Raw genomic sequence first — 115,343 nt, 5'->3', positions numbered from 1 at the left:
GGTGAACGCCGGCCAGCCCACGCTCTGCGGCTTGACCAGGGCGGGGACCACCAGGACCGCCAGGATGCCCAGCCCGCTGGTGGCCGGCAGGGCCAGCGGGCCGCAGAGGGTATCCACCAGCACCACCAGCAGTCCCAGCACCCCGCAGATCAGCAGCACGATGCCCGCGTTCGGCGCCACGGGGGTGCTCTCACCCAGGATCGTCTCGTTGGCGCGGCGCAGGTAGGCCTGCAGCTGTCCCAGCGTCTCGGCCGAGGGGATGAACCCGGCGATGCTGGACGGTCGGAAGAACGTACTGGTCAGCACCGCCGCGAGGGACAGGAACCCGCCGAGGCTGACCACCACCCCCGGCAGGCGGAGCGACCGCAGGGCGGCGGTGGCAAGGGCGACGGTGAAGACGGTGGTCAGCACGGGCGGGTACCAGGCCCAGCCGCGCAGTACCCCGTTCATGCCCAGGGCGGCCCCGGCCAGTGCCACGGCGACGGAGAGGGCCATCGCCCACGGTTCCAGGCCGGCGCCGCGGATGCGGCCGGCCGGGCCGCCCGGGGTGCCGCCTGTTTCGCCACGACCGGCACCGTCGCGGCCGGTGTCGGGACCGTGTCCGGCGGAGCCGGTCCCCCCGCCGCCCCGGGCCGGGGTATCCGTCAGCGTCATCGCCGCGCCCCCGCACCGCGGCGGGCGTCGGCGGCCGTCGCCTCGGGGGCGGCGCCGTCGTCGTCGAACGCGGACCACGCCGCGGCCAGGGCGGTGGCGGGGGAGACCGCCACCGCCCGCCAGCCGCCGCGGCGCAGCACCGCCATTATTTCCTCCGTCTCCGCCCCGCGCCCGGCGGCCACGAGGGCAAAGGCGTTGGCGCCGAACGCGGCCGCCGGGGCCAGGTCCCGGGCTTCGGCCGGGGTGAGCCGGCCAAGGATCGCCAGGACGGGACCGCGCAGGCGGTGGGCGGAGAGCTTGTCCAGCAGCCGGTCATCGAAGGGCCGGGGCCCGGCGTCCCCGCCGGGATGCCGGGGGCCGGTGAGCCCGATCGCGGCCAGGCTCTCGGCGATGGACTGCAGCCCGGCCGCGCCCAGGAACTCCTCGGTGTGCGGTTCCGGGGCGGAGGGGGAGTGGAGGAAGGCGGGCTCGCCGGAGGGGTCGAGGCAGCGCAACGCGTAGCTGCGCTCGCCGAGGTGGGCGCAGACGGACATCGCGGCCGTCACGGCCCACTCGAACGAGTCGCTGCTCACCGGCTCCAGCCCGTCCGAGGGGCCGGCGTACCCGGTGCCGTGGGAGTGGGCCAGATAGCGGTGGTCCAGGATCACGGTCGCCTCCGGGGTGGTGACCGACTCCTCCTGGCGGACCATCAGCTCCCCGTGCCGGGCCGTGGCGGCCCAGTGCACCCGGCGCATCGGGTCGCCGTGCCGGTACTCGCGGGTCATGACGTCGTCGTCGCTGGGGTTGGCCCGGCTCCGGGTGGCGGTGACGCCGTCGTGGCCGCGCGCGCCGGCGAGAGAGGTGGGCGGGAGATAGACCGGGGCGGGCGTGACCGTAAGGACGTCCCCGGCGTCGATCGCGTGCCGGTGGACCGAGAGCCCGAACGGGTCGCTGAATTCGGCGGTGACCGGGCCGATCACGAACTGCCCGCGCGTGGCGCTGCGCAGCTGGTATTCGTAGCGGCTGCTGCCGGCCGTGGCGGTGCGGGCCGGAAAGCGGAACACCGGGGACTGGCCGAACCGGGGCGGGAGCTGCTCCTCCATCAGGGCGTGCCCGGTGCCCGGTCCGGTGCGGGCCACCGCCAGCCGGACCATGACGGCGGCGGAGGTCTGGACCGGGGACGGGTCGAACTCCCGGTAAACACTGAACCGCGGCTTCAGCACCCGGGTGCCGGCCAGGGAGAGCAGCGGCAGGATCAGCAGCAGCAGGGCCAGGGAGAGCAGGTCCCGCCGGCCCAGCACCTGGGCGGCCAGCAGGCAGAGCACCCCGGCGGCCAGCAGCCCCCAGCCGCGCGTGCTGAAGATCTGCTTCGGGATCCGGTCCCATACCCCCATGGCGGCCGGGTCCTAGCGGCGCCGGCCCGCGGGCGGACCGGCGGCCCCGTCGCCCACCGGAACCTTGGCCAGGATGGAGCGGATGACCGACTGCGGAGTCTCGCCGGTGCCGGCGGCCTTTCGGTCCAGGATGATGCGGTGCGCCAGCACCGGCTCGGCGACGGCGACGACGTCGTCGGGCAGGACGAAGTCCCGGCCCTCCAGCGCCGCGGTGGCCTTCGCCGCGCGCAGCAGCTGCAGCATGGACCGGGGGCTGGCACCGAGCCGCAGCAGCGGGCTCTCCCGCGTGGCGCGGCCGAGCGCCACCGTGTACTCCTTGACCGCGCGGGAGACGTAGACCTGCTGGACCGTGGCGATCATGGCGGCCACCTGCGCGGCGGTGACGACGGCGGACACGGCGGCCAACGGCGACGCGGACTGGTGCGTCTCCAGCATCTCCAGCTCCGCCTCCCGGTCCGGGTAGCCCATCGAGATCCTGGCCATGAACCGGTCCCGCTGCGCCTCCGGCAGCGGATAGGTGCCCTCCATCTCGATGGGGTTCTGCGTGGCCACCACCATGAACGGCTCGTCCAGCCGGTAGGAGGTCCCGTCGACGGTGACCTGGTGCTCCTCCATGCACTCGAGCAGGGCGGATTGGGTCTTCGCGGAGGCCCGGTTGATTTCGTCGCCGATCACGATGTTGGCGAAGACCGCGCCGGGACGGAACTCGAACATCCGCGTCGCCTGGTTGTAGACGGACACGCCGGTCACGTCCGAGGGCAGCAGGTCCGGGGTGAACTGGATCCGGCTGACCGTGCAGTCGATGGTGCGTGCCAGGGTCTTGGCCAGCATGGTTTTCCCGACGCCGGGCACGTCCTCCAGGAGCAGGTGGCCCTGGGCCAGGAGCACCGTCAGGGCCAGCTTCGCCGCCTCGGCTTTGCCGTCGATGACCGTGTTGATGCCGGCCAGGATCCGGTCGCAGGCCCGGCTGAACTCCGCCGGATCCATCGGCTCCTGCCCGGTGCGGGCGGCGGGGACATGGGCGGCCTGCTGCGGCGCAGCCATGGCCTCGTCAACGGTCTCGTCAAAGGTGGTGCGGCGGTGGAAATCCATCGGCAGCCTTTCAGCCCTGGGGCGGCCGGAAATCCGCGGCAGGCAGATGCTGCCGGGCACCACGGTGGGCCGCCTGTGTGATATCAGCGTACTCACACAACTCTCAGCGCAGACAGAGAGTTCCGGTAATTGTCCGATCCGGCCGCCGCTAGGCTGGAAGCATGTCCTCTTCCTCCCAGGCCCCGGCCCCGTTCCGCGCGATCAGTGACGAGGGCACCGGTACCTCCGGGCGCAAGGCCTACCCGCCGGCACCGGAGCCGCTGCCGGTCCCGGTCATGGACAACCACACCCACCTGGACTTCCCGGACGCCGGGGCGTCCGCGGACGGGCCCGCCGTCGGGATCAAGGACGCCCTCGACGCCGCCGCCGCCGTCGGCGTGCAGGGCGCCATCCAGGTCGGCTGCGACCTGGAGTCCTCCCGATTCACCGTCGAAGCCGTCGACCTCGACGCGCGGCTGCTTGGCGCCGTCGCCCTGCACCCGAACGACGCACCCCACTACGCCGCCCGCGGCGAATTGGAGGAGGCGCTGGCCGAGATCGAGGCGCTCGCCGCCCACCCCCGGGTCCGGGCCATCGGGGAGACCGGCCTGGACTTCTTCCGCACCGAGGGGGAGGGCCTGGCCCACCAGCGCTACTCGTTCCGCCGCCACATCGACATCGCCAAGCGGCTGGGCCTGACCCTGCAGATCCACGACCGGGACGCCCACGACGACGTCGTGCAGGTGCTGCGCGAGGAGGGCGCCCCCGAGCGGGTGGTCTTCCACTGTTTCTCGGGCGGCGAAGAGCTCGCGAAAACCTGCAACCGGGAGGGCTGGTACATGTCCTTTGCAGGGACGGTGACCTTCAAGAACGCCGCCGACCTGCGCAGCGCGCTGGTCATCGCCGAACCCGAGTTGCTGCTGGTCGAAACCGACGCGCCGTTCCTGACCCCGCACCCGCACCGGGGCCGTCCGAACGCCAGTTACATGGTGCCGTACACGGTCCGCGGCATGGCCGAATTGACAGGCCGGGACCTCGCCGGACTCTGCGCCGGCCTGGCCGAAAATACCGTGCGGGCATACGGATCCTGGGACTGACGCCGGGATTTTTCGCGCTCTCCGATGTGACGTCCCGTGAATACCCAGTATGCATAATTTCTTGGCCGCTTTATAACGCTCCGGTTACAGTGGTCAACTATTAGCCGGGGTCGGGGAAGGCCTTCGGATAATTTCACTCCTTTCGGACGCGCGCTGCAGTGGTTGATCCACGTGCGCGCTCTCGTTTGGTGGTGTGGCGGTGCACGCGTTTTCCGCAAGCATCCGGACCCGGTCCGGACCAGCCCTCGAGGGGTGTTTGACGGGACACGCCTGTGCACTTTTCCCCGTGCCCGGATGGTCCAAGAGATACGGGCAATCGTGGTCAAGTTCTTCACAACGGACGGCAAGGTCAGCGTCGTCAAGGTCGGTTCACAGCTGGTGGTCCTCATGGCCCTCGTGCTCGGCCTCGTCGCCTTCGTCGGCAACAACAAGACAGTCACGCTCAACGTTGACGGCAAGGTCAGCTCCGTGCAGACCTTCGGCGGCACCGTAGGCCAGGTTGTCAAGGCCGCCAACGTCGAACTGCAGTCCGCGGACAAGGTCACGCCCGCCGCCGACGCCCATGTCCAGGACGGCTCCGTCATCAACGTCAACCTCGCCAAGGCCGTCAAGGTCAGCGTGGACGGCGCCGAGCGGACAGTGACCACCACCGCCCCCACCGTCGAGAGCCTGGTCTCCGAGCTCGGCGTCGCCAGCGCCTCCGAGGTTTCCGTCCCCAAGGACGCCCAGCTGGCCGTCTCCGGCTCCTACGTGAGCATCTCGACGCCGAAGACCGTCACCCTCGTGGCCGACGGCAAGGACACCAAGACCACCACCACCGCCGCCACCGTCGGTGAGCTGCTGAACGGAGCCGGCATCAAGCTCGGCGCCAGCGACCGTCTCTCTCAGCCGGCCAATGCCCCGGTCGTCAACGACATGGTGGTCAAGGTCTCCCGGGTGGACACCACCAAGACCGACCAGACCACCGAGGCTGTCCCGTTCGAGAGCCTGAGCTCCGACGACGCGACCCTGTTCAAGGGCGATTCCAAGGTCCTGCAGGCCGGCGTCAACGGCAGCATGAGCAAGAGCTTCAAACTGATCCTGGTTGACGGCCGTGAAGCCTCGCGCACCCTCGTATCGCAGAACGTCACACTCCAGCCGGTCACCGAGAAGATCGCGGTCGGAACCAAGGAAAAGCCCAAGCCGCAGGCCGCCGCCGCCCCGGCCGCGTCCGGCAACACCGGTGCCGCCGCCCCCGCCATGATGAACGAGGCCATGTGGGACAAGATCGCCCAGTGCGAGTCCGGCGGCAACTGGTCCATCAACTCCGGCAACGGCTACTACGGCGGCCTGCAGTTCGACATCCCGTCCTGGCTCGCCAACGGCGGCGGGGCCTATGCTCCTAACGCCAGCCAGGCCAGCAAGGCCCAGCAGATCGCCGTCGCGAACACGTACTACGCCAAGGCAGGCCTCGGCCCGTGGGGCTGCGGCTGGGCGGCCTCGCGCTAACCTGACCGCGAAATACAGCACGAGCCCGTCAAGGCCGGCCCCCGCTCTGTCCAGCACAGAGCCGGGGCCGGCCTTCGCCGTTCCCTGCGCCATTTCCTTCGCCGTCTGCCGCGCCGTCCCCCGTCGGGGGTGGCGGTGCCGCGGGATAGGATACCTAGGTGACTGAACCGACCTCCGCCGGGCCCGACGCGGCAACTCCCGCGACCGCCGCGACGCCTCCTGTGACCGCCCCTGCACCCCTGCTGGGTGCCACCGACATCCGCCGGATGGCCGAGGAGATCGGGGTCCGTCCCACCAAGACGCTGGGCCAGAACTTCGTCATCGACGGCAACACCATCCGCCGCATCGTCTCCGTCGCCGACATCGCCCCGGACGAGACCGTCCTCGAGGTCGGCCCCGGGCTCGGGTCCCTGACCCTGGGCCTGCTGGACGCCGCCAAAACCGTCGTCGCCGTCGAAATCGATCCGGTCCTCGCCGCGAAACTCCCCGCCACCGTCGAACGCTGGCGCCCCGGCGCCGCGCAGGACTTCCACCTGGTCCTCTCCGACGCCATGAAGGTCACCGAGCTGCCGGTGGAGCCCACCGCGCTGGTGGCCAACCTGCCCTACAACGTGGCCGTTCCCGTCGTGTTGCACCTGCTCCAGCACTTCCCGAGCCTGCGCCACGGGCTGGTCATGGTCCAGGACGAGGTGGCGGACCGGCTGGCCGCGGCGCCCGGCTCCAAGACGTACGGCGTTCCCTCCGTCAAGGCCGCCTGGTACAGCGGGATGCGCAAGGCCGGGGTCATCGGCATGAACGTCTTCTGGCCCGCGCCGAAGATCCACTCCGGCCTGGTGGCCTTCACCCGCCGCGAACCACCGGCCACGACCGCCACCCGGGAAGAGGTGTTCGCCGTGATCGACGCCGCGTTCGCCCAGCGCCGAAAGACTTTGCGCGCGGCGCTGGCCGGCTGGGCCGGCAGCGCCGCCGAGGCCGAGCGGTGCCTCCGCGCCGCGGGCGTGGACCCCACGGCGCGCGGCGAGGTGCTGGACGTGACGGCCTTCGCCCGGATCGCCGAGGCGCGCAACGCCCCGGCGCCCGCGGACGCCTGAGCCCTGGGCCATCTAGCGCAGCGCAGACCCCCGGGCCGCGTGGATATCACCTGCGCCGGCGGCTTGGAACCGCACCGCCCATGCCATAGCGTGGAGCCATGAACGCAGTGAGAGGGCGCTTCCCGGCGCGGACCGTGAGGGTCAAGGCGCCAGGCAAGGTGAACGTCTCACTGGATGTAGGGCCGCTGCGGCCCGACGGGTACCACTCGGTGGCCAGCGTCTACCTGGCCGTCTCGCTCTATGAAGAGGTGGCCGCCACCAGCACGGACACGGGTGAAATCACCGTCGGCATCAGCCCGGCCAGCACCCTGGACCTCGACGGCGTCGACATCCCCCTCGACGAACGCAACCTGGCCTACAAAGCCGCCGCCATCATGGCCGACGTCTCCGAGCACTCCACCGGCGTGCACCTGGAAATCACCAAGCGTGTACCGGTAGCCGGAGGCATGGGCGGTGGCTCCGCGGACGCCGCGGCGACGCTGCTGGCCTGCGACGCGCTCTGGAACAGTGGACTCTCCCGCGAGGAACTCGCCCATCTCGCCGCCGAGCTCGGCGCGGACGTGCCCTTCTCCCTGCTCGGCGGCACCGCCGTCGGCCTCGGCGTCGGCGACGAACTCTCGCCCGCGCTCGTCAAGGCCCAGACCGACTGGGTGCTGGTCACCGCTGACTTCGGCCTCTCCACCCCCGAGGTCTTCCGCACCCTCGACCGGCTCCGGGCCGAGAGCGGCGAGGCCATCGAGGAGCCAACCTCCGTGGACCCCCGGGTCCTCGCGGCGCTGCTCAGCGGCGACGCCGACGCCCTCAGCCGCGTCCTCGTCAACGACCTGCAGCGCGCCTCGATCGAACTCGCCCCCGAGCTGCGCGATGTGCTGGGCCTCGGCGAATCCTGCGGCGCCATCGCCGGGATCGTCTCCGGCTCCGGCCCCACCGTGGCGCTGCTGGCCCACAACCCCTCGGCCGCCGACGGGCTCGCCACCGAACTGCGCCACCACGGCCTGGACGCCATGGCCGTCCACGGCCCGGTGCACGGCGCCCGCATCATCTCCGATACGCTCCTTTAAGTACGTTCGCAGTACGGACCCCGGCGGGGTCCTTCAGATCCAGGAAAGCAGTTCCCCGTGGCACACCTGCTCGGCGGCGAAAACCTCACGGTTTCGTACGCAACCCGCACCGTCCTCGACGGCGTCACCCTCGGCCTCGAAGAAGGGGACCGGATCGGCATGGTGGGCCGCAACGGCGACGGTAAATCCACCCTGATGCGGTTGCTTGCGCTGCGCTCCACCCCGGATTCCGGCCGCGTCACCAAACGCGGCGACGTCAACGTCGGCTACCTGGACCAGAGCGACGTGCTCGACGGTGACCTTACCGTCGGCGCCGCGATCGTCGGCGACCAGGCCGACTACGAATGGGCCCGCAATCCGCAGATCCGCGAGATCATGGGCGGGCTGGTCTCCGACGTCGACTGGCACGCCAACGTCCACTCCCTCTCCGGCGGCCAGAAGCGCCGCGTGGCGCTGGCCAAGCTGCTGATCGAGGACCATGACGTCATCATGCTCGACGAGCCCACCAACCACCTCGACGTCGAAGGCGTCGCCTGGCTGGCCCGGCACCTGAAGTCCCGCTGGCGCGCCAACCAGGGCGCCTTCCTGGTGGTCACCCACGACCGTTGGTTCCTCGACGAGGTCTGCACGAAGACCTGGGAGGTCCACGACGGCATCGTCGACCCGTTCGAGGGCGGCTATGCGGCCTACGTCCTGGCCCGCGCCGAGCGCGACCGCACCGCCGCCGTCGTCGAATCCAAGCGCCAGCAGCTGGTCAAGAAGGAGCTGGCGTGGCTGCGCCGCGGCGCCCCGGCCCGCACCGCCAAGCCGAAGTTCCGGATCGAGGCAGCCAACGCCCTGATCGCCGACGTCCCCGAGCCCCGCGACACCACCGCGCTGAGCAAGATGGCCACCGCCCGGCTCGGCAAGGACGTGCTGGACCTGGAGAACGTTTCCCTCGACCTGCGCGGCGACGAGTCCGACCGGAAGCTCTTCGACAACATCACCCTGCGCCTGGCCCCGGGCGAGCGGCTGGGCCTGGTGGGTGTCAACGGCGCCGGCAAGACCACGCTGCTGAAACTGCTCAACGGCGAGATCGAACCCACCACGGGCAAGGTCAAGCGCGGCAAGACCGTCGTCACCGCCGTCCTGACGCAGGAGGTCAAGGAGCTCGACGACGTCTCCAACCTGCGCGTGATCGAGGTCATCGAGCGGGAGAAGCGCTCCTTCAACGTCGGCGGCAAGGAATTCACCGCCGGCCAGCTCGTGGAGCAGCTGGGCTTCACGAACGAGAAGCAGTGGACCCCGGTCAAGGACCTCTCCGGCGGCGAGCGGCGCCGCCTGCAGCTGCTCCGCCTGCTGGTGGGGGAGCCGAACGTCCTGATGCTCGATGAGCCCACCAACGACCTGGACACGGACACCCTCGCGGCCGTCGAAGACGTCCTCGACGGCTGGCCGGGCACCCTCGTGGTGGTCAGCCACGACCGCTACCTGCTCGAACGCGTCACCGACCACCAGATGGCACTGCTGGGCGACGGCAAGCTCCGTGCCCTGCCGCGCGGCGTGGACCAGTACCTGGAACTGCGCGAGGCAGCCCTGGCCGGCTCCACGGTGTCCGGCGGCGGCAACCCGGTCACCTCCGGCGCCGGCGCGGCGGCATCCCCGGCGTCCGGCCCGTCCGAGGCGGAGAAGCGCGAGGCCCGCAAGGCCAAGAACCGGATCGACCGCCAGCTGGGCAAGCTGCAGCAGCAGGAGGACAAGATCCATGCTCAGATGGCGGCCGGCGCCGGCGACACAAGCAAGTTCGACGAACTCGCCGCCCTGAACGCCAAGCTCCAGGAACTCGCCGCCGAACGCGAAAGCCTCGAACTCGAATGGCTCGAAGCCGCAGAAACCCTCGGCGAGTAGCCCCGGCCGTTCCGCCGTGGTTGGCTTGGGTGCCGCAGGCGGCCCTCCACGCCGTGATTGGCTTGGGTGCCGAAGTCGGCCCTTCCGCGTCGCTTAGACACAACGGTCCGGAGCCTTACGGTCGCTGAGCGACCTCCGGACCCCGGAGCGTCGCGATGCGCTCCTTTCGGAAGGACCGCCTCCGGCGATGCGTCTCGCCATCGCGCGTGGCCGAGAACACGCCGTTCTGCCGCACAAGCGGCGCCGCGGTCTTTCGCGTAGTCGCGCATCGCGGCACAACGGGCTCCGGAGGTCGCTCAGCGACCGCAGGGGCCTGTTGCGCCGTGTCTAAGCGACGGCGAAGGCCGTTGCGCCGCGGTGGTGACCACGACATCGCAGGGCAACCGCGCCCCGAAGGTGACAACACCAGCGAAGGGCCACCGCGCCGCGAACGCAACCACAAGCAAAGCGGCCGGCTCAGCCGTCGATCTGCAGGCCCGGGTCCTTTTGCAGGCCGGTGAGGCCGTTCCAGGCGAGGTTCACCAGGTGCGCGGCCAGCTCGTGCTTGTTCGGGGTGCGGGTGTCCTGCCACCACTGGCCAGTCATCGCCACCATACCCACCAGCATCTGGGCGTAGATGGCGCCGTCCGCGGCGCTGAAACCGCGGCGGGAGAATTCGTCGGCCAGGATGTGCTCCACCCGGGTGGTGACCTGGGCCAGCAGTGCGGGGAAGGCTCCGCCGGGCTGGGCCGGGGGAGCGTCGCGGACCAGGATCCGGAAGCCTTCGGCCCGGTCCTCGATGTAGCCCAGCAGTGCCAGGATCGCCCGCTCCACCAGGACCCGGGGCTTCGCGTCGGCGGAGAGTGCCCCGCCGACGGCGCCCAGCAGGATCCCGAACTCGTGGGAGACGACCTGGCTGTAGAGGCCCTCCTTGGAGCCGAAGTGCTCGTAGATCACCGGTTTGGAGACCCCGGCGGCCGAGGCGATCTCCTCGATGGTGGTGGCGTCCCGGCCGCGGGCGGCGAACAGGCCGCGGCCGACGTCGAGCAACTGCAGCCGCCGCGCGGCTCCGGTCATCCGGGGCCGCGGGATGTGGCCGGGGGTCCGCCCCGGCATGCCGGTGCGGTGGTCCGCCCCTCCGGACCCGCCTGCGTTCTCACTCACAGCATCCATCATGCCCTAATCCGCGCGGCCGCCGCGGACCGCCAAGTCGCACGAGCAACATGCTTCGTGGCAGAATTGGCTCTCGTGCCAGGGCCTAACCGCCGGGCATGGTCCGCTCTGGTGTAATGGCAGCACCCCGGCCTTTGGAGCCGTGGAGTATAGGTTCGAGTCCTATGGGCGGAACTGCGGCAGCGGGTGGGGGCCCTGTGGATTCCAGTAGGATGGACAGGATGCCGAGATCCACCGAGCAGCGGCCACGAGTCGGGCCGCTGAGCAAGGAGAGCCCGTACGTGAGCCCCGAGAACACCGGCCCAGCCGCCGTCATAGTCCTTGCAGCAGGCGCCGGTACCCGGATGAAGTCCCGTACCCCCAAGATTCTCCACGAGATCGGCGGCCGTTCCCTGGTCGGCCACGCCCTGAACGCCGCGCGCGCCCTGCACCCGGAGGAGCTGGCCCTTGTGGTCCGGCACGAACGTGACCTCGTGGCCGCGCACATCGCGGCGCTGGATCCCGAGGCGCTGATCGTGGACCAGGACGACATCCCCGGTACCGGCCGCGCCGTCGAGGCGGCCCTCGAGGCGCTCGACGCCCGGCACGCCGGCGGCCCGCTGACCGGCACCGTCGTCGTCACCTACGGCGATGTCCCGCTGCTCACCGGCGGCCTGCTCGCCGAACTGGTGGCCGCGCACGAGGCCGGCCGCAACGCCGTCACCGTGCTGACCGCCGTGCTCGACGACGCCACCGGCTACGGCCGCATCCTCCGCGCCGAGGACGGCACTGTCACCGGCATCCGCGAACACAAGGACGCCTCCGAGGCCGAGCGAGGCATCCGCGAGATCAACTCCGGCATCTACGCCTTCGACGCCGCCGTCCTCCGCGACGCGCTGGCCCACGTCACCACCGACAACGCCCAGGGCGAGAAGTACCTCACCGACGTCCTGGCCCTGGCCCGGGCCGCCGGCGGCCGCGTCGCCGCCGTCGTCACCGAGGACCGCTGGCAGGTCGAGGGCGCCAACGACCGCGTCCAGCTCTCCGCCCTCGGCGCCGAGCACAACCGCCGCACCGTCGAGGCCTGGATGCGCGCCGGCGTCACCGTCGTCGACCCCGCCACCACCTGGATCGACGCGACCGTCACCCTCGACGAGGACGTCCGCCTGCTGCCGAACACGCAGCTGCACGGCGCCACCCGTATCGCCCGCGACGCCGTCGTCGGCCCCGATACCACGCTCACCGACGTCGAGGTGGGGGAGGGCGCGAAGGTCATCCGCACCCACGGCTCCGGTTCGCGCATCGGCGCCCGCGCGTCGGTGGGACCGTTCACCTACCTCCGCCCGGGCACCGACCTCGGCGAGACCGGCAAGATCGGCGCGTTCTACGAAACCAAGAACGTCACCATCGGCCGCGGCTCCAAGCTCTCCCACCTGGGCTACGCCGGCGACGCCGAGATCGGCGAGGACACCAACATCGGCTGCGGCAACATCACCGCCAACTACGACGGCGAGAAGAAGCACCGCACCATCATCGGCTCCGGCGTCCGCACCGGCTCGAACACCGTGTTCGTCGCCCCGGTCCAGGTCGGCGACGGCGCCTACAGCGGCGCCGGCGCCGTGATCCGCAGCGACGTTCCCGCGGGCGCCCTGGCCCTCTCCCTGGCCAAGCAGCGCAACGCCGAAGGCTGGGTCGCGGCGCACCGCCCCGGCTCCATCTCGGCAACCCTGGCCGAGGCTGCCGGCACCACAACTTCCTCCACTACTCCGGCACCAACAGAAGAGGGCTAGCAAACATGAGCGAAATTACGGCACACGGCGAGAAGAAGCTGGTGCTGGCCGCCGGGCGGGCGCACCCGGAGCTGGCACGGGAGATCGCCAAGGAGCTGGGCACCGAACTGCTGCCGCTGGACGCCTACGACTTCGCCAACGGCGAGATCTACGTCCGCGCCGGCGAGAGCGTCCGCGGTACCGACGCCTTCGTGATCCAGGCGCACCCGGCCCCGCTGAACAACTGGCTCATGGAACAGCTGATCATGATCGATTCGCTCAAGCGGGCCTCCGCCAAGCGCATCACCGTGGTCTCCCCGTTCTACCCGTACGCCCGCCAGGACAAGAAGGGCCGCGGCCGCGAGCCGATCTCCGCCCGCCTGGTAGCCGACCTGTACAAGACCGCCGGCGCCGACCGGATCATGAGCGTGGACCTGCACACCTCGCAGATCCAGGGCTTCTTCGACGGCCCCGTGGACCACCTGATGGCCATCCCGCTGCTGGCGGACTACATCCGCACCCGGGTCGGCTCCGACAACATCACCGTCGTCTCCCCGGACACCGGCCGCGTCCGGGTCGCCGAACAGTGGGCCGAGCGCCTCGGGGGCGCCCCCCTGGCCTTCGTGCACAAGAGCCGCGACCTGACCGTGCCGAACCAGGCCGTCTCCAAGACCGTTGTCGGCCAGATCGAGGGCCGCACCTGCGTGCTGATCGACGACATGATCGACACCGGTGGAACCATCTCCGGTGCCGTCCAGGTGCTGAAGAACGCCGGGGCCAAGGACGTCATCATCGCCGCCACGCACGCCGTGTTCTCCGACCCGGCAGCCAAGCGCCTCTCCGAGTCCGGTGCCCGCGAGGTCGTCGTGACCAACACCCTGCCGATCGCCGCGAACAAGCACTTCCCGCAGCTGACCGTGCTCTCGATCGCGCCGTTGATCGCCCGCGCGATCCGCGAGGTGTTCGACGACGGCTCCGTTACCAGCCTGTTCGACGGCAACGCCTGACAGCCCGCTTCACCACGGCAGTGCCGGGCCCCGTTTAGCAGATCGGGGGCCGGCACTGCTAGACTTTTTCCCGATACCTTGGCGAGGGAGAGCGCCGGCACAACAGCCGGTCTCCGTTATCGACTGGGTCTGAATCTCCTTCTGAAGTGGGCCAGGCGCCCGGCGTCGAAGGTCGCTGACAGACCTCCGCCCTTGCTGAACCACCGTTCCACCAGAGGAGACGCTATGTCTGAGCAGAAGCTCGCAGCAGAAGTACGCACCGAATTCGGCAAGGGCTTCGCCCGCCGCGCCCGCATGGCCGGCCTCATCCCCGCCGTCATCTACGGCCACGGCGCCGAGCCGATCCACGTGACCCTGCCGTCGAAGGCCACCACCCTGGCCGTCCGCACCCCCAACGCCCTGCTGAACCTGGACATCAACGGCGAATCCCACCTCGCCCTGGTCAAGGACATCCAGCGCAACGCCGTCAAGCAGATCGTCGAGCACCTCGACCTGCTGACGGTCCGCCAGGGCGAGAAGGTTTCCGTTGACGTCCCCGTCACGGTCACCGGCGAAGTTGCTCCGGGCAACGTCCACAACCTGGAACTGACCACCGTTCCGCTCGAGGCCGAGGCAACCCACCTGCCGACCGCCGTCGAGGTCAGCGTCCAAGGCCGCGCCGCCGGCGAGCACGTGCTCGCCTCCGACCTGGTCCTGCCGAAGGGCACCACCCTGCTGGCCGAAGCCGATACCCTGGTCGTCAACGTCTCCGAGGCCGTCGAGCTCGAGGTCGAGGAAGAAGAGACCGGCGAAGAGGCTCCGGAAGCCGGCGAGGAAGCTGCCGGGGAAGAGTCCTCCGAAGCTGCCGCCGAGTAATTACGGCGAAACGTCCGGCGGCCGGGTCCCACAGGGGCCCGGCCGCCGTCGTCTGTGCCCACCCCGCCCCGGCGGGCCGCCCTGAAAGGATCCACCCATGAGCGAAACCTGGCTGATCGTCGGGCTCGGCAACCCCGGCGCCGAATACGCCCACAACCGGCACAACGTCGGCCAGATGGTCCTCGACGACCTCGCCGCGCGGGTGGGCGGGGGCTTCAAGTCGCACAAGGCGGCGCGGGCCCAGGTGCTGGAGGGCCGGCTGGGCATCGGCGGCCCGCGCGTTGTGCTGGCCAAGCCGCTGACGTATATGAACGTCTCCGGCGGGCCGGTCTCGGCGCTGACGAAGTTCTACGACATCGACGCCGCCCACGTGATCGCCGTCCACGACGAGATCGACATCCCCTTCGACACCATCAAACTCAAGCTCGGCGGCGGCGAGGGCGGCCACAACGGCCTGCGCGACATCTCCAAGGCCCTCGCCACCAAAGATTACCTCCGGGTCCGCGTGGGCGTGGGACGGCCGCCGGGCCGGATGGACACCGCCGACTTCGTGCTCCGTGACTTCGCCGGACCCGAGAAAAAGGAACTGCCCTTCCTGGTGGGCTCGGCCGCCGACGCCGTGGAGGACCTCATCCGCGAGGGCCTGCTCGCCGCGCAGCAGAAGTTCCACCCCGCGAAGGCCTGACCGCCGCACCTCCCGGCCATAGCCGCGGGGCCCCCGGCTGGCAAGGGCCCTAGTCTCCTTCCCGAGCCTTCCGGCGCGCCGTTATGATCGCCATACTTCCGTGTCGCGGGGTAGGGTTACGCTACTTCCATGCCGACGGCGCGGGATAAGCCGTCCGCAAGCGGTAAGAGGGGGCTTGATGTCGAGGGATACGCTGAATTGGGGGGACGTCTCCGTGACGGTGCCTCCCGCTCCGGCCAGGGCCGGCGCAGCCAGCGGCGACGACCGGGGCGCGGCCGCGCCATCCGCCGGGCGCCATTCCTGGTCAGGCCTGGCACGCGGGGCCGACGCCGACCGCGTGGTCCGTGCCCTGACCGCCCCCGAGGGCATGGGGGTGGTGATCACCGGCGACCGCGGGGTGGGTAAGTCGCTCGTCGGGCGCAGCGCCATCGCCGCCTTCGGCGCGGACGTCTACACCCTCCAGCTCCGCAGCCCGGGCAATGGTACCGCCACCCCCTACGGCTGCCTGTCCTTCACCCTGGCCCGCCTCCCGCAAAGCTCCCTGGGTTCACCGACGGCCATCCTGCACGGGATCACCTCGTTAATCCGGGACGACGCCGCGGGCCGCAAATGCGTCATCCTGCTCGATAACGCCGGCGCCCTGGATGAGCAGAGCACCGGGGTGCTGCTGAACCTGCTGCAGACCGGCACCGCCCGCCTGGTCGCCACCGCGCAGCGCACCACCGACCTCCCGCCGGACTTCTACTGGCTCATCACCTCCGGTCAGCTGGCCGAGGTCAGGCTCTCCGCCATGACCGAACTGGAGACCCGGAAGGTGCTGCAGGCAGCCCTGGGGCACCGCGTATCGACTGCCCTGGCGAGCCAGCTGCACGAACTGGTCGGCGGCAGCCCCACGCTGCTGCAGGCCGTGGTCTCCGAACAGATCGAGCGCGGCAACCTGGTCCTCGCCGGCTCCGTGTGGACCTTGGTGGACGAGGTGGTCCTAGACGGCCGCACCGCCCTGGAGGACATCGTCCGTGCACGCTACGCCCGCGAATCCCCGGAGGCCCGCGAGGTCATCGAGGTGCTCTCCTGCGCCCGGAGCATGTCGCTGTCCCGCCTGGCCCGGATGTACGGCCCGTCCCTCATCGCGGACATGGAGGAGGCCGGCCAGATCGTCGTCGACCGCACCGACCGGCACTTCGTCACCCTCGGCGACCGCTATCTGGGGGACATCGTCCGGAACTGGCTCAGCGTGGAGCGCCGCCTGGAGCTGCGGGACAAGGTCCCCGGTCACCGGGAAGAGGAGCTGGGCGAGCTCACCGTCCAGGACCTGCTGGCCTACGCCGCCTGGACCCTCGACTGCAACGCCGAACTCGCACCCGCCCACGCCCTGGCAGCGGCTCAGGCGGCCGTGCGGCTTTTCGACCCCAAATTCGCGCTGAAATGTGCCGGCAGCATCAGGTCCCGGGACCGCGAATGGCCCGAGGGCCAGCAGCAAAAAGCCGCCGCCTACCTCCAGCTGGGCCTGCCGCTGCAGGCAATGTCCGCCTTAGACGACATCTCCGAGGCCCAGCTGATGGCGCTGCCTCCGCGGGCGTTCGCCAACTTCATCGCGTCGAAGGCCGACTGCATGGCCTGGCTCGAGGACCGCTCCGGAAAGGTCCCGGAACTGCTCCGGCAGGCCCGGCTCCGGCTCCAGGAGTTCGGCCCCGACACCGAGGCCGACGGGCTGGCCTGCGCGGGCCTCTGCCTCGAGCTGTGCGAATTCAATTACCTGTCCTTCATCGGCGACTACGCGCCCATGATGCAGCGCCTCAGGGACGCCGCCGAGAACACCGCCGCCGATGCCGTCGACCCCGACTTCCGGCTCCGCGCCGCCATCATCCTGATGGAGGCGCTCGGCATGACCGGCCGGGAACTCGAGGCCCGGGCCGTGATGCGGGACATCGCCGGCCAGCTGGGTGAGCGGGCCAACGTTCCGCGGCTTAGGGAAAACTTCGCCTGGCGGTCCTTCAACGTCCTGCTGCTGGCCGGGCAGTGGCGCCAGAGCATCGACATGCTCAAGGACGCCAGCGGCCGGGCCGGGCACGGCCTGCACTCCGGCAGCGCCGCCACGGACCTCGCCGTCGGCCTCGCCTATGTCTACGCCGGCCGCGGCCACCTGGCCCTGGACCCGCTGCTGGCTGCGATAGCCCAGTTGGAGGTCCGGCCCAGCCTGCAGTCGCTGCGCCAGGCCTATGCCGCCGCGGCCTTCGCCTACGCCCAAATGGGCAACTCGGTCCAGGCCACCATCTACCTGGACCGGGCCCGCTCCGCCGACGGACCGGGCCGGTTCGTCGTCAGCAGCTCCGCGGACTTCTGCATGGACATGGCCTCCCGCTGGCTCGGGGACCCGGACGCCAAGGACCGGCTGGTCCGCGCGGCCGAACGCTACGACCGGGACGGCCTCTACACCCTGGCCGGCATCAGCATGCTGGGCGCCACCGTGAACGGCACGGTCAAGGACTTCCTGTTCATGGAGGAAATCGCCGGCCGGCGGCAGGGCCAGCTGGCCGAACTGTCCCGGGTGGTCGCCGTCGGGAGCCGGAAAAAAGACGCCGAAACCATGCTCGACGCCGCCGCCCTGGCCGCCGCGCTGGAGCTCGACGCGGTCCAGGCCCGGTGCGCGGCGCTGGCGTTCGACTTCGCCCGGGGCTCCGGCCAGGCCAGCCTCGCCACCGCGGCGCACAGCATGCTGGAGTCCCTCACCGACGCGGTGCCGTCGCTGCCCGTGGTGCCCAGGAACAAGGGGCCGCTGCTGACCGACCGGGAACGGCAGATCGCGTCCCTGGCCGGAAACGGCGTCACCAACAAGGACATCGCCCAGGAAATCGGCATCTCCGTCCGCACCGTCGAAGGCCACCTGTACCAGGTCTTCACGAAGCTTGGGGTGTCCTCGCGGAGTGATCTGCTTGGACTCATCTAAGGCCACCACCGCCTCCCGGGAGACCCGGAGCGCGGGCCTGACCGGACGGGCCGAGGACCTGCGCGCCGCGGCCGAGGCCCTGCGGGGCGGCATGCACGTGGCCGTGTTGCTGGTGGGCGAGCACGGCATCGGCAAGTCCACCCTTATGGAGGCCGTCGCCACCGAACTCCGGGACGAGGTCACCGCCGTCCGCCTCCACGGCAGCCCGGCCCTGGGCAGCGTCCCCTACGGTGTCCTCGCGCCCTACATTGTGGAGCTTCCGGTGGAGGAAGCCACGTCGCAGCTGGCCGTGCTGCGGACCTTCTGGAGCCACCTGGAGGCCCGGCGGCGGGTCACCGGCCAGCCGCTGCTGCTGATTGTGGACGACGCCCATGACCTGGACGAGGCCACCGCGTCGGTGCTGGTGGAGCTCGCGGCCGCCGGCTGGGCGAAACTGCTGGTCAGCGCGGCCGTCCGTCCGGGACTGCCCACCCCGCTGCTGGAGCTCTGGTTTGAGGGCATCGCGGAACGGCACGACCTGCGCCCCCTGACTCTCGAACAGACGCAGGACTTCCTGGCCGAGAGGCTGGGCCCGCAGGTGCTGCCGAGTGCCGCGGAAATGCTCTGGCACGCTTCCGCCGGAAACCCGCTGCTGCTGACCTGCCTGATCGACGACGCCCGGAACGACGGCACGCTGAAGCAGCACAACGGCGTCTGGCTCCTCACCCGCGCCCTGAACAGCCACGGCGAGCGGCTCACCGACGTCGTGCGCCGGCAGCTGCTCCGCCTCTCCGCGGACGAGCGCACGGCCCTGAACCTGGTGGCACTCTCCGAGCCGGTGTCCCGGAAACTCATCGAGGCCATGGTGGACGAGGACACCGTCGCCGGACTGGTCGAACAGGAACTGCTCCGGGTGACCGACGCGGCCGAACCGGAGCTGCGGCTCTGGCACACCACCTACGGCGACACCCTGCGGAACCTCGTGTCCCCGGCCCGCAGCCTCCAGCTCCGGCAGGGCCTGCTCCGGCTGATGGACCGGGAACCGGCCAGCGCCGAAGGCCTGCTCCGCCAGGTGAGCTGGTCGCTGGAGTGCGGCATGGAGGTCGGCGACCGTCAGCTGCTGCGCGCCGCCGCGCTGGCCAGCGGACTCTTCGAGGACGAGCTTGCCCGCCGCGCTGCCGGCCAGGTCAAGGACCCGGACCTGCGCATGGCGGGACGGGCAATCGTGGCACGCACGTACTACAACACCGCCAACCACGCCGCCGCCCGGGACATCCTGGAGGCGGACTTCGGCCGGGGCGGCACCGTCACGAGCCTGCTCTCCGGCACGCTGCTGTGGGCGGCCGTCCTCACCGCCCTGGGTCACAAGCCGGCCGAGATCGTCCGGCGCTCGGAGGAGTTGTTGGCCGCGGGCGAGCGGCTCGCCGGGGAACGCCCGGCCGAGGCGGAGAGCATCCGGGCCGCCACCGCCGCGCGGGTCCGCTCCCTCCGTGCGCTGGCGCGGGCGCTGGCGGGGGAACGCGAGGACGACGGCGGTGCGGAGCCCGGCGAATCCTTCCCCGCCGCGGAGACCGGTGACGGGCTCCCGGACAACCACCTGGAGCGCGCCTTCGAGCTGGCCCTGGAGGCCGAGCAACTGCTGGTCCGGGGCAAAACCGAGGACGCCTACGCGGCCGCGACCCGGGGGATCGAGGCCGCCGGGAAGGCCGATGAGGAGGTCTCCTTCCTCACCGAGTTCCTCGCCGTCCGCGCGGCCACCCCGCTGGTGCACGGGGGAAACTGGAGCGGCGCGGAGGGAGTGCTTGGCGGCTTCTCGGCCAGTTACGGGGCCAGCCTGATTGCCTTTGGCGGCGGCGTCCACACGGCGGCAGGGATCATGCTGCTCTACCAGGGCCGTGCCGCCGAGGCGAAGAAGACCCTGCGGGTAGGCCTGGAGGCCCTGCGGATCGCCGACGCCCAGCAGCTCTTCGCCCTGACCGCGGCCATGGCTTTCGCCGCCGCAGCGGAGGTGGGGGCCAAGAGCAAGGCCGCGGGGCTGCTGGCGGACTACGAATCCGCCAGGCCGCCGGCCTCCCGCTACCTGCGCACCCTCGCCGCGATGGCGGTGGTCTACGGGAAAGCGAAACTGGAAGACCACCCGGATGCCCTCGGTGAGCTGCGGCGGCTGGGGGAGTCCGCGGGACCCGACGGCGCCGGACTCGAGTTCGAGTCGCTGGCCTGGCGGCTGGCCCTCGGCGACAAGAGCGTCGCGGCCCGGCTGCGGGAACTCGCGCCGGACCTGGACGGCCGGCGCCCGGCGGCGGTCTGCGCCTATGCGGCGGCGCTGGGCACCGGGGACGCCGGGGAACTGCTGGCGGCGGCCAAGGGCTGCGAGGAAGCCGAGCTGTGGGGGTTCGCGGCGCAGGCCTACGACGACGCCGCCGCCGCGTACCGCGAGGCGGGGGACACCCTGCGGGAACGGGTAGCGACCGCGCAGCGCCAGCGCTGCCGCGACCGGGCGTCCAGCGGCCCGGGCCAGGAGCCGGATGCCCAGGACGGAGCCCTGGCGCTGCTCACCCGGCGTGAACGGGACATCGTCGCCCGCGCGGTCCGCGGCCTGAGCGACCGCCAGATCGCCGCCGAACTGCAGGTCTCCGTCCGCACCGTGGAGGGCCACCTCTACCGCAGCTACGCCAAGCTGAATATCAAGGGCCGCGAGGACCTGCGCCGCCTCGCCGCCGACGACTGACCCGGAATCCGCTACAGTTTTGCGTGCGGTCCGCCATTGCCCGCAACTACCTGACCACGCACAGAACAGGCCGCCGGAGCCGCCTACGCCCGGATGCGTACCCGGTGACGCGGACCGGCGGGGGACTACTTGGTCCATCCCGGAGCCTCCGGCCAAGGAACTGAGTACACCCAAGTAAAGGCCTCCGAATACCTGTCTTCCAATCGGGTACTACCTACGGGTGTCATCTCCGGGGCTCATCCATACGGTGGAGCTATCACTGGCTATCCATTGATTGCGAAGGTCTCTCCCATGTTTCAGCATGACACCGGCGTGCCCGCCGGCAGCGGTAAAACAGATGTGATTCCACCCGCGCACCATGCCGCCGGCGGGCGGCCCGACAAACAGCAAACCCGCCAGCACATTATTGACGACGTCGTGGAAACCTTGACCTCCGGGTCCGGCTGCGGCGTCGTTTTGGTAGGCGAGCACGGCGCCGGCAAGTCCTTCATCGCCCAGCGCGCGCTGGAGCAGCTGGGGGAGGACTACCTGGTGGTCCAGGTCCGCGGCAGCTCGATCTCCTCGAAGCTGCCCTACGGGGCGCTCAGCGTGCTGCTCAACGACCTCGACTCCTCCCACCTCGAACACCCGCTGATGGTCCTGCGCGGCCTGACCCAGCTGCTGCACGCCAAGGCCCAGGGCCGCACCATCGCCCTGTTCGTGGACAACGCCCACGACCTGGATGACCTCTCCTGCATGATGGTCGCCCAGCTCAGCGCCGGCGGCCACGTCACCCTCCTGGCCGCCTGCGTAGACCTGCCGCATGTCGGGGGCGACATCATGGGCCTGTGGAAGGACGACCTCCTGCGCCGCGTGGACCTGGAGCCCTTCGACTTCGCCGAGACCTCGGCCACTCTCAACCAGGAGTACGGCGGCCACTTCTCGCACGCCGCGGCCCGCGCCCTCTGGACCGCCAGCGGCGGCAACGCACTCTTCCTGCACTCCCTGGCCCGCGAACAGATCAAGCTGGGCGCGATCGCCAAGCAGGACGGCACCTGGGTCCTCGGCCGCCGCCCGATCTCGCTCACCGGCGAGGTCCGGGACGTTGTCAAGGCACGCCTGAACCGGCTCAGCCCCGGCCAGCGGGACGTGTTCGAACTGCTGGCGCTCGCCGGTGCCGTGTCCCTGCAGACGCTTATGAGCATCTTCAACCCGCACGACATGGACACCCTGCAGGAACGCGGCCTCATCCAGGTCAGCCACGAGCACCCGCCGACCGTCCGGGTCTCCAACACCGTGACCGCAGCCATCGTCGGAAGCGTCGTCCCCCCGGGCCGCAGCGCCGAACTGCGCCGCCGCCTCACCGCAGTGCAGGAAACCGCGAACAGCCTCGAACCCGGCGGCCCCACCGGGGTGGCCTGGGCGCTGGATTGCGGCGAGCAGATCACCCCGGAGCTGGCCCTCGCGGCGGCCCGGCGCGCCAACGACTCCTCCGATCCCGCCGCCGCCCTGCGCTTCCTGCACGCGGTCGAGGAACTGGCGGAGATGCCCGCGGCTGTCATCGAAGCCGCCAGGGCCCACCTGGGCCTCGGCAACGACGAGGCCGCACGCCGGCTGCTGCACCCGCTGGTTGGCGGCCAGGGCTCCGACCTCACCGCCCCCGAGTGGGTGGGGGTCAACATCCTGCTCGCCGACCTGGAACACCGCGGCCCCGGGACGGCCCCCGCCGCCTCCGGGCGGGTGCTGGACCTGCGACCGTCGCTCGCGGCCCGGCCTGACGCCGAGACCGACGCCGGACACCGCGCGGCGGCGCAGCTTCGGCTGGCCGAGGCCCGGCTGGCAGTCCAGGAGGGCCGGTACACCGACGTGCTGGCCATGCGCGAGGACCTCGACGTGGCGGACCTCAGCACAGAATCCGGCGTCGTCGCCGGCGGCCTGCTCTGCGAGGCCATGGCGGTGACCGGCAACGTTCTGGGCGCCACCGGCCTGGCAAAGCAGGTCCTCTCCGCCGCGGCCGCGGTCCCCATGACGGACCGGAACCTGCGCGAACTCCGCGGCCGGATGCTCCTGCTGATGCTGCTCTCCGCCCGGTTCAAGGAAGCCGGCGAGTTCCTGGCCCTCACCTCCGAGGTGCCGGACCCGCATTCACGCCTGGGCGGCATGTTCGAGATCGGCGAGGGACTCATCAGCCTGCACGCCGGCCGGCTCGAGGAGGCCCTGCACAGCCTCGAGGCCGGGCTCTGGCAGCTGCGGACCAACGACCGGGACGCCCTCACCGGGCTCGCGACGGCGGCCTGCGCCTACGCCAACGGACTGCACGGCAACGCCGACGAGGCCGCGGTCCAGCTGGCGGAACTCTCCGCCCTGGAGCACCCGGCCCCGTGGCTCACCGCACGGCTCACCCGCTACTTCGAGCTGGGGGCCACCGCGGAACTGGGCCAGCGGGCCGCCGCGATCCGCGCCCTGGCAGCCGAGGCGGACGCCGACTCCGAGGCGGGAGCCGTGGCCACCGCGCTGTTGTTCCAGTCCGCCGCCGCGCGGCTCGGCGACCGCCAGGCCAGCCAGAAGCTCGGCGGCCTGGCCGGCAGCGTCACGGGCCAGTTCGCAATGCTCTGCCTGCGCCTGGCCAACGGCGTCAAGGACGCCGCCAGCGAGGCCCTGCTGACCGTGGCCAAGGATGCCGACGCCGCGGGAGACGCCGTCTTCGCCCGGGACGTGGCGCGCAAGGCCGTCACCTGCGCCAACGACGCCGGCAACCGGATCGCCCTGCGGGTCGCCCAGCGCACCGAGCACATGCTGGACGAACGCTTCGGCGGACCCCGCAACGGCGTCCAGGCCCTGACCTCGTCCATCCTCACGGCACGCGAGTGCGAGGTCGCGGTCCGGGCCGCGGCCGGGACGTCGAACCGCAAGATCGCCGAACAGATGCAGGTCTCGGTCCGGACCGTGGAAGGCCACCTCTACCAGGTGTACGCCAAGCTCCATCTGGCGAGCCGGTCCGAACTTAAAGATGCCATCGCCGGAACCACCGGCAACGCCCGCATCGGCTAGCGGGGCGCCACAGCTCATCGGGCCCGGCGGCCGCCAGCCGCCAGCGGGGAAAGGACCTGGGTGGAAAGCCTCACGGACCAGATGGCGCTCATCGGCAGGTCCGGTGTAGTCCGGGACGCCGTGGCGTGCCTGCGGGACGAGGAACGCTCCGGGGCGCTCATCGTCGGCGTCGCCGGGTCCGGGAAAACCGCCGTCGTGCGCGAGATCCTGCGTGACCTTCCCGGCCGCGGCGCGGTGATCCGGCTCGCCCCGACGGCGATGCTCTCCGCCGTGCCGTTCGGCGCCCTCGGCCCCGTCCTGACCGACCTTCCGGTGCACGATCTCGATTCTTCGGCCGCCGTCGCGCGGGCCTTCACCAAGCGCCTGAAGAACAGCCCCGCCCCACCCCTCTTCGTCATCGATGACGCCCAGGACCTGGACGCCGGGACGGTCCGGCTGATCGCCCAGGCCGTGGCGACCGGGGCCGCCCGGCTGCTGGCCGCCTGCCGGACCGGCCCGTCCACGCCGGAGGAATTCCTGGCCCTCTGGGACGACGGCTTGATCGCCAAGTACGACCTCGCCCCGCTCACCCGCTCCGAGGTGCACCAGTTCTGCGAGCAGGCGCTGCGGGCGGACGTCTCGCCCTGGCTGAGTGAACTCTTCGGCACCGTCACCGCCGGGTTGCCGGCCCTGCTTATGTCCCTGCTCCGGTATGCCCAAAAGACCGGCTCCATCGGGCTGCGGCGGGGCACCTGGATCCTCTTGGCGCCCCCGGATCTGGCCCGGGTACCGGCCGCGGACCTGGTGGACCACCGGGTGCGGTCCCTGCCCGCCGAGGAACAGACCGTGGCCGCGATCGTCTCCCTCGCCGGGCCGCTCTCGCTCGGCGAGATCCTGCGCTTCAGCAACCCCAAGACCGTCGACGCCCTCGAGATGGCCGGGATTATCGCCGTCTCCCGTGACCAGGAGCGGCTGGTCCGGCCGGCCAGCCCCATGGTGGGCGAGATCGTCCGCGGCCGGGTCCCCGCCGGACGGAGCGCCGGGCTGCGGGCCAGCCTCCTGCAACTGCCGGGCTTCAGTGACGGCCACCCCGAGGCCTACCTCAACCGGTTCCGCTGGGCGCTTGACGCCGGCGCCGAGCTCGCCCCCGCCGAGCTGGTGTACGGCGCCGCACGGGCGAACGCCGCCCTCGACGCCGTCACCGCGCTCCGTGCCGCCACCGCCGCCGCCGGGGGTGACCGCGCGCCGGAGGCAAAGATCCAGCTGGCCTACGCGCAGTACCTCTTGGGCCGGACGGAGGCCGCCGCCGGGCAGCTGAGGTCCGCGGGGGCCGTTCCCTACGGCCGACCCTCCTACCTGGCGGCCCTCCTGACAGCGCGGCTGGGAAATGCTGCCCCGGAGACCGGCCCGGCGGGCCAGACAGGCCCGGCAGGCGACGACGACGGCGACGGCACCAGCCCCGGCGCGGGGGGCCGGGACACCGCGGCGGAGTGGTCCGATTCGGCGGCGCCCGGCCTGGCCGCGCGGCTGCTGCTGGGCCCGGACGACGAGCCAGCGGGGGAGCTGCAGCGCCGCTGGGCAGCCCTGGCCAACCTCCCCGGCGTGGCGGAGGAGCTGGGCGTCCCAGCGGCATTCCGGGTGGCGGAGCTGCAGTCGGTGCGGGGGCAGGTGGTGACCGGGCTCGGGACGGACCGGCAGGCATGGCCGCAGGCGGGCCCGGCGACGGCCGCGTTGCCGCTGGTGCGTGAGGACCTGCTCGCCCGGCACTGCCTGAACCTGGTCCGGGCAGGGGAGTGGGACGAACTCGCCGCCGCGGTGGACGGCTACGCCGCGGCCCTGCCCTTCCGACTGCTCTACAGCGGCGGGCTGCTGCACTTGGTGCGCGGCTTCTCCCGCCTGCGCCAGGGCCGGTTCCCGGAGAGCCTGGCCGAACTGCTGATCGGCGTCGAGGAGCTGACCGTCGCCGACCCGTGGCGGCTGCGTCCGCTGGCCCACGCGCTCGCGGCCTACGCCGCCTTCGTCGTCGGCCGGAACGACGACGCCGCCGCCAATGCGCGTGCCTACCGTGCGGAACCGCTGGGCGGGCCGGCCCCGCTGCGGTTGCTCGCCGATGCCTACTGCACCGCCGCGGACGACGGCGGTGCAGGCCCGGCCGCCCGGCAGCACCGGCTGGACCGGCTGGCGGACGGTGCCCGGGACCGTGGCCTGTTCGGTGTCGAGACGGAGATCCGGCGGCTGGCCGTGCGCGAAGGCGACCCGGCCGTCGCGGAGGCGCTGGCCCTCAGCAGCGCCGCGATCGAGGGGCCCGAGGGCTCCCTGCTGCGCGCCTTCGCCCGCGCCGTGGCCGACTCCGACACCAGCGCGCTCAGTACCCTCAGCGACGAGGCGCTGGCCGCCGGCTACCTGCTCCTGGCCCTGGAAGCCGCCCAGCAGGCCGCCCGCTGTCTGGAAAACGATCCGCACAAGTGGAAGCTGACGGTGGTCCAGCGCAAGGTCCACCACCGTATGGTCGCGGCCGGGATGTCGGAGAGCATCAACATCGTCCATGGGGACCACCACGCGGACCTGACGGCCCGGGAAGCCGAGATCCTCCGACTCGTCAGCCAAGGCGCCAGCAACGTCGAGATCGCCGCCGCCCTGACCCTCTCCACCCGCACGGTGGAGGGCCACCTGTACCGGGTCTTCGCCAAACTGGGCGTCAGCCGGCGCTCAGAACTCGTCGATGCAGAACCGGACTTCCTCACCCCGCCGGGACCCGGATTCGGGCCGGGGACGGGGCCACCGGGAGGTCCTGCGTAGTTCCCGGCCGGCGCTCCGGCCGGCCGGGAGTACGCCTAAGTAGTTCGGCAGGGTAGCGGCGGAGGGAAGTCGGGTAAGTCCTACTCGTGTGGAGCACCGGCGGGATTTGATTAACTTGACTCAGTCAAGGGAACGGCCCGAAAGGACAACGCTCCACACACTTGGCTTTCGCTTCATCCGGCTTCCTTCGATGGAATCGTACGGTGCCCCCACCCGGCAGCCGTACCCCCTAGACGGAGCCGGCGGCGTCAGAGCCTTCTGAGACCGAGGCTCTCCCCCCAGCCGCCGCCGGCTCCCTTTACGGTCTCCCGCCGGGTCCATCCGGCGGCAGACGCAGGAATCAAACGCCCCGCCCGGGAACCCAAGGCCCGCCGGCGGGGCGTTTGGCTGCCCGGGACAGGGCGCTTGTCTGATCGGCACGTGGCCTTTGGCTGACCGGAGCGCGGGGGAGAAGCCCGGGAGCGCCCCACATTCCGGCGGTAAGTTTCGGCGGTAAGGGGGACCTCCGTGGGGCATCCGGCCGGGCCGTGGAATAATTAGGCTAAATCTGTGTAACGTAATCGGCCGCCCACGCCGCGCTCACCCGCCGGCGGCCGCCGACGCAGCGACTGCCGATCAGGAGTTCCACCCATGGTTGCACCACCAGCCCACCTGCCCAGCCCGGCCCCGGCCCTGGGGAACGACGAGGTCCTGAGGATCCGCAACGACTTCCCGATCCTCAACCGGCCCGTGAACGGCCAGCCGCTGGTGTACCTGGACTCCGGTGCCACCTCGCAGAACCCCATCAGCGTCCTCGAGGCTGAGCAGGAGTTCTACGAGCAGCGCAACGCCGCCGTGCACCGGGGTGCCCACCACCTGGCCGTGGAGGCCACCGACGTCTTCGAGGACGCCCGGGAAACCGTCGCCGCGTTGATCGGCGCCGGGGACGACGAACTGATCTGGACCTCGAACGCCACCGAGGGCCTGAACCTGCTCAGCTACTCCTTCCTCAACGCCTCCCTGCCCGGCGCCCCCGCGGAGGCCGCCCGGTTCGCCCTCGGCGCCGGCGACCGGATCGTGGTCACCGAGATGGAGCACCACGCCAACCTCATCCCGTGGCAGCAGCTCGCCGCCCGGACCGGCGCCGCCCTGGACTACATCCCCGTGGACGACTCCGGTGCCCTGGACCTGGAGGCCGCCGCCCGGCTGATCGGCCCCCGCACAAGGGTCCTGGCCTTCACCCATGCCTCCAACGTCCTCGGCACCATCAACCCCGTTACCGACCTGGTCGCACTGGCCCGGACCGTCGGCGCGCTGGTGGTCCTTGATGCCTGCCAGTCCGCCCCGCACCTGGAGCTCGACGTCAAGGCCCTGGACGTGGACTTCGCCGTCTTCTCCGGCCACAAGATGCTCGGACCCACCGGGATCGGCGGCCTCTACGGCCGCTCGGAGCTGCTCAACGCCATGCCCCCGTTCCTCACCGGCGGCTCCATGATCACCACGGTCACCATGGACCGCGCCGGCTTCCTGCCCAGCCCGCAGCGCTTCGAGGCCGGAACGCAGCGGATCTCCCAGGCGGTGGCGCTCGCGGCCGCGGCGAACTACCTGACCGAGACCGGCCTGGCCCGGATCCACGCCTGGGAGGCCACGCTCGGCCAGCGGCTCGTCGAGGGCCTCGAGGCGATCCCCGGCATCCGCGTCCTCGGCCCCGCCGCCGGCCGGGAACGGATCGGCCTGGCCGCGTTCGACGTCGCCGGCGTCCACGCCCACGACGTCGGGCAGTTCCTGGACAGCCGCGGCATCGCCGTGCGCGTGGGCCACCACTGCGCCCAGCCGCTGCACCGCCGCCTGGGCCTGACGGCGAGCACCCGCGCCAGCACCTACCTGTACAACACCACCGACGACGTCGACGCGTTCCTGGACGCGGTCGCCGGTGTCCGTCCCTACTTCAACGCCTGAGGACCGCCCGTGAGCCTTGACCAGCTGTACCAACAAATCATCCTTGAGCACGCCAAGGAACGGCACGGCAACGGCCTGGATGCGGGGGCGGAGTTTCCTGCGGGGGCCGCGTCCGGCCAGTCGCACCAGCTGAACCCGACCTGCGGCGACGAGATCACCGTGCGGGTGTCCGTGGCCGGCGGGAAGGTCAGCGACCTCCGCTGGGACGGTGAGGGGTGCTCGATCTCGATGGCGTCCGCCTCGGTCCTGACCGAGCTCGCCGAGGACCTGGACACGGCGGAATTGCAGCGCATCATCGACAGCTTCCGTGAGGTGCTGCGCTCCCGCGGCAAGGTGGCCGCGGATCCGGAGATCCTCGGCGACGCGGCCGCGTTCGAGGGTGTGTCCCGCTACGCCGCGCGGGTCAAGTGCGCCATGCTCTCCTGGGTTGCCGCCGAGGACGCCCTCACCCAGGCGCTGGGCCGGCAGGAGAGCTAGGGCACGTAGCTGGCGATGACTCCGAAGAGCAGGACCATCATGGCCAAAGCGGTGTACATCGACCAGTTCCGTCCGCCCGGCTTCCGGTGGCTGCCGTGCCAGACCCGTTCCATTCCATCCATGTCCATAGCACCATTGGACGGCGGCCCGGCGGCCGGAAACAGCGTGCGGTCCACGCAAAAAAAGACCCGGCCGCCGCTTACGTGAGCGGGTTACCTACTCACATTTCGCGACGGCCGGGTGGGGTCCGGAAGGGACCGCGGAATCAGAAGAGCCCGACGATCCCGATCCCGGCCGTGGCCGCACCGAGCACCATCGAGATGCTGACCAGCACCACGTGCACGGTCAGGAACCGGGTGGCCTTGCCATTGGCGTCACGGGCCCGCGGATCGTTGCGCACGCGGCGCAGGAACTGCGGCCAGACCACCAGCGACCAGATGCCGGCGATGATCAGGACGACGGCGGCGAGGACGGGAAGCTGCATGGCCTAGTGGCTTTCGAGCCAGGCCTGCGCCTGGGTGGCCTGGATGTTCAGGGCCTTGCCCACCATCGGCTCGGCGGCGTCGGCGATTTTCCCGCCGAGGAACGGCACGGAAGAGGACACGGTTCCCTCGAGTTCGATGCGGGTGCTGCCGCCCTCGGCCACGAGGCGCTGCACGGCGGTGACGTCCAGCGGGGCGCCGGCGACCTTGAGGGAGATGTTGCTTTCCCGCGAACCGTCTGCCGCCGGGGCGCCCCAGCTCTCAAGCTGGGTGACCTTCAGGCTCTCGCCGACGAACTTCCGGGCGATGTCCGGCATCCGGGTGGTGGGGATGGTGCGCACGGTGGTGGTGTTGAATGCGCCGGCCGTATCGCCGTCGACGGCGAACGATTCCAGGGTGCCGCCGACCAGTTCACTGGTGTGGCGCAGGAAGTCCTCGTTGGCGAAGACTGCCGTGACACTCTCGACGGTGTGCGGAAGGGTGGTGGATGCGCTCAGGGCCATTGGGGTCCTCCAGGGGGTGGAAGGGGTCGTTTCGGGCTCCAAACATCTTACGCGTTAGGCCCGGCCGGTTCCGATTCGGTCTTCGGCGCCCGTTCCGGTTCCGGCACTGGTTTCGCCTCTGGTTCTGTCTCTGCGAGCCGTTGGGCCGCCGCCGCGATGTTCCGCGACATGGCGGGGAAAATCAGGCTGTGGAACGGCAGCACGGCCAGCCAGTAGAGCTTGCCGCTGAGCCCCTTGGGGAAAAAGATGGCCCGCTGCCGGTAGAGGCTGCCGTTGCCCTCCGCTTCCACCATGAGCTCCAGCCAGGCCCGGCCCGGGGCGCGCATCTCGGCACGGAGCCGGAGCAGCCGGCCGCGGTCGATCCGCTCCACCCGCCACCAGTCCACCACTTCGCCCTCGGCCAGCAGCCGCGGGTGGCGCCGGCCGCGGGCCAGCCCGGCCCCGCCGGTCAGCTTGTCCAGCCAGCCGCGCACGCTCCACGCCAGCGGCAGGGAGTACCAGCCGTTCTGCCCGCCGATGCCCTCGATGATGGTCCAGACGTGGTCCGGAGCCGCCGGGCTGGAATAGCTGCGCTCGTCCACATAGACCCGATGCCCGGCCCACTCCGGGTCGCTCGGCAGCGGGTCGGCGTCGGCGCCCGCGTTCGCCCACGTGGTCTCCACCTGCCCGTCGCGTTCCCGGCCCAGGGCCAGGGCGACGGCCCGGCGGTAGGGGGTCAGGCCGCCGTCGGGCTGCGGGATGAAGTCGTCGATGTCGTGTTCGCGCGCCACGGCGTCGTGCTGGAGAGATTCCACCAGCGGCAGGGACATGGACAGCGGGATTGGCGTGGTCAGGGCCACCCACATGCCGGCCAGCTTCGGAGCCGGAACGGGCAGGGCCAGCACCATCCGGTAGGGCAGGCCGGCCTCCGCGGCGTACTCCTGCATCATCCCGGCGTAGGTGAGCACCTGCCGGGAGCCGATGTCGAAGGTGCGGTTGATCGGGCCCTCCAGCGAGGCGGCGCCGACCAGGTAGTAGAGCACGTCGCGCACGGCGATCGCCTCGATCTTGTTCCGCACCCAGCTGGGGGCCGGCATCAGCGGCAGCGTCTCGGACAGGTGCCGGATCATCTCAAAGGACGCGGAGCCGGAGCCGATCACCACGCCGGCCTGGAAGACGACGGCGTCCACGGGGCTGTCCAGGAAGATCTTGCCCACGGCCTCGCGGGAGCGCATGTGGGTGGAAAGCTCCGCGCCGGAGGGGTGCAGGCCGCCGAGGTAGACGATCCGGTCCACGCCGGCGGACTCGGCGGCCTCCGCGGTGAGGGCTGCCATCGCCTTTTCCTTGGCCTCGAAGCCCGAGCCGCCGGCCATCGAGTGGACCAGGTAGTAGAGGACGTCGACGCCGGCCAGGGCCGCCTTGAGTGCCGCGCCGTCGTCGAGGCTGCTCTGCACTACCTCCACCTGCTCCAGCCAGGGCACGCCCGCGATCTTCGCCGGCGTCCGGACCAGGACTTTGACCTTGTGCCCGGCCTCCAGCAGCCGGGGGACCAGCCGGCCGCCGATGTAGCCGGTGGCGCCGGTGACCAGGACCGTCTTCGGGTGCGGGGTAGGGGGGATGCCGGTCATTGCGGGTGGCTCCTTCTCGTTGCGGATATTAGCCATTCGGAGCGGCGGGGCCGCCGGACGTCCCGCTGCCACGAAACAGGCGTGGAAGGGGAGCCGGAACGGGCCGGGCCCGTCCTGCCAGCTTAGCCCCCGGGTGCCCGGTCCGCTCCGGTGGCGGTAGGCTGGAATCACCCGGGATTCTTGCGAATTCCGGGTATTCGTGTTGCCTGCACGTCAGCGATCAGTTCAGGAGTTTCCGCCATGAGCCTTCCCGGCCCCTCACTTACCGGCCTGCGGCGCGTCCTCGCCCGGGACTCAACCTTCGCCCGGGTGCAGGCCGAGGCATCCCGGCCGGTCTCCGCCCGCAGCGAGGGCTACCAGCTCAGCGCCCCGGCCGGGCTGCGCGCGGCCCTGCTCGCCGAGGTCTCGGACGGCCTGCTCGCGTCCGACGCCGGCGGCACCGCCGCACCCGTCGTGTTGGCCGTGACCGCCACCGGGCGTGAGGCGGAGGACCTGGTGCAGGCCCTGGACGCGTTCCTGCCCGCCGGCAGCATCGCCGAATTCCCCAGCTGGGAGACCCTCCCGCACGAACGGCTCTCCCCGCGCTCGGACACCGTCGGCCGCCGCCTCTCCGTGCTGCGCCGTCTGGCCCACCCGGAGGCCTCCGGCACGCCGCTGCGCGTGGTCGTCGCCCCCGTCCGCGCCGTCGTCCAGCCGATCGTGGCGGGGCTGGGAGAGCTGGTGCCCGTGACCCTGACGGTGGGCCAGGAGGCCCCGTTCGGCGAGGTGGTGAAGAACCTCGCGGCCGCCGCCTACGCCCGGGTGGACATGGTCACCCGGCGCGGCGAGTTCGCCGTCCGCGGCGGCATGCTGGACGTCTTCCCGCCCACCGAGGACCACCCCATCCGGGTGGAGTTCTTCGGCGACGAGGTCGAACAGATGCGCTGGTTCGCCGTCGCCGACCAGCGCTCGCTGACCGCCCCCGGCGTGCACCACCCCACCAAACTGCACGCCCCGCCGTGTCGCGAAATCCTGATCACCCCCTCCGTGATGTCCCGCGCCGCGACGCTGAAGTCCCAGCTGCCGGCCGCCGCGGACATGCTGGAGAAGATCGCCGGCGGCATTGCCGTCGAGGGCATGGAGTCCCTCGCCCCGGTGCTGGTGGATTCGATGGTTCCGTTCGTGGACCAGTTCCCGGCCGGTTCGATCGCCGTCGTGATCGAACCCGAGAAGGTCCGCACCCGCGCCCACGACCTCGCCGCCACTAACGAGGAATTCCTCGAGGCGGCCTGGTCCACCGCGTCCGACGGCGGGTCTGCACCGCTGGATTTGAGCGCCGCCGCGTCCGAGGCGCTGCACTCGGCCAGCTTCCGGTCCTTGGCCGAGACCCGCGCCACCGCGCTGGAGCACCAGGTGTCCTGGTGGTCGATCAGCTCCCTGGCCAGCGACGAGGAGCTGCTGCCGGACATCGACGTCGTGAACCTGCACGCCCGCGAACCGCGCGGCTACCAGGGCGACGTCGCCGAGATGATGGACTTCATCGGCTCGCACGTGCGCGACCAGTGGCGGATCGTGGTCGCCACCGAGGGCCCCGGCCCCGCCCAGCGCCTCGCCGAGTTGTTCCACGACAACGACATCCCCTGCGCCCGGGTCGAGACGCTCGAAGCGGAGCCGCAGCCGGGGTTGATCGAGGTCACCACCGCATGCGTGGGCCGCGGCTTCGTCCTGGACGGGCTCAAGACGGCGCTGCTGACCGAGGCGGACCTGCTGGGCCGCACGTCCGCCGGGTCCACCAAGGACATGCGGCGGATGCCCTCCAAGCGGCGCAACGCCGTCGACCCGCTGCAGCTGCTCGCCGGGGACTTCGTGGTGCACGAACAGCACGGCATCGGACGGTTCGTCGAGCTGATCCAGCGCAAGGTGGCCGGTGGAGGCGACGGTGTGCGCGAGTACCTGGTGCTTGAGTACGCCCCGTCCAAGCGCGGCGCCCCCGGCGACCGGCTCTTCGTCCCCACCGACCAGCTGGACCAGGTCACCCGCTATGTCGGCGGCGACACTCCGGTGTTGAGCAAGATGGGCGGCTCCGACTGGGCCAGCACCAAGTCCAAGGCCCGCAAGGCGGTCAAGGAGATCGCCGGCGAGCTGATCCGGCTCTACTCGGCCCGGATGGCCTCCCGCGGCCACGCCTTCGGCCCGGACACGCCCTGGCAGCGCGAGCTGGAGGAGGCTTTCCCCTATGTGGAGACCCCGGACCAGCTGACCACCATCAACGAGGTCAAGGCGGACATGGAACGGGAGATCCCGATGGACCGCCTGGTCTCCGGCGACGTCGGCTACGGCAAGACCGAGATCGCCGTCCGGGCCGCGTTCAAGGCCGTCCAGGACGGCAAGCAGGTGGCCGTGCTGGTGCCCACTACCCTGCTCGCCCAGCAGCACTATGAGACCTTCACCGAGCGGTTCTCCGGGTTCCCGCTGCGGGTCCGGCCCCTGTCCCGCTTCCAGGCCGCCAAGGAGGCCAAGGAGACGGCCGAAGGCGTCAAGACCGGCGCGGTCGACGTCGTCATCGGCACCCACCGGCTGCTGTCCAAGGACTTCGAGTTCAAGGACCTGGGCCTGGTGATCGTGGACGAGGAGCAGCGCTTTGGCGTCGAACACAAGGAGGCGCTGAAGAAGATGCGCACCAACGTGGACGTCCTGGCCATGAGCGCGACGCCGATCCCGCGCACCCTGGAGATGTCGCTGACCGGCATCCGCGAGACCTCCACCCTGGCCACCCCGCCGGAGGAGCGGCACCCGGTGCTGACCTACGTGGGCCCGTACACGGACAAGCAGACCTCCGCCGCGATCCGCCGCGAGCTGATGCGCGAGGGGCAGGTCTTCTTCGTCCACAACCGGGTCTCCACGATCGAGCGCACCGCCGCGAAGATCCGCGAACTCGTGCCCGAGGCGCGCGTGGAGGTGGCGCACGGCAAGATGTCCGAGAGCCGGCTGGAGCAGATCATCGTGGACTTCTGGGAGAAGCGCTTCGACGTCCTGGTCTGCACCACCATCATCGAGACCGGCCTGGACATCTCCAACGCCAACACCCTGATCGTCGACGGCGCGGACAAGTACGGGCTCTCGCAGCTGCACCAGCTGCGCGGGCGTGTGGGCCGCGGCCGGGAACGCGCCTACGCCTACTTCCTCTACCCCTCGGAGAAACCGCTGGGCGAGGTGGCGCTGGAGCGGCTCAAGGCCGTGGCCACCCACAATGAGCTTGGCGCCGGCATGCAGCTGGCCATGAAGGACCTCGAGATCCGCGGCGCCGGCAACCTGCTGGGCGGCGAACAATCCGGCCACATCCAGGGCGTCGGCTTTGACCTCTACATCCGGCTGGTCGGCGAGGCCGTGGCGGATTACCGCGGCGAGGCCGAGGAAAAGGCCGCCGAGATGAAGATCGAGCTGCCTGTCAACGCGCACCTGCCGCACGACTACGTCCCCGGCGAACGCCTCCGCCTCGAGGCGTACCGGAAGCTGGCGTCGGCGCTCACCAACGAGGCGATCGAGGAGGTCGAGGCCGAGCTGGTGGACCGCTACGGGGAGTTGCCGCTGCCCGCGCAGAACCTCGTGGCCGTGGCCCGCTTCCGGGTCGGGGCGCGCGAGGCCGGCCTGACCGACGTCGCCCTGCAGGGGAACTTCATTAAGTTCTCGCCCGCCCAGCTACCCGAGTCCAAGCAGATGCGGCTGGCCCGGATGTACCCGGGCTCGCAGACCAAGCCGGCGCTGGACGCGGTGCTCATTCCCAAGCCCAAGACCGCCCGGATCGGCGGCCGCGACCTGCAGGACGCCGAGATCCTGGCCTGGGCCAACAGCGTGATCGAGGCGATCTTCACCGACGCCCCGCCCGCCGCGGGCTAGGCCGTGATGGGAGGACACCACGCCGCGTCAGGTGCCGCGGCGTGGGTGGCTATTGCCTCGACCGGGCCGTACACGCTCGGCTGGTACCCGCTGGATCCCGCCGGGATCGTCATCGGCGGGATGGCGACGGCGGGGACGGCGCTGATCTGCGACTGGGACCACCGTTCGTCCACGGTGGCGCACGCGCTGCCGCCGCTCTCGAACCTGATCGCCGTGGGGATCGAGAACGCCTCCGGCGGCCACCGCCAGGGCACCCACTCGGTGTTGGGGGCGGCGTTCTTCGTACTGCTGGCCGCGCTGGCCGGGAAAATCCAGCTGCAGACCGACTGGGGCCTGCTCTCGGTGGGCGCCGGGCTGCTGTGCATGTTCCTAATCAACATCGCCGCGAAGGCGCTCAAGCTCTTCCCCAAGTATGGGGTGGTCAGCAACTGGATCTTCGCGCTCACCATGGCCGGGCTGGTGACCTGGTTCGCCCCGCATCAGTGGTCCTGGCTGCCGGTGTCGATGCTGACCGGCGTGCTGGTGCACATCCTTGGGGACATGATCACCACCGGGGGAGTGCCTCTGCTGTGGCCGATCGTGGTCAAACCGCCGAAGTTCCTGCGCAGGCTGCCGCTGGTCAAGGACGTCTGGAAAGCCAATGGGGCGTTCTCCATCCCGCTCCTGGGCCGGGCCGGTTCGCGGCGCGAGTGGCTGGTGCTGATCCCCGTCGGCGCCTACGCCATGGTGGGGATGTGCGTCGCCGCCGTCGACGTCGCCCGCGGGCACTTCCCGGCGGCCGTCGCCTTCGGCTCCGCCGTCGTCGGCCGGCTGCTCGGCACGGGAAGCTAGCCGCAGGCTGCCCGTCGGCGTGGCACATTTCCGCTACGGTTTCGGACCCGCGCACAGCGGGTCCGGGGTGCGCCCGTCCGAAACCGCCGCGCCCGTCCGGAACCGGCAGTTAAACGCCTGAAGCCCCGGCGAACCGGGGCTTCAGGCGTGGGACGAGGCTTAGTGTTCGCCGGCCGAGTCCGAGCGGCCGGTGATGGTCTGCGGGATCCAGAACGCCAGGGCGAACAGCACCAGGCAGGCAAGCATCGGCCAGGGGTTGCCCAGGGTCAGGAACGACAGCGAGTACAGTGCGCCGAAGAAGAGCGCCATCATGATGACAAACAGCACCACGCTGGATGCCAGGTTGTTCTCGAACCTGGGGGTCTTGGCGGTCTTGCCGTTGTTGCTGGACATTCGTTCCTCCTCGGCCCCGCGGGGCTGTAAAAACTGTGGCGGCGTGGTTCCGGCGGGGCGGTCAGTACGCGGACGAACCCTGTTCGCCCTTGACGATCGCGATGCCGGAGCTGGCGCCAATACGTGTTGCACCAGCAGCTATCATAGCCTGCGCGTCGGCAAGGGACCGCACGCCGCCGGATGCCTTGACGCCCAGGTCCGGTCCCACGGTGCGGCGCATCAGGGTGACGTCTTCGACCGTCGCGCCGCCGCCGTTGAAGCCGGTGGAGGTCTTGACGAAGTCGGCGCCGGCCTCGACGGCGGCCTCGCAGGCGAGGACCTTCTGCGCGTCGTCCAGCAGGGACGTCTCGATGATGACCTTGAGGATGGCGCCGCCGGCGTGGACGGTCTCGGCCACGGCACGGATGTCATCGACCAGGGCGCCCTTGTCGCCGGCGCGGGCGGCGGCGATGTTGATCACCATGTCGATCTCGTCCGCGCCGTCGAGCACGGCGCCGCGGGCCTCGAAGGCCTTGACGTCGCTGGGCGTCGCACCGAGCGGGAAGCCGATCACGGAGCAGGTCAGCACGCCGGAACCCTTGAGGGCGGTCTTGACGGTCTTGACCCAGATCGGGTTCACGCAGACGGACTTGAACTGGTACTCGGCGGCCTCGGAGCAGACCTTGAGCACGTCGGCCTCGCCGGCCTCCGGCTTGAGCAGGGTGTGGTCGATGAACGCGGCGATGTTGCCGGTGCCGTGGTGGAGGTCCTGGCCGGTGCCGGAGGCCCCGGCCGTGGTGGCGTCGTTGCTCATGGTGGTCCCTTTCCTGACGGGACGGATCATGGCCGGCCCGGCTGCTGACGCGGCGCGCGTCGTGGCTTCTCAGTGCACCATCTTGCCATATGGGAGCACGCCGTCTTGGGCTAGGGAGCCCGCTCAGGCGGCGGCCGCGACGGGGACCTGGAGGCAGGCCTGCACGAGCCCGGCGGCGCAGATGCTGGCGGCGGAACCGGCGGCCACCAACAGGCCCAGCCGGACGCCGTCGAGCGCCGCGGCGTCGCCGATCGCCCAGATCCCGGGCACGGAGGTGCGGTAGTCGGCGCCCACCAGGATCCCGCCCTGGGCGGCGGTGGCCAGCCCGGCGGTGCGGGCCAGCGCGTCCCGGGAGATCCGCTCCTCGGCGAGGACCACCAGGTCACCGCTCATGCTGGAGCCGTCCTCGAAGACGATCCCGGAGGCCGGCAGCACGGACCCGGCGAGGGTGGCGACGACGGCGGCGGGCCGCAGCGTGGTGCGGACCGGGCGGACGCCGCGGGCCCGCAGCACCGCCTCGGCCTGTCCCGCTGCCGTGCCGGTGCCCACCAGGATGCCCAGCGGCCGCCGGCCCAGGACCCGGGTGACGTCCTTGACCGCGTCGCCGAGGGTGCCGGCGTCGTCGATCGTGGAGTAGCTCAGGCACCGGCCCGAGCCCTCGATCGGGGCCAGGGCCGGGGCCGAGCCGGTGGCGATGACCAGCTGGTCGTAGCCGAATTCGAGGCCGTCCGCCGTCGTCACCCGCCGCTGCTCGGCGTCGATGAAGCTGGCGGGCTGGCCGAACCGGACCGAGACCTGGGGGAGGACGGCCAGCTCCAGCAGTTCCGCCGGGGCGTCGTCCCGGTTGCTGAGGACCGTGATGGCGCCGCCGAACGGGGTGCGGGTGAGCTGGCGGACCAGGGCCTGCGCCGCCGGGCCGGCCCCGGCGATCACGATCCGCGGCGAGGAGGCCACGGTGGTGGAGGCGGTGCTGGCGGCGGAGGATTTCGGTGCGGACATGTGCTGGCCCTTTCGCTGGCGGGCCTGCTGGTGTGGCCCCTGTTTCTGTTGTTCCCCAGCGTAGGAGGCCGGTTTTTCGCGCACGTTTCTGCTGTGTTGCGGTATTTTCGCTCCCTGTTCGCCAATTGTTACCAGCTGGTAATGGCGTGGCTCACACCCGGAGCCGGTAGCCGCGCTTCACCACGGTTTCCACGAGCGAGGCGTCCGGCAGCGCGGACCGGAGCCGGCTGACGGTCATGTCCAGCGCGTGCACCGAGCCGCGCAGTTCCAGCAGCTCGGAGAGCGACTCGCGGGACAGGACGGCGCCGCCGGCCCCCAGCAGCGCCCGCATCAGCAGCAGCGGCGCGGGCGCCAGTTCCACGGGGTCGCCGTCGATCCGCAGCGACCGGCCGCGCAGCTCCACCGCGCCCGCGGCGGTGTCCAGCCTGCGGACGTGGTTCAGGGCCAGGTGCTCGCAGACCAGCCGGATCAGCGCGCCCATCCGGAACCGTTCCGGCACCAGCGGCTGCACGCCGGCGTCGACCAGCGGCTGGGCGGTGATGGGGCCGACGACGGCGGTGGCCACCGTGGTCTTCAGCGCCGCGACCAGTTGCTTGTACAGGCCCATCTCGTGCGCGGTGCTCCACAGCGCGTCGACGGCGGGGGCGGAGGTGAAGGTCAGCACGTCGAGGCTGCCGTTGCAGGCGGCCTCGATCAGCTTGGGCAGCCGGCCGGCGCCCTCGGGCTTGACCCAGCGGTAGGGGGTGACGGTCATGACGTTTGCCCCGGACATCCGGAGCCGCTCAAGCTGCCGGACGTCGGTGTAGCCGTGCAGCTGGACGGCGACGGTCTTCCCGCGCACCCCCTCGGCCAGCAGCATGTCCACCAGGGTTGCGGTGGTCTCGTCGCTGCTGATCCCGACGTCGGCCAGGCCGGCCGCGCGCACGGCGCCGCGGGCCTTGGGCCCGCGGACGAACATCCGGGTGGCGCCCAGGGTTTCCAGCAGCTGGTCGCCGATGCCGAAGCTGTCCGCCGCCTCGCACCAGCGGCGCATGCCGTAGGCAGTGGTGGCGATGCACAGCTGCGGCCGGGCCTCGATGATGGCGCGGCTGTCCTCGATCAGCCGGTGGTCCTCCTGCACCGGGGCGATCTTCAGCGCCGGTGCGTGCAGCACCTCGGCGCCGCGGCGTTCCAGGGCCTCGATCAGGTCCTGCGAGCGTCGGTGAGAGGTGACGCCGATCCGGAACCCTTCCAGTGGCAGGTCGGCGGTTCCGGCGGTGTCCGGGGCGGTCCCGGCCAGGCTGTTCACGGTCACGGCCCTCACGCCCCGACCAGGGACGCCGCGAGGCGGTCCAGTTCGGCCGCGGCGGCGTCGCAGCCCCGGTTCGCCTCCGCGACCCGGACCACCTCGCCGATCACCAGGACGGCGGGGTTGCCGCAGCCGGCAGCGGCCGTGGTGATGCCGCCCAGGTCCGCGATGGTGGTTCGCTGGCCGGGCTGGTAGCCGCGCTCGATCACCGCCACCGGCATGTCCGCGCGCATCCCGGCCCGGCGCAGCCCGGCCGCCAGCTGGTGGAGCGTGCCGATGCCCATCAGCACCACGATGGTCCCGCCGAGCCCGGTCAGGTGCCGGTGCTCGTCCTCGGTCAGCGGGGCGTGGCCGGAGACCACGGTGAACAGGCGGCTGACCTCGCGGTGGGTGACCGGGATGCCCGCGGCGGCCGGGACGGAGACGGCGCTGGTGACCCCGGAAATGACCCGGACCGGCAGCACGGCGCGCACGCAGGCGGTCACCTCCTCGCCGCCGCGGCCAAAGACATACGGGTCTCCGCCCTTGAGCCGGACCACGTTCGCGCCGGCCTGGGCGGCATTGACCATCAACTCCTCGATGCCGGCCTGGCTGACCTTGTGGTGGCCGGGGGTCTTGCCCACGTCCACCAGCTCCGCGGTGGTCAGGGACGGCAGGTCCTGGTGCGGTGCCAGCCGGTCGTAGAAGACGACGTCGGCGTCGCGCAGGGCGGCCACCGCGGCGACGGTCAGCAGTTCCCCGGCACCGGGGCCGCCGCCCACCAGGGTGACGTGCCCGGCCGGGCCGGCCGCGGGTTCGGCGGCGACCGGCACGCCGGCGGCGCGGAACCGGTCCAGGCGGGCCGGCCAGCCGGGCTGGCCGTCGTCCACCGCGGCCACCAGGAAGGGCAGCGGACCCGCGGCCGCCGGGGCGTCCGGACCGGTGAGGCGGCGGACGACGGCGCCGGCGGCCCGGTAGCGCAGGACGGCCTGCCGGGCGGCGGCGTCGGTGCCGGCCACCAGGACGGTCCGGCCGGTGAGTTCGATGCTGAGCTGCATGCTTAGACCCTGCTTTCGGTGGGTTTGCCGGCGGCGGGGCCGGCCGACCTGACGGGGATGGTCGTGGCGATCAGCCGGGAGCTTTTCTCTTCCGCGGTGGCGGGCCGCATCTGGCCGCGGTCGTCGGGGACGAGGGTGATGGAGTCGTCCGCCTGGCCCGGGGCGTTGACGAAGGAGCGGAAGCGGCGCAGCCGGTCCGGATCCCGCAGGGTCTCGGCCCACTCGTCGACGTAGGTGTCCACGTGTTTGGCCATGGCTGCCTCGAGGTCCGCGGCGATGCCCAGGCTGTCGTGCACCACCACGTCCTCGACGTGGCGGATGCCGCCGTCGAGCTCCTCCTGCCAGCGGGCGGTGCGCTGCAGCCGGTCGGCGGTGCGGATGTAGTACATGAAGTAGCGGTCGATGTAGCGGATCAGCGTCTCGTCGTCGAGGTCCTTGGCGAGAAGCTGGGCGTGCGCCGGGGTGGCGCCGCCGTTGCCGCCGACGTAGAGGTTCCAGCCGTCCGCGGTGGCGATCACGCCGACGTCCTTGCCGCGGGCCTCGGCGCATTCGCGGGCGCAGCCGGAGACCCCCATCTTCAGCTTGTGCGGGCTGCGCAGGCCGCGGTACCGGAGTTCCAGGCGGATGGCCATGGCCACCGAATCCTGCACCCCGAAGCGGCACCAGGTGGACCCCACGCAGGACTTCACGGTGCGCAGGCTCTTGCCGTAGGCCTGGCCGGATTCGAACCCGGCGTCCACCAGCAGCTTCCAGATCTCCGGGAGCTGTTCCAGCCGGGCGCCGAACATGTCGATCCGCTGGCCGCCGGTGATCTTCGTGTAGAGGCCGTATTGCTCGGCGACGGCGGCGATCACGCCGAGTTTCTGCGGCGTGATCTCACCGCCCGCGATCCGCGGCACCACCGAGTAGGTGCCGTCCTTTTGCATGTTCGCCAGGGCCCGGTCGTTGGTGTCCTGGAGGGTGCCGCGGCCGGCGTCGAGGACGTATGCGCCGTGCTGGCTGGCGAGGATGTTGGCGATGGTGGGCTTGCAGATATCGCAGCCCTCGCCGCTGCCGTAGCGGGCCATGACGTCCTCGAAGGAGGTCAGTTCCAGGACCCGGACGGCGTCGAAGAGTTCCTGGCGGGAGAGCGCGATGTGTTCGCACAGCGCCCTGGAGACCTCGACGCCGGACTTGGTGAGTTCGCCGTCCAGGAGCTTCTTGAGCATCGGGACGCAGGATCCGCAGCTGGTGCCGGCACGGGTGCAGCCCTTGAGCCCGGGGAGGTCCCGCACCGGTTCGCTGCCCTCGCAGGTGCCGCAGCCGTTGACCGCGTCGCGGATGGTCCCGGAGGCCACGTTGTTGCAGGAGCAGAGGATGGCGTCGTCGGGCAGTTCAGCCGCGAGGGCGTCGACTCCGCCGCCGGCCGCGGAGAGGTAGGCGCCGGGTTCGGCCGGCAGTGCCCGGCCCAGCAGCGGCCGCAGCGCGGTGTACGGCGCGGCGTCGCCGACGAAGATCCCGCCGAGCAGGGTGGTGGCGTCGTCGGTGGTGACGATCTTTTGGTAGACGCCGCGGGCCGGGTCCGCGTAGACGATCTCCAGCGCGTGGTCCGTGCGGGCGAAGGCGTCGCCGAAGCTGGCGACGTCGACGCCGGAGAGCTTGAGTTTGGTGGCGGTGTCGAAGCCGGGGAAGGTCGCGGCGCCGCCGTGCAGCCGGTCCGCGACGATTTCCGCCATCGTGTTCGCCGGCGCTACCAGGCCCAGGCACATGCCGCCGAAATTGGCCACTTCGCCGATCGCCCAGATCCCGGGGACCTCGGTGCGGCAGTCCTCGCCGATCACGACGCCGCCGCGCGGGCCGAGCCGGAACTGCTGCGGCCCGCCGTCGCCGGTGCGGAACAGCTCGTCGCGGGGCCGCACGCCGACGGCGGCGATGACGATGTCGGCGTCGATCACGCGACCGTCGGCCAGCAGCACGCCGGTGACCCGGCCGGCGTCGTCGGAGAGTACCTCGGCGGGGAATACGCCGCAGTGGACGGTGAAGCCTTTGGCCTCGATCAGCCGGCCGAGGGCCTGTCCGGCGCCCTCGTCCAGCTGGGTGTTCATCAGCCAGGGGGAGCCGTTGATGACGACCGGGTTGGCGCCGAGCTGGGCGGTGCCGGCCGCCGCCTCCAGGCCCAGCAGCCCGCCGCCGATGGTGACGGCGTTGACCGTGCGGCCCAGCGCCGCGGTGAGGTCCGCGATTCCGGCGTTGATGGCCCGGACGTCCTCCAGCGTGCGGTAGACGTGGGTGTGTTCGGCGCCCGGGATGGGCAGGCGGGCCGCGTCCGAGCCGGTCGCGACCACCAGCTCGTCGTAGGGGTAGACGGTGCCGGCGGCGGTCTGCACCGTTTTCGCGGCGGTGTCGATGCCGGTGGCGCGCTCGCCGGTGCGGAGCGTAAGCGCCCCGTGGTCCCACAGGGAGGCCTCGCCCAGGGTGAGGTCCACGGCGGTATCCGTCAGCGCCTTGCTCAGCGCCACCCGGTCGTAGGGCAGGTGGGCCTCCTCGGTCAGCACCGTGATCTGCCAGCCGGCCAGGCCGCGGGCGTGCATGGCCTCCACGAAGCGGTGGGCCGCGGGGCCGCCGCCGGCGACGACGACGCGGCGCGCCGCGGCGGGTGCGGGGGAGGAGGGGCGGGGGCTGGCGGTCTGTCCGGTCACGGGTGGCCTTTCGTTGGGCCGCAGGCGGTGTGCTGCAACATCTCCGGCCAGCCTAGGCAGCGGCAGTTTCGCGTCAGTTTCCCGAATGTTTCGTGGTCTTAACTTCTGCATCACGGACGGGTTTCGGCCCGGGTGAGGTCTCTTTTACCGGCCGGACACATGGGCTGTATGCGGCCGTTACACGACGGTCCTAGCGTGGGGGAATGGCCGCAGTGGCGGCCGGGAAACCGGAAAGCAAGCAGGGAGGAGCCCCGGATGACTGCCGTACTGGATGACGCGGCCCGCAGTTTTGCGGAGCAGATGGCGGGAACGCACGGGACCGGCTGGCACCGGATCTGCGCGGTGCAGGACCTGGAGCCGGGCTGGGGTGAGGCGGCACTGGTCGCGGGCCGGCAGGTGGCCGTGTTCCGCACGGCCGGCGGTGAGGTCTTCGCCGTCGACCACGCCGATCCGGCCACCGGCGCGCACGTCATGGCCCGGGGGATCACCGGATCGCGGGGGACCCGGCGGACCCTGGCGTCCCCGTTGCACAAGGAGGTCTACGACCTGCTGACCGGGGAGTGCCTCGGCAACCCGGAGCTGCGGCTGGCAACCTACCCGGCACGAGCCGCCGACGGCTTCATCGAAATCCGGCTTTAGCCACGGCCCGAATCTCTAACCGGCGCGCCCGGGCCCCCGGGAGGCCGGGCGCTAAAGGCGCCGAGGTCCTAGAGGCCCAGGGCCTCGCGCACATCGGCCAGCACGGCGTCCAGCGCGGCGCGGGCCTCCTGCCGGGCCTGGGGCAGGCCGGCGGCGGATTCCACGCCCCGGATCACCTCCAGGTAGCACTTGAGCTTCGGCTCCGTGCCGCTGGGCCGGATGATCACGCGGCTGCCGTCGCGGGTCAGGTAGAGCAGGCCGTCGGTGGGCGGGAGCTGCTCGCTGCCCTCGGCCAGGTCCGCGGCGGTCTCCACGGCGGAGCCGCCGAAGGATTCCGGCGGGCTGACCCGCAGCCGGTTCATCATGGCGTCCAGCAGGCCCAGGTCCGCCACCCGGATGCTGAGCTGGTCGCTGGCGTGCAGGCCGTGCACCAGATACAGCTCGTCGAGGGTGTCGAAGATGGTCCTGCCGGCGGCCTTGGCCGCGGCGGCGAGTTCGGCGATCAGCACGGCGGCTGAGATCCCGTCCTTGTCCCGGACCAGGGACGGGGCCACGCAGTAGCCCAAGGCCTCCTCGTAGCCGTAGAGCAGGTGCGGGACACGGGCGATCCACTTGAAACCGGTGAGGGTCTCCTGGTGCTCGTAGCCAGCGGCCGCGGCAACCCGTGCCAGCAGCCGGGAGGAAACGATGGAATTGGCGAACACGCCGGCGGTTTCGCCGTCCTGTGCGGCGCCCGCAACAGCGCTGCCGTGCCCAGTGCCGCCGTCGGCCGCGAGCCGGGCGACGACGTGCGCGCCCAGCAGGGCGCCCACCTCGTCGCCGCGCAGCATCCGCCAGGCGCCGGTGTCCGGGTCCTTGGCAGCCACCGCGGCGCGGTCGGCGTCGGGGTCGTTGGCGATCACGATGTCCGCGTCCACCCGGGCAGCGGTCTCCAGCGCCAGGTCAAGGGCGCCGGGTTCCTCCGGGTTGGGGAAGCTGACGGTGGGGAAGTCCGGGTCCGGGAGGGCCTGCTCGGTGACCAGGGTAACGTCCGCGAAGCCGGCGGCGTTCAGTACCGCGACGGCGGTGTCCCCGCCCACGCCGTGCATGGGGGTCAGGACGATCTTCAGGTCGCGGGCCGGAAAGTGCTCCGGTATCACCAGCGCCGCGACGGCGGCCTGGTAGTCGGTGGCGATGGAGGGCTCCAGGACCGTCCAGCCGTCCTCGGCGAGGGCGATCGACTCGAGTGCGCCGACGGCGTCGATCTCGGCGGCGATCCGGGCGTCGTACGGTGCCACGATCTGGGCGCCGCGGCCGGACTCCTCGACGGCGTGCCGGCCCAGGTAGACCTTGTACCCGTTGTCCTGCGGGGGGTTGTGGCTGGCGGTGACCATCACGCCGCCGTCGCAGTCCAGGGCGCGCACGGCGTAGGCGAGCAGCGGGGTGGGCAGTGCGGCGGGCATCAGAAACGTCTCGATGCCGGCGGCGGTGAAGATGGCGGCGGTCTCGCGGGCGAACACGTCCGAGTTGTGCCGGGCGTCGTAGCCGACGACGGCGCGCGGCCGGGTGCCGGCGACGGCCTGGCCGACGGCGCCGGTGAGGAAGGCGGCGAGCCCTGCGGCGGCGCGCCGGACCACCACGCGGTTCATCCGGTTCGGGCCGGGGCCGAGGGCGGCGCGGAGGCCTGCTGTGCCGAACTCCAGGGTGCCGCTGAAGCTGTCTGCGAGTTCCTGGCGGGCGCCGGGAGCGCCTTCCTCGGTGAGGCGGATGAGCTCGGCCAGGGCGGCGGCGGTGGCCGGATCCGGGTCCTGTCCGGCCCAGGCGAGGGCTTCGCCCAGGAGATCGTTCAGTGCGGCATCGGAAGACGTCATGAATACCAAACTAGCGGCAAACCGGGGGCCGGCGCGCCGCGACAAGCGCGCGCGGCCTTACAGTTCCATTACGTCCGGACCCTCCGCAGGGCTGGCTCAGGATTGCCGCAGGAGACCCCCACAGGGCCCCTCGGCCCGTTGACACCCCAATTTCCGGACACATAGCGTCTGGAATATGAGGATGGGGCGAGGGGTGGAATGGGCGCTGCACGCGTGCGTCGTCATGTCCTGGACACCCGCCGGCGAGGCCGTCAACAGTGGCCGGATCGCCGCCCTGTATGACCTGCCCGCCGCCTACCTGAACAAGCAGCTGCAGGCGCTGGTCCGGGACGGGATCCTGGTCTCGGTCTCCGGCCCGCGCGGCGGGTTCGCGCTGGCCCGGCGGCCGGATGCCATCACCGTCCTGGACGTGGTGCTGGCCATCGAGGGCCAGGAACCGGCCTTCCGCTGCGAGGGCATCCTGGGCAACGTCCCGGGCGCCGCGACGCGGGACGACTTCACGCGGTCCTGCCTGGTCTCCCAGACGATGCGGCAGGCGGAACTGGTGTGGCGGCAGACCCTGGCCCGGCAGACCATCGCCGGGATCGCCGACTCGATGGAGCGGCGGTTCCCGGAGGACCGGGCCCGGACAGTGGCGCAGCTGGCGGCAGGCTGAGCCGGCCGGCTTAGAGCTTGGCGATGATCTCCGCGAGCAGCTTGGAGATGCGCGGGCCCGCGGCCTGGCCGGCCTCGAGGACCTCTTCGTGGCTCAGCGGTACCGGGCTGATGCCGGCCGCGAGGTTGGTCACCAGCGAGATGCCGAAGACCTCCATGCCCGCGTGACGTGCGGCGATGGCCTCCAGCGCGGTGGACATCCCCACCAGGGAGGCGCCGATCCGCTTGGCGTACTGCACCTCGGCCGGGGTTTCGTAGTGCGGGCCGGTGAACTGCGCGTAGACGCCCTCGTCCAGGCTGGAATCCACCTCGCGGGCCAGGCCACGGATGCGGGAGGAGTAGAGGTCTGTCAGGTCCACGAAGGTGGCGCCCTCCAGCGGGGAGGTGGCGGTGAGGTTGATGTGGTCGCTGATCAGCACCGGGGTTCCGGGAGCCCAGTCCTCGTTCAGGCCCCCGCAGCCGTTGGTCAGGACCAGGGTCTTGCAGCCGGCGGCGGCGGCGGTCCGGACGCCATGCACGACGGCGCGGACGCCCTTGCCCTCGTAGTAGTGCGTGCGGGCGCCGAGCACCAGGGCGCGCTTGCCCTCGCGGGTGAGAACCGAGCGGATGGTGCCCACGTGGCCCACCACCGACGGCGCGGAGAAGCCCGGGACCTCGTCCGCGGACAGGGTGGCGGTGGTCTCGCCGATCAATTCGGCGGCGTCCCCCCAGCCCGAGCCCAGCACCAGGGCGATGTCGTGGCTGTCGACGCCGGTCTCCTCCGCGATGTAGTCGGCGGCGGCGCGGGCGGCGTCGAAGGGGTCAGTGTTCAGGAATTCCGTGTTGCTCACTGGAACAAGCTACCCTGCCGCCCCCGCGCTGCCCAGCACCGTGGCTTGGTGGCGCCGGTCCGGATGATGGACAATGGATGATTGTGACTACGCATCCCGATTTCAGTGCACCCCGTATCGCGATTCTCGGCGGAGGGCCGGGTGGCTACGAGGCGGCCATGGTCGCCGCCTCGCTGGGAGCGCAGGTCACCATCATCGAACGCGCCGGCCTCGGCGGCTCCGCCGTGCTGACGGACGTCGTTCCCTCCAAGACCCTGATCGCCACCGCGGACCTGATGACCCGCGTGAGCGAGGCGGGGGAGCTGGGCGTGAAGTTCGACGTCGACGGCGGCGACTGCATGCCCACCATGCGCGCGGACCTCAAGCACATCAACGACCGGCTCCTGGGCCTGGCCCGGCAGCAGTCCGCCGACATCCAGCGCGGCCTCGAGGGCCAGGGCGTGCGCATCATGCTCGGCTCCGGCAAGATGCTCGACAACCACACGATCGAGGTCCTGACCGCGGAGGGCGTGGAGACGGTCGAGGCGGACGCGGTCCTGCTCGCCGTCGGCGCCCACCCGCGCGAACTGCCCACCGCCCGCCCGGACGGCGAACGCATCCTGAACTGGGCGCAGATCTACAACCTCGACGAGCTGCCCGAGGAACTGATCGTGGTGGGCTCCGGCGTCACCGGCGCCGAATTCGCCTCCGCGTACAACGGCCTGGGCTCCAAGGTCACCCTGATCTCCTCCCGCGACCGGGTCCTGCCCGGCTCCGACGCGGACGCCGCCGAGGTCCTCGAGGGCGTCTTCGAACGCCGCGGCGTGACCGTGTTGTCCCGGGCCCGCGCCGAGACCGTGGAGCGCACGGACGACGGCGTGGTGGTCACCCTGGCGGACGGCTCCACCGTCCGCGGCAGTCACTGCCTGGTGGCCGTCGGATCCATCCCGAACACCGCGGGGATCGGCCTGGAGGAGGCCGGCGTCGCGCTGACCGAGAGCGGCCACATCAAGGTCGACGGCGTCTCGCGCACCACCGCCCCGAACATCTACGCCGCCGGCGACTGCACCGGCGTCCTGGCGCTGGCCTCCGTCGCCGCCATGCAGGGCCGGATCGCCATCGCCCACTTCCTCGGCGACAGCGTCGCCCCGCTGAAGCTGCACCAGGTGGCCTCCAACATCTTCACCTCGCCCGAGATCGCCAACGTGGGCGTGTCCGAGGCGGACATCGACTCCGGCAAGTACCAGGGCGACGTCGTCAAGCTCTCGCTGCGCAGCAACGCCCGCGCCAAGATGCGCAACCACCGCGATGGCTTCATCAAGATCTTCGCGCGCAAGGGCTCCGGCACCGTGATCGGCGGCGTCGTCGTTGGCCCCAACGCCTCCGAGTTGATCTTCCCGATCTCGCTGGCCGTGACCCAGAAGATGCACGTCGACGACGTCGCCAGCACCTTCACGGTCTACCCGTCCCTGAGCGGATCGATCTCCGAGGCGGCCCGCCGCCTGCACGTGCACATGTAGCACCGCTCCACCCACGGTCCGAACGCCGGCGCCCCTCGGGGCCGCCGGCGTTCGGCGTTTAACCGTCTTCCCTATGGGTCCTGCGGCACCGTGGTTTACATTCTGACGATTTGTGCCTAAAGTGTCAGGCATGAGCGACCGCAGTGCTGACATCGTCGAGGCGGCCTACGTGTGCTTCACCCGGCACGGGGCGAGGCGCACCACCATGAGCGACATCGCCGGGCAGGCCGGAGTCTCCCGGCCCGCGCTGTACCAGTACTTCCGCAGCAAGGAAGACGTCTTCCGCGCCCTGGTCGAACGCCTGCTGGCCGACGCCCTCGCCGCCTCGGAGGCGGCCGCGGATGCCGGCACGGCGCCGGAGGAGAAGTTGGCCGGAATCCTGCTGGCCAAGCTGGAGCTGGTGATGCGGATCTGGCGGGACAGCCCGGCGCACGCCGCCGAGCTGCTGGGTGTGGAAACCCGGCTCGCTCCCGAGGCGCTGGGGCGGTACGACGAGGCGATGCTGGCCCTGCTCACCCGCACCGTACAGGAGGCCTATCCCGGCGCCGATGCCCGGGACGCGGCCGAAATGCTGTTCGCCTTCACCCGCGGCCTGGAAGCAGGCGTCGCCGCCCCCGACGCGCTCCCGGACCGGCTGCGCCGCGGCGTGGCCATCTTCACCGCAGGCTTCACCATCTATCCCAACGAACCCAAGGACCAGCCATGACCACTGCAGTTCTGATCACCGGAGCCTCCTCCGGCATCGGCCGGGCCGCCGCCGGGCGCCTGCTCAAACGGCCCGGCTTCACCGTCTACGCCACCGCGCGTCGGCCCGAAACCCTCGCCGGACTCGCCGACGCCGGCGCCACCGTCCTGCCCCTGGACGTCACCGACGAGGACTCCATGGCCGCGGCTGTCCGCACCGTGGAGGAACGGCACGGCAGCGTGGGTATCCTCATCAACAACGCCGGCTACGGCGAATACGGCACCATCGAGGAAGCGGACCTGGACGCCGTCCGCCGCCAGTTCGAGACCAACGTCTTCGGCTTCTCCCGGATGATCCAGCTGGTGCTGCCCGGCATGCGCGCCGCACGCTCCGGCCGGATCATCAACATCGGGTCCATGGGCGGCCGTGTCACCTTCCCGGTGGGCGGCTACTACCACGCCAGCAAGTACGCCGTGGAGGCCATCACCGACGCACTGCGCTTCGAGACGGCGCCCTTCGGCATCAGCACCTCCCTGATCGCCCCCGGCCTGATCCGCACCGGCTTCGGCGCCACCGCCGCCCGCACCCTGGCCTCCTCCGGCGCCGACGGAGGCCCGTACGCCCCGCTCCGGGCCGCCGCCGATGAACAGATGGCCGTCTCCTACGCCTCCCCGCTGCTGGCTGCGGAGCCCGACGCCGTGGCCGCCGTCGTCGAACACGCCGCGACGGCCCGCAAACCCCGGTCCCGCTACACCGTTACCCCCGCCGCCAAGGCGATCGTCCAGTCCCGCCGCTTCCTCGGCTCGGGCCTCTTCGACGCCTACCTCCGCCTTCAGTTCAGGAGCAGCAAATGAACCCCACCACCGACTGGCCCGCCGGCTTCGACCCCGCCTCGGCCCGGGTGTACGCCTATAACGAGCTCCGCACGGAGCTGGCGCCGGAGCAGCTCTGGCCCGACTGATCGAGGCGCCGCGCTGGCCGGTCTGGTACCGCAACGCCAAGGACGTGGTGCTCGACGGCGGCGGCGCGGAACTTGAGGCCTCGTCCCGGTTCGACTGGACCACCTTCGGCCTGCGCGTGGCCAGCACCATCCGCGAGTTCGCCCCCTGCTCCCGGCTCGGCTGGGAGGGCGCCGGCCGCGGCTCCACCGGCTACCACCGCTGGGACCTGCAGCGCACGGACGACGGCGGCACCCTGATCGTCACCGAGGAGGTCCAGGGCGGCGTCCTCGCGACGCTGCTGGGACCGGTGGTCCGGCGCAGCATCGAGAAGCAGCACCAGCACTGGCTCGAGGCCCTGGTGGAGACCGCCGCCGCGCGGGTGGCCCGCTCCTAGAACGGGTAGGGTGCGATGTCCGGCCGCATGGTGAGCCACTGGATCTCGGTGAAGGACTCCATGTTGGCGTGATGGCCGCCGATCCGTGAGCCGTTGCCGGAGTTCTTTGTGCCGCCGAAGGGGGAGTTGGCCTCGTCGGAGACGGTCTGTTCGTTGATGTGGACCTTGCCGGAGTCCAGCCTGTCGGCGATGGTCATGGCCAGGCCCACATCGCCCAGGATGCCGATCGAGAGGCCGTATTCGTTGTCGTTGGCCAGGGCCACGGCTTCGTCTACGGTGGAGAACTTCATCACCGGGGCCACCGGGCCGAAGATCTCGTCCTCCCAGGCGGGGCTGTCCGTGTCCAGGTCCACCAGGACGGCCGGCTGGTAGAAGCGGCCGTCGTGGGTGCCGCCCGCGGCGAGCTTCGCGCCGGCGGCGACGGCGTCCTGGACGATCCCGTCCACCCGCTTCAACTGGCGTTCGTCGATCACCGGGCCGAGCGCCACGGTGCCGCTCTTCGGGTCGCCCACGGGCAGGTGGGAGGCCTTCTCGGAGAGGGCCGCGACGTAGTCGTCGTAGATGTCCTCGTGCACGATGTGCCGGCCGGCGGCCATGCAGATCTGGCCCTGGTGCATGAAGGACCCGAATGCAGCGGCGGAGGCCGCCTTGGCGATGTCGGCCCCGGGCAGGACGATCAGGGCGTTGTTGCCGCCCAGTTCCAGGTGGGCGCGCTTTAGCAGCCGGCCGGCGGTCTCGCCGATCTTCCGCCCGGCCGCCGTCGAACCCGTGAACGCGATCACGCGCACCTCCTCGGCCTCGACGACGGCGGCACCCACCTCCGCGCCGCCGGGCAGCAGCGAGAGCAGCCCCGGCGGGAGTCCGGCCTCCTCGAAGATGCGGATGACGCTGACGCCGCCGCACACGGTGGTCCGCGGGTCCGGCTTGAGCAGCACGGCGTTGCCGAGGGCCAGGGCAGGGGCGACGGCGCGGATGGAGAGGATCAGCGGAAAGTTGAACGGGGCGATCACGGAGACGACGCCGACGGGCCGGCGGCGGGCGAAGGACCAGCGGTTCTCGTTGGAGGTCAGGACGTCCCCGGCCGGCAACGAGGGCAGCGCGGAGGCCTCATAGCATTCGTTGGCGGCGATGTGGGTTTCCAGGCCGGCCTTGGGCGGGATGCCGCCGGATTCGCGGACGATCCAGTCCTGGATCTCGGCGGCGTGCTCCTCCCAGAGCTGCCCGGCGCGTCGCAGGACGGCGGCGCGCTCCTCCGGATTCCGGGCGGCCCATTCCTTCTGGGCCTTCGCCGCCGTGGCGGCGGCCTCCCGGACGTCGTCCGCCGAGGCGACCCCGTAGCTGCCCAGCTCCTCGCCCGTGGCCGGCTCGACGGCGGTGCCGGTCCCTCCGCCCCCGTCCCGCCAGCCGTTGAGGTAGATCTTGCCGTTCCAGAGGGCGGAGTCGAGCAGGGACATTCGTTGTCCTTTCGGCGGTCCGGGCGGCGGGCGTCCGGCAGAGGGGTAGTCCGGGATCAGTTCCCGTCCATCACATGCTGTCCGGACGCCGCCGTCAAGAGCCGTTCCACGCTATGTGCGCGGTGTTGAACATGTCCACGGCCGTGATCAGCACCGGGCGGGGCGCCGAGCTTCAGCAGCAGCCAGCCGGCGGTGCGGGGTTTGCTTGAGCCCCAGCCGTCCGGCGCATTAGTTACTGGCCGGTAGGCTGGTCGCATGCTTGAGATCCGACCGAACTGCTAATGCTGCGATCGCGACATCGCGCCCACCGACGAGGCGTACATCTGCACCTTCGAGTGCACGTGGTGCCCCGGTTGCGTCGCCCGTTTCCGCGACGGGGCGTGCCCCAACTGCGGCGGTAACCTCGAGCGGCGTCCGGTCAGGCCGGCCGCGGCCCTGGCCTCTAACCCGGCCAGCTCGCTGCGGGTCGTCTCGCCCAGCTGCCAGGAACGTCTAACCGAGGTGTAGATGCTGGGCCACAGGGTTGCCTCAGATTGTCCTATGAGCGCCACAGTGCCGGGCCCGGGACACAAACCGGTTTAGTGTCTCCCGGGTGCTATCGTGACCCCATCGCATCGCTTTTTAGGTCTTATTGGGGGAAATACATGTTCAATCGACGCCCTGCTGCCGCACGCCCGGACAACGCCTGGCGGCCATCAAAAATGTTCTGGATCGTGGCAGCGATCGTCTTGCTGTTGCTCATATCAGCCGCGCAATCCTCCGGCATCGGCGGCATCATCGTCATGCTGGGCCTCGTCGCTTTCATCACCGGACTCTTTGCCCTGCTGACGAAGAGGAAATCTTGGGTGAGCTTGCCGCACCGTAAGTCAGCTGGCATCGTGACGGGAGCCGGCTTTGTTGCCCTATTGATTGGCAGCGGAGTGGCTGGTGCTACCGCGGCGCCAGGAACCACCGTGGCTAAGCCGGCAGCTTTGGTGGCCACCCAGTCTCAGTCTCCGGAAGCGGAGTCCGCCAGCCAGACCCCTACGGAAACCAACCCCGTTCGGACCTCCTGCGTAACAGCCGCGGCCACCGCCTCCTATCAGGGCAACGCATTGGTGTGCACGAAGGACGCCGACGGCCGGCTGCTATGGCTGCCGGAGGCCGAGTCGGCGCAGATTGTGAAAGCCGCCGCAGAGAAGGAAGCGGCCGAAAAGAAGGCCGTCGCTGACAAGGCCGCTGCAGATAAGTTGGCCGCAGACCAGAAAGCTGCGGCTGACAAAGCTGCGGCTGACAAAGCCGCCGCCGACAAGCTGGCCGCCGATCAGAAGGCCGCCGCGGATGCCGCCGCCGCAGAAGCCGCGCGCCAGCGAGCGCTGGTTCCCGCAGCGCCTGCCGCACCAGCCGCTCCTGCCGGGGTGTACTTTGCGAATTGCACCGAAGCGAAGGCCGCTGGGGCTGCTCCTATGCGGGTGGGTTCGCCCGGATACCGCACTGCATTGGACCGAGATCGGGACGGGATCGCCTGCGACAAATGAGTCTCGTCTGAGATAGGGGGTCGCCAGGATGTGGATTCAGCCCCCTACGCCACGGCCGCCTGGAAGTGCTTTTCGATCAGGCCCCTGATCTCGTCGTGGCAGCTGCCGCAGCCGGTGCCGGCGCGGGTGGTACCGGAGACCTCGGCAACCGTCGAGCAGCCGGAGGAAACGGCTGAAGCAATGGCTGTTCCGCTGATCCCCGCGCAGCGGCAAACGGTCCGCGCCGGGTCGTGGGCGGCCTGCGAGGTATTAGCCTCCGGACCGTCCAGCCTGAGCAACAGCGACCGGTCCGCCGGTAGTTCCGCACCGCGTTCGAAGAGCTGCACCAGCTCGGCCGCGGTGCGGGGCATCCCGACGGCCACCAAACCCTCCAATACCCCGGCGCGGGTGGACATTTTGACGTAGCGGCCGTGCTCGGGGTCGGCCCATTGCGAGACCTGCAGCCGTGGCCGGTCCGTGGCCGACCCGGAACACAGCGCCTCCTCGTCCCAAGGATCCGCGGTGACGTCACCGGCCACGGCCATGGTCAGCCCGCGCGCCTTGAGCACCACCACGGCCGGCCGTTCCGAAGGCAGCGCCGGCATCGCCTGAGCCTCCGCAAGAGCACCGGACGCCAGCAGCGTGAGGTAGCCGGCCAGCCACTCGGCCTGGCGCCATCCCGGCCCCACCAGTCCGGACGGTCCGCGGGGAACCCGGCAGTCCACGCAGTCCGGATCGGGGCAGCGGACCTCCGCGCAGTCCCCGACGGCGAAGACGTGCGGCTCGTGGTGCGCGCGAAGCCGGTGGTCCACCAGGATGCCGGCCGCCGTCGGCAGCCCGCAGCCCTCCGCGAGCTCAACGCGGGGCCGTACGCCGCAGGACAGCACCAGCAGGTCCCCGTCGATCGCGGAGCCGTCGTCCAGCAGCAGCGCGGAGAAGCCGCCGTCGTCGTCCGTCTCCACGCCCACGGACCGCGCATTGCCGGCCATCCGCACCCCGCAGTTCCGCAGCGATGCCGCCAGCACGGCCCCTCCGCCGCGGTCGATGCTGCGGCCCAGCGGGAACGGGCCGTTGTGGACCACGGTCACGGTGGCGCCCTCCTCGGCGGCGGCCAGGGCGGTCTCCAGGCCCAGGACGCCGCCGCCCAGGACCACCACGCGTTTGCCGCTGGCCACCGCGGCGTGCAGCGCCGCCGCATCACCCAGGTCGCGCAGCGCGGTCACCCCGGGCGGCAGAGCGGGCCGTCCGGGATCCGGATTCAGCCCGGTGAGGTTGGGAATCACGGGCCGGGCGCCGGTGGCGAACACCAGCCGGTCATAGCCCGGAGTGCTGCCGTCACTGAGCAGGAGCTGGCGCCGGGCCCGGTCCACTCGGCGGACCCGGACGTCCAGCCGGACATCGACGCCCGCGGCCACCAGGGACACCGCATCGGCAAGGGCCAGGGCGTCCGCGCTGGTCCTGCCGACGCCCAGGTCCGCCACCAGGACCCGGTTGTAGGCGGCGACTGGTTCGTCGCCGATCACGGTCAGCTCCACCACCCCGGACGCCACCGCCGACAGCAGTTCATCGATCAGCCTCGCCGCAACCGGGCCGAAGCCCACCACCACAACGCGTTCGCTCATGAGGCACCTTCACTCTGCAGGGCCACGGCGGGGGCACCGGCAGCAACCGACCGCACCCATACCTGGCTGGTCTTGAATTCCGGCATCCCGGAGACGGGATCCGTCACGGCCTCGGTGAGCCGGTTCGCGCTCTCCACCCCGGGGAAGTGGAACGGCAGGAACATGGTTTCCGGGCGGATGTCCGGGCTGACGTCGGCACGGCACAACACCTCGCCGCGGCCGTTCGCCACGAGCACCAGGGCACCGTCGTCGATGCCCTGCGCCGCGGCGGCCGAGGGATGCAGCTGCAGCCGCGCCTCGGGCCGTGCATCCACCAACGCGGGCACACGCCGGGTCTGGGCGCCAGACTGGTAATGCTCCAGCCAGCGTCCGGTCACCAGGGTCATCGGGGCGCCGGCATCCCCGGAGCGGGCGGAACCGGCCGAGCCGGCGGACGGCGTACGACGGCGGGGCGTCACCGGCGTGAACACCGCACGTCCGTCCGGATGCGCGAAGGCCTCCAGGAACAACCGCGGCGTCCCAGCGCTGCCCGCGGGATACGGCCAGTAGGCCTCCTCACCGCGGTCCAACATCGCATAATCGATCCCGGAGTAGTCCGCCGGTCCGCCGGCGGACGCCCTGCGGAGTTCCTCGAACACCGTCTCCGGGTCCTCGCTGAAGGTCGACGGGGCGTCCAGCAACTCTGCCAGCCGGGCCATGATCCACAATTCACTGCGGACCCCGGCCGGGGGAGTCACGGCCCGGCGGCGGCGCAGCACCCGGCCCTCGAGGTTGGTCAGCGTACCCTCCTCCTCGGCCCACTGGGTCACCGGCAGGATCAGGTCCGCCTCGGCCGCGGTCTCGGAGACGAAGAAGTCGCAGACCACCAGGAAATCCAGCCGGCGCAGGCCCGCGGTCACGGCGTTCGCATCCGGGGCGGACACCGCAACGTTGGCGCCGTGCACGAAGAGGCAGCGGACGCCGTCGGGCTGTCCCAGGGAGGCCAGGAGCTCGACGGCGGGGACCCCGGGACCCGGGATCAGCGCCTCGGGAACTCCCCAGACGCCCGCGACGTGGGCCCGAGCCGCGGGGTCGGTGATCTTCCGGTAGCCGGGCAGCTGGTCCGCCTTCTGGCCGTGTTCGCGCCCGCCCTGCCCATTGCCTTGGCCGGTCAGCGTTCCGTAGCCGCTCCGGGCCGAACCCGGCAGGCCCAGCAGCAGGGCCAGGTTGATCGCGGCGGTGGCGGTGTCCGTCCCGTCCACGTGTTGTTCCGCGCCGCGGCCGGTCAGGACGTAGCTGCCGCCGCGGCGCGCACCGTCGGCCAGCCGCCGGGCGGTCTCGCGGACCAGGCCGGCCGGCACGCCGGTGAGGGACTGCACCCGCTCGGGCCAGTACCCGGCCACGCTGCGGGCGAGGGCCGGGTAGTCGGCGGTGCGCCCGGCGATGTAGGCCTGAGCCGCCAGGCCCTCGTGGATCACCACATGTGCCAGCCCCAGCAGCAGGGCCAGATCGCTGCCCGGCAGCGGCTGCAGGTGCAGTCCGGCGCCGTCGGAGGTCAAGGCGGCCGTCGCGGAGCGCCGCGGGTCGACGACGATCAGGCCGCCGGCGTCGCGCGCCCCGCGCAGGTGCTGGACGAACGGGGGCATCGTCTCCGCCACGTTTGAGCCCAGCAGGAGCACGGTCGACGCACCGTCCAGGTCGGCCACCGGGAACGGCAGCCCACGGTCCAGGCCGAACGCGCGGATTCCCGCCGCCGCGGCGGAGGACATGCAGAACCTGCCGTTGTAGTCGATCCGCGAGGTCCCCAGGGCCAGCCGTGCGAACTTGCCCAGCTGGTAGGCCTTCTCATTGGTCAGCCCGCCCCCGCCAAACACGCCGACGGCGTCGGGGCCGTAGGCGGCCCGGGTCTCCCGGACCGCCGTGGCGGCCAGGTGCAAGGCGGTATCCCAGTCGACCGGCCGGTGCACGCCGTCGGCGCCCCTGAGCAGCGGTTCGGTGACCCGCCCGGGGTGCTCGAGCAACGACGTCGAGGTCCAGCCCTTGCGGCAGAGGCCGCCACGGTTGGTGGGAAAGTCCCTGCCGGTCACCTCGGGCGGGGCCTCCGCAGCCGCCGGCACGGTCAGCGTCATGGCACACTGCAGGGCGCAGTACGGGCAGTGGGTCGCGGCGCCGTCGGCCATCTAGACGTGCCCCTTGCCGTGCCCGGCGGGGCGCAGGTAGCAGGCCCAGCACACGGCCAGCATCAGGAGGTAGGCCGCGACGAAGCCGTAGAACGCCGGCGTGTAGGAGCCGGTGGCGGTGTTCGCGGCGTTGAGCACCTGCGGGATCACGAAGCCGCCGTAGGCGCCGATCGCCGAGATCAGCCCCAGCGCCGAGGAGGCCAGTTTCTGGGTGGCCGCCGGACCGGCCCCGATGCGGGCGGCCCGGCTGTGCAGGGCGAAGATTACCGGGATCATCCGGTAGGTGGCGCCGTTGCCGAAGCCGCTGGCGGTGAAGAGGGCTAGGAACAGGACCAGGAAGAGCCAGAAGTTCTTCAGCGGCAGCGTCCACACCACGGTCAGGGTGATGGCGGCCATCGCCGCGAACGCGGCCACGGTCATCCGCGCCCCGCCCAGCCGGTCCGCCATCCGTCCGCCGTAGGGCCGCGCCAGGGATCCCACCAGCGGGCCGAGGAAGGCCAGGGACAGCGCCACGGTTCCCACCCCGAAGGAGGAGAACGCCGGGAAGTAATCCTTGATCAGCTTGGGAAAGACGCCCGCGAAGCCGATGAACGAGCCGAAGGTGCCGATGTACAGCAGCGCCATCACCCACAGGTGGGGTTCCCGGACCGCGGCGAGGGAGCCGGCCACGTCACCCTTGGCGCTGGTGAGGTTGTCCATGTACTTCCAGGCGCCGAATGCCGCCAGCAGGATCAGCGGCACCCACATCAGCCCGGCCACGGGCAGGTTGACGGTGCCGGCGGCCAGCAGGGTGACGGCGACCGGGACGGCCAGCTGGGCGACGGCGGCGCCCAGGTTTCCGCCGGCGGCGTTCAGGCCCAGCGCCCAGCCCTTTTCCCGGGCCGGGTAGAAAAAGCTGATGTTCGCCATCGAGCTGGCGAAGTTTCCGCCGCCGAAACCGGCCATGGCTGCCACCAGCAGCATGACGCCGAACGGGGTGCCCGGGTTGGCCACGCAGAGCGCCAGCCCGGTGGAGGGGATCAGCAGCAGGAGCGCCGAGACGACCGTCCAGTTCCGGCCGCCGAAGCGCGGGACCATGAAGGTGTACGGGATGCGCAGGGTCGCTCCGACCAGGCTGGGCATCGAGATGAGCCAGAAGATCTCGTTGGTGGAGAAGCGGAAACCGGCCGCGGGCAGCTGCACCACCACGATCGACCAGAGCTGCCAGACCACGAAGCCCAGGAACTCGGCGAAGATGGACCAGTTCAGGTTCCGCCGGGCGATGCCACGCCCCGCCGACTCCCACTGGGCCGGGTTCTCGGCGTCCCAGTTGGCGATCCAGCGGCCGGCCCGGTGTTCCAGTGCGGGGACGGTCGGGGGAGTGAGGGTGGCGGTGTCTGCGATGCGTTCTGTCACGGGGACCTCCTTGGGGATGTTCCCTCAAAGCTAGGGAGGCAGCATTTCCGGAACGCTCGCCGAATGTAAACGTGCTGTGACGTTTGCCTATCCGGGGCTCAGCCTGGGCGTGAGGCGCCGGCGGCATCCCGGGCCAGCCAACCCCTAATCCGGGCGACACGCAGATGTCCAAATAGTGAAATAAATGTCCAACTCGTGGACAGTGCCGCGTAATATGGCAGATATATTCCACTCCTTTGCCGGACGGCCCCCACGGGCCACCGGTCTTGATGAAAGCGTTCTCACATGTCACCCACCGCCATGTCGACGGAGCATGGATCCGCCAAGCAGGTGAACTCGCGCGGCCGCGTGATCGTTGCCAGCCTGATCGGCACCACCGTCGAGTTCTACGACTTCTACGTCTACGCCACGGCCGCCGTCCTGGTCTTCCCGAAGCTCTTCTTCCCGGGCCAGAACGAGACCACCCAGCTCCTGAGCTCCTTCGCCGTCTTCGGCGTCGCGTTCGTCGCCCGTCCGCTCGGCTCCATCGTCTTTGGGCACTTCGGTGACAAGTTCGGCCGCAAGGGCACCCTCGTGGCCTCGCTGCTCACCATGGGCATCGCCACCTTCCTGATTGGCTGCCTCCCCACCGCCCTGGTCCCGGGCTGGGAATTCTGGGCGCCGGCACTGCTGGTGGTCATGCGCTTCGCCCAGGGCCTGGCCCTCGGCGGCGAATGGAGCGGCGCCGCGCTGCTCGCGACGGAGAACGCCCCGGCCAACAAGCGCGCGATCTACGGAACGTTCCCGCAGCTGGGCGCGCCGATCGGCTTCATCATCGCCAACGTGCTCTTCCTGGTCTTCAGCTACACCCTGAGCCCGCAGGCCTTCAGCGACTGGGGCTGGCGCGTGCCGTTCCTGGTCAGCGCCGTCATGGTCATCATCGGCCTGTACGTCCGGCTGAAGCTGATCGAAACGCCCGCCTTCACCAAGGTGCTGGAGAGCAACGAGGTCGCCAAGCTGCCGTTGGGCCGGGTCTTCAAGACCAGCTGGCGCCCGCTGATCCTGGGCACCTTCATCATGCTCGCCACCTACGTGCTCTTCTACCTGATGACCACGTTCACGCTGACCTACGGCACCAAGCCGACCCTGGCCGGCGCGCAGGCCGCCGCGGAGAAGGCCGGCAAGCCGATGAGCGAGGCCGCCGCGGCCGCGTTCGTCCCGGGCCTGGGCTACTCCCGCAACGACTTCCTCTGGATGCTGATCGCCGGCGTCGTGTTCTTCGGCATCTTCACCCTGGTCTCCGGCCCGCTGGCCGAGAAGTACGGACGCCGCAAGATGCTGCTCGCCGTCACCACCGGCATCTTCGTCTTCGGCCTGCTCTTCGTGCCGCTGTTCAGCGCCGGGTTCGCCGGTGCCATGGGCCTGCTGATCATCGGCTTCTCCCTGATGGGCCTGACCTTCGGACCGATGGGTGCGCTGCTGCCGGAGCTCTTCCCGACCAACGTCCGGTACACCGGCTCCGCCATCAGCTACAACGTCTCCTCCATCCTGGGTGCGGCCGTGGCTCCGTTCATCGCCGTCTGGCTGTGGGAGTCCGCCAAGGGCAGCCCCGTCCTGGTGGGCATCTACCTCTCGGTCATGGCGGTGCTGACCCTGATCGCGCTGTTCATCAGCCGTGAGACCCGCGATCTGGACTACGAGAACAACGTGGCCTGACGCTCCTCCCCGGTTACTGCGGCGAATGCCCGGCGTGTGCACCCGACACGCCGGGCATTTCCGTGTCCGGGGAGGGTGCGGCCGGAAGTAAGCGGGGAGGAGCGTACGACGGCGGCGGCCTCCTTGGGCGGGCTAGCGCGCGTACCGCTCCACGAAGTTGCGCAGGATGGCCATCGGCTCGGTCACGTTGTGGCTTCGGGCCTGGGCCATGAGTTCCTCGGCGGATTCCGGCGGGAAGTAGCCGGCGTGCCGGTAGATGTCGATCCGGGTGGTGAGGCCGTCGGCATCGAGCTCCGGGTGGAACTGGGTGGCATAGAGGTTGGACCGGATCCGGAACATCTGCACCGGGCAAGTCTCCGAGCTGGCCAGCAGCACAGCGCCGCCGGGCAGCACGGTGCAGGCCTCCTTGTGCCCGACGAACGCGGTGAATGATTCCGGCAGTCCGCGCAGCAGTGGGTCCTGCCGGCCCGCGTCGGTCTGGCTGACGGTCACTCCGCCCAGGCCCTCGCCGTAGGTCCGGTCGATGACGGCGCCCTGGTGCAGGCCCAGGGTACCGACGCCGTAGCAGGCGCCCAGGAAGGGGAAGTCCTCGGCCACGATCCGGTCCAGCAGGGCGAACAGCTCACGCTCCACCCGGTGCTGGACGTCCGTTTTGTCCTCCGCGGGGTCGCTGGAGGTGAAAGGGCTGCCGCCGACAATCACGCCCGAGTACCGTTCCAGATCCAGTGGCGGCAGCGGAGCGGCCTCCATCCGGATCCGATGCAGCCCGGACTCGGCCAGGCCTGTGTAGCGCAGGTAGGCGAGGTATTCGTCGTCGGCGGCGGCGTCCTCCGCGCGGGAGGCGAGCAGCAGGAAGGGCTTCACAGACCTAAGTCTGCACCGCCGCCGACGCGGCCGCTATTCGGCGCTCTCGCCGTCCTCGATCATCGCGATGACCGCGCCCGCGGAGACGGTCTCTCCGGCGGAGGCGGACAGGCCGATGACGATGCCGGCGCGGTGCGCGGTGAGCGGCTGTTCCATCTTCATGGCCTCGAGCACGACGACGAGGTCGCCCTCGGCCACCCGCTCGCCTTCGGCCACGGCCACTTTGACGATGGTGCCCTGCATGGGGGATGTCAGGGCGTTGCCGCCGGCCGGAGCTGCCGCGCTGGCGCTGCGGGAGCGCTTCTTGGCCTTCGCCGGTTTGGCGCCGCCACCGCCCGAGACGGTGCCCAGCGATGCCGGCAGCACCACTTCGAGGCGCTTGCCGCCGACCTCGACGACGACGCGCTGGCGTTCGCCGGCGTCGGCCGCCTCGGCAGTGGCGCCGCCCGGTGTCCAGGCGGGGATGTCGTTGACGAACGCGGTCTCGATCCAGCGGGTGTGGACCTTGAACGGTCCCTCCGCCGGGGCGAAGTCGGGGTTGCTGACGACGGCCAGATCGAACGGGATGACGGTGGGGATTCCCTCGACCACCATCTCCTCGAGGGCGCGGCGGGAGCGCTGCAGGGCCTGCTCGCGGGTGGCGCCGGTGATGACCAGCTTGGAGAGCATGGAGTCGAAGTTGCCGCTGATGACGTCGCCCTGCTCCACGCCGGAGTCGATCCGGACGCCGGGGCCGGTGGGGTTCTTCAGTGCGGTGATGGTGCCGGGGGCGGGCATGAAGTTTCGGCCCGGGTCCTCGCCGGTGATGCGGAATTCGATCGAGTGGCCGCGGACCTCGGGATCGCCGTAGCCGAGCTCCTCGCCGCGGGCCAGCCGGAACTGTTCGCGGACCAGGTCGATGCCGGTGACTTCCTCGGAGACGCAGTGCTCCACCTGAAGGCGGGTGTTGACCTCGAGGAAGGAGATGGTGCCATCCTGGCCGACCAGGAATTCGCAGGTGCCCGCGCCGAGGTAGCCGGCCTCTTTGAGGATGGCTTTGGAGGATTCGTAGAGGCGCTGGTTCTGCTCGTCGGTGAGGAACGGTGCGGGGGCCTCTTCGACCAGTTTCTGGTTGCGGCGCTGCAGTGAGCAGTCACGGGTGGAGACGACGACGACGTTGCCGTGCGCGTCGGCCAGGCACTGGGTTTCGACGTGGCGGGGAGCGTCGAGGAAGCGTTCGATGAAGCATTCGCCGCGGCCGAAGGCTGCGGTGGCCTCGCGGACGGCGGATTCGAACAGTTCGGGGATTTCCTCGCGGGTGCGGGCGACCTTGATGCCGCGGCCGCCGCCGCCGAAGGCCGCCTTGATGGCGACCGGGAGGCCGAACGTGTCGACGAATTCGAGGATTTCCTCGGCGGAGCTGACGGGGTCGGCGGTGCCGGGAACCTGGGGCGCACCGACCTTTTCGGCGATGTGCCGGGCCTGGACCTTGTCACCGAGGGCGGAGATGGCCTCGGGGGAGGGGCCGATCCAGGTGATGCCGGCGGCGATGACCTTTGCGGCGAACTCGGCGTTCTCGGCCAGGAAGCCGTAGCCGGGGTGGACGGCGTCGGCGCCGGAGCGCAGGGCCACCTCGATCAGCTTGTCCATGACCAGGTAGGACTCGGCCGCAGTGTTGCCGCCGAGCGCGTAGGCCTCGTCGGCGAGCTTGACGTGCAGCGCGTCGCGGTCCGGATCGGCGTAGACGGCCACCGAGGCCAGGCCTTCGTCACGGGCGGCGCGGATGATGCGCACCGCGATCTCGCCGCGGTTGGCGATCAGCACCTTGCTCAGGCGACGGGTGCCCGGCTGGGTTGAGGCGGGCGCGGACTGGACGGACTGCTCCGAAATAGCTGACAAGGCGTCTCCTTCTTTCCTTCACGGAGCCTAGCGCGGTTTTGTGGGTTCCGCCGAGATTCCTTGCGGATCCCGCGCGTAAACCGCTATTCCTTTGTGGGGTTCCTACAAGGCCGTGCGAATTGCCTCACTCGGCGCGGACCTCGGCGGGATTCGCGGCGCCGGAGGTCCACAGCTGTGTGACGTTGACTCCCGCCTGGGTCAGGAGGCCGCGGAGGGTGGAGATGGAGAGCCCGACGACGGTGTGCGGGTCGCCGTCGACCTTGCGGATGAACGCCCCGCCGTAGCCGTCGATGGTGAACGATCCGGCGCAGAGGAGCGGCTCCTCGGTGGCAATGTAGGTGTCGATCTCCGCCTCGCTCATCTCCATGAAGTGCACCTCGGCCGAGGCGACGGAGCCGAGCGTCGCACCGGAACCGGGGCCGCCGTCGTCGTCCGATTCGTCGGTGTCCCGGCAGTCGACCAGCCAATGGCCGGTGTGCAGGATGCCCATGCTGCCGCTCATCCGGAGCATGCGCTCCTTGGCGACCTCGGGGGTGTAGGGCTTGCCGTGGGCTTCGCCGTCGAATTCGAAAACGGAATCGCAGCCGATCACCAGGGCGCCCTCCGCCTCGGGCAGCGACGCGACCGCCTCGGCCTTGGCGCGGGCCAGGAGGAGGGCGGTATCGTGTGGGTCGGTTACGCCGTAGCGGGCCTGGACGGCGTCCTCATCGACGTCCGAGACGAGAACGGTGTGCGCGATGCCGGCGTTGCTGAGCAGCTTGGTGCGGGCGGGGGACTGGGAGGCGAGGATCAGGCGGGTCACGGAACCAGCGTAGTTCCTCGGGCCGACAGTGTGGCGGGCTGGGTGGGTATGCGGTGGGTGCGGGCTTGGTCGGGGCGGCCGCCGCGCATCGAAGCGCAGCGGACGACGACGGTGCGTCGCCGAGGACGGCTTCCGGCCGCGTGGCGGCATGACCGTCGCCAGGTCTAAGCCACTGCGGCGGGGGTTCGACGTTATGGCGGGGGACGGCCTTATATTGTCAGACCCCTCCGATTGAATTGGCTTATGGAAGGCAGTCGGAAGCTTTTCGAGGAGTCAGTCGGCGCGGTCCCGGTGGCGGGAGACGCGGCGGCGATCATTGATGAGCTCCGCGCTTTGGAGGACCGGAAGTCGGCGATCTCGGCCCGGCAGGCCAGGCTGGCCGTGGCGCTGGATCTAGTCCGGCGGCGGGAACAGGCCGCTCTTGGCGTGCCCGCGGACCAGCTCGGCGCCGGGGTGGGGGCGGAGATCGCGTTGGCGCGGCGGGAATCCCCGGCCAAAGGCTCCCGCCTGCTGGGGCTGGCCCGGGCACTGGTGACCGAGATGCCGCACACCCTCGCCGCCCTCGAGACCGGGCGCCTGAACGAATGGCGGGCCACGCTCCTGGTCCGCGAAACCGCCTGCCTGGACGCCGCCGACCGGGCCGCCGTGGACGGGGAACTCGCCGCCGACACCGGCACCTTCGACGGCGCCGGCGACCGTTCCATCATCTCCGCAGCCAAAGCCGCCGCCTACCGGCACGACCCACGCTCCGTCACTCAACGGGCAGCCCGCGCCGAAACGGAACGCAGTGTGAGTCTCCGACCGGCCCCGGACACCATGTGCTACCTCACCGCCCTGCTCCCCGTCGCCGCGGGAGTCGCCGCCTACGCCGCACTGACCCGGCACGCCGACGCCGCCCGCGCCACCGGAGACACCCGCACCCGCGGACAACTCATGGCCGACGCCCTCGTTGAGCGGGTCACCGGGACCCCGGGCGGGATCACCGGCATCGAGGTTCAGCTCGTCATGACCGACCGCGCCCTCCTCGCCGGGGACAGTGAACCCGCCCGGCTCGCCGGCTACGGGATCGTCCCGGCCGGGTGGGCCAGGAAACTCGTGGCCGGCAAAGGCGACAACGCAGAGTTCACGACCTGGGTCCGGCGGCTCTACACCGCGCCCGGCACCGGCGAACTGACCGGCATGGACTCCCGGGCCCGGCTCTTCCCCACCGGGCTGCGCCGGTTCATCGAAACCCGCGACGACACCTGCCGCACCCCCTATTGCGACGCGCCCATCCGGCACCTGGACCACGTCGTTCCCTGGTACCGCGGCGGAGAAACAACCTCAGCCAACGGCGCCGGACTCTGCGAAGCCTGCAACCACACCAAAGAAGCCCCCTGCTGGACCGCCCGATCGGCAGACAGAGCCCGGACCGATGGCAGACCGTCAGAGGGTCGCCACGCCTTTGAACTGACGACGCCCACCGGCCACACTTACTCGTCGATTGCCCCGCCGCTTCCCGGTACTGCCGCGAGGGCGCGAACCGCGGCAGCGGAGGTTCCGATGCGGTCGGGCAGGGGTGAGAGCCCCGGGCGAAGGAAGGAGCTCAAGAGATACCGCGGAGCCGACGCCGTTCCACGGGCAGGGTAGAAGGAGTGTTCGGGCGGGGCGCCGCGGGGTGGGTCCTCGTCACCCTGCGGACCTCAGCCCGAGGTACCCGCGATGTCCTGCAGAGCCCGGACATGAGCCCCGAACGCTTTCCGGCCGACCGGGGTGAGTCCCACCCAGGTCAGCCGGCGGGCGTCGCTGCGGGCGGCCGAGGCCGACTTGGTGGTGCTGGCGTACCCGGCATCGGTGAGGGCTTTCAGATGCTTAGACAGGGTCGCGTCGGAGACTCCCAGGGTGTCCCGCAGAATCGCGAAATCCATCGTGTCGACCGGGCGCAGGAGTCCGCAGATCCGAAGACGCACCGGGGCGTGGATGAGCTCGTCAAAGCGTGCCTCAGCCACGGCGGAGGTGCTCCAGTGCGGAACGGAAGGCAGCCCCGGACAGCCACATAACGGCCCCGAACGCAGAGAGACTGGTCAGAGCCACGGCCCAGGCAGCGCCAAGGGAAACCAGGGCCAAGGACACCGAGAACAACGCGAGGCATGCCACCAGGATGACTGCGAGCAACACGGTGGCCCGCAGACCCAGGGTGCGGAACCGGATGCCCGTCTCGCGGCGGATGAGATGAACGATGATGAGGACGGCTACAAGGCCCAGCCAGCCGGACGTCGGCGGCTGGTAGCCCGCGCCCGGAGTTGTCGCGGCCGCGGTAGAGACCCACCATGCTGCGCAGGCTCCGAGAGCGGCCATAAGCGTGGTGGGAACCCGGACGCTATCAGCGAGGACATTCCGGTCGGAGCCCAGTTCGGCAAGGAGCGCGTTGGCGTCCTCAGGGGACGGAAGCAGGCGTGAATGATTTTCCATGATGGAAAGAGTAATAAATAACTTTCTCAGACGGCAAGTTAATTGTTGCCGCAGGCCCGTGCCGTGCAGACGAGGAGATGGTCATCAGGCAGGGAAGACTTCCCGGAATGACGAACACCGCCCGCCGATCACAGGGATCGACGGGCGGCGTTCGTTGGTCGGCATCCGAGCGGCGGCATTCGCTGGTCGGCGACAGCCGCGGTGCGCAGGCGCCGTCGGGGAGCGGGACCCGCTCGGGGACCTCGTTACCGCACGGCGACCCCGGCGGGCTCGGACTCGGCGGCCTCGCCGTCGGCGTCGGCCTTGCGCAGCTTGGCGCCTTCGACGTCAACGTCCGGGAGAATCCGGTCCAGCCAGCGCGGCAGCCACCACGCCTTGCTGCCCAGCAGGTACATGACCGCCGGGACGATCGTCATGCGCACCACAAAAGCGTCCACCAGCACGCCGAACGCCATTGCGAAGCCCAGCGGCCGGACCATGTTCAGGTGCGAGAAGATGAAGCCGGAGAACACACTCACCATGATGATCGCGGCGGCGGTCACCACGGCGGCCGCGTGGCTGAAGCCGGACCGGACCGCGTGCTTAGCGGTCTCGCCGTGCATGTACGCCTCACGCATGCCGGAGGTAATGAACACCTGGTAATCCATCGCCAGGCCGAACAGCACGCCGATCAAGATGATGGGCAGGAAGCTCAGCACCGCGCCCGGATTCTCCACACCGAACACGGACCCCAGCCAGCCCCACTGGTACACGGCCACCACGGCGCCGAACGCCGCCGCGAGCGAGAGCAGGAAGCCGCCGGTGGCCAGCAGCGGAACCACCACGGAGCGGAACACCAGCAGCAGCAGGATCAGCGAGAGCCCCACCACGATCGCCAGGTACGGCGGCAGCGCGTCGCCCAGCTTGGTGGAGACGTCCACGTTGCCCGCGGTCTGGCCGGTCAGGCCGATAGACACCCCGGTCTGGTCCTTGATCTGGCCCTTCTCGGCCCGCAGATCGGCCACCACCTGGACGGTGCTGGCGCTGGCCGGACCCTCCTTCGGCAGCACCTGGAACACGGCGGTCCGACGGTCCTCACTGAGGGCCAACGGCACGGCGGCGGCCACGTTGTCGGTCTTCCGCAGAATGTCGGCGACGTCGAACTGCTTGGCCTGCGCGGCGGCCGCGTCCAGGCCCTCGGGGAGGTCGCCCACCACGATGATCGGCCCGGTCATGCCTTCGCCGAAGCTGCGCTTGGTGACGTCGTAGGCCTTGAACGCGGTGGAGGCCACCGGTTCAGAGCTGGCGTCCGGCAGGGCGAGCCGCAGCTGGCTGGCCGGTAGCGCCACGACGCCCAGCAGGATCACGCCGGCCAGGAGCGCCAGCCACGGGTGCTTGGTGACGACGCCGCCCCAGCCGTGGCTGCCGCGGTACTCGTCCCGCTCCCGGTCCTCCGAGTCGTGGCCGGGGTCGGCGTTGTGCCGTTCGGCCTTGGCCCAGGCCAGCTTCGAGATCAGCTTCCGGCCCACCAGCGACAGGATGGCCGGCGTCAGCGTCAGGGCGACGACGACGGCGACAGCCACCGTGGCGGCGGCGGAGAGGCCCATCACGGCCAGGAACGGCAGCCCGGGCACCACCAGGGCGGCCAGGGCGATGATGACGGTCAGCCCGGCGAACATCACTGCGTTGCCGGAGGTGCCGGTGGCGAGTGCCACGGACTCCTCCGTGTCCATGCCGGAGAGCAGCTGGCCGCGGTGCCGGTTGACGATGAAGAGCGAGTAGTCGATGCCGACGGCAAGCCCCAGCATCAGGGCCAGCATCGGGGAGATGGAGCTCATGTCCACGGCGCCGCTGAGCGCGAAGGTCCCGCCGACGCCGACGGCCACACCCACGATTGCCATCAGCAGCGGCAGGCCGGCTGCCACCAGGGTGCCGAGCATGACGATCAGGACCAGGGCGGCGACGGCGATGCCGATGACCTCCGCGGTGCCGAAGAGTTCCGAGATGTCCTCGCTGATTTCCTTGCTGGGCAGGGCGGTGACATTGGCGGCGGAGACCTCGTTGACGATGTCCTGGACCTGCTGCCGGACCTCCGGCTTCAGGCCGTTGATCGAGGTCTTGAACTGCACCTGGGCGATCGCGGCCTTGCCGTCCTCGGAGACAAACCGGAGACCCTTGGAGGCCTCCAGCTGGCGTTTTCCGAGCGCGAGCTTGGCGTCGCCGGCGGCCAGGTCCTTGGTGCCCGCGTCGAGCTTCGCCTGCCCGGCTGCGAGGGCCGCCTTCTGCTGGCCGAGCTGGGCCTCGATGGCGGCGTCGGGCAACCCGGCGGCCTTCAGCTGCGCCTCGGCGGCGTCCAGCTTGGCCTTGCCGGCGGCCAACTCCGCTGCCGACGCGTCCAACTGGGCCTTGCCGGCGGCTGCCTGCTGCTCGCCGGCGGCCAGGTCGGTGCCTGCCTTGTCCAGCTGCGCCTGGGTGGTGAAAGGGTCCACGGTTCCCTGCACGTCGGGAATGGTTTTGAGCTTGGCCAGGGCGGCGGACACCGCGTCCCTGCCTGCCTGGCTGAACTGCGCGTCGTTGGCCTCGAAGACCACCGTGGCGGAGCCGCCGGAGGACGACGGCAGGTCCTTCTTGAGCTTGTCCGCCATCTGCTGGGTCTCGGTGCCCGGGATCTGGAAGTTGTTGCTGAGGGTGCCGTGGAAGGCGGCGGCGGCCCCGCCGACGGCCACCATGACGGCGAGCCACAGCGAAATGACCAGCCAGCGGTGGCGGTAGGAGAACTTGCCGAGGCGGTACAGCAGGAGTGCCATGTCAGAACCGATCTGGGGAAGGGGTGGCGGTGGAAGCGGCGGCCGGGGCGGCCGCCGGGGAAGCGAATCCGGAGCCCAGCAGGCTCATGGAGTCGATGAGGAGCTGGCGGAGGGTGGACAACGACGCGGGGGAGAGGTCGCCGTGGCAGCGGTCGAACCAGAGGTCCATGGCGGCCTTGCCGCAGGCGATGACCGAGCTGGCCAGCGCCCGCAAATAGAGCTCGTCGAGCGCCCCGGCCGGGCCGGTGAAGCGGGACCGGGCGGCGTCGATGATCTCGGCGGTGCAGTGGTCCCAGGCCTCCAGTTCCGAGCGGTTCAGCTGCGGGTTGGAGAGGCCGAGCGTGTACAGCTCTGCCAGCGGGGCGATGGTCATGGGATCAGCGAGGGCCATCAGCGAGGCCTTGGCTGCCTCCAGGATGGGTTCGCTGACCGGTCGCAGCCGAAACTGTTGCAGCGCGTTGTCCAGGAAGCCGTGCGTGACCGAGGCGATGACGGCATCGGTGCTGCCGAAGTAGTTGAAGAAGGTGCGGCGGGAGATTCCGGCCGCGTCGGCGATTTCCTCGACCGTGAAGTTGCCCGGGCCGCTGGCGCGCAGCAAGCCGAGGGCGGCGTCAATGATGGCCTGACGGGTGGCGGCCTTGTTCAGTTCACGCCGGGAGGGTGCGGCTGGGGGTGCGGCCGCGGGAGCGCCGGGACCGGTCGCGGATGGGGGCATGGAATTACACTAAGTGCATCTTTGCACTCCGGGCAAATTTATGACGGCGTCGTCAGCTGGATCGACTGTCCGGTGGCGCCCGGCTCGCCGCTGGTCAGCGGAATCGCGTAGACCGCCGTGCCGTAGGCGCAGATTTCGGACCAGTTGTTGGCCATGTGGGCGGTGTCGAAGCGCATCGCCACGATCGCATTGGCGCCGCGCTGGGCCGCCTCAGCCACCATTCGGGCCATGACCTCCTGCCGGCTCTCGTAGAGCACATCGGTCAATTCGCGCAGTTCTCCGCCCGCCAGCGAACGGAAGCCCGCCACCACCTGGGCGCCGACGTCGCGCGAGCGGACGGTAAGGCCCATGACCTCCCCGAAGACGGCGTCGATGCGGTGGCCGGGGATGTCGTTGGTGGTGACGATCAGCATGCCCTGAGCCTAACCAGTGATCAGCATTCACAGGAAGCTAAAAGGTTCCCAACAGCCCACGCAGAAAAGGGCAGTACAAAATGGAAAAGCGGCCGGTCCGTCAGCCACCATGGTTTCCGGGCCGCCGCACACCGTAAGACTGACACCGCCGTCGCTGACGGCAGACCAGGAGACATCGCATGTCACGTACCAAGAGAATCACGCTCGGCGTCTCGGCCACCGCCCTGGCCCTGGGCGCAGGCCTCGGGGTGGCCGGGATGGCTTCCGCCACCACCACTCCCGCCCCCAGTCCGAGCGCCAGCTCCAGCGCGCCCGCCGACGGCAGCACCACCAAGGGCGACGGCGACGGGATGCGCGGCGGCCACGGCCGCGGCGACCGCGAAGGCATGGCCGGCGTCAAGGCCGCGGAACTCGCCACCAAGCTGGGCGTGGACAAGACCAAGGTGGTCGATGCCCTGAAGGCCTTCCGTGACGCGCACAAGCCGTCCACGCCGCCGGCCCAGGGCACCAAGCCGGACCGCGCCGCGATGGAGGCGGAGCTGGCCAAGTCGCTCGCCTCCTCGCTGGGAATCGACGAGGCCAAGGTCACCGCGGCGCTGGATGAATTGAAGTCGGAGGCGCAGGCCAAGCACGCGGCCGCGCTGAAGACGAAGCTGGACAAGGCCGTCAGTAGCGGCACCCTCACCCAGGCCGAGGCGGATGCCGTCACCAAGGCCGTCGAGAAGGGCGTCATCGGCGGCGGCGGACGCTGACCGAAAAGAAACGACGCCGATGAGGCGGGATTAAACGGAAAGGTCCCCGGGAGACGTATCTCCCGGGGACCTTTACTTGTGGCGGGTAGGTCAGGCCTTGCTGCCCACCAGGCGCCCGCCCTCGAACTCGTCGGCGTCGGCCTCGCGGCTGACTGCCGCGGCGGTCGGGTCGGAGCCCTCGGACTCGGCGTCGTCGTCGGCGAACGGGTCACCGTTGCGCGGGGCGTTGTAGAGCGCCTCGTCCAGGATGCCCTGGCGCTTCGCGACGATCGTGGGGACCAGCGCCTGGCCCGCGACGTTGACCGCAGTGCGGCCCATGTCGAGGATCGGGTCGATCGCCAGCAGGAGGCCGACGCCGGCCAGCGGCAGGCCCAGGGTGGAGAGCGTCAGGGTCAGCATCACGACGGCGCCGGTGGTGCCGGCGGTCGCGGCGGAGCCCAGGACGGAGACCAGTGCGATCAGCAGGTACTGGCTGAAGTCCAGCTGGATGCCGAAGAACTGGGCCACGAAGATCGCGGACACGGCCGGGTAGATCGCGGCGCAGCCGTCCATCTTGGTGGTGGCGCCCAGCGGCACGGCGAAGGAGGCGTAGGCGCGGGGGACGCCCAGGGACCGTTCGGTGACGCGCTGGGTCAGAGGCAGGGTTCCCACCGAGGAGCGCGAGACGAAGGCCAGCTGCACGGCCGGCCACACACCGGAGAAGTACTGCTTGATGGACAGGCCGTGGCTGCGGATCAGGACCGGGTAGACCACGAACAGGACCAGCACCAGGCCGGCGTAGATGGCGACGGCGAACTTGCCGAGCGAGCCGATGGTGTCCCAGCCGTAGACGGCGACGGCGTTGCCGATCAGGCCGACGGTACCCAGCGGGGCGATCCGGATGATCCACCAGAGGACCTTCTGGATGACGGCCAGGGCGGAGGCGTTGAGGTTCAGGAACGGCTCGGCGGCCTTGCCCACCTTGAGCGCGGCGATGCCGACGGCGATCGCGATCACCAGGATCTGGAGGACGTTGAAGCTCACGGCCGTCGTGGCGGTGCCGTCAGCGACGGTGGTGCTGGCGCCCAGGCCCAGGAAGTTCTTCGGGAAGAGTCCGATCAGGAACGCCCACCAGTCGCCGGACTTGCCGGTGTACTTGGCTTCCTGGGTGATGCCGGTGCCGGCGCCGGGCTGCAGCAGGACGCCCAGGCCCATGCCGATCAGGACCGCGATCAGCGAGGTGATCGCGAACCAGAGCAGCGTGTTCCAGGCCAGCCGGGCAGCGTTGGAGACGGCGCGGAGGTTTGAGATGGAGCTGACGACGGCGGTGAAGATCAGCGGGACGACGGCCGTCTGCAGCAGCGAGACGTAGCTCGAACCGATGGTCTGCAGGGTGGCGCCGAGGGCGTTCGGGGCCGCCTTGGTGCTGCCCGTGTACTTCGCGAGCAGGCCAAGGCCCAGGCCGACGATCAGCGCGGCGATGATCTGGAAGCCGAACGAGCCGGCCCAGCGTGGCAGCCGAAAACCGGGCTTGCCTGCGGTTGCGGGGGTACTTGTCTGAGTGGTCACCCGAATACGCTAGGACCACGGCCAATACCACGACGAACCAATGTTGAGAAATGTTACGCGGCAGATTTTGCGTTGTGCTTCGAAAAACCCTGCAACGACGCCGAAAGACTGCCCCATTGTGAAGTTATTCCGGCCCGGAGTGTGGTGATTGTCTCTCGGCAGGATGCGCCCTAGAGTGGCGCCATGGCTATCGCACGCTTTCCCGCCGTCGTCCTCGACTGCCCTGACCCCCGGGCCCTGGCGCGGTTTTACGGCGTCCTGCTCGACTGGACCATCGAGCAGGACGACGAGGGGTGGACCTCCATCCGCGCCGAGTACGGCGACTCGATCAATTTCCAGAAAGTGGAATCCTTCGTCCCGCCGCAGTGGCCGGGCCAGGAAATGCCGCAGCAGATGCACCTGGACCTGACCGTTGACGACCTCGACGCGGCCGAGACGGCGGTGCTCGAGCTCGGCGCGACCCGGCACGAGCACCAGCCGGGGGAGACCTTCCGGGTCTTCCTGGACCCGGCCGGCCACCCCTTCTGCCTCTGCCTGAGCTGACCCGCAAGGTCGGCTCGGAATAACTAGCCCAGCAGCGCCCGCTTCAGCGTGTCCAGCCCCACCGAGCCCATATTCAGCGCCTTGGTGTGGAACGCCTTCAAGTCGAAGCCGGGGCGCGCCTCCAGCTCGGCCCGGATCTGCTCCCAGAGCCGCTGGCCAACCTTGTAGGACGGGGCCTGGCCCGGCCAGCCCAGGTAGCGGGTGAACTCGAACTTCAGCTGGCCCTCGCTGATCGGCAGGTTGGCCTTGAGGAAGTCGAAGCCCTTCTCCGAGGTCCAGGTGCCGCTGCCCCAGCGTTCGGGGACCTCGAGCTCCAGGTGCACGCCGATGTCGAAGACCACGCGGGCCGCCCGCATCCGCTGCATGTCCAGCATGCCCATGTGGTCGCCCGGATCCTTGAGGTAGCCCAGTTCCTGCATCAGCTTCTCGGCGTACAGCGCCCAGCCCTCGCCGTGGCCTGAGGTCCAGCAGACGCTGCGGCGCCACTTGTTCAGCAGCTCGCGGCGGTAGACGGCGGTGGCAACCTGCAGGTGGTGGCCCGGGACGCCCTCGTGGAAGACGGTGGTGGTCTCGGCCCAGGTGGTGAAGGTGTCCTCGCCGGCGGGTACGGACCACCACATGCGGCCGGGGCGGCTGAAGTCCTCGGACGGGCCGGTGTAGTAGATGCCGCCCTCGTCGGTGGGGGCGATCCGGCATTCCAGGGACTTCATGATGTCCGGGATCTCGAAGTGCACGCCGGCGAGGTCCGCCACGGCCTTGTCCGAGAGTTCCTGCATCCAGGCCTGGAGCGCGTCGGTGCCCTTGAGCTGGCGTGCCGGGTCGTTGTTCAGGATCTCCTTGGCCTCTTCTATGGAGGCGCCGGGACGGATCTGGTCCGCGACGCGCTCCTGCTCGGCGATCAGCCGGTCCAGTTCCTGCACGCCCCAGGCGTAGGTTTCCTCCAGGTCCACGGCGGCGCCGAGGAACTGGCGGGCGGCCAGGGCATAGCGTTCGCGGCCCACGGCGTCCTTGTCCGGGGCGACCGGCAGCAGCTCGGATTCGAGGAACCCGGCCAGGCGGGAGTAGGCCACGCGGGCGTCCGCGGCGCCGGCGTCGAGGTCCGACTGCAGGTCTGCCGGAAGCGGGCCGTCATCGGTGCGGGCGCCGGCGGCGAGCTTGGCGAAGAAACCGTCTTCGGCGGCGTACTTGGTGGTCTGCTCGATGACGATCCGCACCTGGCGCGCGGCGGAGACCTTGCCGTCGGCCTTGGCCGCGCGGAGGGATTCGATGTAGCCGTCGATGGCGCCGCCGATGTTGTGCGCGCGGCCGGCGATGTGCTCCCAGTCCGTGGTGGTGGCCGTGGGCATCAGGTCGAAGATGGCCCGGATCTGCTGGGCCGGGGATTCGATGTTGTTCAACTGGGCCAGGCCCCAGCCCGACTCGTGGATTTCCAGTTCGAGGCCCAGGCGCTCGCGCATCGCGTCCAGGGTGACGGCGTCGACGTCGTCCTCCGGCTCCAGCCCGTCCAGGGCGTCCAGTGCCTCGCGGGCCGCGGCGGCGAACGCGTCATGGCCGGCGGGGGAGAAGTCCGGGTACTCGGTCTCGTGGCCGGGCAGGCCCAGTTCGGTGGCGAAGCTCGGGTTGAGCCGGATCAGGGTGTCCGTGTACGCGTCGGCGACGGCGTCGATCCGGGTCTGCGGGCGGGCCGGCGTGCCGGCGGCGGGGGTGTTGGTTTCGATAGTCACCCGACCGACACTAGCCCGGCCCGCGCAGTTATGAAAGGGTTACTGAACTTTTAGCCGCGGCTGCGTTTCCACGAGCCCGGGCCGGGCTTGGGGGCCAGCTGCAGCTGCTGCCGGCGGATCCAGTGACGGGCGCTGGGCTGCTTCGCCTCCGCCGGCGCGCCGCTGCCCAGGGACAGGACGACGGCGGTAAGCGCGGCGAGTTCCTCCGCGGTGGGATCGCCTTTGACGACGGCCAGCAGGGGCTGCTCCGCCGGCGCGGCTGCGGGGTCTGGAGCGGCGGTCACAGCGGGATGTTCCCGTGCTTCTTGGCGGGCAGGCTGGCGCGCTTGTCCCGCAGCGCCCGCAGGCCCTTGATGATCTGCAGCCGGGTCTCCGACGGGGCGATCACGGCGTCGACGTAGCCAAGCTCGGCAGCCTGGTACGGGTTGAGGAGCTCCTCCTCGTACTGCCGGATGACCTCGGCGCGCTTGGCCTCGACGTCGCCGCCGGCCTCCGCCACGGCCGCCAGGTCGCGGCGGTACAGGATGTTGACGGCGCCCTGGGCGCCCATGACGCCGATCTGCGCGGTGGGCCAGGCGAGGTTCAGGTCCGCGCCCAGCTTCTTGGAGCCCATCACGATGTACGCTCCGCCGTAGGCCTTGCGGGTGATCACGGTCAGCTTCGGCACGGTGGCCTCGGCGTAGGCGTAGAGCAGCTTGGCGCCGCGGCGGATGATGCCCTGGAACTCCTGGTCCTTGCCGGGCAGGAAGCCGGGCACATCCACCAGGGTGATGATCGGGATGTTGAAGGCGTCGCAGTGCCGGACGAAGCGGGCGGCCTTCTCCGAGGCGGCGATGTCCAGGGTGCCGGCGAACTGCATCGGCTGGTTGGCCACGACGCCCACGGTGTGGCCCTCGACCCGGCCGTAGCCGATGATGACGTTCGGCGCGTAGAGGGACTGCATCTCCAGGAAGTGCGCGTCGTCGACGATCTGCTCGATCACCTTGCGCATGTCGTACGGCTGGTTGGCCGAGTCCGGGATGAGCGCGTCCAGGGCGAGGTCCTCGTCGTCGAGCTCGAGTTCCTGCGCGTGTTCCAGCACGGGGGCCTCGGCCAGATTGTTCGAGGGCAGGAAGTCCAGCAGTTCGCGGACGAACTCGACGGCGTCGGCCTCGTCGGCGGCCAGGTAGGTGGAGGTGCCGGTGTTGGCGTTGTGCTGGCGGGCGCCGCCCAGGGTCTCCATGTCCACGTCCTCGCCGGTGACGGTCTTGATCACGTCGGGGCCGGTAATGAACATGTGCGAGGTCTTGTCCACCATGACCACGTAGTCGGTCAGGGCGGGGGAGTAGGCCGCGCCGCCGGCGGAGGGGCCCATGATGAGGGAGATCTGCGGGACGACGCCGGAGGCGTGGACGTTGTTGCGGAAGATGTCCGCGAACATGGCCAGCGAGGCGACGCCCTCCTGGATGCGGGCGCCGCCGCCGTCGAGGATGCCGACCACCGGGCAGCCGTTGCGCAGCGCGAATTCCTGGACCTTGACGATCTTCTCGCCGTTGACCTGGCTGAGGGACCCGCCGTAGACGGAGAAGTCCTGGCTGTAGACGGCGACCGGCCGGCCGTCGACGGTGCCGTAGCCGGAGACCAGGCCGTCGCCGAGGGGTTTCTTCTTCTCCATGCCGAACGCGGTGGAGCGGTGCACGGCCAGGGCATCGAACTCCACGAAGGAGCCGGCGTCGAGGAGTAGGTCGATGCGCTCGCGGGCGGTGTTCTTGCCTCGGGCATGCTGCTTGGCGATGGCTTCGGGGCCGGAGGGCTGCTCGGCACGGGCCTGGCGGTCGCGGAAATCGGCAATCTTTCCCGCAGTCGTGGTCAGATCGTGGCTCATCAGGTGTCTCCGGCTCTGTTGTTCTGTGCTGACGTTCTCTGTCGGTCGTGGGCGTTGGCCCGGGCCCGTGCGGGAAATTCGCCGTTTAGGTGAATCCACACAAAAGCAGGGCCGCTGTGGCAAGTCTAGTAAGGGTATTCGTGCTTGCCGCTGTAGAAACCCTACAATTTTCGGCCCGATCCGCGGCGGGTGGGGCTGTACGGCACGCCATAAAAAGGGGATGTTACTGGCGGGTAACATCGGTTAGGGTAGTGCCATGACTTCCAGCAATGACGCTTTGGACACCTCCGCCGCCCGGCAGCCGGGCCCCTACCGGGCTACCGGGTCCCTGGCCGGCCGCACCGTCCTGATGTCCGGTGGCAGCCGCGGCATCGGCCTGGCCATCGCCCTGCGCGCTGCCCGGGACGGGGCCAACATCGCCCTGCTGGCCAAGACCGGCCAGCCGCACGCCAAGCTGGAGGGCACCGTCTACACCGCCGCCGAGCAGATCGAGGCGGCCGGCGGCCGGGCCCTGCCGCTGGTGGGGGACGTGCGCAACGACGCCGACGTCGAGGGCGCCGTGACGTCCACGGTGGAGCGGTTCGGCGGGATCGACATCGTTATCAACAATGCCTCGGCGATCGACCTGTCCAAGACCGACGCCGTGGACATGAAGCGCTACGACCTGATGCAGGACATCAACGTCCGCGGCACGTTCCTCCTGAGCAAGCTGTCCCTGCCGGCACTGCGCGAGTCCGAGGCCGGCCAGATCCTGACCCTCTCGCCGCCGCTGAACCTGGACCCCAAGTGGGCCGGCCTGCACCTGGCGTACACCATGGCCAAGTACGGCATGAGCCTGACCACCCTGGGCCTGGCCGAGGAGCTCAAGGTGGACGGCATCAGCGTCAACTCGCTCTGGCCCTGCACGCTGGTGGACACCGCCGCCATCCGCAACATGCCCGGCGGGGACCGCATCGTCCGCGGCGCCCGCGGCCCGGAGATCATGGCCGACGCCGCGCACGCCATCCTCACCGCGGGCAACGCCATCCCCGAATCGGGCAGCTGGAGCGGAAACTTCTACACCGACGAGCAGGTCCTCAAGGCCGCCGGCGTCACGGACTTCACCCCGTACAGCATGGGCGCCCCGGAAGATCAGCTGGTTCCCGACATTTTCCTCTGAGTTCCCCGACCATGCCGCCGGTGACGGGCTGTCACCGGCGCCGGGGAGGCCGCAACTCGGTAGGATTCAAGCATGGAAGCCGAGCAGCGAAACCCTGACCGTCCGCCGCTGGACCGGGCGGCCCTGACCGATCCTGCCTTCCTGGCCGGCAACGGGCTCGCCGGGGTGAGTGTGGTCGACTCCACCGGCTCCACCAACGCGGACCTGCTGCGCGGCGTCACCGTGGACCCGGCGTCGTATCCGGACCTGTCCGTGCTGACCGCCGAGCACCAGAGCGCGGCCCGCGGCCGGCTGGACCGCCACTGGGAGGCCCCCGCCCGCAGCTCGGTCTCCGTCTCGATCGTGCTTCGCCCGGTCAACGCCGACGGCCGGCCCCTGCCCACCGACTCCTACTCCTGGCTTTCGCTGCTGGCCGCGCTGGCGCTGCGCGAGGCCCTGCTGGAAACCGCCGGGGTCCCGGCCGAGCTCAAGTGGCCCAACGACGTGCTGGTGCGCGGGAAGAAGATCGCCGGCATCCTCGCCCAGCTTGGCCCCATGGGGGACGGCACCGTCCCGCCGGTGATCCTCGGCACCGGCCTGAACGTCACCCTGACCGACGCGGAGCTGCCGGTCCCCACCGCCACGTCCGTACTGCTGGAGAACCCCCGCACGGTGGACCGGACCGAGCTGCTCAAGAGCTACCTGTCCCGCTTCTGCACGCTGTACCGCGGCTTCTGCAACGCCGACGGCGACCCCGCCGCGGGCCTGGCCGGCGGCCCCGCCCTGCACAAGCGGGTGGAGCACGTGCTCACCACCCTCGGCAAGCAGGTCCGGGCGCAGCTGCCCGGCGACCACGAGATCATCGGCCACGCCAGCCGGCTGGACGAGTACGGCTCGCTGCTGGTGGTCGACGAGCACGGCCGCGAGCACGTGGTGACCGCCGGCGACGTCGTCCACCTGCGCCCGTGGAGCCCGCCCGGCACCGAAAGCGGCTATGCGTAAAGAGCTGTTCCCGGGCGAGCAGGTCATCGTGACCACCCGCCCGCAGCCCCGGACCCTGATCGGCCCGGCACTGCTCCTGATCGTCATCGCGGCCCTCACCGCCTATGCCTGCGCCTGGATCACCAAGGGCGGACCGGGCAAGCTGCTGCCGCTGGTGACCGCCGAATGGACGCCCTGGCTGACCGGGGCGTGCCTGGTGGTCGCGGCGTGGGCCGTGCTCTCCTACGGGCTGCCCCGGCTGGTGGCCTGGCAGGGCAGCCGCTACATCCTCACCAGCCGGCGCCTGGTGGCCCGCAACGGCATGCTCCGCCGCCGTGACCAGCAGGTTCCGCTTGTCGCAGTCCGTAATGTGTTTGTCGATCAGTCGTTGCTTCAACGGAGCCTGCGGTCCGGGAATATATCCTTGGACACCGGGTACCCCGCGAACACGGTGATTCCCGACGTCCCGGAAGTCATGACCTTCCGGCGCTTCATCCTCGAGGCGATGGAAGAACTTCCGGAGGGCGAAGTGATGAACGACGGCGGTACGGACGACGGCTCCGACGAATGGCCATGGGAGATGAGGGAAGGTGGACGAGATGACCGCTGAGAACGCGCACCCGGACACCGGACTCCTGGCGCCCGAGCCCTCCGACGTGCCCGACGCCGTCGTCGACGCCGCCGCCCTGGAGGCCGCGGTGCTGGACACGGCAGGCGACGACGACGCTGCCCCCGGCGGCGCTACCGGCGGCACGATCGATCCCGAAACCCTGACCGACGACGCCGCCGATGCCGGTTCCGACCCGGCCGACGCCGACACGGAGGCCGCGGCGACCTCGGCCCGCGCCCAGGCCGTCGCCGCCCACCCCGCCACCGGAACCATGTCGCCCGAACGGCTGGCGATCAAGGCCCTCGAACAGCGGCTGCTCGGCGGCGAGCGAAAGCTCCGCCGCCGCGAGGTGGCCGCCGGGGCCGGACTGTCCCTGCTCTCGGCCCGGAAGCTGTGGCGCGCCCTCGGCTTCCCGAACCTCGGCGACGAGGACGTGGCCTTCACCGAGGCGGACCTGACTGCCCTGAACACCGTGGTGGACCTGGTCCGTACCGGCAAGCTCACCGAGGAAGCGGCCATCTCCGTCACCCGCGCCATCGGCCAGATGACGGACCGCATGGTGGTCTGGCAGATCGAGGCCCTGGTCGAGGACATGGTCCACCAGCAGGGCGTCAGCGACGCCGTCGCCCGCAAGCAGCTGGTCGGCCAGCTGCCCGCCCTGGTGGACGCCCTCGAGGAGGTGCTCGTCTACTCCTGGCGCCGGCAGCTTAACGCGGGCGTGCAGCGCCTGGCCGTCCGCGCCGAGGCCGGACTGGCCTCCAGCGAGGAGGGCCGCGAGGGCGACGAGGACGACGCACCCCTGCCCCTGGCCCGCGCCGTCGGCTTCGCCGACCTGGTCTCCTACACCAGCCTCTCGCGCCGGATGAACGAGAAGACGCTGGCCCAGCTGGTGCAGCGGTTCGAAAACAAGTGCGCGGAGATCATCTCCGTGGGTGGCGGCCGCCTGGTCAAGACCGTGGGCGACGAAGTCCTCTATATTGCCGAGACCCCCGCCGCGGGCGCGGAGATCTCCCTGGCCCTCTCACAGGCCTTCAACGACGACGAGATCCTTCCCCAGGCCCGGGTGGCGATGGTCTGGGGCCGCATCCTTTCCAGGCTCGGCGACATCTACGGGCCCACCGTCAACCTGGCCGCCCGGCTGACCGCGCTCGCTGACCCCGGCACAGTGCTGGTGGACTCGATGACCGCCGCCGCCCTGGAGCACGACGAGCGCTTCGTCCTGTTGCCCCGGGAGGCAGAAAACGTGCGTGGTTTCGGCGAGATCCTGCCGGTGGAACTGCAGCGCGGACAGGGCAGGGGCCTGGTCCTCGACTAAGTCCCGGGGTTTCTAAAGTCGCCGGTCTTATGTCATAGTCGTGGAGGCCCAGCCGGGCCGGCGCCCACGGGGGGAGCCGCCGGCGGGCAGAGCTCCCCATCGCGCCGCCGCGGGCCGTTCGGTAGGCTGTCGCGGGGCGCAGAGCCCTGCCCGGGGCTTTCGCCCGGAACCCAATGCCGCATTTTTTGAGGGACAACTGACGCCGTGACACGACTGCTGAGCACTCTGAAAGCCAGGAAACCGGGCTCCCTGCTGCCCCGCTTCCGGCGCCTGAGCCGTGCCCGACGCCGCCTGCTCTCCGTGGTGGGGTTCGTGGTGTCGCTCGCCGTCCTGGTGGTGGCCGCGGTGCTGTACCCGGGCTTCAAGACCACCGAGGTGGACTTGAACGACGGCGGCGTCTGGGTGGTCTCGAAGTCGAAGAACGCCGTGGGCCGGTTGAACTACCCGTCCCGCGTGCTCGACGGTGCCGTGACCCCGGCGTCGACCTCCTTCGACGTCCTGCAGGACGCCGGCACCGTGTTCGTCGACGACGCCAACGGGGCGACGCTGAACCAGGTCTCCGCCGCGCAGATGCGCCTCGGCGGGGACCGGAAGCTGCCCGGATCCGCCGAGGTCAGCTTCGGCTCGCGGGTCATCGCCGTGACCGATCCGGCGAAGGGTTCGGTCTGGGCGCTCTCGCCCTCCTCGCTGAACAGTTTTGACCCGGAGAACGTGGAACCGGTGCTCCAGGGCGGCCAGGGCGTGGTCTCCGTGGTCGGCTCCGATGACCGGATCTACAGCGTCGACCCGAAGTCCGGCAAGGTCACCGTCACCGGTGTCGACACCGCCGGGAAGCCCACGGCGGATTCGCAGTCCGCTACCTGGGACGGGCTGAAGGGCGCCGGCACGGTGCAGCTGACCGTGGTAGGCGACCAGCCGGTGGTGCTCGACGCCGGCCGGTCAAAGCTGTTCCTGCCCGGCGGCCGGGAACTGGCGTTGGCGGACGCGAAGGATGCCAAGCTGCAGCAGCCCGGGTCGGGCTCGGACGCGGTGGCCGTGGCCACGCCGAAGGCGCTGCTGGAGGTACCGCTGGACGGTTCGACGGCGCGGACGGTGACGTTCGGCGGACAGGGAGTGCCGGCGGCGCCGGTGCAGCTGGGCGGTTGTGTGCACGCCGCCTGGTCCGGGGCGAACAAGTACGTCCGCGACTGCGTCAACAACGCCGACGACAAGACCTCCGACGTGCCCAAGGCCTCGGCGTCGCCGAGCTATGTTTTCCGGGTCAACCGGGACCTGGTGGTGCTCAACGACGTGAACTCCGGCAACGTCTGGCTGGTCAACCAGAACATGCAGCTGGTGAACAACTGGGACGACGTCATCCCGCCGAAGAACCAGTCCAACGACCAGGACCAGGAATCCGCGGACAACAACACCATCAACATCCTCCCGGACCGAACCAAGCCCAACCGTCCGCCGGAAACCAAGCCGGACACCGTGGGCGTGCGGCCCGGCCGCACCACCGTGCTCTCGGTCTTGGACAACGACTCCGACCCCGACGGCGACGTCCTCACCGCCTCCGTGGCCGGCAACGGCCCCAAATCCGGCAGCCTGGAGAGCATCTACGGCGGCACGGCCTTCCAGATCACCGTCCCGCCGGACGCGAAGCCCGGCACCGAGACCTTCGGCTACAACGCCGCGGACGGCCGCGGCCTCTCCGCCGCCGGCACCGTCACGCTCAGCGTGGTCGGCCCCGACGAGAACAAGCCCCCGCTGTTCAAGCGTGGCGAGCCCACCACCATGCTGGTCGAGCAGGGCAAGTCCGTCAGCCAGAACATCCTCACCGACTGGATGGACCCCGACGGCGATGACCTGGTGCTGCTGGACGCGAAGGCGGACAACGAGCAGGACCAGGTCAAGGTCCGCCGCGACGGCCTGCTCAGCTACCAGGATTCCGGGGCCGCCCCCGGCAAGAAGACCGTCACGGTCAGCGTCTGGGACGGCCGCGCCACCACCACCGGCAAGGTCATCGTCAACGTCCAGCCGCCCGGCGCCCTGCAGCCGGTGGTCAACGCCGATCACGTCACCGCCGTCGTCGGCCAGGACCTGGTGATCGCGCCGTTGAAGAACGACGTCGACCCCAACGGCGGCGCCCTGCGCCTGGCCCAGGTGGAAGCCGCCGGGCCCGCCCAGCTGGGGCCCGTGACCGACGGCGGAACCTTCACCTTTCGCAGCGACACTCCGGGTCCCGTCTACCTCACCTACATCGCCAGCAACGGCCCGCAAAGTACCCAGGGCCTGATCCGGGTGGACGTCGAGTCCGGCAAGGACACGGGTAACCCGGTGGCCGTGCACGACGTCGCGCTCATGCCCACGGGCGGCAGCGTCCTGGTGGACCCGCTGGCCAACGACTCCGACCCGGCCGGCGGCGTCCTGGTGCTGCAGTCCGTGCAGGTGCCGGAGAACTCCACCGCCTCGGTCAGCGTGATCGACCACAGCGTCCTGCGCGTCACCGACGTCGTCGGCACGCGGGAACCGTTCACCTTCCGCTACACCATGTCCAACGGCAGCAAGTCCGCCACCGGCAGCGTCTCCGTGGTCCCGGTGCCCGCCCCGGCCGTGCTCGAGGCCCCGCAGCCGAAGCCGGACGAGGTCAACGTGCGCGTCAACGACGTCGTCACGATTCCGGTGCTGGCCAACGACACCCACCCGCAGGGCCAGAAGCTGACCGTGGACCCGGTGCTCCCGCAGCCCGTCCCCGAGGCCGACGGCAAGAGCTTCGTCTCCGAGAACACCCTGCGGTTCATTGCGGGCCCCGTTCCGAAGACCGTCCGCGCCATTTACAACGCCGTGGACCCGCAGGGCCAGAAGAGCGCCGCCGCGGTCACCATCCATATCCTTCCGCTGGAGGGGGCGCAAAACTCCCGCCCGCAGCCGAAGAACCTCACCGCCCGCGTGGTGGCCGCCGGCGCCGTCCGGATCCCGGTGGAACTGGACGGCATCGACCCCGACGGTGACTCGGTGCAGCTGACCGGCATCGACAGCTCCCCGTCGATGGGCACGGCAACCGTGGGCAGCAACTTCATCGACTTCACCGCCGCCGGCGACGGGGCGGGCACCGACACGTTCCGCTACAAGGTGGTGGACCGGCAGGGTGCCGTGAACACCGGCACCGTCACGGTGGGTATCGCCCCGCGCGGTGACGTCAACCAGAAGCCCACCCCGGTGGATGACGAGGTCAAGGTCCGGCCCGGCCGGCAGATCGCCGTCGACGCCCTGGGCAACGACACCGATCCCGACGGCGACCCGATCAAGATCCTCGCGAACGAGATCGAAGCCCCGCAGGAGCTGCAGGCCACCGTCAGCAAGCAGAGCGGCCGGATCATCGTGCTGGCGCCGGGGGAGGAGGGCACCACCAACGTCCGCTACACCGTGGCGGACGACCGCGGCGCCACCGCCCAGGCTTCGATCGCGGTGAAGGTCATGAAAGACGTGCCACTGCAGGCACCGATCGCCCGGGACGACCGGGTCACCTCCGCCCAGACGCTGGGCAAGACCGCCGTCGACGTGCCCGTGCTCAAGAACGACGAGGACCCCGACGGCGTCGGCGAGAACCTGAAGATCTCCACCGAGTCGCCCACCGCCCGGCCCGGCACCGACGGCAACGTGATCGTCGAACTGACCGAGGGGCCGCAGCTGATCCCCTACACCGTGGAGGACGTGGACGGGCTGAAGTCCACCGCCATCATCTGGGTTCCCGGTATCGGCCAGCAGGTCCCCACGCTGTCCAAGAACGACGTCATCGAGGTGGTCGCCGGCCAGTCCGTTACGGTCGACCTCAAGGAGTGGGTCAAGGTTCGCGACGGCCGCTCCCCGCGGCTCACCCAGACGGACCGCATCAAGCTGATCGGCGCTGACGGCTCCGACCCGGTGGCGGGCAACGGCACCGCGCTGAAGTACACCGCAGGCCAGGACTACGTGGGCCCCGGTTCGCTGAGCTTCGAGGTCACCGACGGCTCCGGCCCGGACGACCCGGCAGGCCTGAAGTCCACCCTGAGCATCCGCACGAAGGTGCTCCCGGACCCCAACCGGAACAACCCGCCGGTGCTGCTGGGCAGCCAGGTGGACGTGCCCAAGGGCGACACCGCCAGCACCGACCTGGCCAAGCTCACCACCGACCCGGACGACGGCGACGTGGACGCCATGAAGTACGAACTCGCCGGCAACGCGCCCGCCGGGTTCGATGCCTCGATCGATGGCAAGACGCTCAAGGTCACGGTCAAGGACGGCACCGCCTCCGGTGCCACCGGCGCGGTCCAGGTGAAGGCCAAGGACCGCCGCGGCCTGGAGTCCACCGCCACCTACCAGCTGACCGCCACGGCCTCCAACCGCCCCAAGCCGGTGGCCAATGACGACGTCGAGGAGAACGCCGCCGTCGGCAAGCCGGTGACGGTCAACGTGCTGGCCAACGACGCGAACCCGTTCCCGGAGACGCCGCTGAAGATCCTCTCCGCCACCGCGGAGACCGGCTCCGGCAACGTCTCCGTGGCCGGGGACAGCGTGCAGGTCACCCCGTCCGCCTCGGGCACCATGGTGGTGTCCTATACGGTGGCGGACAAGACCGGTGACCCGTCCCGGAACGCGACTGCCCGGATCCGGCTGACCGTCAAGGACAAGCCGTTGGCCCCCGGCACGCCGCAGGCCCAGAGCGTGGGGGACCGGACGGCGTTGATGACCTGGACCCCTCCGGCGGACCGCGGCTCTCCGATCACCAAGTACACGGTGACGGGGGAGGGCGGCTTCAGCCAGGACTGCCCGGCCAATTCGTGCACCCTGAACGGGCTGACCAACAACACCAAGTACCACTTCACCGTCACGGCCACGAACGCCGTCAACACCTCCGACCCGTCTCCGGCCTCCGCGGAGGTGCGCCCGGATGTCAAGCCGGACACCCCTGCCGCGCCGACCCTGAAGTTCGGTGACAAGCAGCTGGCCGTGGCATGGACGGCGCCCGCCTCCAAGGGATCGGCAATCAAGTCCTACGACCTGGAGATTTCGCCGGCTCCCGCGGGCCAGAACGCCCAGATCCAGAACCTGACCACCACCAGCTACGTCTGGAAGGGCCTGAAGAACGGCGTGGCCTACACGGTGCGTGTGCTGGCCCGGAACGACGCCAAGGACCCCTCGGAGTGGAGTGCCTACTCGGCGGCGGAAACCCCCGCGGGCGTGCCCGTCACCCCGGCGGCGCCGAGCGCCAGCCAAGCCGGCTCGGTCGGTTCGCAGAGCCAGATGAAGGTCTCGTGGGCCGCGCCGAACAACAACGGCGACGCCATCTCCACGTACACCCTGACCACCCTGCGGGGTGGATCCGTGGTGAACACCCAGCAGGTCTCCGGCACCTCGCAGAACGTGACCGTCGACAACTCGGAGGCGGACTACACCTTCACGGTGGCGGCCACCAACAAGGCCGGCACCTCCGGTGCCAGCCCGGCCTCGGCACCGGTCCGCGCGGCCGGCAAGCCCGGCATGGTCAGCGGCGGCAGCGTGGCCGCTACCGGCAGCAGCGGGGACCTGAAGGTCACCTTCACCCCGCTGACGCAGGCTCAGCGCAACGGCTCCACCGCCTCGGAGATCGCCTACCGGTGGAGCACCGCCTACGGCTCCGGGCCGATCAACGCACCCGGAGGCACCATCGGCGGCCAACCCAACGGCAAGAACGTCACGGTGAACATCATCGCGGTGTCCACCAAGAACAACGTCTCCGGCGACGCCCAGGCCATCGGCTCGGCCGTGCCCTACGGCCCGCCGGGCGCGCCCAATGTCAACGGCGGCACGTCCGCGAAGGGCGACGGCCAGGTGCACTGGACCTGGAGCCAGCCCGCCGACAACGGCCGGCCGATAGTCCGCTACGAGGTCAGCTACGACGGCGGCGGCTGGACCAGCGTGGGACTGAACCGCAGCTACGACCGCAGTGCCGGCGGCTGGAGCCAGCGGCACACGCTGGCCGTCCGGGCCTGCAACGACACCAACTGCGGCGGCTCGGGCAGCGCCCCCTCAACCTCCGGGGCCGACCCGACCCCGCCGCTGTCCCAGATCCAGGCGCACAACAGCACCTGCCCGGGCAAGCCCGGCCAGGCGGACACCTACAACCCGAGCGGCCCGTCCTGCGGCGTCGGCTGGGTGCAGCGGTCCGAGGGCAAGCTGAACGTTGACTGCACCAAGGACATCTACGGCAACGGCACCCCCTGGTACCGGATGACCGAGGGCAGCCACCCCAGCTGGTACGCCAAGTCCACCACCGTGGACCTGTTCGGACCCGCCCCAGGCGGCTGTTGATGGCCGCCGCTTCACCAAACACCGGACGCCGCCGGGAACCCCGACCGGCGGCCCACCCACGCACTACCCGAACCCAGAAGAGGACCACGCCATGACCATGACCACCGAACAGGCCGAGTGGTTTGCCGGAACCTTTGACAAGCTCGTCGCCAACGTCGGCCAGGCCGTCCTCGGCAAGGAACACGTCATCCGGCTGACCTTCACGGCCATGCTGGCCGAGGGGCACGTGCTCTTCGAGGACGCCCCCGGCACCGGCAAGACCTCCCTGGCCCGGGCCCTCGCCGCCACCGTTCAGGGCTCGAACAGCCGCATCCAGTTCACCCCGGACCTGCTGCCCTCCGACGTCACCGGCGTGACCATCTACGACCAGAAGACGCAGAAGTTCGAGTTCCACAAGGGCCCGATCTTCAGCAACATCGTCCTGGCCGACGAGATCAACCGCGCCTCGCCGAAGACCCAGTCGGCGCTGCTGGAGGTGATGGAGGAGTCCCGTGTGACCGTGGACGGCACCACCTACGAGGCCGGCCGGCCGTTTATGGTGATGGCCACCCAGAACCCGATCGAGCAGGCCGGCACCTACCGGCTGCCGGAGGCGCAGCTGGACCGCTTCCTGATTAAGACCTCCATCGGCTACCCGGACCACGCCTCCACGGTGCAGCTGCTCGGCGGCGCCAACCTCAAGGACCGGTCCAAGGAGATCACCGCCGTGATCACCACCCAGGCCGTCGCGGACATGGCCGACCTGGCCGCCACCACCCACGTGGACACCGCCGTGCTCGAATACATCTCCCGGCTCTGCGAGGAGACCCGCAACGCGGCGGAGACCCGCCTGGGCGTCTCCGTCCGCGGCGCCCTCGCGATGGTCCGCGCCGCCAAGGTGTGGGCCGCCGCCCAGGGCCGCAACTTCGTCCTGCCCGACGACGTCAAGGACCTCGCCGCCGTCGTCTGGACCCACCGCCTGGTCATGGACCCGGAAGCGGAATTCTCCGGCGCCACCGCCGACGCCGTGCTCACCCGGGTGCTGGCCGACGTCGCCGCCCCGCAGCAGCGCGCCGCCGTCTAACGTCCCGCCCCGTCCCGCACGTCCCGCACGAACGAAGGCCACCCCTATGTCCACCGGCACTCCGCTGACCCGGCTTGCTGACCGCCTGAAGCAGCCCTTTTCCCGGGCTGCGGTGCCCGCGCGGCTGCACCGCTCCGCCGTCTGGACCGAGGCCCGCGGCACCGCCGCCCTGGCACTGGCGCCCGCCGGCCGCCTGGTCCGCGACCGTTTCCGGCGGCACGTCCAGCCGGTCCTGGCCGTGGTCAGTGTCCTCGGCCGGGCCGTGCTGGCCGGCTCCGTGCTGCTCTGGATCCTGGGCCAGGCCTACGGCTGGGCGGAAGCGCAGGCGGCGGCGATCGCCGCGTTCGTGCTCTTCGTGCTGGCCGTCGCCTTCATCCTGGGCCGGTCCTCCTACGGCGTCCTGCTGGACCTCGCCCGGATGCGGGTGGCGGTGGGGGACAGCGCCGTCGGCAGCATCGCGGTGTCCAACACCTCGGCGCGGCCGCTGCTGCCCGCCGCCCTGGAACTGCCGGTGGGGTCCGCGACGGCGGTGTTCCACCTGCCGCGGATGAAGCCGGCCCAGGTGCACGAGGACCTCTTCACCATCCCCACCGCGCGCCGCGCCGTGATCGTGGTGGGCCCGGTCCGGTCCGTGCGCGCCGACCCGCTGCACCTGCTGCGCCGCCAGGTGCTCTGGACCGAACCGCGCGACCTGTTCGTGCACCCCCGAACCGTGGCCCTCGCCGGGTCCGCCGCCGGCTTCATCCGCGACCTCGAGGGCATGCCCACCACCGAACTCTCCAGCGCCGACGTGTCCTTCCACGCGCTACGCGACTATGTGCCGGGCGACGACCGCCGGCACATCCACTGGAAGACCACGGCCCGGACCGGCAAGCTCATGGTCCGGCAGTTCGAGGAGACCCGCCGCGCCCACCTGGCGATCTCGCTCTCGACCAACACCGACGAATACGCCTCCGAGGAGGAATTCGAGCTTGCCATCTCCGCCGCCGGATCCATCGGCCTGCAAGCCATCCGGGAACAGCGCAACCTCGACGTCCTCACCCAGCAGGGCCCGCTGCGCTGCGAGACCGGCCGCAACATGCTCGATGACATGACCCGGATCGTGGGCGCGTCGCAGCGGAAGACCGCCGTCGACCTCGCCCGGACGCTCGCCGACACCGTCCCGAACGCCTCCGTGGTGTTCTTCATCGTCGGCAGCAACGTCACCCCCACCCAGCTGCGCTCCGCGGCCGCGTCCGTGCCGCCGGGCGTCCGCAGCCTCGCCGTCCGGGTCCAGGCCGGCGCCGCCCCATCCCGCGCCAACATCGCGGACCTGACCGTCCTCACCCTCGGCGACCTCGCCGAGCTCGCCATCGTGCTCCGAAAGGCGGCCGCATGAGTGCCACCCCGCTGCGCCGCGACCGCACCCCCGCCAGCCGCAAGCCCGCCACCCGTTCCGCCGCCACAATGTCGGGTTTCGGCGACGGGCAGCCGGCCTGGCACTACCTGCTCGACGCCGGCGTCCTCACCGTGCTGCTGGGCCTCGGCGTCCTGGGCTTTAGCCTCAGCTTCGGCGGCGACCCGTACTACCTCGTGGCCGGCCTCGGCGGCGTCCTGCTGGGCCTCGGCGTCGCCGCCGCCTCCGTGCACCTGCGACTCGGCGGCCTCGCCACCGCCGCCCTGGCCCTCGCCGCCTACCTGGTCTTCGGCACGGCGCTGGCCGTCCCGGGTGCGGCCCTGGCCGCCGTGCTGCCCAGCCTGGAATCGCTCCGGACCCTGCTGACCGGCATCGTCTTCGCCTGGAAGGACATGCTCACCGTGGGCGTGCCGGTGGGGACCGCGGGCGGCACCCTGATCGTGCCGTTCCTCAGCTCGCTGCTCACCGCCCTGGCCTCGGGGCTGCTGATCTGGCGCCTGAAGAACCCGTACTGGCCGCTGCTGCCGGTCCTGGTGCTGTTCATCACCGGGATCGCCTTCAGCACCAACGCCGCGTTCCTGACCGTGGAACGCGGCACCGCCCTGACCGTGATCGCGATCGCCTGGGCCACCTTCCGCCGGGACGCCCTGCGCCGCAACAGCACCCGCACCGTCTCGGTGAACCGGCCGGACGCGGACCCGGCCGCGGCCCGCGCCGCCCGGTTCCGCCGCCTCGGCACCGCGGCCGGCGTGATCGCCGTGGCGATCGGTACCACCGCCGTGACCTCCCCGCTGCTCACCGGCGGGGACGATCGTCGGGTGCTGCGCAACGCCGTCGTCCCGCCGTTCGACCCGAAGGACTACGTCACCCCGCTGGCGAGCTTCCGGAACTTCGTGAAGGACAAAAAGGACGACAACCTCTTCCTGGTCAAGGGCCTGCCCAAAGACGGCCGGGTCCGCCTGGCCGCGCTGGATTCCTTCAACGGCACCAACTACTCCATGGACCCCAACGGCTCCGGCAGCTTCAGCAAGGTGGGCGACGCCAAGTCGCTTAACACCCTGGCGGACTCCTCCGGCGTCGTGCCCACCCGGGACTACACCCTCGACGTGACCATCGAGGACTACCAGGGCTACTTCCTGCCCGGCGGCCGGAAGACCACCGGAATCAGCTTCACCAGCGACGGCTCCGGCGCCGCTTCCGGCCTGTACTTCAACTCCGGCACGGACACCGCCGTCACCACCCGCGGCCTGGCCAAGGGCGACTCCTACAGCGTCCAGGTGGCCGACCCGGTGATGCTCGAACACGGCCAGCTCACGCAATACGACTTCGCCAAAGACACCCTGCCGGACCCCGAGGAAGTCCCACCCGTGGTGGGGTCCCAGGCGAACGACCTGGCCGCGGACGCGCCCACCGCGATCGACCGGGTGCGGCAGATCGAGGCCCACTTCCAGAAGAAGGGCGCCTTCAGCAACGGCCTGATCGACGACGGCCAACTGCCCAGCGTCTCCGGCCACAGCTCCAACCGCATCCGCGCCCTGTTGACCGCCAAGCAGATGCTCGGCGACGACGAGCAGTACTCCGTGGCGATGTCCCTGATGCTGCGGCACCTGGGCATCCCGTCCCGCGTGGTGATGGGCTTCTACCCGGACCCCAAGGGCCCGGAAAACGGCGCCGGCCAGGTGCAGATCACAGGCAAGGATGTGCACGCATGGGTGGAGGTGGCCTTCGACCGGGTCGGCTGGGTGGCCTTCGACCCCACCCCGCCCAAGGACAACGTCCCGATCCCGCCGGACCCGGAGAACAAGTCCAAGCCCAAGCCGCAGGTGCTGCAGCCGCCGCCCCCGCCGCAGGAGCCGGCCGAGCTGCCGCCGGACTCCTCCCCGGACGCGCTCGACGCGGACGAGAAGAAGAACAACCCCTGGCTCTTCTGGGGACCGCTGCTCTCCGCGATCGGCGTCGCCCTCATCCCGGTGGCCGTGATCGCGCTGCCGCTGCTGCTGATCGCCTTGATGAAGTCCCGGCGCCGGAAGGCCCGCTTCACCACCGGCAACCCCTCCCAGCGTGTGGGCGGCGGCTGGAGCGAGGTGCTGAGCCTGGCCACCGACCTCGGTGCCGGCGTGGACGGCCGCGCCACCCGGCGGGAAACCTCCGTGGTGCTCGGCGAGGCGTTCCCCGCCAGCAAGGGCACGACGACGCTGCTGGCCCACCGCGCCGACGCCGCCATCTTCGGCGCGGGCGAACCCAGTGAGGACCAAGTGCGCCAGTACTGGGAGATCGTGGACGGGTCGCTCAAGGAAATGACCGGGACGATGGGCTTCTGGCGGCGCCAGCAGGCGAGGTTCTCGCCCCGCTCGCTGCTGGCCGAGGGCCGCGCCGCGCTTACGCTGCGCAGCCTCAGGCCGGTTCTGCCCGGCAGAAAACGGCCCGGCCGGAAGCCAGCTAGTACAGTGGAGCCCGGTCCGCCCCAGGAACCATAGTGACGCTTCAGGAAGACCCGCACCGAGCCATGACCGACGCCAGCCGCTGCCCGCGCTGCCAGCAGCCGATCCGCCCGGGCGCCACATTTTGCCCCGCCTGCGGGACGCCGCTGTCCAACCGCGCCGCCCACGCCGTCCCCGCCGCCCCGCGGAGTGTCCCCGGACCCGGTACTATCCCGGTAGCGCCAAACAGTCCGGGCGGCGCGACATCACGGGACGCCCGGCCGGCCGGCGCGGACGTCCACGGACCAGGGGGAGGTACCGCGTTGCCGAACAAGCTTGAGCTGGTTCCAGCGACCGCGCAGCGGCGTCTGGGGGCCGCGGTGCTGGACTGGACGGGCCCGGTGGCGGTCCTGGCGATCCTCTTCGCCGTCGGGTTCTCGCAGGTCACCCGCACCCGCAGCAACGGAACCATCATCTACAACACCTCCTCGCTGGTGCTCTTCGGCGGCATCGGCCTCGGCATCGCCGCGGTGTACGTGATCGTCCAGGTGGTGCTCGAGTCCCGTTCCGGCGTCACCCTGGGCAACCGCGTGCTGGGCCTCCGGACCGCCGACGCCGACGGGTACGCCCCCGGCGGCGGCGCGGTGTTCCTGCGCGGGCTGATCACCGGAGCCGGGGTGCTGCTGGCCGCCGTGGCCGCGGTCCTGGTGGTGGTCTTCCAATGGTTCGGCGCCGCGCAGTGGATCCTCGGGGCCGCCGTCGTGATTGCCGCCGTATGGGCCGTCCTGGTGGTCATCTCCAACCGGTGGGACAAGAACAACGGGCTGCGCGGCTGGCACGACGCCGCCGCCAAGACCCTGGTGTTCGACGTCGCCGCCGGACGCAACCCCATCGCCACCGGCGGGATCCAGGGCCCCTACAGCTTCGCCCCGCTCGATCTGCCGCCGGTGCAGCAGGTCGCCTCGCCCGTCGCGGGTGCCGCCCGGCTGGATGCCCGGCCCGCGGTGGCTGCACCTGCACCCGCCAAGGCCCCGGCCCCAGCCGCGGCGGCTGAACCCGCTGCCGCGGCGCCCGCCCCCGCCGTCGTCCCCGCTCCCGCCGGGTTCGCCCCGATCGAGGCTGTCCGCAGCACGCCGGCGAACAACCGCGCCTTCGGCGTCCACCCCGACGACGATCATGACCGCACCCAGGTCCGCGGCGACGCCTCCGCGCCGATCACCCTCGCCATGCTGCGGATCCGGATCGACGACGGCCGGGAAATCGAGCTCGACCGTGCCTCGCTGATCGGGCGCAACCCCGCCGGCCACCCCGGCGAGGACGCCGTGCAGCTGATCCCCGTGGCCGATCCGGGCCGCTCCATCTCCAAGACCCACCTGCACCTTCAGGCCGGCGACGGCGGTATCTGGGTGACCGACCGGAACTCCACCAACGGCAGCGCCGTCACCACCCCGGACGGCGTCCGCACCGCGCTGGCCCCCGGAGAGCCCACCCACGTACGCCCCGGCTCCACCGTGCACTTCGGTGACCGCTCCTTCTACCTAGGACAGGTATGACAACACAGCCGTCTCCCGTTCCCCCCGCCGCAGCCACCGCGGGCGCCGCACGCAGCGCGGCCGGCAGCGCCCCCAGCGGTGTTCCCAGCGATGCGCCCAACCTGCGGCTTAACTGCGGCTACGGCACGGACCGGGGCCTCCGCCGTGAGATGAACGAGGACTCCTACATCGCCGCGGACCCGGTCTTCGCCGTCGCCGACGGCATGGGCGGACACGAGGCCGGCGAGATCGCCAGCGGCATCTGCGTCCGAACCCTCGCCGGAATCCCGCAGCTGGCCACCGGGGAACGCGACGCCACCGCGGCGGGACTCCAGCAGTACCTGGTCCAGGCGGACGCGGACATCCGCGAGGCCACCGGCTCGCGGGCCGGCACCACCCTCACCGGTGTCGTGGTGGTGGAGCAGCGCGGCGTGCCGTACTGGCTGGTCATGAACATCGGCGACTCCCGCACCTACCGGCTCAGCCAGGGCAAGCTCAGCCAGGTCAGCGTGGACCACTCCGAGGTCCAGGAACTCGTCGACGCCGGGGAGATCACCAAGGCCGAGGCCGCCGTGCACCCCCGCCGCCACGTGGTCACCCGGGCGCTGGGCACCGGCGACGAGACCGAAGCGGACTACTGGCTGCTGCCCGTCGAGGAGGGCGACCGGATGCTGGTCTGCTCCGACGGGCTGAACGGCGAGCTCGACGACGAGCAGATTGCCGGCATCCTTGCCGGCGAACCGGACCCGCAGGCGGCGGTGGACCAGCTCATCCAGGCGGCGCTGCGCAGCGGCGGCCGCGACAACGTCACCTGCATCGTGGTGGACGCCAGCAACGTGGCCGGCGACGGCGGCGCCCACACCGCCCCGCGCACCCCCGGCGAGGCCGAGGACGAGAACACACTCCCGCGGCCCGAACTGGTCGACACCGACGTGCTCCCGGCCAGTATTTCTGAGACGCAGGACATCACCGCCGACTCCGCCGCGACCGAGGTCCTGGACGTGGCCCCCGACGGCGCTGTGGCCGATGCCCCTGACCGGGACAGCCGTGGCAAGCGCTGACGCCGCGGCGGCTCACATTGCTGAGCAACGGGCACAGCTGAGCTACCTGCCGGGGGACTGGCTGGGGATCATCCGCGGCGGCACCGTCGTGCTGCTGCCGCCGGACACCGGCCGGTCCCTGGTGGAGCCGCTGTGGGCGCTGCTGGGCCGGTCCCCGGAAATCCACGAGGTGCTCGACGCCGTCACCGCAGCCTCGGGCGGGTCGCTGTTCCGGCTGCCGTGGTTCGGCGTGGTGGGCCTGGGGGCACCCCTGCGGGTGTTCCTCCGCGGCGAGATCGACCTGACCGTCCGGCTCGACGGCGGCACCACCACCGAACTCAGCGGCCGCGACGTGACCACCTGGACCGAGCGCCGGCTGCCCGCCGCTGAGGGTTTCGAGGCCGTACTGCCCGCGGCCACGGGTGACTCGGCTGCGGCTGCGACTGCGACTGCGGCCGCGGAGCGGCTGCCGCTGGCCGAGGGCGTCGTGATGCTTCGGGGGCTTGTCTGCACGTTCGACGGCGGGACGCTGCAGACGCCGGCAGCGGTGGCACCTGCGGCTGCGGCGCCCCGCGACGAAGTGATGCTCGCCGCCGCGGCGGCGGATGTCGAGGCCGAGCTGGCCGATGAGGCCGCCGACCAGGCCGCCGATGAAACCGACGACCAGACCCAGATCGAATCCGGCGACGCCGGCAGCTCTGCCGACACCGTGCTGGAACTGCCGGAGGATCTGGCACCCGCGGAGCCTGAAGCGGCAGAGCCCGCACCCGCGGAGTCTGAAGCGGCCGAGCCCGCAGCCGCCGCTTCGGAACCGGCCGCATCCGAGCCCACGGACCAGGACGTACCCGGGACGCCCGAGCCGGCCGAGGCGGAACCCACCAGCAGCTACGACCACCTCTGGGAACAGACCGTACTGCGGACCATCGAGGACGCCGCCGTCCGTGAGGACTCGGACGCCGACGGGGAACCCGCAACCGCCGCGGCCGAACCCGCCGCGGAACCGGAGCCCGCGCCCGAACCGGAGCCGGTTTTCGCCCCGGAACCGGAGCCCGCGCCCGTTCCTGCCCCCGCGCCGCCCGCCGTGCCCGGTGGCCTGATCGATTCGGTGCCCTGGGCCACCGGCGGCGACCGTGCGGCCGCCGCCCCCGCGCCGGCTCCTGCTCCTGCACCCACGCCGCCGGCCCAGCAGGGTCCGCCGTCGCTGATCCACGCCTTCGCCCGGCCGGACACGGCCCCGGAAAGCCCCGCGTCGGCGTCGCTGGCTCAGCCCGCCGCCGGCGATACCGACCACGACGGCCAGACCATCATGAAGAGCGCGCTGCCCGGCAGGGGAGCGGCCCCGCTGCAGGCGCCCCCGGAGCCGGCTCCCGGCACGGGCCCCATGGTCCTGGCCCGGGTCTGCCCCCGGGGCCACGCGAACCCGCCGACCAGCGCCGCCTGCGCTTACTGCGGCCAGGCCCTGCCCGGCGACGGCGTGCAGGTCCGGCGCCCGCGCCTCGGCCGGGTCCGGCTCTCCACCGGCGAGCTGATCGACCTGGACCAGTCCCTGATTATCGGCCGCCAGCCCTCGGTCTCCCGGGTCCAGGGCGCGGTCATGCCCCGCCTGATCCAGGTGGCCAGCCCCGGCGGCGATATTTCCCGCTCGCACGTGGAGGTCCGGTTGGAGGGCTGGCACGTGATGCTCTGCGACCTCAAGGCCACCAACGGCACCGTGCTCCTGCGTGAGGGCCAGGCCCCGCGCCGGCTCGCCCAGGGCGAGATGGCGATCGTGTTCGACGGCGACATCGCCGAACTCGGCGACGGCATCCAGCTGCGCTTCGAGGAACTGCTGTGAACGCCAAACGCCCCGCCGCGCCGCCGCCCACCATCCCCGGCTTCAGCTACGTCAGCCTGCTGGGCTCCGGCGGCTTCTCCGACGTCTACCTCTACGAACAGGACCGTCCGCGCCGCAAGGTGGCGGTCAAGGTACTGCTCTCGGACCTGAAGACCGAGGGCGCCCGCCGCCGGTTCGAGTCCGAGGCCAACCTGATGGCCCAGCTCTCCTCGCACCCCTACATCGTGACGATCTTCGAGGCCGAGATCACCGACGCCGGCCACTCGTACCTGGCCATGGAGTACTGCTCCCGGCCCAGCCTGGACGTCCGCTACCGGCGCCAGCGCTTCAGCGTGGACGAGGTCCTGGCCGTCGGCATCCAGGTGGCCTCCGCCGTCGAAACCGCGCACCGGGCCGGGATCGCCCACCGGGACATCAAGCCCGCGAACATCCTGGTCACCGACTACAACCGGCCCGCGCTGACGGACTTCGGCATCTCCGGCACACTCGCCGGGGACCAGGACGAGGACGCCGGCATGTCCATCCCGTGGTCCCCGCCGGAACAGTTCAGCGACCGCCAGGTCGACGGTGTCCTGGTGGACGTCTGGGCGCTCGGCGCCACCCTCTACACCCTGCTGGCCGGCCGGTCCCCGTTCGTCCTGCCGGGCGCGGATAACTCCCAGCGCGAGCTGATTTCCCGGATCACCAGCATGCCCGTGCCCAAGCTGGGCCGCGCCGACGTGCCCGAGTCCCTGGAACTGGCCCTGGCAACCGCGATGGCCAAGGCCCCGGCGTCGCGGTACTCCTCGGCGCATGCCTTCGCCCTGGCGCTGCAGCGCATCCAGGCCGAACTGAATCTCTCGGTGACCCCCTTCGAGGTCCTCGAGGAACCCCGCGCCGACGAACCGCACCCGGACGACAGCTTCGAGGAGACCCGGGTCCGCAGCATCGCGGCGATCGACCCGGACGCCACCGGGCACGGCCCCACGTTCCCCACCCGGTTCGGCGGGGTAACGGCACCGAACACCGCCACAACGGCTCCCACGACGGCGCCACAGCAGGCCCCGCAGGGTGGGTCCGGCAGCGACACCGTCCGCCGCCCCGCCGGAGCGCCCGCCGCGCCGCAGGGGGCCGACACGGTCCGGAAGCCGGGTACGGTGCCCTCCTTCACGCCGGCCGCCCCCGCGGAGGACGACGACGTCGCGGCCACCGTCAGCCGTTCCAGCCGGCAGGCCTCGGGGGACACTGACGCGGCGGCAGCCGACGCCGTCGGAGACAGCGCCGCCGCCCCCGACCACCGCCGGCGCAACCTGGTGCTCGCCGTCGTCGCCGGCGCCGTCCTGGTGGTGGCCGGCGTCGTCGGCGTCGTGGCCGGAACCACCCGCCCGGCGCCCGCCGCCAAACCCGCCGAACAGGTCAGCCGGCCGCCCGCCGACGCCCTGGACAACGGCACGGTCCCGGACGTGGAGAACCTCACCGGAGCCGTGGACGCGGCCGGGAAGGTCACCTTCACCTGGAAGAACCCGCAGCCCAAGCCGGGGGACAAGTACAAATGGCGGACCTACTCCCTCCAGGGCACGGGGGAGTTCCAAGCGGCCGCCGAACCCAAGGTGCAGGTGGAACCGAATCCCTCGGGGGAGACCTGCATCCAGGTGATGATGGTCCGCGCCGACGGTGCCTCCTCACCGATGGAACAGCCCTCCATCGGCTGCGCCAAGAAACCGTGACCACCACCCGAGAAGGAGAAGCATCATGGGGGACCTAGCGATCGATTTCTGCGGCGAATGGCACGAACCATCCGACGAGGACATCTTCAGCATCGGCCGTGAGGGCGACCTGGAAGTCGATGACAACCCGTACCTGCACCGGCAGTTCCTGCAGATCGCCCGCTACGACGGGATCTGGTGGCTCAGCAACGTCGGCAGCATGCTCTGCGCCACCATCGCCGACGCCTCCGGCGGCATGCAGGCCTGGCTGGCCCCCGGCGCCCGGATCCCGCTGGTCTTCAGCCACACCAACGTCATCTTCACCGCTGGCCCCACCACGTACGAGTTCGCCGTGCACCTGCGCACCCCGTCCTTCCGGCAGGAATCCCGCGGCGAGGACAGCGGCGGCGACACCACCATCGGCCCAGTGGTCTTCACCGACTCGCAAAAGGCCCTGATCGTCGCCCTCGCCGAGCCCATGCTCCGCCGCGAGGGCACCGGATTCAGCGCCATCCCCTCCTCCGCGGAGGCGGCCAAGACCTTGGGCTGGACCCTGACCCGATTCAACAGAAAGCTGGACAACGTGTGCGACAAACTTGACCGGGTGGGAGTCGCCGGACTGCGCGGCGGCGGCGGGAAGCTCGCCACCAACCGCCGGGCCCGGCTCGTCGAACATGCCGTCACCTCGCACCTGGTCACCCCCGCGGACCTGGTGCTGCTGGAGACCCAGTGCGGAAGCGGGGACGCATGAGGATCCGGCTGACCCTGCGGCGTGACCCCGCCGAGGCCAAGGACCTGGCCGTCACCGTCGACGGCCTCGCCACCGTGGCGGACATCGCCACCGAACTCTGGGCCGCCGACCCGGCCCGGCGCGGCACCCCCGCGCCGGCGAACCTCTCGCTCCGGATCGAGGAGGCCTTCGCCGCCGGCGGCTCCACCGGCACCGTCCTGAACCGGAAAGACGGCCTGCTCGAATCCGGCCTACGGCCAGGCTCGATCATCTCCCTCATCCAGGTCAGCGAGCAGTTCGCCGTCCTCCCCGGGGCGAACCGGGGGCCCGCCGCGGCGACCCTGCGGATCCTCTCCGGGCCCGACGTCGGCCGCGAATTCCCGCTGCCCTCGGGCACCAGCTACGTGGGCCGGGACCGCGACGTCGATATCCGGCTGACCGACCCGCTGACCTCCAAGCGGCACGCCCGGATCACGGTGGGCGAGAGCATCGAGATCGTGGACACCAACTCCGCCAACGGGCTGCTGATGGACGGGCTGCCGGTCACCCGTGCCACCCTGACCTCCTCGGACACCGTGACCCTGGGCGACACCACGGTTTCGGTGGTCTCGCTCGGCGGCAGCCAGGGCGCCGCCCCGAGCTCCCCGCTGATCGACTTCAACCGCTCGCCCCGCGTGGTGCCCCGGTTCGAACCGCGCAAGCGCACAGTGCCGTCCGGGCCCACCCGCCAGGAACGCCAGCCCTTCCCGTACATGATGCTGATCGCCCCGCTGATGATGGGCGCCGTGGTCTTCGCGGTCACGCAGAACATGATGTCCGTGATCTTCATGCTGATGATGCCGCTGTTCGTCGTGGGCCACTACATGGACCAGAAGATGCAGTCCCGGCGCGAACGCACGGAACAGCTCAAGTCCTTCCGCGCCGCCATGGCCGCGTTCCAGGCCGACATCACCGGGCTGCAAAAGGTGGAACGGGCCGTCCGGCTGCAGGAGGCCCCCTCCGTCAGCGACACCGTGGACTCGATCTACAAGCTGGGCCCGCTGCTGTGGACCCACCGCCCCGAACACACCGGCTTCCTGGGCCTGCGCTTCGGCCTGGGCACCGCCCCGTCCCGGATCCAGTTCGAGGAACCGCAGAACAACGAGACCGACCCCGAATTCATGGCCGAGATCCAGGACTGCCTGCACCGGTTCGCCGAGGTTGAGGGCGTGCCGATCGTCTCGCAGCTGCGCACCGCCGGTTCCTTCGGCCTGGCCGGCGCCCGTGGCCTGGTGGACGACGTCGCCCGCGGCATGGTTCTGCAGCTGGTGGGCCTGCACTCGCCGGCTGAGGTGGTCCTCACCGCGATCACCTCCGCCCAGTCCCGGGACCGCTGGGACTGGCTGCAGTGGCTCCCGCACGCCGGCTCCGGCCACAGCCCGCTCGCCGGGGACCACCTGGCCGCCGGTCCGGCCGGCGGCACCGCCCTGCTGTCCCGGCTCGAGGACCTGATCGACCAGCGCGAGGCCGCCTCCCGCGAACCCGCCCCGGCGCTGCGCCCCGGTTTCACCGACCGGCCCGGCGAAAACGCCGCGGAGGTCCCCGCCCCGCAGCTGCCCACCGTGCTGCTGGTGGTCGAGGACGACGCCCCGGTGGACCGCGGCCGGCTCACCCGCGTCCTAGAGCGCGGCCCCGACGCCGGCGTCCACGTGATCTGGGTGGCCGCCTCGGTGGAACAGCTCCCCGCCGCCTGCCGGGACTTCATGGCCGTCGACGGCGAACACGGCACCACCACCGGCCAGGTCCGCCTGGGCCGGCACACCTTCCCGGTCTCCTGCGAGAGCCTCGACGCCGGCCTCGCCGCGCAGCTGGCCCGCATGCTGGCCCCCGTCGTCGACGTCGGCAAGCCGCTCGAGGACGACTCCGACCTGCCCCGCGCCGTCTCCTACGCCACCCTGATCGGCAAGGACTTCCTGGACAACCCGCAGGCCGTCGCTGACCGCTGGAGCGAGAACAACTCCGTGCACGCCTCCGCCTCGCCCAACCGCAAAGACAACGGCTCGCTCCGCGCCCTGGTGGGCTCCAAGGGCATCGAACCGCTTTACCTGGACCTGAAGAACGAGGGCCCGCACGCGCTGGTGGGCGGCACCACGGGCGCCGGCAAGTCCGAGTTCCTGCAGTCCTGGGTGATGGGCATGGCCGCCGCGTACAGCCCGGACCGGGTCAGCTTCCTGTTCGTGGACTACAAGGGCGGCGCCGCGTTCGCCGACTGCCTGCAGCTGCCGCACACCGTGGGCCTGGTCACCGACCTGTCCCCGCACCTGGTCCGCCGGGCCCTGACCTCGCTCCGGGCCGAGCTGCACCACCGCGAGAAGCTGCTGAACCGCAAGAAGGCCAAGGACCTGCTGGAACTCCAGCGCCGGGCCGACCCGGAGGCGCCGCCGTACCTGATCATCATCGTGGACGAATTCGCCGCCCTCGCCACCGAGGTGCCCGAGTTCGTCGACGGCGTCGTGGACGTCGCCGCCCGCGGCCGTTCCCTGGGCCTGCACCTGATCCTCGCCACCCAGCGCCCCGCCGGCGTGATCAAGGAGAGCCTGCGCGCCAACACCAACCTGCGCGTGGCGCTGCGGATGGCGGATGAGGACGACGCCGTCGACATCCTCGGCGTCCCCACCGCCGCCTACTTCGACCCGTCCATCCCGGGCCGCGGCGCCGTCAAGACCGGTCCCGGCCGGATCCAGGGCTTCCAGACCGGCTACGCCGGCGGCTGGACCACGGAGAAGCCGCAGCGGCCCCGGATCGACGTCGTGGAGATGGCGTTCGGCTCCGGCCCGGCCTGGGCCGCCCCGGCCGAGGCGGACCCGGCGGCCGAGCAGCCGGCCGGCCCGAACGACATCGCCCGGATGACGCAGAACATCCTGCGCGCCGCGGACGTGCTCGCCATCGAGCCTCCCCGCAAGCCGTGGCTGGACGAGCTGGCCACCACCTACGACTTCTCCCTGCTGCCGAACCCGCGCACCGACGAACGGTTGCTCCTGGGCGTGGCGGACGACCCCGCGCACCAGGACCAGCCCACCGTGTTCTACGAACCGGACCGGGACGGGAACATGGCCATCTACGGCACCGGCGGCTCCGGCAAGTCCGCGGCGCTGCGCGGCATCGCGATCGCCGCGGCCGTCACCCCCCGCGGCGGCCCGGTGAACGTCTACGGCATCGACTGCGGCTCCGCCGGACTGCGGATGCTCGACGAGCTGCCGCACGTGGGCGAGGTGATCGACGGCGACGACGTCGAACGCGTCGGCCGCCTGCTGCGCTGGCTCCGCGACCTCGCCGACGACCGGGCCGCCCGCTTCGCCGAGGTCCGCGCCAGCACGATCGTCGAATACCGCCGGCTCTCCGGGATGGCGGACGAAAAGCGCATCTTCATCCTGGTGGACGGCATCTCCGCCTTCCGGGAGACCTTCGAATACAGCAAGCTCTCCGGCCTCTGGGACATTTTCCTGCAGCTTGCCACCGACGGCCGGCCGCTGGGCATCCACCTGGTGGTCACCGGCGACCGGCCCAACGCCGTCCCCGCCTCCCTGCTGGCGTCCATCCAGCGCCGGCTGGTGCTGCGGCTGTCCTCCGAGGAGGACTACCTCTCCATGGACGTCCCCCGCGATGTCCTGGGCGCCGGCAGCCCGCCCGGCCGCGGCCTGCTCGGCGGCCTCGAGGTGCAACTGGCCGTCCTGGGAGGCAACTCCAACCTCGCCGTCCAGGCCCGCGAGGTGCACAAACTGCGGGAGGCGATGCTGCGCCAGGGCGTCGAACGCGCCCCGCAGATCGAGCGCCTGCCCGACTCGGTGGACCTGGACCTGCTGCCCGCCGGCAGCCCGGACCTGCCCGTGATCGGTGTCGACGACGAGACCTTGCAGCCGGCCGAAATCCTGGCCAAGGGCCCGCTGCTGCTGGCCGGCCCGCCCGGTTCCGGCCGCACCGTTGCCCTGGTGACCTTGGCCCATGCCCTGCGCCGCTCCAACCCGGGTGTGGAGCTGATCTACCTGGGCTCCCGGCGCTCCGCGGCCGCGTCCCTGAAGCTCTGGGACCGCTCCGTGGTGGGCGCCGACGACGTCGACGAGGTGATCGACGAACTGGTCGACTACAGCACCGGCACCCCCGGCAAGCTGGCGATCTTCATCGAGGGCCTCACCGAGTTCACCGACACCCTGGCCGAATCCGGCCTGGCCCGGCTGGTGACCGCCTCGATCAAGGCCGAGCAGTGGGTGGTGGGCGAATCCGAAACCTCCACCTGGTCCTCCGCCTGGTCCCTGGCCCAGCCGTTCAAGTCCGGCCGCCGCGGCCTGCTGCTCAACCCCGGGGACATCGAGGGTGACAGCCTGCTCAACACCTCCCTGGGCCGGGTGAGCGGAGACTTCATCCCGGGCCGCGGCTACATCGTGGGCCGCGGCAAGGTCCGCAAGCTCCAGGTCGCCCTGCCGCCGGAAAACCGGGCCTAGGCGGCCAGCCCTGCCGCCGGGACGCCACGGCGCCCCCGGCGGTAGGGTGTGGGCATGACCCGGGTAAGGAATCGGGCGGTGGCCGCGCGGAGGGTGGCCCCCGGCGGCGACACGGCACTGGACAACGCCCTCTTCGTCTTCAGCGGTGCGGCCGCCCTCTGGCTCGCAAGCATCCTGTTTGAGGCGAGCCTGGACTGGAGCCGGGCCTGGTTCGCCGTCGTCTTCTGGGCCGCGCTCGCGTACCTGGTGCTGCCCCGGCTGCACCGGATCCTCACCCGCATCTACCTGCCCGACTACTTCATCGGCCGGGCCCGGACCAGCGACGGCCTGCTGGGGGACCCGGTGAACGTGGCGCTGCTCGGCTCCCCGGCACAGGTCCACACCGCCATGCGCCGGGCCGGCTGGACCCTGGCCGACCCGGTTGACCTGGCCAGCAGCCGGCGCATCATCACCGCCACGCTCACCTGCCGCAGCTACGACGAGGCGCCGGTCAGCCCGCTGTTTCTCTTTGGCCGGCAGCAGGACTTCGCCTACCAGCAGGAGGTGGACGGCAACCCGGGGAAGCGGCACCACATCCGGTTTTGGCGCTGCCCGCCCGGCTGGGTCCTCCCCGGCGGTGCCGCCGTGGACTGGGTGGCCGCCGGCACCTATGACCGCTCCGTGGGCCTGTCCCTCTTCACCCTGCAGGTCACCCACAAGATTGAGGAGGACATCGACCGGGAACGGGACTTCGTCCTGGCCAGCCTGCGCGCCGCCGACCCCGCCGTCGGGGTGCGGATCCTGCGGGACTTCTCCTCCGGCTACCACTCGCGCAACGGCGGGGGAGACACCATCTCCACCGACGGGCACCTGCCCGTCGTCGACCTCACCGGGGTCACGGCCGACGCCGGGGCGGTGCCGCCGCCCGCCGTGACGGCCGTCCGGCCGCCCGCGCCCACCCTCTTCGGCGTCGGGCTCGCCGCCCTCCGCGGCCTCGCCGCCCTGACTCTCGCGGCCCTGATGGCCGACTCGGACCCGGGCTCGCTGCCGCTGGCGGACCGCGCCGGGGAACAGCTGCCGGTGGTCGTCGCGGTGATCGCCGTGTTCGGCCTGGCCGAGCTCGCGCTGGGCTGGTTCGTGCTCCGCGGCGGCAACCGCGCCCGCGTGGCCACCATGCTGCTGAGCGCCCTGGCCATCATCGCCCAGGCCGTCGACGTGCTCACCGGGGGACCCGCCGTGACCTTCCAGACCAACCTGGTTGGCCTGTCCCTGGACATCCTGCTGATCATCGCCCTCACCAGCCGGCGCTCCCTCAGCTACGCCCGCAAGGCCGATGGGCAGGGGTCCCCATCGACCCTGGCGGAGGCGGCAGGGTAGGTTCTTGGCATAGGAACTTCCGGATCAGCCGGGGGCCGCTGGGGACGCCGAGAGGTTCGGGTCCGACGATTTAAGGAGATTTTTCGCATGGCTATTTGGGGTGCAGATGTTGATCAGCTGAAGGCGCTGGGGTCCAAGCTGCAGGCCGGGTCGCAGGAAATCGATAACCAGAAGTCGATGCTGACCAAGGTCCTGGCCGGCACGCAGTGGATGGGCCCGGATGCGGAGAAGTTCCGCAGCGAGTGGAACGGCGAGCACGTCGCGGCCCTGACCCGGGTGTCCCAGGCGCTGCAGCAGGCCGGCCAGCAGGCGGTCCGCAACGCCACCGAACAGCAGAGCGCCTCCGCCCGCTAAGAGCTCCCGGGCACGGCCCGCGCAGGAAGTACCGTCAGGCCCGGACGCACCCGCGTCCGGGCCTGACGCATCCCTCGGCCGGACCGCTTTTCCGGAACCGGACAACTTTCCGTGCCGCCACAATGTCCGTGTTCTAAGGCAGGATAGGTCTGTGAGCACAGCGAAGACCGCAGCAGACAGCGAATCCACGGCCACCGCCCCCGGCAGCGACGGCGGCGCCGTCCCGTCCGAGGCCATCCGCGAGGAGTACGAGCAGCTGGTCGAGGAGGTCCGCAAGCACCGCTTCGCGTACTACCAGGAGGACGCCCCGGTCATCTCCGACGCCGAATTCGACGAACTCTACCGGCGGCTGGAGACGCTCGAGGCCACCCACCCCGAGCTGGTCGCCAACGACTCACCCACCCAGGAGGTGGGCGGCGAGGTCTCCGCCGCGTTCACCGCCGTCGAGCACCTCACCCGCATGTACAGCCTCGAGGACGTCTTCTCGGTCGAGGAGGTGGAAGCCTGGATCGCCAAGGCCGAGGCCGGCATCGCCAAAATCGGCAACGGCGGCACCCCGCCGCAGTGGCTCACCGAACTCAAGATCGACGGCCTGGCCGTCAACCTCCTCTACCGCGACGGCGTCCTGGTCCGCGCCGCCACCCGCGGCGACGGCACCACCGGCGAGGACATCACCCACAACGTCCTGACCATCAAGGAAATCCCGCAGCGGCTCACCGGCACTGACTTCCCCGCGGAGATGGAGATCCGCGGCGAGGTGTTCATCCCGTCCAAGGATTTCGCCGCTTTCAACGAGGCCCTGATCAACGAGGGCAAGGCCCCGCTGGCCAACCCGCGCAACGCCGCCGCCGGGTCGCTGCGGCAAAAGGACCCGGCCGAGACCGCCAAGCGGCCGCTGAAAATGTACGTCCACGGCATCGGCGCCCGCGAGGGCCTGCAGACCCGGAGCCAGTCGGACACCTACCGCCAGCTCGCCGACTGGGGCCTGCCCACCAGCCCCTACTTCGAGGTCCTGCCCGGCCTGGCCGAGGTGCTGGACTTCATCAAACGTTACGGCGACAAGCGGCACAGCCTCAGCCACGAGATCGACGGCATCGTCGTCAAGGTCGACGACCTGGCCACCCAGCGGGCGCTGGGCTACACCAGCCGCGTGCCCCGCTGGGCGGTGGCGTACAAGTACCCGCCCGAAGAGGTCAACACCAAGCTGCTGGACATCGCCGTCAACGTCGGCCGCACCGGCCGGGTCACCCCGTTCGGCATCATGGAGCCGGTCAAGGTCGCCGGCTCCACCGTCAGCATGGCCACCCTGCACAACCAGGACGTGGTCAAGGCCAAGGGCGTCAAGATCGGTGACATTGTCATTCTGCGCAAAGCGGGTGACGTGATCCCGGAGATCGTCGGCCCGGTCCTGGCACTCCGGGACCAGCAGGACCCGCCGGTCCGGGACTTCGTCATGCCCACCGAATGCCCGTCCTGCGGCACCCCGCTGGCCCCGGGCAAGGAGGGCGACGTGGACATCCGCTGCCCCAACGCCAGGTCATGCCCCTCGCAGCTGCGGGAGCGCGTCTTCCATGTTGCCAGCCGCGGCGCCTTCGACATCGAGGCGCTCGGCTGGGAGGCGGCCGTCGCGCTCACCCAGCCCACCGAGCCCGAGACCCCGCCGCTGACCAGCGAGGCGGCCCTGTTCCGCCTCACCCCCGAGGACCTGGCGGACGTCCGGATCCGGCGGGAAAAGCGCAGCAAGGGCGTGGGCACCGGCGAGTACGAACTGGTCCCGTACTTCTACACCAAGGGCACGGCCAAGAACCCGTCCAAGCCCACCGCCAGCACGGTCAAGCTCTTCGCCGAGCTGGAGAAGGCCAAGTCCCAGCCGCTCTGGCGCGTGCTGGTGGCCCTCTCCATCCGGCACGTGGGGCCCCGCGCCTCCCGCGCGCTGGCCACCGCCTTCGGCAGCATGGACGCGATCCGGCAGGCCTCCGAGGAGGAGCTGGCCGGGGTGGACGGCGTGGGCCCGGTGATCGCCGTGGCGCTGAAGGAATGGTTCGCCGAGGACTGGCACCGCGAGATCGTGGACAGCTGGGCCGCCGACGGCGTGCGGATGGAGGATGAGGTCGACGACTCCACCCCGCGCACCCTGGAAGGCCTGACCGTGGTGGTCACCGGCAGCCTGGACGGCTTCAGCCGGGACGAGGCGAAGGAAGCCATCCTGATCCGCGGCGGCAAGGCCGCCGGCTCGGTCTCCAAGAACACCGACTACGTGGTGGCCGGGGAGAACGCGGGCACCAAGCTGGACAAGGCCGAACAGCTGGGCCTGCCGGTGCTGGACGAGGACGGCTTCCGGGCACTGCTGGCCGAGGGGCCGGCAGGCGTGGGCGGCGGGAACGCGGCCGATACCGATGCCGGGACTGCCGCCGACGCCGGGGCCGACGCCGAATGAGCGGGACGGACGCGGCCTTCCCTGCCCCGGAGGCGTTCCTCGCGCTGGCCCGGGAGGCGGCCGCCGCCGGCGCCGCCGTCCTGGCCGGGCGCAGCGCGGCGGACCTGGGTGTCAGCAATAAGGGCGACGCGGGGGACTGGGTCACCGACTTCGATCTTGCCGCCGAGGCCGCCGTCCGGGGCGTCATCACCGGCGCCCGGCCCACGGACACCATCACCGGCGAGGAGGGCGGCACCGTGCTGCCCGCCGACTCCAGCGGCTACCGCTGGTCCGTCGACCCGCTGGACGGCACCACGAACTTCATCCGCAACATCGTCTACTACGCCACCTCGGTGGCGGTCGCCGGGCCCGACGGCGCCTGGCTGGCCGGCGTCGTTCACGCCCCGGCACTGGGCCGGGTCTACTACGCCTCCCGCGGCCAGGGCGCCTGGCTCGAGGAGAACGGCCGCCGGACCGCGCTCAACGGACCCGCCCAGGGCAGGACCGGCCAGATCCTGGCCACCGGCTTCAGCTACGACCCGGCGGTCCGCGCCGAGCAGGCCGCGGGCATGGCGCAGCTGATGAACGGCTTCGCCGACGTCCGCCGGCTGGGCTCCGCCGCGCTGGACCTCTGCCTGGTGGCCGATGGCACGCACGACGCCTACGGCGAACGCGGCCTGAACGAACACGACTTCGCCGCCGGCGCCCTGATCGCCGAGGAAGCCGGGTGCTGGGTCCGCCGGCCGCGGCTGACCAGCGTGCTGAACGGCGGACCCTCGGACGAGGAACGCCTGGGCGCCTGGACGTGCGCCGGGCCGCTGGAGCTCTCCGGCGCCTTCCCGCTCTGATACCTCAGTCACGGAAAGGGGCGTTTGGCCGTCCGGCCCGCACGGCTGCCCGTACCATTGACAGGTGCCTTCGCAGATCCTCATCCGGCCCGCCGTCCCGGCCGACTTCGACGCCGTCGCCCGCATCACCACCGACGCCTACCTCGCCGCAGGGTACTTCGATGACGCCGACCACCCCTATATGCGCCAGATCCGGAAGGTCGCCGAGCGCAACGACAGCGCAGTCATCTGGGTGGCCGAACGCGCCGGCGAGGTCATCGGCTCCGTCACCCTGGCCGTCGCGGGGGAGCCGTACGCGGACATCGCTCTGCCCGACGAACTGGAATTCCGGATGCTGGTGGTGGACCCGGCCGTGCAGCGCAGCGGCGCCGGCAAGGCCATGGTGGACGCCATCATCAGCCACGCCCGCACCCTTCCCGGCGTCACCGGAGTGGCCCTCACCACCGGCCTGACCTGGGAAAGCGCCCACGGCCTCTACCAAAAGACGGGTTTCCAGCGGGTCCCCGAGCGGGACTGGTTCGTCCCTGACACCCAGATCAAGCTGCTCGTCTACCGCCTGGATCTTTAGTGCCGGCCATCTAGTGCTGGATCTCTGACGGCTGCCCTCGGGTAGGGTGGCCAGCATGGCACCCCGCATCCCCGAGACCATCGACCGGAAGCTGCTCGGCATCTATCTCTCGGACCATCTCACCGGCTCGACGGCGGGATTGGGCCGGGTGGAGCGGATGGCCAAGGACTTCACCGACACCCCGTTCCGAGCCGAGCTGGCCCGGCTGGTGGAGGAACTCACCCGCGAGCGGGAGCTGCTCCGGAACCTCATCCACGAGCTCGGCGTCCCGCAGCGCCCGCACCGGCAGGCCGCGGCCTGGCTGGCCGAACATGCCGGCCGGCTGAAACCCAACGGCCGGATCGTGAGCCGCTCCCCGCTGACCCTGGTGCTCGAGTCCGAACTCATGCGCGCTGCCGTCCTGGGCAAGATCGGCGGCTGGCAGACCATCCTGGAACACGCCGCCGAGCTCGGCCTCGACCCGGCCACCTACGAGCGGCTGATCGAGGATGGCCACGCCCAAATGGAGATCCTGGGCCGGATCCACGAACACGCGCGGAGGAACGCCTTCCGCGCCGGCGGCAGCATCAGCGGCTGACGGCCACCCCATAGCGGTGCTCCGGGCGGCCCGTGCTGCCGTAGCGGAGCTGGATCTCGACGGCGCCGTCGTCCGCCAGCGAGGAAAGGTAGCGCTGCGCCGTGGCCCGGGAGACACCCACCCGGGCGGCCACCTCCGCCGCCGAATACTGCTCGCCGGGGTCCAGGGATTCCAGCACGGCGGCCTCCGTGGCGGACCGCGGCCGGGCCGAGGCGGTGACGTCCCCGGGCATCAGGGACCGCTTGGCCCGCTCCACGGTTTCCTGCGTCACGGCGCCCGGCTGGGTGAGGATCCGGCGGTACCGGGCGTAGGAGCGCAGCTGCTGGGAGAGCGACTCGGACGTGAACGGCTTGAGCAGGTAGCCCAGCGCCCCGCGCCGGAACGCCACCCGCAGCGAGGCGGTGTCCGCGGCGGCGGTCAGTATGATCGTGTCCACGTCCAGCTGGTGCAGCAGGTCCAGGCCGGAGGCGTCCGGGAGATACACATCCAGCAGCACCAGGTCCGGGCGGAGGCTGTGGATGGCCTGCAGCGCCTGGGCCGCGGAACCGGCCGGCGGCAGGGCCAGGAAGCCCGCCACGGAGTCCACGTAGGCGGCATGCAGCTTCGCGACGTGGAAGTCGTCGTCGACGATCAGGACGCGGAAGTCCTCAGGCATCGTCCCCTCCTTGGGGGTTCGGGGTCATGGCGGTGGTGCCGGGCAGGGTGGCGAGGAAGACGGCGCCCGGGCCGCCGGGGCTGCCGCGGTCCAGCACGGTGACGTCCCCGCCGCGGCGGCGGGCCAGCTGCCGGGCCAGGGCGAGTCCCAGTCCCTGACCGGCGCCGGCGCGTGCCGGGGTCCGGGCGGTGGTGAAACCCTCGGCGAAGACCCCGTCCGGCCCGGCATCGGACCCGCCGTCGGATGTGGGGAGCCCGTCGCCGGAGTCGCCCACGATGATGTGCAGGGTTCCGGCGGCGCCGTCCGCGCCGGGGGCGTCCAGCACCTCCACCTCCACCCAGCGGTCCGGGCCGGATCCGGCGACGGCGGCGTTCACGGCGTTGTCGATCAGGTTCCCCAGCACCGTGGTGACGTCCTGCGGCTCCACCACCTGGCCGCGGACCAGGGTTTCGGGCCCCAGGCGCAGGCCGACCCCGCGCTCGTCCGCCTCCACGCCCTTGGCGCCCAGGAAGGCCTGCAGGTAGGGGTCCTGCAGCAGCTCGGCCTGGTCCACCGGGAACTTCAGCGGGCCGGTGGCCGCAAGTCTGGCCAGGTAGTCGCGGGCCTGCTGGTGCTGCCCGATGCTCATGAACCCGGCGATGGTGTGCAGCTGGTTGGCGAACTCGTGCCGTTGCGCCCGGAGCGCGGTGGAGAGGGTGCCGACGGCGTCCAACTGCCGGGTCAGGTGCTGGAGCTCGGTGCGGTCCCGGAGCATGACCACCCAGCCCAGGTCCTCGCGCCCGTGCAGGGCCTTGCGGGCGCTGGCCACGAGGGCACGGCCCCCGGCCACCACCTCGACGGCGTCCGCCTCGGCCGCGTCCGCCCGGGTCAGGGCGTGCAGGGCACCGGGGACGGGGGCGTCCGCCCAGGCGGTGCCGGCCAGGTCCGGCTGGTCCAGCATCCGCCGGGCCGCGGCGTTGAACACGCTGATCCTGCCGTCGGCGGAGATGCCGATCACGCCGTCGTCCACGCCCTGCAGCACGGCCACCTGGTCGTGGACCAGGGTGCTGATTTCCTCCGGCTCCAGGCCCAGGGTGAGGCGGCGCAGCCGGTGCCGCAGCAGGAAGGAGGCCAGCACACCGGCCAGCAGGGCGCCGGCGGCGGTGAGGAGGATCGGGGCGATGTCCCGGCCCAGGCTCTGGCCGATCGATTCGGTGGAGTAGCCCACGCTGACCTCGCCCACCACCTGACCCGTCGGCGCCCCCGCGCCGGGGGCGTAGACGGGGACCTTGGCGCCCGCAGAGGGGCCCAGGGTGCCAGTGTTCCGGGTGGTGACCTCCTTGCCGGAGAGTGCCTCGGACGGGTCGGTGCTGACCCGCTCGCCCAGCCGGTCGGCGTCGGGGTGGGCCAGCCGCAGCCCGGTCTCGTCGGTGATGACCACGAACAGCGCCCCGGTCCGGGCGCGGGCGCCCTCCGCGGCGGCCATCAGCGGCCCGGTGAGCAGTTCGGCCGGCGGCGGGGTGCCGGCCTGGGCGCTGATCTGCTGCACCTCGGACCGGACTCCGGGGTCGGAGGCGACCGTGCGGGCCAGGGTCAGGGCCTGGTTCTCCGCCTCACGGCCCAGCCGGTCGTAGGTCAGCCAGGCGTGGACGGCGCCGCTGAGCAACACCACCAGCGCCACGACGGCGAGCTGCAGCAGCAGCGTCTGGGTGCTGAAACGCAGGGGAGTGCGGCCCGTGAGGGGTCCCATGGCTGCCTCCTGGGGCGGTCCGGCGTCGTCGATCGGGTGGTGAGCAAAATGAGCACAATGCGTCCAACAAGCAGTATGCCAATCAAATGAGGCAAAGGCATCACCGTGACGCACGCCACCCTAACGTCTGTAGTGCGCATCACAGCGGAGTGGTGCGGACCACTGAAGAAGGAGCCGGCTGTGCTGGTAATACTCGGATTCGCCATGATCGCGGTGTTCATGGTGCTGATCATGACGAAGAAGCTGACGCCGGTGCTGGCGCTGATCATCGTCCCCACCGTTTTTGGACTCTTTGCCGGCGCGGGCCTGGGCATCGGTCCCATGGTGCTCGACTCGATGAAGTCGATGACCTCCACGGCCGCGCTGCTGATGTTCGCCATCATCTACTTCGGCCTGATGATCGACGTCGGACTCTTCGACCCGCTGGTGCGGTTCATCCTGCGCAAGCTCGGCAACGACCCCGCCAAGGTGGTCCTGGGCACCGCGATCCTCGCCGCGGCCGTCTCGCTCGACGGCGACGGTTCCACCACCTTCATCCTCACCACCGCGGCGATGCTGCCGGTGTACCTGCGGCTGAAGATGAGCCCGGTGGTCCTCACCTGTGTGGCCGGCCTGGCCAACGGCACCATGAACATCCTGCCCTGGGGCGGTCCCACCGCCCGCGCCGCCACCGCGCTGAAGCTCGACGTGAACGACGTGTTTGTCCCGATGATCCCCTCGCTGGTGGTCGGCCTGGCCGTGGTCATGGTCTTCGCCTGGCTGCTGGGCCTGCAGGAACGCAACCGCCTCCGCGCCACCGCCCCGGAGATCTGGGCCGAGGGCGTTGAGTTCGGCGGAACGGCCGACGGCGGCACGGGCACCAGTGGCTCCGGCACCTCCAGCACCTCCGGCCGCCGCGCCGGCACCCCGGCCGGCGGCGCCCCGGCCGGCGGCGCCCCGGCCGGCGGCGCCCCCGCGGGTGGCTCCGGCGTCGCCGTCCTGGAACGCACCGAGGACCTCGTGGACGATCGCGACTCCGCCATGGCGGACACCGCCCTGGATCCGAACCGCGCCACCCTGCGGCCGAAGCTGTTCTGGTTCAACCTGGCCCTGACCGTGGCCGTCATGGTGACCCTCGTGGCCAACATCATGCCCCTGCCGTTCGTGTTCATGGTCGGCTCTGCCGTGGCCCTGCTGGTCAACTTCCCGAAGATCAAGGAGCAGAGTGCGCAGCTGATCGCCCACGCACCCTCGATCGTCGCCGTCGTCAGCATGGTCATGGCCGCCGCTGTCCTCACCGGCGTCCTCAACGGCACCGGCATGGTCAAGGCCATGTCCGAGTGGCTGGTGCAGATCATCCCGTCCGACATGGGCCCGCTGATGGCTGTCATCACCGGCATCCTGAGCATCCCGATGACGTTCTTCATGAGCAACGACGCCTTCTACTTCGGCGTCCTACCGGTCCTGAGCGAAACCGCCGCCCACTACGGCGTCGGCGCGGCGGACATGGCCCGCGCCTCCATCACCGGCCAGCCCTTCCACCTGCAGAGCCCGTTGGTCCCGGCCATCCTCCTGCTGGTCTCCCTGGCCAAGGTGGACCTGGGCGACCACCACAAAAAGGTCCTCTGGCGCACCGCCGTCATCTCCCTGGTCATGCTCGGAGTAGGCATGGCCACCGGAGCCATCGGCATCGGCTGACAACGAAAAAGAAAAACAAAAGGAGGCAGGGGCGGAAGTTTTTCCGCCACTGCCTCCTTTGCGTTGTCCGGGCCCCGAGCCCCGGACCGGGGCCGTGAGGTGAGGTAGGCACATCGGCGACGGGACGGACATCCGTCAGCGTGCGTCTTAGCGAGGGCCCCGCCGTCAGAGTTCCCTGCCCGAGGGGCCACGCCGGCGCGGGACCCGGCCTGAGCTTGCGAAGGCTGGGAGCCGGTGGGGACTTGCGAGGGGAGGGGGACGGTGGGGGTGGACGAGCGAGCACGCCAAAGGATCGTCCGGCCCGGCGCCGGGAAGGGGGCCACGCCCGGCGGTAACAGCAGTTCAACCCACGTAGACTGGGACGGAAAATAATCCGAACCTTGCAGGGGAGATCCATGGCTGCGATCAACCGCGACGACGTCGCGCATCTCGCGCGTCTCGCGCACATCGAGATGAGTGCTGAAGAGCTGGACAGGATGGCCGGCGAGCTCGCCGTCATCGTCGAATCGGTCAAGTCCGTCAGTGAAGCCGCCGGGGACGACGTCCCCGCCACGTCCCACCCGATCCCGCTGACCAACGTGTTCCGCGAGGACGTCGTCGGCCACACGTTCACGGCCGAGCAGTCGCTCTCCGGCGCCCCCGACGCGTACGAGGGCCGCTTCAAGGTCCCGGCCATCCTGGATGAGGACTAAGACATGACTGACACCAACGAACTGATCCGCCTCTCCGCCGCCGCGCTCGCCGAGAAGCTGGCCGCCCGCGAGGTCACCGCCGTCGAGGTCACCCAGGCCTACCTGGACCGCATCGCCGCCGTCGACGGCCAGGTCAACGCCTTCCTGCACGTCAACGGCGAGGAAGCCCTCGCCGTCGCAGCCGAGGTGGACGCCATCCGCGCCGCCGGCGGCGCCGAAGCCGAGGCCCTGCACGTCCTTGCCGGTGTCCCGATCGCCGTCAAGGACCTGATCGTCACGATCGGTCAGCCCACCACGGCCGGCTCGAAGATCCTCGAGGGCTGGCACAGCCCCTACGACGCCACCGTCGTCGAGCGCCTGCGCGCGGCCAAGATGCCGATCCTGGGCAAGACCAACCTGGACGAATTCGCCATGGGCTCCTCCACCGAGCACTCCGCCTACGGCCCCACCCGCAACCCGTGGGACCTGGACCGCATCCCCGGCGGCTCCGGCGGCGGGTCCGCCGCGGCCGTGGCCGCGTTCGAGGCGCCGCTGGCCCTCGGCACGGACACCGGCGGCTCCATCCGCCAGCCCGGCGCCGTCACCGGCACCGTCGGCGTCAAGCCCACCTACGGCGGTGTCTCCCGCTACGGCGCGATCGCCATGGCCTCCTCGCTGGACCAGATCGGTCCGGTCTCCCGCACCGTGCTGGACTCCGCGCTGCTGCACCAGGTGATCGGCGGCCACGACCCGCGCGACTCCACCTCGCTGC

The 115,343-nt window shown here is 70.8% G+C and carries 85 protein-coding genes, 1 tRNA gene and 1 pseudogene (2 of these 87 running past the window's edge); 53 read left to right on the top strand and 34 right to left on the bottom strand.

What is annotated here, in order from left to right:
• The 3 genes in view from ACFUCU_RS10265 to ACFUCU_RS10255 are tightly spaced (at most 12 nt apart) and all read right to left on the bottom strand, a layout consistent with a single transcriptional unit that may run on beyond the window.
• Positions 1–654 carry the beginning of a transglutaminaseTgpA domain-containing protein gene (locus tag ACFUCU_RS10265; RefSeq protein ID WP_377972403.1) on the bottom strand. It extends 1,947 nt beyond the left edge of the window, so the window shows 654 of its 2,601 coding nt (coding positions 1–654); it begins with the start codon at positions 652–654; its stop codon lies off the left edge, out of view.
• Positions 651–2,027, bottom strand: coding sequence for a DUF58 domain-containing protein (locus ACFUCU_RS10260; protein ID WP_377972402.1), 1,377 nt, complete (start codon positions 2,025–2,027; stop codon positions 651–653). The genes ACFUCU_RS10265 and ACFUCU_RS10260 overlap by 4 nt, the downstream gene beginning before the upstream one ends.
• A gap of 12 nt (positions 2,028–2,039) precedes the next feature.
• A complete protein-coding gene (locus ACFUCU_RS10255) occupies positions 2,040–3,071 on the bottom strand; it encodes an AAA family ATPase (protein WP_377972521.1) in 1,032 nt (343 codons plus the stop codon).
• Positions 3,072–3,280: 209 nt separating this feature from the next.
• On the opposite strand from ACFUCU_RS10255, the gene ACFUCU_RS10250 reads away from it, so the two are divergent.
• The 5 genes from ACFUCU_RS10250 to ACFUCU_RS10230 all read left to right on the top strand — a co-directional run bounded on the left by ACFUCU_RS10250 (position 3,281) and on the right by ACFUCU_RS10230 (position 9,722).
• Positions 3,281–4,195 (top strand): TatD family hydrolase, encoded by a 915-nt coding sequence (locus tag ACFUCU_RS10250; RefSeq protein WP_377972401.1) that lies wholly within the window; start codon positions 3,281–3,283, stop codon positions 4,193–4,195.
• Between the two features lie 318 nt (positions 4,196–4,513).
• Positions 4,514–5,683 carry a ubiquitin-like domain-containing protein gene (locus ACFUCU_RS10245; RefSeq protein WP_377972400.1) on the top strand — a complete coding sequence of 390 codons (1,170 nt, stop codon included), beginning with the start codon at positions 4,514–4,516 and terminating at the stop codon, positions 5,681–5,683.
• Positions 5,684–5,949: 266 nt separating this feature from the next.
• Positions 5,950–6,774, top strand: coding sequence for a 16S rRNA (adenine(1518)-N(6)/adenine(1519)-N(6))-dimethyltransferase RsmA (rsmA, locus tag ACFUCU_RS10240; protein ID WP_290258587.1), 825 nt, complete (start codon positions 5,950–5,952; stop codon positions 6,772–6,774).
• Positions 6,775–6,872: 98 nt separating this feature from the next.
• The gene (locus tag ACFUCU_RS10235) at positions 6,873–7,835 is read left to right on the top strand and encodes a 4-(cytidine 5'-diphospho)-2-C-methyl-D-erythritol kinase (RefSeq protein ID WP_377972398.1); all 963 of its coding nucleotides are present in this window, start codon (positions 6,873–6,875) and stop codon (positions 7,833–7,835) included.
• A gap of 57 nt (positions 7,836–7,892) precedes the next feature.
• On the top strand, positions 7,893–9,722 hold the full coding sequence (locus ACFUCU_RS10230; protein WP_377972396.1) for an ABC-F family ATP-binding cassette domain-containing protein: 1,830 nt from the start codon (positions 7,893–7,895) through the stop codon (positions 9,720–9,722).
• Between the two features lie 456 nt (positions 9,723–10,178).
• On the opposite strand, the gene ACFUCU_RS10225 is transcribed toward ACFUCU_RS10230, so the two are convergent.
• Entirely contained in the window at positions 10,179–10,817 is a 639-nt protein-coding gene (locus ACFUCU_RS10225; RefSeq protein ID WP_377972519.1) for a TetR/AcrR family transcriptional regulator, read from the bottom strand.
• A gap of 159 nt (positions 10,818–10,976) precedes the next feature.
• On the opposite strand from ACFUCU_RS10225, the gene ACFUCU_RS10220 reads away from it, so the two are divergent.
• The 11 genes from ACFUCU_RS10220 (at position 10,977) to sufU (ending at position 29,046) form a co-directional block, all read left to right on the top strand.
• Positions 10,977–11,048: transfer RNA gene (locus tag ACFUCU_RS10220), tRNA-Gln, on the top strand.
• 107 nt (positions 11,049–11,155) lie between these two features.
• Entirely contained in the window at positions 11,156–12,643 is a 1,488-nt protein-coding gene (gene glmU, locus ACFUCU_RS10215) for a bifunctional UDP-N-acetylglucosamine diphosphorylase/glucosamine-1-phosphate N-acetyltransferase GlmU (protein ID WP_377972517.1), read from the top strand.
• 5 nt (positions 12,644–12,648) lie between these two features.
• The gene (locus tag ACFUCU_RS10210; protein ID WP_290258513.1) at positions 12,649–13,629 is read left to right on the top strand and encodes a ribose-phosphate diphosphokinase; all 981 of its coding nucleotides are present in this window, start codon (positions 12,649–12,651) and stop codon (positions 13,627–13,629) included.
• Between the two features lie 225 nt (positions 13,630–13,854).
• Positions 13,855–14,484, top strand: a complete 630-nt coding sequence (locus tag ACFUCU_RS10205) for a 50S ribosomal protein L25/general stress protein Ctc (RefSeq protein ID WP_377972395.1) — start codon at positions 13,855–13,857, stop codon at positions 14,482–14,484.
• A 97-nt stretch (positions 14,485–14,581) separates the two neighbouring features.
• The gene (gene pth / locus ACFUCU_RS10200) at positions 14,582–15,169 is read left to right on the top strand and encodes an aminoacyl-tRNA hydrolase (protein ID WP_377972393.1); all 588 of its coding nucleotides are present in this window, start codon (positions 14,582–14,584) and stop codon (positions 15,167–15,169) included.
• Positions 15,170–15,347: 178 nt separating this feature from the next.
• Positions 15,348–18,116 carry a LuxR C-terminal-related transcriptional regulator gene (locus ACFUCU_RS10195; protein ID WP_377972392.1) on the top strand — a complete coding sequence of 923 codons (2,769 nt, stop codon included), beginning with the start codon at positions 15,348–15,350 and terminating at the stop codon, positions 18,114–18,116.
• The gene (locus ACFUCU_RS10190; RefSeq protein ID WP_377972390.1) at positions 18,103–20,823 is read left to right on the top strand and encodes a LuxR C-terminal-related transcriptional regulator; all 2,721 of its coding nucleotides are present in this window, start codon (positions 18,103–18,105) and stop codon (positions 20,821–20,823) included. Before ACFUCU_RS10195 ends, ACFUCU_RS10190 begins: the two co-directional genes overlap by 14 nt.
• A 291-nt stretch (positions 20,824–21,114) precedes the next feature.
• Positions 21,115–23,853 (top strand): LuxR C-terminal-related transcriptional regulator, encoded by a 2,739-nt coding sequence (locus ACFUCU_RS10185; RefSeq protein WP_377972389.1) that lies wholly within the window; start codon positions 21,115–21,117, stop codon positions 23,851–23,853.
• 60 nt (positions 23,854–23,913) lie between these two features.
• On the top strand, positions 23,914–26,631 hold the full coding sequence (locus tag ACFUCU_RS10180) for a LuxR C-terminal-related transcriptional regulator (RefSeq protein ID WP_377972387.1): 2,718 nt from the start codon (positions 23,914–23,916) through the stop codon (positions 26,629–26,631).
• Positions 26,632–27,261: 630 nt separating this feature from the next.
• A complete protein-coding gene (locus tag ACFUCU_RS10175) occupies positions 27,262–28,569 on the top strand; it encodes a SufS family cysteine desulfurase (RefSeq protein ID WP_377972386.1) in 1,308 nt (435 codons plus the stop codon).
• Between the two features lie 9 nt (positions 28,570–28,578).
• Positions 28,579–29,046, top strand: coding sequence for a Fe-S cluster assembly sulfur transfer protein SufU (gene sufU, locus ACFUCU_RS10170; RefSeq protein WP_364136901.1), 468 nt, complete (start codon positions 28,579–28,581; stop codon positions 29,044–29,046).
• Here sufU and ACFUCU_RS10165 read toward each other — a convergent pair.
• The 4 genes from ACFUCU_RS10165 to ACFUCU_RS10150 all read right to left on the bottom strand — a co-directional run bounded on the left by ACFUCU_RS10165 (position 29,043) and on the right by ACFUCU_RS10150 (position 31,638).
• Complete coding sequence (locus tag ACFUCU_RS10165) at positions 29,043–29,174, bottom strand: hypothetical protein (protein ID WP_377972384.1); 132 nt, start codon at positions 29,172–29,174, stop codon at positions 29,043–29,045. The genes sufU and ACFUCU_RS10165 overlap by 4 nt on opposite strands.
• Positions 29,175–29,311: 137 nt before the next feature.
• On the bottom strand, positions 29,312–29,530 hold the full coding sequence (locus tag ACFUCU_RS10160; protein WP_377972383.1) for an SCO4848 family membrane protein: 219 nt from the start codon (positions 29,528–29,530) through the stop codon (positions 29,312–29,314).
• A gap of 3 nt (positions 29,531–29,533) precedes the next feature.
• Positions 29,534–30,031 carry a DUF2505 domain-containing protein gene (locus ACFUCU_RS10155; protein WP_290258501.1) on the bottom strand — a complete coding sequence of 166 codons (498 nt, stop codon included), beginning with the start codon at positions 30,029–30,031 and terminating at the stop codon, positions 29,534–29,536.
• Between the two features lie 47 nt (positions 30,032–30,078).
• Entirely contained in the window at positions 30,079–31,638 is a 1,560-nt protein-coding gene (locus tag ACFUCU_RS10150) for an SDR family oxidoreductase (protein ID WP_377972381.1), read from the bottom strand.
• A gap of 240 nt (positions 31,639–31,878) precedes the next feature.
• Here ACFUCU_RS10150 and mfd point away from each other — a divergent pair, with 240 nt between their 5' ends.
• Together mfd and ACFUCU_RS10140 are read left to right on the top strand one after the other, a co-directional pair.
• Positions 31,879–35,514, top strand: a complete 3,636-nt coding sequence (mfd, locus tag ACFUCU_RS10145) for a transcription-repair coupling factor (RefSeq protein ID WP_377972379.1) — start codon at positions 31,879–31,881, stop codon at positions 35,512–35,514.
• A 6-nt stretch (positions 35,515–35,520) separates the two neighbouring features.
• Complete coding sequence (locus tag ACFUCU_RS10140; protein WP_377972377.1) at positions 35,521–36,345, top strand: metal-dependent hydrolase; 825 nt, start codon at positions 35,521–35,523, stop codon at positions 36,343–36,345.
• Between the two features lie 159 nt (positions 36,346–36,504).
• On the opposite strand, the gene ACFUCU_RS10135 is transcribed toward ACFUCU_RS10140, so the two are convergent.
• The 6 genes from ACFUCU_RS10135 to nirB form a co-directional block, all read right to left on the bottom strand.
• Positions 36,505–36,738, bottom strand: coding sequence for a hypothetical protein (locus ACFUCU_RS10135; protein ID WP_290258496.1), 234 nt, complete (start codon positions 36,736–36,738; stop codon positions 36,505–36,507).
• 61 nt (positions 36,739–36,799) lie between these two features.
• A complete protein-coding gene (gene deoC / locus ACFUCU_RS10130; RefSeq protein ID WP_364136913.1) occupies positions 36,800–37,531 on the bottom strand; it encodes a deoxyribose-phosphate aldolase in 732 nt (243 codons plus the stop codon).
• A 123-nt stretch (positions 37,532–37,654) separates the two neighbouring features.
• Positions 37,655–38,530: an FAD-dependent oxidoreductase gene (locus tag ACFUCU_RS10125; protein ID WP_377972375.1), complete on the bottom strand. Its 876-nt coding sequence runs from the start codon at positions 38,528–38,530 to the stop codon at positions 37,655–37,657.
• 151 nt (positions 38,531–38,681) lie between these two features.
• Positions 38,682–39,824 carry a uroporphyrinogen-III synthase gene (locus tag ACFUCU_RS10120; protein WP_377972373.1) on the bottom strand — a complete coding sequence of 381 codons (1,143 nt, stop codon included), beginning with the start codon at positions 39,822–39,824 and terminating at the stop codon, positions 38,682–38,684.
• 5 nt (positions 39,825–39,829) lie between these two features.
• Positions 39,830–40,855 (bottom strand): uroporphyrinogen-III C-methyltransferase, encoded by a 1,026-nt coding sequence (cobA, locus tag ACFUCU_RS10115; RefSeq protein WP_377972372.1) that lies wholly within the window; start codon positions 40,853–40,855, stop codon positions 39,830–39,832.
• Between the two features lie 2 nt (positions 40,856–40,857).
• Entirely contained in the window at positions 40,858–43,533 is a 2,676-nt protein-coding gene (gene nirB, locus ACFUCU_RS10110; protein ID WP_377972370.1) for a nitrite reductase large subunit NirB, read from the bottom strand.
• 255 nt (positions 43,534–43,788) lie between these two features.
• On the opposite strand from nirB, the gene nirD reads away from it, so the two are divergent.
• Positions 43,789–44,172, top strand: coding sequence for a nitrite reductase small subunit NirD (gene nirD, locus ACFUCU_RS10105; protein WP_377972368.1), 384 nt, complete (start codon positions 43,789–43,791; stop codon positions 44,170–44,172).
• Between the two features lie 68 nt (positions 44,173–44,240).
• Here nirD and ACFUCU_RS10100 read toward each other — a convergent pair whose 3' ends face one another.
• The gene (locus ACFUCU_RS10100) at positions 44,241–46,022 is read right to left on the bottom strand and encodes a phospho-sugar mutase (protein WP_377972367.1); all 1,782 of its coding nucleotides are present in this window, start codon (positions 46,020–46,022) and stop codon (positions 44,241–44,243) included.
• A 175-nt stretch (positions 46,023–46,197) separates the two neighbouring features.
• Between ACFUCU_RS10100 and ACFUCU_RS10095 the strand changes: the two genes are divergently transcribed.
• Positions 46,198–46,677 (top strand): RrF2 family transcriptional regulator, encoded by a 480-nt coding sequence (locus ACFUCU_RS10095; protein WP_377972365.1) that lies wholly within the window; start codon positions 46,198–46,200, stop codon positions 46,675–46,677.
• Positions 46,678–46,687: 10 nt separating this feature from the next.
• On the opposite strand, the gene ACFUCU_RS10090 is transcribed toward ACFUCU_RS10095, so the two are convergent.
• A complete protein-coding gene (locus ACFUCU_RS10090) occupies positions 46,688–47,506 on the bottom strand; it encodes a purine-nucleoside phosphorylase (RefSeq protein ID WP_364136925.1) in 819 nt (272 codons plus the stop codon).
• An 83-nt stretch (positions 47,507–47,589) separates the two neighbouring features.
• Here ACFUCU_RS10090 and ACFUCU_RS10085 point away from each other — a divergent pair, with 83 nt between their 5' ends.
• From ACFUCU_RS10085 to ACFUCU_RS10070, 4 genes are all read left to right on the top strand, one after another.
• Complete coding sequence (locus tag ACFUCU_RS10085; RefSeq protein WP_377972363.1) at positions 47,590–49,005, top strand: NAD(P)H-quinone dehydrogenase; 1,416 nt, start codon at positions 47,590–47,592, stop codon at positions 49,003–49,005.
• Between the two features lie 130 nt (positions 49,006–49,135).
• A complete protein-coding gene (locus ACFUCU_RS10080) occupies positions 49,136–49,711 on the top strand; it encodes a TetR/AcrR family transcriptional regulator (RefSeq protein ID WP_377972361.1) in 576 nt (191 codons plus the stop codon).
• Complete coding sequence (locus ACFUCU_RS10075; RefSeq protein WP_377972360.1) at positions 49,708–50,544, top strand: SDR family NAD(P)-dependent oxidoreductase; 837 nt, start codon at positions 49,708–49,710, stop codon at positions 50,542–50,544. The genes ACFUCU_RS10080 and ACFUCU_RS10075 overlap by 4 nt, the downstream gene beginning before the upstream one ends.
• A gap of 151 nt (positions 50,545–50,695) precedes the next feature.
• Entirely contained in the window at positions 50,696–51,025 is a 330-nt protein-coding gene (locus ACFUCU_RS10070; protein ID WP_377972358.1) for a hypothetical protein, read from the top strand.
• On the opposite strand, the gene ACFUCU_RS10065 is transcribed toward ACFUCU_RS10070, so the two are convergent.
• Positions 51,022–52,479 carry an aldehyde dehydrogenase family protein gene (locus ACFUCU_RS10065; protein WP_377972356.1) on the bottom strand — a complete coding sequence of 486 codons (1,458 nt, stop codon included), beginning with the start codon at positions 52,477–52,479 and terminating at the stop codon, positions 51,022–51,024. The two genes, ACFUCU_RS10070 and ACFUCU_RS10065, sit on opposite strands and share 4 nt — an antisense overlap.
• 294 nt (positions 52,480–52,773) lie before the next feature.
• Here ACFUCU_RS10065 and ACFUCU_RS10060 point away from each other — a divergent pair.
• Both ACFUCU_RS10060 and ACFUCU_RS10055 read left to right on the top strand, forming a co-directional pair.
• A pseudogene (locus tag ACFUCU_RS10060) lies at positions 52,774–52,986 on the top strand (DUF1272 domain-containing protein); the annotation flags it as partial.
• A 206-nt stretch (positions 52,987–53,192) separates the two neighbouring features.
• Positions 53,193–53,996, top strand: a complete 804-nt coding sequence (locus ACFUCU_RS10055; RefSeq protein WP_377972355.1) for an excalibur calcium-binding domain-containing protein — start codon at positions 53,193–53,195, stop codon at positions 53,994–53,996.
• 44 nt (positions 53,997–54,040) lie between these two features.
• Here the strand turns inward: ACFUCU_RS10055 and ACFUCU_RS10050 are convergent, their stop codons facing one another.
• From ACFUCU_RS10050 to ACFUCU_RS10040, 3 genes are read right to left on the bottom strand one after another with little or no spacing between them, the layout of a single operon-like run.
• Positions 54,041–55,597, bottom strand: a complete 1,557-nt coding sequence (locus tag ACFUCU_RS10050) for an FAD-dependent oxidoreductase (protein ID WP_377972353.1) — start codon at positions 55,595–55,597, stop codon at positions 54,041–54,043.
• On the bottom strand, positions 55,594–57,756 hold the full coding sequence (locus tag ACFUCU_RS10045) for a molybdopterin oxidoreductase family protein (RefSeq protein ID WP_377972351.1): 2,163 nt from the start codon (positions 57,754–57,756) through the stop codon (positions 55,594–55,596). The genes ACFUCU_RS10050 and ACFUCU_RS10045 overlap by 4 nt, the downstream gene beginning before the upstream one ends.
• The gene (locus ACFUCU_RS10040) at positions 57,757–59,151 is read right to left on the bottom strand and encodes an MFS transporter (protein ID WP_377972349.1); all 1,395 of its coding nucleotides are present in this window, start codon (positions 59,149–59,151) and stop codon (positions 57,757–57,759) included.
• 285 nt (positions 59,152–59,436) lie between these two features.
• Between ACFUCU_RS10040 and ACFUCU_RS10035 the strand changes: the two genes are divergently transcribed.
• On the top strand, positions 59,437–60,846 hold the full coding sequence (locus ACFUCU_RS10035; protein WP_364136945.1) for an MFS transporter: 1,410 nt from the start codon (positions 59,437–59,439) through the stop codon (positions 60,844–60,846).
• A gap of 132 nt (positions 60,847–60,978) precedes the next feature.
• Here the strand turns inward: ACFUCU_RS10035 and ACFUCU_RS10030 are convergent, their stop codons facing one another.
• The 3 genes from ACFUCU_RS10030 to ACFUCU_RS10020 all read right to left on the bottom strand — a co-directional run bounded on the left by ACFUCU_RS10030 (position 60,979) and on the right by ACFUCU_RS10020 (position 64,390).
• A complete protein-coding gene (locus ACFUCU_RS10030) occupies positions 60,979–61,710 on the bottom strand; it encodes a glutamine amidotransferase (protein ID WP_377972347.1) in 732 nt (243 codons plus the stop codon).
• Positions 61,711–61,743: 33 nt separating this feature from the next.
• On the bottom strand, positions 61,744–63,579 hold the full coding sequence (locus ACFUCU_RS10025; RefSeq protein ID WP_377972515.1) for an acetyl/propionyl/methylcrotonyl-CoA carboxylase subunit alpha: 1,836 nt from the start codon (positions 63,577–63,579) through the stop codon (positions 61,744–61,746).
• Between the two features lie 133 nt (positions 63,580–63,712).
• Positions 63,713–64,390: a Maf family protein gene (locus ACFUCU_RS10020; RefSeq protein ID WP_377972345.1), complete on the bottom strand. Its 678-nt coding sequence runs from the start codon at positions 64,388–64,390 to the stop codon at positions 63,713–63,715.
• A gap of 243 nt (positions 64,391–64,633) precedes the next feature.
• On the opposite strand from ACFUCU_RS10020, the gene ACFUCU_RS10015 reads away from it, so the two are divergent.
• Entirely contained in the window at positions 64,634–66,019 is a 1,386-nt protein-coding gene (locus ACFUCU_RS10015) for an HNH endonuclease (protein WP_377972344.1), read from the top strand.
• A 53-nt stretch (positions 66,020–66,072) separates the two neighbouring features.
• Here the strand turns inward: ACFUCU_RS10015 and ACFUCU_RS10010 are convergent, their stop codons facing one another.
• The 5 genes from ACFUCU_RS10010 to ACFUCU_RS09990 all read right to left on the bottom strand — a co-directional run bounded on the left by ACFUCU_RS10010 (position 66,073) and on the right by ACFUCU_RS09990 (position 70,755).
• On the bottom strand, positions 66,073–66,378 hold the full coding sequence (locus tag ACFUCU_RS10010) for a transcriptional regulator (RefSeq protein ID WP_364136953.1): 306 nt from the start codon (positions 66,376–66,378) through the stop codon (positions 66,073–66,075).
• A complete protein-coding gene (locus tag ACFUCU_RS10005) occupies positions 66,371–66,841 on the bottom strand; it encodes a hypothetical protein (protein ID WP_377972342.1) in 471 nt (156 codons plus the stop codon). The genes ACFUCU_RS10010 and ACFUCU_RS10005 overlap by 8 nt, the downstream gene beginning before the upstream one ends.
• A 245-nt stretch (positions 66,842–67,086) precedes the next feature.
• Entirely contained in the window at positions 67,087–69,627 is a 2,541-nt protein-coding gene (locus ACFUCU_RS10000) for an MMPL family transporter (RefSeq protein WP_377972340.1), read from the bottom strand.
• A 1-nt stretch (position 69,628) separates the two neighbouring features.
• A complete protein-coding gene (locus ACFUCU_RS09995) occupies positions 69,629–70,342 on the bottom strand; it encodes a TetR/AcrR family transcriptional regulator (RefSeq protein WP_377972338.1) in 714 nt (237 codons plus the stop codon).
• A gap of 38 nt (positions 70,343–70,380) precedes the next feature.
• Positions 70,381–70,755: a YbjQ family protein gene (locus ACFUCU_RS09990; protein ID WP_364136960.1), complete on the bottom strand. Its 375-nt coding sequence runs from the start codon at positions 70,753–70,755 to the stop codon at positions 70,381–70,383.
• A gap of 179 nt (positions 70,756–70,934) precedes the next feature.
• Between ACFUCU_RS09990 and ACFUCU_RS09985 the strand changes: the two genes are divergently transcribed.
• Positions 70,935–71,507 (top strand): hypothetical protein, encoded by a 573-nt coding sequence (locus ACFUCU_RS09985; RefSeq protein WP_377972336.1) that lies wholly within the window; start codon positions 70,935–70,937, stop codon positions 71,505–71,507.
• 90 nt (positions 71,508–71,597) lie between these two features.
• Here ACFUCU_RS09985 and ACFUCU_RS09980 read toward each other — a convergent pair whose 3' ends face one another.
• Positions 71,598–73,055 carry a dicarboxylate/amino acid:cation symporter gene (locus tag ACFUCU_RS09980; RefSeq protein WP_377972335.1) on the bottom strand — a complete coding sequence of 486 codons (1,458 nt, stop codon included), beginning with the start codon at positions 73,053–73,055 and terminating at the stop codon, positions 71,598–71,600.
• A gap of 183 nt (positions 73,056–73,238) precedes the next feature.
• On the opposite strand from ACFUCU_RS09980, the gene ACFUCU_RS09975 reads away from it, so the two are divergent.
• Complete coding sequence (locus ACFUCU_RS09975; protein WP_377972333.1) at positions 73,239–73,598, top strand: VOC family protein; 360 nt, start codon at positions 73,239–73,241, stop codon at positions 73,596–73,598.
• A gap of 23 nt (positions 73,599–73,621) precedes the next feature.
• Here the strand turns inward: ACFUCU_RS09975 and ACFUCU_RS09970 are convergent, their stop codons facing one another.
• Genes ACFUCU_RS09970 through ACFUCU_RS09960 form a run of 3 tightly spaced genes read right to left on the bottom strand, consistent with a single transcriptional unit; the run spans position 73,622 to position 77,186 of the window.
• Complete coding sequence (locus tag ACFUCU_RS09970; RefSeq protein WP_377972331.1) at positions 73,622–75,322, bottom strand: DUF885 domain-containing protein; 1,701 nt, start codon at positions 75,320–75,322, stop codon at positions 73,622–73,624.
• Positions 75,323–75,372: 50 nt separating this feature from the next.
• A complete protein-coding gene (locus ACFUCU_RS09965; RefSeq protein ID WP_290258463.1) occupies positions 75,373–75,606 on the bottom strand; it encodes an acyl-CoA carboxylase subunit epsilon in 234 nt (77 codons plus the stop codon).
• Entirely contained in the window at positions 75,603–77,186 is a 1,584-nt protein-coding gene (locus ACFUCU_RS09960; RefSeq protein WP_377972329.1) for an acyl-CoA carboxylase subunit beta, read from the bottom strand. The genes ACFUCU_RS09965 and ACFUCU_RS09960 overlap by 4 nt, the downstream gene beginning before the upstream one ends.
• 256 nt (positions 77,187–77,442) lie before the next feature.
• Between ACFUCU_RS09960 and ACFUCU_RS09955 the strand changes: the two genes are divergently transcribed.
• The 20 genes from ACFUCU_RS09955 (at position 77,443) to ACFUCU_RS09860 (ending at position 109,839) form a co-directional block, all read left to right on the top strand.
• Positions 77,443–78,345 carry an SDR family oxidoreductase gene (locus tag ACFUCU_RS09955; protein WP_377972328.1) on the top strand — a complete coding sequence of 301 codons (903 nt, stop codon included), beginning with the start codon at positions 77,443–77,445 and terminating at the stop codon, positions 78,343–78,345.
• 72 nt (positions 78,346–78,417) lie between these two features.
• Positions 78,418–79,326: a biotin--[acetyl-CoA-carboxylase] ligase gene (locus ACFUCU_RS09950; RefSeq protein WP_377972326.1), complete on the top strand. Its 909-nt coding sequence runs from the start codon at positions 78,418–78,420 to the stop codon at positions 79,324–79,326.
• Positions 79,319–79,915 (top strand): PH domain-containing protein, encoded by a 597-nt coding sequence (locus tag ACFUCU_RS09945; protein ID WP_377972324.1) that lies wholly within the window; start codon positions 79,319–79,321, stop codon positions 79,913–79,915. The genes ACFUCU_RS09950 and ACFUCU_RS09945 overlap by 8 nt, the downstream gene beginning before the upstream one ends.
• A complete protein-coding gene (locus ACFUCU_RS09940; RefSeq protein WP_377972323.1) occupies positions 79,905–81,230 on the top strand; it encodes an adenylate/guanylate cyclase domain-containing protein in 1,326 nt (441 codons plus the stop codon). The genes ACFUCU_RS09945 and ACFUCU_RS09940 overlap by 11 nt, the downstream gene beginning before the upstream one ends.
• 300 nt (positions 81,231–81,530) lie before the next feature.
• The gene (locus ACFUCU_RS09935; RefSeq protein ID WP_377972513.1) at positions 81,531–87,542 is read left to right on the top strand and encodes an Ig-like domain-containing protein; all 6,012 of its coding nucleotides are present in this window, start codon (positions 81,531–81,533) and stop codon (positions 87,540–87,542) included.
• 91 nt (positions 87,543–87,633) lie between these two features.
• Positions 87,634–88,605 carry a MoxR family ATPase gene (locus tag ACFUCU_RS09930; RefSeq protein ID WP_290258457.1) on the top strand — a complete coding sequence of 324 codons (972 nt, stop codon included), beginning with the start codon at positions 87,634–87,636 and terminating at the stop codon, positions 88,603–88,605.
• A gap of 46 nt (positions 88,606–88,651) precedes the next feature.
• On the top strand, positions 88,652–89,983 hold the full coding sequence (locus ACFUCU_RS09925) for a DUF58 domain-containing protein (protein ID WP_377972321.1): 1,332 nt from the start codon (positions 88,652–88,654) through the stop codon (positions 89,981–89,983).
• Entirely contained in the window at positions 89,980–92,478 is a 2,499-nt protein-coding gene (locus tag ACFUCU_RS09920; protein ID WP_377972319.1) for a transglutaminaseTgpA domain-containing protein, read from the top strand. Before ACFUCU_RS09925 ends, ACFUCU_RS09920 begins: the two co-directional genes overlap by 4 nt.
• Entirely contained in the window at positions 92,478–93,974 is a 1,497-nt protein-coding gene (locus tag ACFUCU_RS09915) for an RDD family protein (protein ID WP_377972317.1), read from the top strand. The genes ACFUCU_RS09920 and ACFUCU_RS09915 overlap by 1 nt, the downstream gene beginning before the upstream one ends.
• Positions 93,971–95,014, top strand: a complete 1,044-nt coding sequence (locus ACFUCU_RS09910; protein ID WP_377972315.1) for a PP2C family protein-serine/threonine phosphatase — start codon at positions 93,971–93,973, stop codon at positions 95,012–95,014. The genes ACFUCU_RS09915 and ACFUCU_RS09910 overlap by 4 nt, the downstream gene beginning before the upstream one ends.
• Positions 95,001–96,827 (top strand): hypothetical protein, encoded by a 1,827-nt coding sequence (locus ACFUCU_RS09905; RefSeq protein ID WP_377972314.1) that lies wholly within the window; start codon positions 95,001–95,003, stop codon positions 96,825–96,827. The genes ACFUCU_RS09910 and ACFUCU_RS09905 overlap by 14 nt, the downstream gene beginning before the upstream one ends.
• On the top strand, positions 96,824–98,533 hold the full coding sequence (locus tag ACFUCU_RS09900; protein ID WP_364136992.1) for a serine/threonine-protein kinase: 1,710 nt from the start codon (positions 96,824–96,826) through the stop codon (positions 98,531–98,533). The genes ACFUCU_RS09905 and ACFUCU_RS09900 overlap by 4 nt, the downstream gene beginning before the upstream one ends.
• Positions 98,534–98,558: 25 nt before the next feature.
• Positions 98,559–99,263: a hypothetical protein gene (locus ACFUCU_RS09895; protein ID WP_377972312.1), complete on the top strand. Its 705-nt coding sequence runs from the start codon at positions 98,559–98,561 to the stop codon at positions 99,261–99,263.
• Entirely contained in the window at positions 99,260–103,720 is a 4,461-nt protein-coding gene (locus ACFUCU_RS09890) for an FtsK/SpoIIIE domain-containing protein (protein WP_377972311.1), read from the top strand. The genes ACFUCU_RS09895 and ACFUCU_RS09890 overlap by 4 nt, the downstream gene beginning before the upstream one ends.
• 54 nt (positions 103,721–103,774) lie before the next feature.
• Positions 103,775–105,076 carry an LssY C-terminal domain-containing protein gene (locus ACFUCU_RS09885; RefSeq protein ID WP_377972309.1) on the top strand — a complete coding sequence of 434 codons (1,302 nt, stop codon included), beginning with the start codon at positions 103,775–103,777 and terminating at the stop codon, positions 105,074–105,076.
• Between the two features lie 87 nt (positions 105,077–105,163).
• Positions 105,164–105,430, top strand: a complete 267-nt coding sequence (locus ACFUCU_RS09880; RefSeq protein ID WP_290257160.1) for a hypothetical protein — start codon at positions 105,164–105,166, stop codon at positions 105,428–105,430.
• 151 nt (positions 105,431–105,581) lie between these two features.
• A complete protein-coding gene (gene ligA / locus ACFUCU_RS09875; protein WP_377972307.1) occupies positions 105,582–107,867 on the top strand; it encodes an NAD-dependent DNA ligase LigA in 2,286 nt (761 codons plus the stop codon).
• Entirely contained in the window at positions 107,864–108,694 is an 831-nt protein-coding gene (locus ACFUCU_RS09870; RefSeq protein ID WP_377972306.1) for an inositol monophosphatase family protein, read from the top strand. The genes ligA and ACFUCU_RS09870 overlap by 4 nt, the downstream gene beginning before the upstream one ends.
• Positions 108,695–108,758: 64 nt before the next feature.
• Entirely contained in the window at positions 108,759–109,262 is a 504-nt protein-coding gene (locus ACFUCU_RS09865; protein ID WP_377972304.1) for a GNAT family N-acetyltransferase, read from the top strand.
• 55 nt (positions 109,263–109,317) lie between these two features.
• Positions 109,318–109,839, top strand: coding sequence for a hypothetical protein (locus tag ACFUCU_RS09860; RefSeq protein WP_377972302.1), 522 nt, complete (start codon positions 109,318–109,320; stop codon positions 109,837–109,839).
• Here ACFUCU_RS09860 and ACFUCU_RS09855 read toward each other — a convergent pair.
• Both ACFUCU_RS09855 and ACFUCU_RS09850 read right to left on the bottom strand, forming a co-directional pair.
• The gene (locus ACFUCU_RS09855) at positions 109,829–110,494 is read right to left on the bottom strand and encodes a response regulator (protein WP_377972300.1); all 666 of its coding nucleotides are present in this window, start codon (positions 110,492–110,494) and stop codon (positions 109,829–109,831) included. The genes ACFUCU_RS09860 and ACFUCU_RS09855 overlap by 11 nt on opposite strands.
• The gene (locus ACFUCU_RS09850; RefSeq protein ID WP_377972298.1) at positions 110,487–112,223 is read right to left on the bottom strand and encodes an ATP-binding protein; all 1,737 of its coding nucleotides are present in this window, start codon (positions 112,221–112,223) and stop codon (positions 110,487–110,489) included. Before ACFUCU_RS09850 ends, ACFUCU_RS09855 begins: the two co-directional genes overlap by 8 nt.
• 132 nt (positions 112,224–112,355) lie before the next feature.
• Between ACFUCU_RS09850 and ACFUCU_RS09845 the strand changes: the two genes are divergently transcribed.
• The 3 genes from ACFUCU_RS09845 to gatA all read left to right on the top strand — a co-directional run.
• Positions 112,356–113,900, top strand: a complete 1,545-nt coding sequence (locus ACFUCU_RS09845; RefSeq protein WP_377972297.1) for a CitMHS family transporter — start codon at positions 112,356–112,358, stop codon at positions 113,898–113,900.
• A 395-nt stretch (positions 113,901–114,295) separates the two neighbouring features.
• On the top strand, positions 114,296–114,592 hold the full coding sequence (gatC, locus tag ACFUCU_RS09840) for an Asp-tRNA(Asn)/Glu-tRNA(Gln) amidotransferase subunit GatC (protein WP_011691167.1): 297 nt from the start codon (positions 114,296–114,298) through the stop codon (positions 114,590–114,592).
• A 3-nt stretch (positions 114,593–114,595) separates the two neighbouring features.
• A protein-coding gene (gene gatA, locus ACFUCU_RS09835) for an Asp-tRNA(Asn)/Glu-tRNA(Gln) amidotransferase subunit GatA (protein WP_377972295.1) crosses the window boundary here: on the top strand, positions 114,596–115,343 show its start. It continues 836 nt past the right edge of the window; only the first 748 of its 1,584 coding nucleotides appear in the window; it begins with the start codon at positions 114,596–114,598; the stop codon falls past the right edge of the window.

It is taken from the genome of Arthrobacter sp. NPDC057259, from assembly GCF_042668995.1.
Taxonomy (GTDB): domain Bacteria; phylum Actinomycetota; class Actinomycetes; order Actinomycetales; family Micrococcaceae; genus Arthrobacter.
Note: the sequence above shows the minus strand (reverse complement) of the source record. Positions and strands in the feature narration are given on the sequence as shown.

Coding starts and splice junctions, on each gene's coding strand:
- ACFUCU_RS10260 (WP_377972402.1), bottom strand. CDS start 2,027: ATGGGGGTATGGGACCGGATCCCGAAGCAGATCTTCAGCACGCGCGGC.
- ACFUCU_RS10255 (WP_377972521.1), bottom strand. CDS start 3,071: ATGGCTGCGCCGCAGCAGGCCGCCCATGTCCCCGCCGCCCGCACCGGG.
- ACFUCU_RS10250 (WP_377972401.1), top strand. CDS start 3,281: ATGTCCTCTTCCTCCCAGGCCCCGGCCCCGTTCCGCGCGATCAGTGAC.
- rsmA (WP_290258587.1), top strand. CDS start 5,950: ATGGCCGAGGAGATCGGGGTCCGTCCCACCAAGACGCTGGGCCAGAAC.
- ACFUCU_RS10235 (WP_377972398.1), top strand. CDS start 6,873: ATGAACGCAGTGAGAGGGCGCTTCCCGGCGCGGACCGTGAGGGTCAAG.
- ACFUCU_RS10225 (WP_377972519.1), bottom strand. CDS start 10,817: ATGCCGGGGCGGACCCCCGGCCACATCCCGCGGCCCCGGATGACCGGA.
- ACFUCU_RS10210 (WP_290258513.1), top strand. CDS start 12,649: ATGAGCGAAATTACGGCACACGGCGAGAAGAAGCTGGTGCTGGCCGCC.
- ACFUCU_RS10205 (WP_377972395.1), top strand. CDS start 13,855: ATGTCTGAGCAGAAGCTCGCAGCAGAAGTACGCACCGAATTCGGCAAG.
- pth (WP_377972393.1), top strand. CDS start 14,582: ATGAGCGAAACCTGGCTGATCGTCGGGCTCGGCAACCCCGGCGCCGAA.
- ACFUCU_RS10195 (WP_377972392.1), top strand. CDS start 15,348: ATGTCGAGGGATACGCTGAATTGGGGGGACGTCTCCGTGACGGTGCCT.
- ACFUCU_RS10185 (WP_377972389.1), top strand. CDS start 21,115: ATGTTTCAGCATGACACCGGCGTGCCCGCCGGCAGCGGTAAAACAGAT.
- ACFUCU_RS10175 (WP_377972386.1), top strand. CDS start 27,262: ATGGTTGCACCACCAGCCCACCTGCCCAGCCCGGCCCCGGCCCTGGGG.
- ACFUCU_RS10165 (WP_377972384.1), bottom strand. CDS start 29,174: ATGGACATGGATGGAATGGAACGGGTCTGGCACGGCAGCCACCGGAAG.
- ACFUCU_RS10160 (WP_377972383.1), bottom strand. CDS start 29,530: ATGCAGCTTCCCGTCCTCGCCGCCGTCGTCCTGATCATCGCCGGCATC.
- ACFUCU_RS10155 (WP_290258501.1), bottom strand. CDS start 30,031: ATGGCCCTGAGCGCATCCACCACCCTTCCGCACACCGTCGAGAGTGTC.
- ACFUCU_RS10150 (WP_377972381.1), bottom strand. CDS start 31,638: ATGACCGGCATCCCCCCTACCCCGCACCCGAAGACGGTCCTGGTCACC.
- mfd (WP_377972379.1), top strand. CDS start 31,879: ATGAGCCTTCCCGGCCCCTCACTTACCGGCCTGCGGCGCGTCCTCGCC.
- ACFUCU_RS10140 (WP_377972377.1), top strand. CDS start 35,521: ATGGGAGGACACCACGCCGCGTCAGGTGCCGCGGCGTGGGTGGCTATT.
- ACFUCU_RS10135 (WP_290258496.1), bottom strand. CDS start 36,738: ATGTCCAGCAACAACGGCAAGACCGCCAAGACCCCCAGGTTCGAGAAC.
- deoC (WP_364136913.1), bottom strand. CDS start 37,531: ATGAGCAACGACGCCACCACGGCCGGGGCCTCCGGCACCGGCCAGGAC.
- ACFUCU_RS10125 (WP_377972375.1), bottom strand. CDS start 38,530: ATGTCCGCACCGAAATCCTCCGCCGCCAGCACCGCCTCCACCACCGTG.
- cobA (WP_377972372.1), bottom strand. CDS start 40,855: ATGCAGCTCAGCATCGAACTCACCGGCCGGACCGTCCTGGTGGCCGGC.
- nirD (WP_377972368.1), top strand. CDS start 43,789: ATGACTGCCGTACTGGATGACGCGGCCCGCAGTTTTGCGGAGCAGATG.
- ACFUCU_RS10100 (WP_377972367.1), bottom strand. CDS start 46,022: ATGACGTCTTCCGATGCCGCACTGAACGATCTCCTGGGCGAAGCCCTC.
- ACFUCU_RS10095 (WP_377972365.1), top strand. CDS start 46,198: ATGAGGATGGGGCGAGGGGTGGAATGGGCGCTGCACGCGTGCGTCGTC.
- ACFUCU_RS10080 (WP_377972361.1), top strand. CDS start 49,136: ATGAGCGACCGCAGTGCTGACATCGTCGAGGCGGCCTACGTGTGCTTC.
- ACFUCU_RS10075 (WP_377972360.1), top strand. CDS start 49,708: ATGACCACTGCAGTTCTGATCACCGGAGCCTCCTCCGGCATCGGCCGG.
- ACFUCU_RS10065 (WP_377972356.1), bottom strand. CDS start 52,479: ATGTCCCTGCTCGACTCCGCCCTCTGGAACGGCAAGATCTACCTCAAC.
- ACFUCU_RS10050 (WP_377972353.1), bottom strand. CDS start 55,597: ATGAGCGAACGCGTTGTGGTGGTGGGCTTCGGCCCGGTTGCGGCGAGG.
- ACFUCU_RS10045 (WP_377972351.1), bottom strand. CDS start 57,756: ATGGCCGACGGCGCCGCGACCCACTGCCCGTACTGCGCCCTGCAGTGT.
- ACFUCU_RS10035 (WP_364136945.1), top strand. CDS start 59,437: ATGTCACCCACCGCCATGTCGACGGAGCATGGATCCGCCAAGCAGGTG.
- ACFUCU_RS10015 (WP_377972344.1), top strand. CDS start 64,634: ATGGAAGGCAGTCGGAAGCTTTTCGAGGAGTCAGTCGGCGCGGTCCCG.
- ACFUCU_RS10005 (WP_377972342.1), bottom strand. CDS start 66,841: ATGGAAAATCATTCACGCCTGCTTCCGTCCCCTGAGGACGCCAACGCG.
- ACFUCU_RS10000 (WP_377972340.1), bottom strand. CDS start 69,627: ATGGCACTCCTGCTGTACCGCCTCGGCAAGTTCTCCTACCGCCACCGC.
- ACFUCU_RS09995 (WP_377972338.1), bottom strand. CDS start 70,342: ATGCCCCCATCCGCGACCGGTCCCGGCGCTCCCGCGGCCGCACCCCCA.
- ACFUCU_RS09990 (WP_364136960.1), bottom strand. CDS start 70,755: ATGCTGATCGTCACCACCAACGACATCCCCGGCCACCGCATCGACGCC.
- ACFUCU_RS09985 (WP_377972336.1), top strand. CDS start 70,935: ATGTCACGTACCAAGAGAATCACGCTCGGCGTCTCGGCCACCGCCCTG.
- ACFUCU_RS09975 (WP_377972333.1), top strand. CDS start 73,239: ATGGCTATCGCACGCTTTCCCGCCGTCGTCCTCGACTGCCCTGACCCC.
- ACFUCU_RS09960 (WP_377972329.1), bottom strand. CDS start 77,186: ATGAGCCACGATCTGACCACGACTGCGGGAAAGATTGCCGATTTCCGC.
- ACFUCU_RS09955 (WP_377972328.1), top strand. CDS start 77,443: ATGACTTCCAGCAATGACGCTTTGGACACCTCCGCCGCCCGGCAGCCG.
- ACFUCU_RS09950 (WP_377972326.1), top strand. CDS start 78,418: ATGGAAGCCGAGCAGCGAAACCCTGACCGTCCGCCGCTGGACCGGGCG.
- ACFUCU_RS09945 (WP_377972324.1), top strand. CDS start 79,319: ATGCGTAAAGAGCTGTTCCCGGGCGAGCAGGTCATCGTGACCACCCGC.
- ACFUCU_RS09940 (WP_377972323.1), top strand. CDS start 79,905: ATGACCGCTGAGAACGCGCACCCGGACACCGGACTCCTGGCGCCCGAG.
- ACFUCU_RS09930 (WP_290258457.1), top strand. CDS start 87,634: ATGACCATGACCACCGAACAGGCCGAGTGGTTTGCCGGAACCTTTGAC.
- ACFUCU_RS09925 (WP_377972321.1), top strand. CDS start 88,652: ATGTCCACCGGCACTCCGCTGACCCGGCTTGCTGACCGCCTGAAGCAG.
- ACFUCU_RS09920 (WP_377972319.1), top strand. CDS start 89,980: ATGAGTGCCACCCCGCTGCGCCGCGACCGCACCCCCGCCAGCCGCAAG.
- ACFUCU_RS09910 (WP_377972315.1), top strand. CDS start 93,971: ATGACAACACAGCCGTCTCCCGTTCCCCCCGCCGCAGCCACCGCGGGC.
- ACFUCU_RS09895 (WP_377972312.1), top strand. CDS start 98,559: ATGGGGGACCTAGCGATCGATTTCTGCGGCGAATGGCACGAACCATCC.
- ACFUCU_RS09890 (WP_377972311.1), top strand. CDS start 99,260: ATGAGGATCCGGCTGACCCTGCGGCGTGACCCCGCCGAGGCCAAGGAC.
- ACFUCU_RS09885 (WP_377972309.1), top strand. CDS start 103,775: ATGACCCGGGTAAGGAATCGGGCGGTGGCCGCGCGGAGGGTGGCCCCC.
- ACFUCU_RS09880 (WP_290257160.1), top strand. CDS start 105,164: ATGGCTATTTGGGGTGCAGATGTTGATCAGCTGAAGGCGCTGGGGTCC.
- ACFUCU_RS09870 (WP_377972306.1), top strand. CDS start 107,864: ATGAGCGGGACGGACGCGGCCTTCCCTGCCCCGGAGGCGTTCCTCGCG.
- ACFUCU_RS09860 (WP_377972302.1), top strand. CDS start 109,318: ATGGCACCCCGCATCCCCGAGACCATCGACCGGAAGCTGCTCGGCATC.
- ACFUCU_RS09855 (WP_377972300.1), bottom strand. CDS start 110,494: ATGCCTGAGGACTTCCGCGTCCTGATCGTCGACGACGACTTCCACGTC.
- ACFUCU_RS09850 (WP_377972298.1), bottom strand. CDS start 112,223: ATGGGACCCCTCACGGGCCGCACTCCCCTGCGTTTCAGCACCCAGACG.
- gatC (WP_011691167.1), top strand. CDS start 114,296: ATGGCTGCGATCAACCGCGACGACGTCGCGCATCTCGCGCGTCTCGCG.